Below are 113,920 nucleotides of genomic sequence, written 5' to 3'. Positions count from 1 at the left end.
CCGAGAACAGTCGGTCGAAACCGACGGTGGAACGGTACAGGGGAGCCAGATCGAACTGACGCATCACATATCCTCCAGAAGAAGCAACATGCTCGATGTATTCGGGTCCGCCCTTGGGCCGGACCGTCGCGCCGCCGTCTCGGCCGGCGCTTCAATAATATTGGTGGCCCCCAAAAACCGCGCAAGGGTCTGTTTGCGGGGATTTCGCGTGAGCTTGAGCAAAAATTTCTCCCAGGTGAGCCCGCCGTGCTGACCCTGCGTCCCACCCCCGGCAATCCGGTGCCGCCCGGTGCCCGCCTCGTGCCGGTCGAGACCGCCGACGGCGTTCCCTTGCGGGCCGCGACGTGGCAGCCGACGACGCGGGGCGTGAAGGGCACGGTCTGCCTGCTTCAGGGCCGGGCCGAGTTCATCGAGAAGTACTTCGAGACGATCGCGGATCTGCGTGCCCGCGGCTTCTGCGTGGTCGCCTTCGACTGGCGCGGCCAGGGCGATTCCGGCCGTCAGGTCCGCGACGCCCACAAGGGCCATGTCCGCCACTTCGACGATTACGGTCTCGACCTCAAGGCAATCACCGAGACCGTGCTCGTGCCGATGATGCCCGAACCGCATTTCGGGCTCGCCCACTCCATGGGCGGGGCGGTGGCGCTGACACTCGCGGCGAAGGGCCGGCTGCCGTTCCGGCGGCTTGTCACCGTCGCGCCGATGCTGTCGATCCGCATGGTGCGCTGGCCGGCCGCGGTGTCGCTGCTCGTGCGCGGACTGCAACGGCTAGGCCTCGGGCGCAGCTACGTGCCCACCGGCGGCAAGACCTCGATTGCCACGAAGCCGTTTGCCGGCAACCGCCTCTCGACCGACCCCGCACGCTACGCCCGCAACGCAGCCGCTGCCCGCGAGGTCGGCGCCGGAGCGGTCGGCGACCCGACCGTCGCCTGGCTCGCTTCCGCCTTCCGGGCGATGCGGCGGCTGGAAGATCCGGCGATGATCCGGCGGATCCGCACGCCCTGTCTGATCGTCGGCGCCGGAGCCGATCCCGTGTGCAGCACCCCGGCGATCGAGCGCTTCGCCGCCCGGCTCAAGACCGGGCACCTGATCGTGCTGCCGGGCGCCCGCCACGAGATCTTGACCGAATGCGACGCGGTCCGCGCGGATTTCTGGGCGTCCTTCGATGCGTTCATCCCCGGCCACGGCCATCCTGCCATCGCCGAGAAGGCTCAGGCTCTCACGGGTTGAGCATGTTCAACGCCGCCTCGTGCAGCCGGCGGTCTCCGGCGGCCACGATCCGGCCGCCGCCGGTGGCCGGGCCCCCGTCCCAGCTCGTGACGACCCCGCCCGCGCCCTCGACGATGGGGATCAGCGCGACGATGTCGTAGGGCTTCAGCCCTGCCTCGACCACGAGGTCGATCTGGCCGGCGGCGAGCATGCAGTAGGCGTAGCAGTCGGTGCCGTAGCGGGACATCTTCACCTGCCCCTCGATCGCCCGGAATCGCTCGGATTCCTCCCCGTCCGCGAACAGGCGTGGGTCTGTTGTGGCGAGGATGGCGTTGCCGAGCGCCTCGTTGCGGCGGGTATGCAGGGTGCGTTCGCCCTTCGCCGAGCGCACACTCGCCGTCCTGCCGTCGCCGAGGAAGCGCTCGCCGAGATAGGGCTGGTGCATCAGCCCGCGCACCGCCGCGCCGTGATGGGTGAGCCCGATCAAGGTGCCCCAGGTCGGCAGGCCGCTGATGAAGGCGCGGGTGCCGTCGATGGGGTCGAGCACCCAGACGCATTCCGCATCCGCCCGCTCCGAGCCGAACTCCTCGCCGAGGATGCCGTGGTTCGGCAACCGGTCGTTGATCATCCGCCGCATCACGGCTTCCGCCGCGCGGTCCGCCTCGGTGACGGGGTCGAAGGCGTGGCCCGTCCCATGGGACTTGTCGTCGAGGCCGAAATGCGCCCGGAAGAACGGCAGGATCGCCGCTCCGGACTGAGTGGCGAGGTCTTCCATGAACTGGGCGAGATCGACGACGCTCATCGAGGGGCAGCCTCCCATTGTCGGATTGCGACGAAGCCGCCGACAGGCCGTTCCGTCAAGCCGGCTCGGGCAGAGCCTGCCGCGGGGGCGTGGCCGCATCGCTCCGCTCGGACCGCTCCGGGCGGCCCTCGTGGCGGGCGAGGGCGAGGATCGTCTCGATCAGGTCGCGCAGGGAGGTGACGTGGTCGTCCGCGCCGAGCTTAGCCCGCACCGCGTCGTCGGCGAGTATCGGCCCGTCGAGGCGCCACAGCCCGGCGACGATCGGCACGGTGTCGATCTTCTGGCGCAACCGCGAGACGAGGCGGCGCAGATGGGTCGGCTCGCCGGACAACGCGAGCGAGATCACGCAGACCGCCTGCGCCGGACCCGGCTCCCACTCGGCAATGTGCACCCGGGCGACCTCGGCGAAGGGCACCTGCCGGGTGCCGAAGCCGCGCTTGCGCAGGAGCTGGTCGGCGATGGCCGTGGCCGCGCCGTCGAGGAAGCCGCGGCCGGAGACGAGGAGCACCGCACCGTCGGCCCGCCACGCTTCGGGCAACTCGCCGGGTTCGGGATCGGCGATTGGCTCATTCTTGCAGGCACCCTCCCCGTCGCCGTCGAAGAGCTTGGCGGATTTGGAGGCCGGATCGGGCGCGGCATCCTCGCGATCCTCCAGATCCTCCACCAAGGCGGTGATCGAGGCGCGGATCTCGTCCTTCTGGCTCGGCGTCAGCACGCCGCGGGCGGCGTCGCGGGAGGCGAGTTCGAGACCCTTCAGCACCACGTCGTCGTAATAGGCCGAGAGCGAGCATTCGCGTAGGATCAGGTCGGCATGTTCCTGCGCCTCCTCCGGGTCGTCGGCGAGCATGCGCTGGTAGAAGTTCTCGATCGGCGTCAGCGCCGGGCGGTTGCTGAACAGCACATCCAGGAATTCCAGCCGATCGACGTGGCGCCCGAGCACGACGAGGCAGACGGTGAGCGGCGTCGAGAGCAGGAGGCCCACCGGTCCCCACAGCCAGGTCCAGAACAGGGCCGAGACCAGCACCGAGAACGGCGAGACGCCGGTCGAGTGGCCGTAGACCAGCGGCTCGATGATCTGCCCGACGATGGGCTCGACGATGACGAAGAGCAGGAAGGTCGCCAGCACCATGCTCCAGCCCGGATCGACCGCCGCCGCGAGCGCGATCGGCAGGACCGCCGAGAGGAAGGCGCCGATATAGGGCACGAAGCGCATGACGAGCGCGAAGATGCCCCACAGCACGGGGCTCGGCACGCCGATGATCCAGAGCCCGACGCCGATGACGAGGCCGAAGGCGGAGTTGAGCGCGAGCTGGCCCAGGAAGTAGCGCGAGAGCCGCCGGGCCGCGTCGTCCATCGCCACGGTCGTGCGGTGGAGGTCGCTCGACCCCGCGAGTCGGATCAGGCGGTCGCGCAGGTCTTCCCGCTGCATCAGGATGAACAGGAGCACGACGAAGACGATGCCGGCGGTGGCAAGCGGCTGGGCCACCGGCGCGAGCACGGTGGTGGCCAGTTCGAGCGGGCCCGGGCGGCGCTCCTCCACCTGCACCAGCATCGGCTTCGGCGGCTCCGGCTCGGCCTTGCGGGGATTGTCGCGGGCGGCCTGCTGCTTGGCCTTCTCGGCCGCCTCCTTGGTCTCCTCGCCGCCCTGGTGGATCGCCCGGTTGATGTTGGCGATGTAGTCCATCGTCTGGCCGAGCGTGCCGGCCCGCAGCCCCTCGATCTTGCGCTCGACGGTGCGCTGGTAGCGCGGCACGTCCCCCGCGAGTTCGGCGACCTGCACGCCGATGACCGTGGACACCGCGGCGATGATCCCGGCGGCGAGCAGCACCGAGACCAGCACTGCGAAGGCCCGCCCCAGCCGCAGCCGGCGCAGAAAGTTCACCAGCGGGCCGAGCACGAACGACAGCAGCACCGCGATCGCGATGGGGATCAGCACCTCACGCGCGAGGAAGAGGCCCGCGACGATGATCGCGAATACGACGAGGGAGGAGGCGAGCGGACCTTTCGGCGTCTCGGCCGCGGAAACGCGCGTCGGGCGCGGTGGCACGATGAAGCCCTCACCGGGGGAAATACGCTTCATGTCAGGCCGGGCTTCCCTCTCACGCCACGCTTCATCCGAGGCCCGACGGATCGCGTCGCGGGCCTCGGTTCTGTTCACAAGGGTCCGGGCGGGCTTCGCACGACGATCCGCGGTCGAGCCGGGCGGTCGTCGTCACGAGCCAGCGCCCGAAGGCACCTGAACTCAAGAAACCGTGAGCAGGCCGGATTCGATCCCTGAAACGTTGCCGTGACGGCGTCGTCCCTCAGGCCTCGGTGAACGATTCGGCGAAGGGATGCAGGCTGAAGCCGGCCCGCTCCAGCTCGGCCCGCACCGTTCGCGCCATCGCGAGCGCCTCCGGGTTGTCGCCGTGGACGCAGACCGTATCGATCGCAACCGGAACGCGACGCCCCCCGAGCGTGAACACCGCGCCCTCCCCGATCATGCGGGCGACGCGCAGAGCGGCTTCGCCCGCGTCGTGGATCACTGCGCCGGGCGAGGCGCGGGGGGCGAGCGTGCCGTCCTCGGAATAGGCGCGGTCGGCGTAGATCTCGCGCACGAGGGTCAGCCCAGCCCGCTCCCCGGCGCGCTCGGCAGCGAGCCCCGGCATCACCACCAGGGCAAGGCTGGCATCGACGCCGGCCACGGCGCGGGCCAGGGCGTCGGCGACCGCGTCGTCCTCGTTGGAGAGGTTGGCGAGCGCCCCGTGCGCTTTGACATGGGTGACGCGGGCACCGGCCAGAGCGGCGCAGGCCTGCAACGCGCCGATCTGGTAGGCGATGTCGCGCTCGATTCTTCTGGGACTTTCTTGGATCCGGTTTCGGCCAAAGCCGCGTAGGTCCGAAAAACCGGGATGGGCGCCGATGGCCACGCCCCGCGCCTTCGCGGCGAGCACCGTCTCGACCATGATGTCGGGGTCGCCCGCATGGAAGCCACACGCGACGTTGGCCGAGGTGACGATGTCGAGGAGCGCGGTATCGTCGCCCATGCGCCAGGGCCCGAAACCCTCGCCGAGATCGGCGTTGAGATCGATGCGGGCGCTCACTCGGCGGCCCGCATGGATCTCGACGTCTTCCCAGGCTTCGGCCCCTGTTGTGATGCTTGTTGTGCCCCTTGCCCCGGCCGCATCATCACGCCGAAGCCTTCGCTCGCGTCGCCGATGAAGCGGATGCCCTCGCCTTCGAGCACCGTGCGGATCGCGTCGAGGGTCCTTGCGCGCGGGGCAACCTGATCGCTCTCGATCATGTTCAGGGTCACGACCGAGACCGCGGCGCGACTGGCCAGAACGCCTTGCGTCCATTTGAGAAGGCCGCGTCCGGCGCGGATCTGGGCGGGTGTGATGGTGGATGGGTTCATGGATGGGAGATGCGTGAAGCTGAAAGAATTTTCAAGTTTCGGGTTGACGCAGTCCGGGTGCAACCGTAAGCACAACCCATCAGCTCAGCCGGGCCAGCGATCGAGCGTTGCCTTTTAACCCGTACGGGAAAGCTTCCGCTCCCTCGCACCCACATCCGGCTCACAGCTCGAACATCATCACCGGCGCGGGCCGGTTGGCATCGGTTATCACCTATCCCGTGAAGCCCCGATCGCCCGTTCACACGTCCGCGCTTCCCATTGGCCCCGCCTCGACGGAGCAAGGTATGAAACACGACGATCTACGCGTCGCCGCTTTCGCCCGTCCAGGGTCTGAGCGGCCAAGGGCGATGTGCTCGTATCCGACCACACGAGAGACGGTCGGCCACGCGGGCCGATAGCGGACGGTTATCTCAGGGAATCGAATGCCGGATGCCCTCGGGCGGACGGCGCGGTTGTCCGAAAGGACATTCCCGTTCGCACCCCCATGCCCGCGTGGCCGCCGTTCCGGCGCGGCCACAATCCCCCACTCCCCATCCCGGCGGCCCCTGCGGGCCGAACGGGGACGGTTATCGGTAGAGCGCCGTGGCACACGCCGCGGAGGTCGCGAATTCGATTGTCGCCGGGCATCACACCCGTAGCTCAGTAAACCCGTCCCCGACATCCACGACCGCAGGACTTTTCGCGTCTGAGTTGTAGGAAATTATTCAAATCGCGCGGGCCGAAGAGGTAAGGTTATCATCGTTAATGAGGTGGTCGCGGGTTCGACTCCCGCCGGATCGCAAGGTCCGTAGCTCAGTCGGGTAGAGCGCCCCTTTTCTCACACCATGACCGCGCAGCTCGAGGCCGGACGTTCGTCCGCCCGAAGGGCGCAGAACGACAAAGGTATCGGCCGTGCGGGCCGATGGAGACAGGTGATCGTTGGCCGAAAGGCCGGGTTCGAATCCCACGGGCCGCGAGGTCCGATGCCCGGGTGGCGGACGGGCAACGCACGCCGCGCGAGCGGACCTCCTGTCTCCCCTCCATGCCCGCACGGCCGCTGACGGAACAAGCGAATTCGGCCGCGCGGGCCGGATTGCGAGGGTGATCTGGTCCTAGGGTTCGAATCCCAGGCGCCGCAAGGCGCCGGAATCCCTCGCACGACTCACGACCGCGCGCCGCAACGAGCCTCGGGGACCATCCCAAAAATAGCCCCGCGGAGAAAGGAGCGAGCAATGTTGAACTATGGAAAGCTGTTCTCGCTCCGGCGCACCCCGCAGTCGGAGCCCCTTCCCCGCACCGTGCCGAATTCGGCCGGCGGCCATATCTTCGCGCTGAGCGACTGGGCGCGGCTCGACCGCTTCCTCGTGCTCGGCTCGGAAGGCGGCTCGTATTACGCGGGCGAGCGGGCGCTGACCCGGGAGAACGCCGCCGCGGTGATGCGCTGCATTGCCGAGGACGGTCCGCGGGCAGTCGCGGTCATCGTCGCGATGAGCGAGGCGGGCCGTGTGCCGAAGCAGGATCCGGCGATCTTCGCGCTGGCGCTCGCGGCCTCCGCGGAAGCTGAGGCGACCCGCCGGCTGGCGCTCGCCGCCCTGCCACGGGTCTGCCGCACCGGCACACACCTGTTCCAGTTCGCGGGCGCCGTCGAGGCGATGCGCGGCTGGGGCCGGGCGCTCCGGCGCGCGGTCAGCGACTGGTATCAGGCGCGTCCGGTGGACGCGCTCGCCTACCAGGCGGTGAAGTACCGGTCCCGTCAGGGCTGGTCGCACCGCGACCTCCTGCGGCTGGCTCACCCGGAGACGGACGAGCCGGCCCGGAAGGCGCTGTTCGACTGGATCTGCCGCGGCACGCTGACCGAGGAGACCCCCGCTCTCGTCCACGCCTTCGCCTCGGTACAGGCGGAGGGCGTCGACGGCGCTTACGCGGCGGCGCAGGTGCGTACGCACAATCTGCCCTGGGAGGCGCTGCCGACCGGGCTGATGACGAGCCGCGCGGTGAACGAGGCCCTGATCGAGCGCATGCCGGTCGGTGCCCTCGTGCGCCAGCTCGGCCGGCTCACCGCGTCGGGGGCGCTCGCGCCCTTCACCGCGGCGACCGCGCACGTGGTCGGCGTGCTGTCGGATCGGGATCGCCTGTTGAAGGCGCGCCTGCACCCGATGGCGCTGCTGGTGGCGCTCCGGACCTACGCGTCCGGGCGCGGCCAGCGCGGCCGACTCTCCTGGGAGCCGGTGGCGGCCATCATCGAGACGCTGAACGCGGCCTTCTACACCGCCTTCGGAGGCGTCGAGCCCACGGGCCGGCGTCTCGTGCTGGCGCTGGACGTCTCCGGCTCGATGAGCTGCGGCTCCGTCGCGGGTTCCGCTCTGACGCCCCGCGAGGCGGCCGCCGCGATGGCGCTCGTCACCGCGGCGACCGAGGAGCACTGGCAGACCCTCGGCTTCACGGCCGAGCCCGGCCAGTCCTGGAGCCAGGGGGCGGCGCTCACCGCCCTGCCGATCGGGCCGTCGATGCGTCTCGACCAGGCGGTGGCGGCGACCGCCGACCTGCCCTTCGGCGGGACGGATTGTTCGCTGCCGATGCGGTGGGCGCTGGAGCGGGGCGTGAAGGCTGACGCGTTCGTGGTCTACACGGACTCGGAAACCTGGGCGGGGCCGGTCCACCCGGTCCAGGCGCTGCGGGAGTACCGGGAGAAGACCGGGATTCCGGCCAAGCTCGTGGTCGTGGGGCTCGTCTCCAACGGCTTCAGCATCGCCGACCCGAACGACGCCGGCATGCTCGACGTCGTCGGCTTCGACACGGCGGCGCCCGCGCTGATCGCGGATTTCATCCGCAGTGAATGACGAGAGGGGCGGACGGCTCGCAGCGAGCCGTCCGCCCTGGTCCCCAAAATTCAAGAAGCAAGACTTCAGGAAGACGGAGCGGCACCATGACCGCGATCAACGGACGCGACCTCATCGCTTGGGGCTTCCAGCCCGGCGGATGGTTCAAGCGGGCGGTCTCCATCGCCAACGCGATGCGCGTCGAGGGCGCCGACGATGCGGCGATCCGCGCACATCTGGCCACCCTCGACCCGGCCGCCCACGTCATCCCGATGCGAACGAACGCCCTCGCATTCGGCGTCTTCCTCGACGCCGAGACCGAGGCCGAGCGGGCGAACGCGGCCGCGGTGATCGCGCATATGGACGCGCTCATGCGGGTGCCGACCATCGTCAAGGGCGCGGTGATGCCGGATGCCTGCCCCTCGGGCTTTGCCGAGGGCACGATCCCCGTGGGTGGCGCAGTCGCCTGCGCGGACGCGATCCATCCGGGCTTCCACTCGGCCGACATCTGCTGCTCGGTGGCGATCACCGTGTTCCGCCGGGCCGACGATCCCTGGCAACGGGCCTGAGGGATCGACAGGCACTCACACCACGACCGCCACCGCCGCCTGCTCCCCCACCCCGAACACCCTTTTGTAACGCTCCACTTCCGCCGCAGGCCCCTGGGCCTTGCTCGGGTTGTCCGAAATTTTCACCGTCGGGCGGCCCTCCGCTTCCGTCACCTTGCAGACCACCGAGATCGGATCGAGGCGCCCTTCCGGCACGAGGCCGCGGAAATCGTTGGTCAGTCGGGTGCCCCAGCCGTAGCCGATGCGCATGCGGCCGTGGAAATGCGCGTGAATCGCCTCGATGTCGTCGATGTCGAGCCCGTCGGAGAAGATCGCCAGCTTTTCGCGCGGGTCGCAGCCCCGCGACGCCCAGAAGGCGAGGGCCTCCTCGCCGCCCGCGATCGGCTCCTTCGAGTCGATGCGGATGCCGGTCCAGGCGGTGAGCCAGTCGGGCGCGTTGGCGAGGAAGCCGGTGGTGCCGTAGGTGTCGGGCAACGCCACCAGCAGGTTGCCGGCATAGTCCTGCTGCCAGTCGGCGAGCACCGCGTAGGGCGCGGCCGCCAGGGCCTCATCGTCGTCGCCCGCGAGTGCGGCGTAAACCATCGGCAGTTCGTGGGCGTTGGTGCCGACCGCCTCGACCTCGCGCCGCAGGGCGATCAGGCAGTTCGAGGTGCCGAGGAAGGCGCCCTCGCCCAAGCCTTCGCGCATCGCCTGCACGCACCAATCCTGCCACAGGAAGCCGTGGCGGCGGCGCGTGCCGAAATCGGCGATGGAGAGGTCGGGCAGGCGCTTCAAACGCTCGATCTTCTCCCAGACACGGGTCATGGCGCGGGCGTAGAGCACCTGCAGATCGAACTTGCCCATGCCGCGCAGCACCGCGCGGGAGCGCATCTCGTTGAGGATCGCGAGGGCCGGCACCTCCCACATCGTGGTCTCGACCCAGGGGCCGTGGAAGGTCAGCGCCACTTGTCCGTCGCGGGTCTCCAACTCGTATTCCGGCAACTGAAACGCCTCGAACCACGCCATGAACTCGGATGAGAGGATCTGGCGCTTGCCGTAGAAGGTATTGCCGCGAAGCCAGGTGGATTCGCCCCGGCTCAAGCGCACCGTGCGGGCATGGTCGAGCTGCGCCCGCAATTCCCCGAGGTCGATCTCGTCGGCCACCCGCACGCTCCGGGTGCGGTTCTGGATTCCGAAGCTAACGTTCAGCTCTCGGTGACGGCGGAAGATCATCTGCGCCATCAGGAGCTTGTAGAAATCCGTATCGAGCAGCGAACGCACGATCGGGTCGATGCGGAAATTGTGGTCGTAGACCCGCTTCGCGAGGTCGATCATGGGCCGTCCGTGTTCAGGGAGCGTCGGCCGAGCTTGGGGCGGATCGCCCCGGCGATCAACGTCGGCGGGCGCAGGGCATCATGACAAAAAAGGCGCCCCCACCAGAGGCAGGGGCGCCGGACGTGACGGAAATGGGCACGAGGCCCGTTCCCAGGAAGAATCAGGCGAGGTCGACCTTCTTGGTCTCGGTCTTCGGGCTCTCGCCGGTGAGCGAGGCCTTCACGTAGCCGTAGAGGTGAACCATCGTGGAGGACGGGCTGTCCCAGTACTCGCCCTGCTCGGGATGGATACGGATCAGGCCGACCTCCGGGTCGTTCTTGCCGTTGGGGAACCACGTCTTGAGGCTCTCCTGCCACTTCTCGTCGATCAGCGCCTGGTCGCGGATCACCTCGGCCTTGCCGGCGATCGAGACGTAGGTCTGGCTCGACGGGTCGGAATAGGAGAGGTTCACTTGGTTGTCGCGGCCGATCTCGGCGGTCTTCGGGCTGTGCAGCTTGGTGAAGAACCAGATGTCGCCGTTCTCGTCGATCTCGTTGTTCCACATCGGGCGGCTGTTGAGCGTCCCATCCTGGTCGGCGGTGGTCAGCATCGCGACCTTGACGTCCTTGACCAGCTCGAAGAGCTTCTTCGCGCCCTCGTGGTCGCGATGGTTGCCCTGGTGCATGAGATCCGTACTCCGTCTGTCGTCGATGGCGTGAGCCGGGCAGGCTGAGTCCCCGATCGATGGTCCGCTGCCCGGCGATTGCCTCGACAACGAGCGAGTTCGATCTTGGTTCAGGGGTGGGTCGAAGCTTTGCCGGAGAGTGACGGGTGAAGGAGATGAGGGTTGCGCTGCTGGCCCTGCTGCTGGCCGCCGCCGCTTTGCCGGCCTCTGCGGAGGTGCGCTTCGGCCCCGGCGTGCGGATCGGCGGCCACGACTTCTCGAACCGGCGTGCGCGCAGCGTCCATGTCGAGCGGGTGAAGCGGCTGCGCGGCCCCGTCGGCTGCCGGCACGTGCGCCGCGGCGTTTACCGGCGCGGCGACGGCTCGGTCGTCCGTGGACCCATGGAAACGTGCAACCTGATCGCCATTCCGTCGGGGCGGCGGCGCTGAGAACATAGCCTGAAGGCTGGCGTTTGCCACGAGGGTGGTTAGATGGTCGGGAGCGGGATGGCCCGCCCCGGCGCCCGATGGAGTTCGAGTTTTGGCGATCACGCGCGACGACGTGCTGAAGGCACTCTCGACCGTCACGGTCGACCGCGGCGGCACCACCCTGCCCGATTCCGGCCGCCTCTCGCAGGTGGTGATCGACCCGGGCAATCGGGTGATGTTCTCGATTCTGATCGATCCGAGCGAGGCCGAGCGCTTCGAGCCGGTGCGGCGCGAGGCGGAGGGCCGCGTCCTGACGCTGCCCGGCGTGTCGAGCGTGCTCGCGAGCCTGACCTCGGAGCGGGCCCCTAACCCGCCAGCCCCCGGCGCGGCCCCGCGTCAAGCGACAGGCGCTGTCGGAGGTCCCGGCGCCCCGCCGCGCCAGGGCAATGCGCTGCCGGGCGTGCGCCACATCGTGGCGGTGGCCTCGGGCAAGGGCGGCGTCGGCAAGTCGACCACCGCCTGCAACCTCGCCCTCGGCTTGAGTGCGCAGGGCCTCAAGGTCGGCCTGCTCGATGCCGACATCTACGGCCCGTCGGTGCCGAAGCTTCTCGGCCTCTCCGGCAAGCCGCGGGTGATCGAGGGCAAGACCCTGGAGCCGCTCCAGGCCTACGGGCTGAAAGCCATGTCGATCGGCCTGCTGATCGAGCCGGAATCGGCGATGATCTGGCGCGGGCCGATGGTGCAGTCGGCCATCACCCAGATGCTGCGCGACGTGGCCTGGGGCGAACTCGACGTGCTCATCGTGGATATGCCCCCCGGCACCGGCGACGCGCAACTCACCATGGCGCAGGCGACGCCCCTGTCGGGCGCCGTCATCGTCTCGACGCCGCAGGATCTGGCGCTGATCGACGCGCGCCGCGGCGTGACCATGTTCCGCAAGGTCTCGGTGCCGATCCTCGGCGTGATCGAGAACATGGCGACCTTCATCTGCCCGAATTGCGGGGCGGCTTCCGCAATCTTCGGCCATGGCGGCGCCCGCCACGAGGCCGAGCGCCTGGAGGTGCCCTTCCTCGGCGAGATCCCGCTCACCATGGCGATCCGTGAGACCTCGGATGCCGGACGTCCCGTGGTCGCCACCGACCCAGACGGGCCGCAGGCCAAGATCTACCGCGAGATCGCCCAGAAACTCTGGGCCAACCTCAGCGGTGCGCCTGTCGGCCGCGCGGCGCCGAAGATCGTCATCGAGTGAGGTCTTCTCCGGTCTCCGGTCCGGGCACATTGGGCCTGATCCTGGCCGGCGGCCTGTCGCGGCGGATGGGTGGGGGCGACAAGCCCCTGCGCCAGCTCGCCGGACGCACCCTGCTGGAGCGCGTCGCCGAACGGCTCGGCCCGCAATGCGCATGTGGGCTCGCACTCAGCGCCAACGGTGATCCGGCCCGTTTCCGGGCGGTGTTCGCGGGAGCCGTCCTGCCCGACACCGTGCCGGACCATCCGGGGCCGCTCGCCGGCATCCTCGCCGGGCTGGAAGCCGCCGAAGCAGCGGGTCTGTCCCACATCGTCAGCGTGCCGGGCGACGCGCCCTTCCTGCCCGAGGACTTCGTTGCGCGGCTCATTGCGACAGCCGTGGCGGAGGGCAGGCCGATCGCGCTCGCGGCCTCGGGCGAGCGGCGCCATTTCACCAGCGCGCTTTGGCCGGTGGCGCTCCGCGCGGATCTGCGCGGCTGGCTCGCTTCGGGCGAGCGGCGCGTCGGCGGCTTCATCGAGCGGCACGGGGCGGCGGTGGCCTCCTGGCCGGTCGAGCCGATCGACCCCTTCCTCAACCTCAACGCGCCGGAGGATCTGGCCGCAGCCGAGGCGTTGCTGGCGCGGGTTTCCTGACCGGCCGGCAACGCACCGTTGGGAGGCGCCCGGATGTTGTGCAAGCCCCCCGGAATTCATATTTAAGTAACTGAGACCACGGCCTTTGGTCGGCCACGGCTATCTTGCCCCTACCCTCATCCCGAGTTGCCGAAGCGCGAGCAAAGGCCTCGAAGGATCCTCCAGGGATCGCACGCGAACTGGAGGATCCTTCGAGGCCCGCATTCCGCGGGCATTTCGGGATGAGGGCGCGGGCGGGACCGGGTCCGCGGTGTTTTTCGATTCCGGTCGGAACGAACAGTAGATCGAGAGAGCGACGTTGGCAGACGACAACGACCAACCCGGCGCCGGCACGCCCCCGCCCGCGACCGACATCAAGCCCGTCTCCATCACCGACGAGATGCGCCGGTCCTACCTCGATTACGCCATGAGCGTGATCGTGAGCCGGGCGCTGCCCGACGCGCGCGACGGCCTCAAGCCGGTGCACCGGCGCATCCTGTTCGCGGCGCACGAGAGCGGGCACCTGCCCGAGCGCCGCTACGTCAAGTCGGCCCGCATCGTCGGCGACGTGATCGGTAAGTACCATCCGCACGGCGACCAATCGATCTACGACGCCTTGGTCCGCATGGCCCAGGACTTCTCGATGCGCCTGATGCTCATCGACGGGCAGGGCAATTTCGGCTCGGTCGACGGCGATCCGGCCGCGGCCATGCGCTACACCGAATCGCGTCTGGCCAAGCCCGCCAGCGCGCTCCTCTCGGACATCGACAAGAACACCGTCGATTTCCAGGCGAACTACGACGGAGAGCACGAGGAGCCGACCGTTCTGCCGGCCCGCTTCCCGAACCTCTTGGTCAACGGCGCGGGCGGCATCGCGGTGGGCATGGCCACCAACATCCCGCCGCACAATCTCGGCGAGCTGATCGACGCCTGCATCGCCCTCATCGACGATCCGAGCCTGACCATCGAGGCGCTCAACGAGATCGTGCCCGGTCCCGACTTCCCGACCGGTGGCCTGATCCTCGGCCGCGCGGGCACGCGGCAGGCCTACGCGACGGGCCGCGGCTCGATCATCATGCGGGCGAAGTCCCATGTCGAGGAACTGCGCAAGGAGCGCGAGGCGCTGATCTTCACCGAGATCCCGTATCAGGTGAACAAGGCGACGCTGGTCGAGAAGATCGCCGAACTCGTCAAGGAGAAGCGCGTCGAGGGCATCTCGGACCTGCGCGACGAATCCGACCGCGACGGCATGCGCATCGTCGTCGAGATCAAGCGCGACGCCATGGCCGAGGTCGTGCTGAACCAGCTCTACCGCTACACGCCGCTGCAATCCTCGTTCGGCTGCAACATGGTGGCGCTGAACGGCGGCCGCCCCGAGCTGATGAACCTGAAGGACCTGCTGCTCGCCTTCAACGACTTCCGCGAGGAGGTCGTCTCCCGGCGCACCAAGTTCCTGCTGAACAAGGCGCGCGAGCGCGCCCACGTCTTGTGCGGTCTGGCCATCGCGGTTGCCAATATCGACGAGGTGATCCGCCTGATCCGGACCTCGCCGGACCCGAACACCGCCCGCGAGGCCTTGATGGCCCGCGACTGGCCGGCCCACGACATTGCCCCCTTGATCGCGCTGGTGGACGATCCGCGCTACCGCGTGGCCGAGGACGGCACCTACCGGCTCTCGGAGATCCAGGCCCGCGCGATCCTCGACCTGCGCCTGCAGCGCCTCACCGCCCTGGGCCGTGACGAGGTCGGCGACGAGCTGAAGAAGCTCGCCGACGAGATCGCCGACTACCTCGACATCCTGCGCTCGCGGGTCCGCATCCAGGCGATCGTGAAGACGGAACTCGCCGAGGTGCGCGCGCTCTTCGCCACCCCGCGCAAGACCGAGATCATCGATTCCGATTTCAGCGTCGAGGACGAGGATCTGATCGCCCGCGAGGACATGGTCGTGACCGTGTCCCATGCCGGCTACGTCAAGCGTGTGCCGCTCTCGACCTACCGGTCGCAGCGCCGCGGCGGCAAGGGCCGCTCCGGCATGAGCACGCGCGACGAGGATTTCGTCACCCGGCTGTTCGTGGCCTCGACCCACACGCCGGTGCTGTTCTTCTCTGACCAGGGCCAGGCCTACAAGGAGAAGGTCTGGCGCTTGCCGATGGCCGCGCCGAACGCGCGCGGCAAGGCGCTCGTCAACATCCTGCACCTGCAGAACGAGGGCGAGCGCATCTCGACCATTATGCCGCTGCCCGAGGACGAGACGTCCTGGGACACGCTCGACGTGATGTTCGCCACCGCCTCCGGCAATGTCCGCCGCAACAAGCTGTCGGACTTCACGACCGTGAACCGCAATGGCAAGATCGCGATGAAGCTCGATCCGGGCGATCACATCGTCCATGTCGAGATCTGCCGGCCGGAGCAGAACGTTCTGCTGACCACCGCCCTCGGCCAGTGCATCCGCTTCCCCGTCGAGGATGTGCGCGTCTTCAAGGGCCGCGACTCGACCGGCGTGCGCGGGATCAACCTGGGCAAAGACGACAAGGTCATCTCGATGGCGATCCTCAATGCCTTCGACGCCTCGCCCGAGGAGCGGGCCGGCTATCTCAAGATGCGCCGGGCCGTGATCGGCGATGCGGGCGAGGCGGAGGCCGAGCCGGCCGAGGCCGAGGAGACCCCGGAGGCCACGGCGATCTCGCTGGAGCGCTACAACGAGATGGGCGCCGCGGAGCAGTTCGTGCTGACCCTGTCCGATCGCGGCTTCGGCAAGCGCTCTTCGTCTTACGAGTACCGGACCTCGGGCCGCGGCGGCAAAGGCATCACGGCGATGCGGGTCAACGCCCGCAACGGCAACCTCGTCGCCTCCTTCCCCGTAGAGGCCTCGGACCAGATCATGCTGGTCACCAATGCCGGCCAGCTCATCCGCGTGCCGGTGGACGACATCCGCATCGTCGGCCGCGCCTCGCAGGGCGTGACGGTGTTCAACACCGACAAGGCCGAGCGTGTCGTCTCGGTGGAGCACATCGAGGGCGAAGACGACAACGGCGACGGTGAAGAGGCCGCCTGATCGAAGGGCTGCGGAGGGGCCGAACAGGCCCCTCCGCAGCTCGGCAAGCGATCCTGATCAAAATTTTGTGATGCGGGATTATTTTCGGAATTACAGTATTCGCTTCAAGTCATGACGCGGTGTTGTCGTCTCAATATAACTGTTGCCGTTATATCATAGTTTTCGTGCCCAACCGTCGGTAGAGAAAGTGCGGCTTTCCTCACACCTTCGGTTCGAGCCTTGCGCAACTCCCTGATCCTCTCCGGCCTCGCGGGCGTCCTCCTTTCTGGAACCGCGCTGGCCGCCGACCTGCCGCGCCGCGCCGAGGCGCCGGTCTTCACGCCGGTCCCCGTCTTCGCCTGGACGGGCGCCTATTTCGGCCCCAACGGCGGCTACGCCTACACCGAGAGCGACACCCTGCGGACCACCGGGATCGGTGCGCTCCAGGCCAACGTGACCGGCGGCCTGCGCCGCGCGAACGTCGCCTTGCCGCAGGACGGGTTCAGCATCGGTGGCCAGGCCGGCTACAACTTCCAGCTCACGCCGGGCACCGGTTTCGTCTTCGGCTTCGAGACCGACGCGCAGTATCTCGATCTGGCGCGCAGCCGCACCGAGACGATCTTCAACCCCGCCCTCAACCCGAACGTCCTCCGCAACGTCTACGCCGCCGACCTCGACTTCCTCGGCACCGTGCGCGGCCGTATCGGCTACGCCTTCGACCGCGTCCTGGTCTACGGCACCGGCGGCTTCGCCTACGGCACCGCCACGTCGGCCGCGGTCTTCCGCACGGGCACGCCGATCACCTATGCCGGTGCCCGCTCCGGCCTCGAGACCGGCTACGCCTATGGCGGCGGTATCGAGTATGCGATCCCGGCCAATTCCTTCCTGGATCTCACGGGGTCCCTGCAGATGACGGTCAAGGCCGAGTACCTGCGCTACGACCTCGGCAGCCGCACGGTGCTGATCCGCAGCACGGGCGGCCCCGGCGTCGGCTACAACCTCGAATCCCGCACGGAGGGCGCTCTGGCCCGCGTCGGCCTGAATTTCGGGTTCGGGTCCTATTAAGCCGGAGGCCCGGCTGAGCGCTCCGGTTCCACCGGAGCCTCCTTTCATCCCAGCCCCATCTCGTTCGAGCGGGCGCCCTCCGGGGCGCCCGTTTCTGTTGGCGGCGGTTCCGTTCGCGGGAAAAATGCTCTAGGCCCGTTCCCGTGACGACCCGTACAGCGCTCTACGCCGGTTCCTTCGATCCGGTCACCAACGGCCATCTCGACGTGGTGCGACAGGCCTGCCGCCTCGTGCCGCGGCTGGTGCTGGCCATTGGCGTGCATCCCGGCAAGGCGCCGCTGTTCACGGCCGAGGAGCGCGCCGCCCTTTTGCGCGAGACCTGCGAGCCGCTCGCCGCGGCCGAGGGCGCGAGCCTGGAGGTCGTCACCTTCGACGATCTCGCCGTCACGGCCGCCCGTCGCTGCGGGGCGCGCCTGTTCATCCGGGGGCTGCGCGACGGCACCGACCTCGATTACGAGATGCAACTCGCCGGCATGAACGGCGCGATGGCGCCCGAGGTTCAGACCGTGTTCCTGCCCGCTTCCACCGGCGTGCGCCCGATCACCGCCACCCTGGTGCGCCAGATCGCGGCCATGGGCGGCGACGTCTCCCCCTTCGTGCCGCCGGTCGTCGCCGCGCGGCTTGCCGCTCGCTTTGCCAAATCCTGATCCCCACTACGGAGCTTTTGCCCGCATGAATCGCCGCCACGCCGTCCTCGGACTCGCCCTCTCCGCCATGCTCTTCGCCGCCCCGGCGCGGGCCGGCGAGAACACCGTGACGCTCGAGACCAAGGACGGGCGGGTCACGATCGAACTGCGCCCGGAGATCGCACCCAAGCACGTCAAGCAGCTCAAGACGCTGATCGGCCAAGGCTTCTACGACGGCCTGAAGTTCCACCGCGTCATCGACGGCTTCATGGTCCAGACGGGTGATCCCAAGGGCAACGGCACCGGCGGCTCCAGCCTGCCCAACATCCCCGCCGAGTTCTCTTCCGCGCCGTTCAAGCGTGGCACGGTCGGCATGGCCCGCTCGGGCAGCCCGAATTCGGCCAACTCGCAGTTCTTCATCTGCCTCGGCGACGCGGACTTCCTGAACAACAACTACACCGTCGTCGGCGTCGTCACCTCGGGCATGGACGTGGTCGACAAGATCAAGAAGGGCTCCAAGGCCGATAACGGCTCCGTGCAGAACCCCGACAAGATCGTGAAGATGACGCTCGCCGGAGGCGGCCAATAGCGGCCCGCCGGCCATCGCGCCGCGGGGTCTGCATCCTCGCCGCCTGCCTTGCCCCGATCGCCCCGATCATGGCGGGCGAGGCCGATGCGTTCGGCGGCATTGAACCCTGGCGCACCCTGCCCCAAACCTTGCGGGGTACGCAGCATGTGCCGCTGCCCGCCGGTGACACGGCGACGGCCCCGGCCGATACCTTGAAGGCGCTCTACCCGGCGCTGGCCGCCTGCTGGAAGGCGCCCGAGGGGCTCAGCCGGTTCGAGCGCGCGGAGATCACGGCGCGTCTCTCTCTGCGCCGGGACGGCTCGGTGATCGGTACGCCGCAGATCACCTTCGCCAAAACGCCGTTTGCGAAGACGCCGGGCGATGCGAGAGCCCGGGACATCCTGATTCGGGCGACGCTCGATGCGATCGCCCGCTGCACGCCGGTCCGGCTCACCCCGGCTCTCGGCGGAGCCATCGCGGGGCGCCCCCTGGCGCTGCGCTTCATCTACGACGGACCTAAAGGACAGGGAATTTAACTCATGGCAGAGACGAACGAGACCATCGTCCTTGAGACCACCAAGGGCCGCGTCGTCATCGCGCTGCGCGCCGACCTCGCCCCCAACCACGTCGAGCGGATCAAGACGCTGACGACCCAGGGCTTCTACGACGGCGTGCCGTTCCACCGCGTCATCGACGGCTTCATGGCCCAGACCGGCGACCCGACCGGCACCGGTTCGGGCGGCTCGGAGCTGCCCGACCTCAACGCCGAGTTCAACGCCGAGCCGCACGTGCGCGGCACCTGCTCGATGGCGCGCACCAACTTCCCGCACTCGGCGAATTCGCAGTTCTTCATCTGCTTCTCCGACGCGCGCTTCCTCGACCGCCAGTACACGGTCTGGGGCAAGGTGATCGAGGGCATGGAAGTGGTCGACACGATCAAGCGCGGCGAGCCCGTGCGCGATCCGGACCGGATCGTGAAGGCGACCGTCGCGGCGGCGTAAGCCGGTTTTCCCCCTCTCCTCGTATGCGGGGAGAGGGGCGGCTAGAGCATCATCCCGAAAGGTGGCCACCGGCTTTCGGAAAAGACCATGCTAAAACAATAACCTAGAGCATCGTTCTGGATCCCATATCCAGGACGATGCTCCAATGTCGCGATGATCCGGTCGGTCTAACCTTCCGGCGGCTCCCTGAGCCCCGCGGCCTCTTCGAGCCACGTCAGGATTTCCGGTGCCCGCCAGGGCTTGGGCATGAAGGTCGCGGTGACGCGCAGGTCGCTCGGCTGGTCGCCCGCGTCGCCCGAGGTCAGCAGCAGGCGGATGCGCGGCCACGTCACACCGATGATCCGCGCGAGTTCGAAGCCTCCGATCGTGCCCGGCGTGCGCACGTCCGAGAACACCACGTCGATCCCGTCGCCCCGCTGGTGCAGGATGTCGAGCGCACGCTCGGCCGTCTCGGCCTCGATGACCTCGAAGCCCTTCTCCTCCAGCAGCTCGGCCGCGAGGTAGCGCTCGTCGGGTTCATCCTCGACGACGAGAATGACGGGCCGGTGGCCTGTGGGTCGTGCGTCACTCATGACTGGTCACTCATGACCCTGATAAATCTAGAGAGCTCGCAGGAAAGACGCAGATTGCGCATCCCATACGACATCCTCCGGCAAAGTCCCCGGCAGACAATACGATAGGACAGCGCGGGCAAACGTCTGTCGTTCAAGGGCAACAGCGCCCGGATTTGTTGCTCTCGGGTCGGGTCGGCATGCGGATTTGCGTGAGATAAGCCGTCGCACCCGCTCTGCGTGCAGGGCTTGGTACGCCGCCAGCCCGCCGAACCGGGGTCAAGGGCGCGACCGGAATAAAATCCGCATTTTCAACAGGGATGGCAACGCAAGAGCGGTTGACGGGTTACGGCTCAGGTGTGTTCACTGTTTGTTCTGAACGGCACCCTCAAGCCCTCCCGAACCCAGGCCCATGCCCCCTCTCCGCTCCCACGACGTGCCGACGCTGGACGCGCTTCGCCGCCTGACGGACCGTTCCGGGACCGGCAGCGAGCCGGCGGACCCTCGCGCCCTCCCCTTCGGGGTTGCGGGGCTCGACGCGGCTTTGCCCGGTGGCGGGCTGGCCCTCGGGGCGCTCCACCAGATCCATGAGGGCGGCCCGCGCGGGCGTTACGCCGCCACCGCCGTGCTGTTTGCCGGCGGCATCCTCGCCCGGCTCGACGGGCCGGTGCTGTGGTGCCTGCACAGCCGAGACCTGTTCGCGCCCGCCCTCGCCCGGGTCGGGCTGCATCCCGACCGGGTGGTCTATTGCGAGACGTGGCGGGATGCCGAGGTGCTGCCCGCCATGGAAGAGGGCCTGCGCCATCGTGGGCTGGCCGGCGTCGTCGGTGAACTGACCCGCATGACGCTCACCCCCTCCCGCCGGCTCCAACTCGCGGCGGAGGGCTCGGGCGTTACCGCGCTCGTTGTGCACCGCCTCTGCGCGGGCGAGGCCGTCGAGCCGGAGCCCAGCGCCGCGCGAACCCGCTGGCGGGTGGCGCCCGCCCCCTCGGAAGGAACGAACCGTCGCATGGGCCGGCCGCGCTGGCGGCTCGACTTGCAGCGCTGCCGTGGTGGGGCGCCGGGGGCTTGGATCGTGGAGGCTTGCGATGCGCAGGGTCGTCTCGCTGTACCTGCCGGCTTGGCCGACCGACCGGCTGCGCCGGAGCGGGTCCAGCGCCGCGCCGCCGGATGAGCCGCTTGCCACCGTGGCGCAGGACGGTGCCCGGCGCGGGCTCGCCGACGTGGACGCCGCTGCCCGCCGCCTCGGCCTGCGACCGGGCATGAGCGCAGCCCATGCCGGCGCAATGGTGCCGGGCCTCCACCTCGTCCCCGCCGATTTCGAGGCGGATGCCGCGGCGCTGGCGCGACTCGGCCTGTGGTGCCAGCGCTACGCGCCGATCGTCGCGCTCGACCCGCCCGACGGACTGCTGATCGACATCACCGGCGCCGCCCACCTCCACGGCGGCGAGGCCCCGCTGCTCGCCGACCTCTCCGCCCGCCTGGAACGGACGGGCATCCTGGCGCGGCTCGCGCTCGCCGACACGCCGGGCTGCGCCTGGGGTGTGGCCCGCTTCGGCGAGGGGGGAATCGTGCCCTCCGGCGACGCGGCGCGGGTGCTGGCCCCCCTGCCGGTGGCGGCGCTCCGGCTCGGCTTCGAGGCCGTGCGGGCGCTGCAGGATGTCGGCCTCACCCGCATCGGCCAGCTCGGCGACAAGCCGCGGGCGGCCTTGCGGCTGCGCTTCGGTGCCGAGATCCTGTTCCGGCTCGACCGGGCGCTCGGGCATGCGCCGGAGCCGCTGGCGGCACTCGACGCGCCGGAGACGCCGCGGGTGGCCCTGCGCTTCGCCGAGCCGGTCGGCGCCCATGAGAGCCTGCAACGGGTCGTCGCCGACCTCTGCGCCCGGCTCGTGCCGGAACTGGAACGGCGCGGCCTCGGCGCGCGCCGGCTCGACCTCGTCTTCGCCCGCGTCGATCGCCTCGATCAGGCGATCCGCATCGGCACGGCGGGGCCGAGTCGCGACGCCGCCCACCTCGCCCGGCTGCTCACTGAGCGCCTCGCGCTGATCGATCCCGGCTTCGGTATCGAGGAAGCGGTCCTCTCCGCCTCGCGGGTCGAGCCCCTGGCCGAGCGCCAAGCCACCCATCTCGCCGCCGGCCCGCAGGCGCCGGACCTTGCCGCCCTGGTCGATACCCTGCTGGTGCGCCTCGGTGCCGCCCGCGTCTACCGGCTGGCACCGGTGGAGAGCGACCTGCCCGAGCGGGCGGTGCGCCGCGTGCCGGCTCTGGCCGCCCCCCTCGGCGCGCTCTGGCCTGCCGACCTGCCGCGCCCGGCCCGCCTCCTGGCGCCGCCGGAGCCGGTCACGGCGATGGCCGAGATCCCCGACGCGCCGCCGCTGTTCTTCGTCTGGCGCAACATCCGCCATCGCATCGCGCGGGCCGACGGGCCGGAGCGCATCCTCGGCGAGTGGTGGGTGGCGGACGCGGAGGCCGCGCTGACCCGCGACTATTACCGGGTCGAGACGGAGGCCGGCGAGCGCTTCTGGCTTTTTCGCGATGCGCCGGTGGAGGCCAACGGGCGCTGGTGGCTGCACGGGCTCGGCGAGGCGTGAGCACGCCGGAGCTTCAGGTCACGACGCACTTCTCCTTCCTGCGTGGCGCCTCGAGCCCGGAGGAATTGTTCGCGGCCGCCAGCCTGCTCGGCATCCCGGCTGTGGGCGTGACCGACCACGGCTCGCTCGCCGGAATGGTGCGGGCGCATCAGGCGGCGAAGGTGACGGGCGTGCGCCTCGTGGTCGGCTGCCGGCTCGACCTCGACGACCTGGCTTCGCCGCTCCTCGTCTACCCCACCGACCGGGCCGCCTACGGCCGGCTCAGCCGCCTGCTCAGTCTGGGCAAGGCCAGGGGCGGCAAGGGCCGCTGCCGCCTGACATGGCGCGATCTGGAGGCGTGGCAGGAGGGGCTTTTCGCGATCCTGCTCGCCGAGCATCCGGGGCCGGCGCTGCCGAACGATCTCGTGCGCCTCAAGAGCCTGTTTGGTGCCCGTGCCTCCCTCGCGCTGACGCGCCGCTTCCGCCCCGACGACGCGGACCGGCTCGACGCTTTGGCCGCCGCCGCCCGCGCCGCGCGGGTGCCGGTCGTCGCCACCGGCGACATCCTCTACCATGTCGCGGGGCGGCGCCGGCTGCAGGACGTGGTGGCTTGCATCCGGCTCGGGCTGACCATCGACCGGGCGGGGTTCGCCAAGGAGCGCCACGCCGACCGCTTCCTCAAGGCGCCGGAGGAGACCGCGCGCCTGTTCGCGCGCTTTCCCGAGGCGCTGGCGCGAACGGCTGAGATCGCGGCGGCCTGCACCTTCTCGCTGGACGACCTCGCCTACACCTACCCGACGGAAAGCCGCGAGGACGGGCTCTCGCCGCAGGAGCGCCTGGAAGGCCTGACCTGGGCCGGCGCGGCGCGGCGCTATCCGGCTGGCGTACCGGAGCCTGTGACCCGCCAATTGCACCACGAACTCGACCTCATCGGGCGGCTGGCCTACGCCCCCTATTTCCTCACGGTCGAATCCATCGTCGCCTTCGCCAATCGCGAAAAAATCCTGTGCCAGGGGCGCGGCTCGGCGGCCAATTCCGCGGTCTGCTTCTGTCTCGGCATCACCTCGATCGATCCGACGCGGCAGAACCTGCTGTTCGAGCGCTTCGTCTCGGAAGCGCGCCGCGAGCCGCCCGACATCGACGTCGATTTCGAGCACGAGCGCCGCGAGGAGGTGATCCAGTGGATCTTTGAAACCTACGGACGCCACCGCTCGGCGCTGACTGCCATCGTCAGCCGCTTCCGCTCGCGTGGGGCGCTCCGCGAGGTTGGCAAGGTGATGGGCCTGCCCGAGGACATGACCGGCGCCCTCAACCGCATGACCTGGAGCTGGAGCAGCGAGGGCGTCGGCGAGCGTGAATTGCGCGAACTCAACCTCAACCCCGACGACCGGCGCCTGCGCCTGACCCTGGAGATCGCTCGCGAACTCATCGGCACGCCGCGCCACCTCTCGCAGCATCCCGGCGGCTTCGTCCTGACGCTGGACCGGCTCGACGAGCTGGTCCCGGTCGAGCCCGCGGCCATGGCCGACCGTCAAGTCATCGAGTGGGACAAGGACGACATCGACGCCCTCAAGTTCATGAAGGTCGACGTGCTCGGGCTCGGCATGCTCGGCTGCCTGCGCCGCGCCTTCGACCTCTTGGTCGAGGTCAAGAACGATCCGCACGACCTCGCCTCGATCCCCTCAAAGGATGAGCCGACCTTCGCGATGATCCGGCGTGCCGACACGTTGGGCGTGTTCCAGATCGAGAGCCGCGCCCAGATGGCGATGCTGCCGCGGATGAAGCCCAGAGAATTCTACGATCTCGTGATCGAGGTGGCGATCGTGCGCCCCGGCCCGATCCAGGGCGACATGGTCCACCCCTATCTGCGCCGCCGCGAGGGTCTCGAAGAGGTCACCTACCCGACGCCGGAACTGAGGGCCGTCTTGGAGAAGACCCTCGGCGTGCCGCTGTTCCAAGAGCAGGCGATGCAGGTGGCGATGGTCGGCGCCGGCTTCTCCGCCACGGAAGCGGACGAGCTGCGCCGCTCCATGGCGACCTTCAAGTTCACCGGCGGCGTCCACCGCTTCCAGAGCCGCCTCGTCGAGGGCATGGTCGCCAACGGCTACGCCCGCGACTTTGCCGAGCGCACCTTCAAGCAGCTCGAAGGTTTCGGCTCCTACGGCTTTCCCGAGAGCCACGCCGCCTCCTTCGCGCTCCTGGCCTACGCCTCCTCGTGGATGAAGTGCCACCATCCGGATGTGTTCTGCGCCGCGCTGCTGAACGCGCAGCCGATGGGCTTCTACGCCCCCGCGCAGATCGTCCGCGACGCCCGCGCCCACGGCGTCGAGATCCGCCCCCTCGATGTGAATTTTTCACAGTGGGACTGCACCCTGGAGTCACTCGGTAAGGGCCGAAAACTCTTCGCGGTGCGGCTCGGCCTGCGCCTCGCGGGCGGCCTGCCCGAGCGGGACGGACAGCGCCTCGCGGCGGCACGCGGCGGGCGGTCCTTCTCCTCCCTGCCCGAGCTAGCGGACCGGACCGGCCTGCCGGCGGCGAGCCTCACCTGCCTCGTGCGGGCCGACGCCTTCCGCTCGCTCGGGCTCAACCGGCGCGAGGCCGCCTGGGCGGTCAAGGCCCTGCGGCCCGATCCCCTGCCGCTCTTCGCCGCCCTGTCCGCACCGATGCAGGCCGAGCCGGCACAGATGGCCGAACCCGCCGTATCGCTGCCGACGATGAGCGCGGGCGGCGAGGTCGTCGCCGATTACTGCGCCAAGGGCCTCAGCCTGCGCGCGCACCCCCTCGCCTTCCTGCGCGAGACTCTCACCAATCTGGGCGCACGACCCTGCGCGGCACTCGAGCGGGCGGACAACGGGGCGCAGATCGTCGTCGCCGGGATCGTTCTGATGCGCCAGCGGCCGGGCTCGGCCAAGGGCACGATGTTCATGACCCTGGAAGACGAGACCGGCATCGCCAACCTGATCGTCCGCCCCGAGCTGTTCGACCGGCAGCGCCGGGTCGTGCTCGGCGCCCGGTTGATGGCCTGCCGCGGACGGGTGCAGCGGGTCGGCGCGGTGATCCACCTCGTGGCCGCGGAGCTGTTCGACCGCTCCGGCCTGCTGCAGCGGATCGACGAGGCGCCGATCGCCCTGCGCACCGGCCGCGGCGACGAGACCGGCCAGGGCGTCCGCCCCGATCCGCGTGAGGCCGCGCTGCCGGTGCGGGCGCGGAATTTCCGGTAGGCTCGACACCTAAAGCGTCGTCTTGGATATCGGATCCAGGACGATGCCTTAAACTCTTGTCTTTGCATCGTCTTTTCCGAAAGCCGGCGGCCACCTTTCGGGACGATGCTCTAGGGCGGGGCGTTGACGCGCGACCCGTCTCGCCCCGTAGATGGCTCCGCGGCACGGGCCGTCCGTGACGGATGCCCTCAGCCCGCCTCTCCCGGAGCCTGTCTCGACATGTCCGCTGAACCGATCAAGGGACCGGCCTCATACTTTCCGTCCATCGAGAAGACGTATGGGCGTCCCATCGGCGCGTGGCAGGAGATCGTGCGCAAGAGGCTTCCGGCCAAGCACATGGACTTGGTCGCGATGTTGAAGACGGACCACGGCATGGGGCACGGGCACGCCAACGCGATCGTGGCGCACGTCCTCGCGGCGGAACGGAGCTGATCGCTCGCCGGGGCGATCCCTCATCGTTCGCGGCCCGCACTCTGATCCCGAGGTGCCGACGCGAAGCGGCGGCCTCGACCGGCGCTCTGCAGCACGCGTGCTTCCTTTTTCGGGGCCGCTTCGCGGCACTCAGGCCGAGGCGGCGAAGCGGCATGCCTGTGCGAGCAAGCCTCGATTTCCGCCATCCCTCGCCGACCGCAGCGCCCCCCGGTCGATGGATCGAGAACAGGAAGGCCGGCCGCCGGGTTAGCCCGAGCGCGAGGGGCCACGATGATCCTGCGAACGGGCGCGGTCTGGCTCGGGCCACCGCGCAGAAAAGGTCCGTTTCCTCGATGCAGAGAGTTTCCCAACCGCGCGACACCGCCATCGTGTTCGGCGGCGGCAATGCGCTCGGTGCCTACCATGCCGGCGCCTTCGAGGTTCTGCAGGCCCGCGGCATCCGGCCGGACCGATTGGTGGGCGCCTCGATGGGGGCGATCACCGGGGCGATCATCGCCGGCAACGCACCGGAGGACCGGATCGAGCGGCTCCACCAATTCTGGAACAAGGCGACCCTGCAGACCGGCCTTTCCGGAACCGATTTCCTGAAGCCGCGCCAATACTACAATGCGCTCCACTCGCTCCTGACGCTGGCCTGGGGGCGGCCCAGCATCTTCACGCACCGCTATCCCGGTCTGTGGTCGGCCCTGCCCTGGGTGCCCGACGACGTCGCCCTGTTCGACCACAGGCCCCTGCGCGCCACGCTCGAGCGTCTGGTCGACTTCGAACGCCTGAACCGGGCCGAAATCCGGCTCACCATCGCCTGCATCGACGTGGCGACCGGCGAGGAGGTGTTCTTCGACAACACCCATCAGGCGATCCGGCCCGAGCACATCCTGGCCAGCGCGGCCCTGCTGCCGGCCTTTCCCCCGGTCGAGATCGACGGCCGCATGCTGTGCGATGCCGGCTACACCAACAACCTGCCCCTCGATCCGCTGTTCGAGCCCGAGCCGACCCGCGATCTGCTCTGCATCGCCCTCGACCTGTTCTCGCTGCGGGCCGACCGGCCGCGCTCGCTCGACGCGGTGCTGGAGCGGGCCAACGATCTCATCTTCGCCAGCGCCGCTCGGCGCGCGGTATCGGGATTGGCGCGCACCTATGCTCTGCGCGAGCGGCTGGATCCGGACGGCCCCTCCGCGACGCTCTTGCACATCGTCCATCAGGCCGGCGCGGACCAGCTCGCCTCGAAGAGCTTCGACTTCTCCCCCTCCTCGATCCGCGACCGCTGGCAGGCGGGCGTCCACGACATGGAGCGCGGTCTCGACCGGTTGACCCAACTGCCGACTTCCAGTGGGCGCTTCCGCTACGCGTGCCCGTGACGGCACGGCGACGGCCGGATGCCAAGAAAACATCGACTTGAATGATGTCAGGCTGTCGGAGGCAGACGATGCTCAGCGGTCGCGGATTTACAATCTTAAGTTTGCGAGGGGCTGCTTTTGAACGACCGTCTCAAAAAGCCGACATTCATTCCGGCACGGGAGCCACTCAGGTTTTCGGCACGTCCATGCCGCGCTTGACCGCCGGGCGTTCGCCGATCCGCGCTATCCAGGCGTGCAAATTCGGGATCGCGCCGAGCATGTCGTGCAGAGGCTCCTTCAAAAAGGTCGTCGCCGCGAGCGTTAAGGCGTCCCGGACCGGCGTTCGCCCGGGACCTCGGATCGGGCGGATGGCCTACCAGCCGGATGCCGTCTCCTCGGCGAAGGCGCGGTAGCTGCGCAGGGGATGGCCGATCAGGGCTTCGAGCGTCGCGCGGGCGTCCTGACCGGGGACCATGCCGTAGCGATGGAACGCCCGCAGCATCGTCCTGAGGTCGCGCGCCTGCCAGCCAGGCATCATCTTACCGGCCTGCTCCTCGAAGGCCGCGAGGTCATCGCCGCCGTAATTCACGTCGCGGCCGAGGACCGAGGACCAGATCGCCGCGATGTCGGCTCCCGTCAGGGTGTCGGGGCCGACCACCTCGATGGTCGTCCGGGGGAGCGGATGGGGGGCACGCTCGCGGCGCAGCAGCTCGGCTGCGGCTGCATCGGCGATGTCCCGGGCATCGACCATGGCGAGCCCCACGTCGCCGATGGGCTGCGGGTAGACGCCGGCCTTCAGGGCGTCCTTGAACATCAGGTCGTTCTGCATGAAGTACGCCGGCCGCAGGACGGTGGCTGGGAACCCCTGCGTGTCGATGACCCGCTCGGCGAGGTTCTTGCCGGCGAAGTGCGGCACGTCGTCGAACAGGGCGCTGTTGAGCACCGAGAAGTAGACGAACCGCTTGATCCCGGCCTCGCGAGCCAGGTCGAGTGTCAGGAGCGCCTGGGTCATTTCGTCGGCCGCAACGGCGTTGAGCAGGAACAGCGTGTCGATGCCCTTGAGCGCCTCCCGGGTGGAGGCAACGTCGGACATGTTGCCCTGCACGGGCTCGACGCCTGCCGGTCCTTGGTACTTGCCCTTGTCGCGCACGAGGGCACGGACGGACGCCCCCTGATCGGCGAGGCGCTGCACAACCTGCGAACCGATGGTCCCGGTCGCACCTGTCACGAGAATGGTCATGGTCGTCTCCGTCTTGAAGGGATTGAATGGGGAGCGGCTCAGTGGCCGCTGATTGTCCCGGCCTTCGAGCCGGTGGCGGTCGTGTCGACGAGGAACAGCGCCAACGAGGCGTCGGAGGCGGCCCGCACCGTGGGCAGCGCCCGGTCGCTGACGGCGTCACCGCTGCCGAGGCGTTCGCCGCCGATCTCGACGACGCCGTCGATGACGTAAAGGAACGGCGTCATCCCCTCGACGGCCGGTACCTCAACCTCTTGGCCGTCGTGCAGGTGCACGTCGTAGAGGCGGACCTCGTTGCGGATGATCAGGGGGGCGCCGCTCTCCTCGGGACCGGCGACCCACCCCCACTGGCCCTCGGATGCGCCGTCGGGACGGTCGTGGAACGCGACCATCGCGGGCAGGTCGGCCTCACGTGGCCGCACGAAGATCTGGAGCATCTCGACCGGCTCGTCCGGCACGCTCTCCTCGTGCCAGAAGCTCTCGCCGGCATTCATCATCATCAGCTTGCTGGCCGAGATGGGAATGCGCTGCCCGGTGCTGTCCTCGTGCACCATGATCCCGCGCCACATGTAGCTCAGGATCTCGTCGTTCTGGTGCTCGTGCATCTTCACGACCTTGCCGGGCTTGAGCTTCGCGTGGTCGATGGCGGCCAGGGGACCGAGGGCGGGGTCGGCCTCGGGACCGCCGATGGCACCGGGGCGCACGCGACGGACCTGGAAGTCGTCCTTCCCGTGCGTCTGGCTCTGGTAGGCGCGAAGGATCTGCATGGGGTGGCGTCCTCGGTTGGCGCGGGCCGCATCGCCGGGCATCCGGCCCTCGCGTTCGGCGTCTTGCATATGGGACGATGTAAGCCCTTCGGACGCGTCGTGAAGCGGGGTCGACAGGGACGGTGCGTCCCGATTATGCAACGACGATGGACCTGAACGCGGTACGGGACTTCCTGGTCGTGGCGGAGCACGGCAGCTTCGCCGAGGCGGGGCGCGTCCTCGGCCTGCCCAAGTCGACCTTGTCGCGCCGGATCATTGCCCTGGAGCAATCGCTCGGCGTCAGGCTGATGGAGCGCAACTCGCGACGCCTCCGCCTCACTCCCGAGGGTGACGAACTCCGGGAGCGGGCCGCGGGCCTCGTCACCGGTCTTGCGGATCTGGAGGATCAACTCAGCCCGGGCGACGCCCCTCTGCGGGGCGGCCTGAGAATCAGCGTGCCGGTACTGCTCGGCTATACGGTCCTGGGGCGGATCGCGGCCCAGTTCGCCGCCCAGCACCCTGAGGTGCTGCTGGAAGCCGTCGTCGACGACCGCAAAGTCGACCTCCTCCGGGAAGGCTTCGATGCGGCCGTGCGGGTCAACCCGCCACCCGACAGCCTGCTGAGCGGACGCCGGCTCGGGCGCAATCGACTCCTACTAGTCGCGGCACCGTCCCTGATCGAGCGCCTCGGATGCGCGGGCGCGGCACCGCAATCGTTGACATGGCCGGCGGTCGTGCGCCGTGGTTGGGGCGACGACGGTAGCTGGGTGCTCGCCGGGAAGCGCGGTCCGGTGCGGGTGCCGGCGACCCCACGCCTGAGCCTGTCGTCACCCCTCGCGATCCGCGACGCGGTGCTGGCCGGTGCCGGGGCGGCCTTCCTGCCCCAGACGATAGCTGCCGGCGATCTCGCCGAGGGGCGCCTCGTCGTCCTGGGGGAACGGCACGGCGACCCGGAGGAGGTCTGGATCGTGCACGCCTCCGGTCGCCTACCGAGCCGGCGGCTCCGGGCGTTGATCGACCTCATGGTCGACTTTTTTGCGGGCGAGCCCCTGACGGCATGATCACATCGGTGACAGCGGCCGATGTCTGCTTACGAGCAGAGTGGCGCTTGCCCTCTATGGCGTGGTTGGGTCGGAGGCGGAACGTCCGCTTCTGGAAGCAAGGCCAAGGCCCGCTTCCCACCCGCAACGGTCTCCCGCCCAGTCAAGCCGGCTGCATTTCACCCCGATCCCCGCCGGTGCTCAGGTCTGTGCCGACTTGGCCGGCCCGACCGAGCGCCGCGACCGGCCCGGGATCGGCCACGCCGAGGCCGGGCGCGATTGCCGCCGGGCGGCCAGCACGAGGTAGATGAGGGAAGCGAGGTGCCCCGCCCCCACCGCCGCCGCGGCGCCGCTGACCCCGCCGGCCCGCATCAGCGGGACCACCACGGCGAGCGACACCACCATGCTCACGCACAGCGACTCGAACAGAACCCGCGTGTTCTGCTTGGCGCGGAAGTAGTTCGAGGTGAGGTCGCGGGCCAGCACGATCACGACGCTGATCGAGAGGATGCGCAGGCAGTTGGCATAAGCCGCGTACTCGGTTCCGAAGATCAGGCGCAGCCACATCTCGCCGGGAATGGCGAGGACCGCGAGGATCGTGACGATCGGCACTCCGAGCTTCACGCCCGTGCGCAGCAGGTAGCCGCGCAGGGCCGCCTCCCCGCCTTCGGAATGGGCGCGCGCGGCGGCCACCGGCAGGACGTTCTCCGTGGCGGAGAGCAGGAGTAGCACGGTCCCGACGAGGTACTGTGCCGCCCTGAGGCCGCCGAGCGCGTCGAGGCCGAGGGTCGAGCCTGCGACCAGCCAGACGAGTTGCTCCTGGACGAAGGTGACGAAGACGATCGGCAGGAGCCAGCGCGCGAGCGGGATGTGGCGCCGGATGACCGCACCGGTCTGCACGCAACCGGGCCGGCGCAGGATCGGCCGGCCGAACGTGACGATGAAGGGCAGGCAGGTCGCGAACGAGGTCGCGGCAAGGAGCCAGACGAAGCCGTTGCCGCCGATGACGTCGTGCTCCAGCCAGATCAGCACGGCGACGAAGGGAAAGCTCGCGGCCCGGGCGAAATCCATGAGCAGCGCCTGCACGCCCCGACCTTCCGCAAACAGGAGGCGGCGCAGGGTGAACTGGAGGTTCTGCGCCAGCATCAGGGCGCAGGCCGCCAGAAGCGTCTCGCCCGACATCCCGGCGATGAGGAGGGCGATGACCACGAAGACGGCACCGGGCACGCAGAGCAGGAAGGCGCCCGCGAGGATGGTCGCGGCATAGGCCGTCGAGACGCCGCTGCGGGCGCCGACCAGCGTCATCATCGGCGCGGTGATGACGGCGTTGTGCAGGGCCTGTGCGAAGGTGAGCACGATCAGGATCATCGCGAAATGCCCGAACTCGGCGATGCCGAGCAGGCGGGCGGCGACGATGCCGCTGACGAAGCCGAAGCCGCTGACGACGCCTTGGTCGGCCAGGGCGGTGAGCGCGGCCGGTGGGCGCCGGACGAGGCCGGCGACGCGCCGGAGCAGACCTGCCGGCAGGGAGGGCGCGGTGTGGGCTTCGGGCATCGCGGATTTCCTGCTCAGCGCGTGGCCAGGATGGCCGTCGCGGCGCGGCGCATCGCCCGGCTCCGGCTGAACAGCCAGAGCGGGTTGGACGCCACGACGTTGCGGCTGGCGCCGCGCTTGAATTCGGTGACGCCCGGGTTGCCGGCGGGGTCGATGCCGCCGAGATCGAGCACCGAGGCCCCCTCGCGCTTGGCCCGCTCGATCAGGCGCCAGAGGGCGAGGCGGCCGGCACCGGTCGCCTTGGCCCGCTCGTTCGAGGCGACGTAGAAATCGGTCCAGCGGTTCGCCGCCCGGTGGATGATCCGCACCAGAACGGGTTCGTCGCGCTCGCGCATTTCGAGGAACAGGAGGTTCGGGTCGTTCGCGGCGAGATCGCGGAAGGCTGCCGTGTCGAGGCTGTTGCGGAAGCCTTTGCGCCGCTTCAGGGCATCGTAGAGGCGGCCGAAGGTCTCGAAGGCGGCCAGCCGCTCGGCCGGACCGGTCGGGAATGTGGTCGTGAGATCCGGGTTTCGCTCGGCGGTCTTGAGCACGTCGCGCCAGCGACCCTCCATGGCGGAGCGGATCCGCTCCATCTCCTCGGTCAGGTCGAGTTCCAGCGTATGCGTCCGGGTGGTGACGACCGGTGCGAAGCCGTGGCCGAGCAGGGCCAGCACCGCCGCCGGCGTCTGGAACTGCTGGTAGTTCACGCCGAGCAGATCGAGGCGGCCGAGTTCGAGATGGCCGAGGAAGGCGCGGAACACCGCCTCCGCCCGCTTCTCTCCGAGATGTGTCAGGACCGGGCAGCCCTGCGCCAGCACGATGTGGCCGAGCCAGCGGCGACGGCGTTGAACCTGGGCATAGGCGAGCGCCTGTCCGTCGCCGGCGCGGATGGCGAGCCGGCGCACGTCCCAGCCGATGCAGCGCTTGTACTCGCCCCAGCGACGCGACGCATAGAGGTTGGCGCCCGGCTGATGCCAGACCGCCGCGTCCCAATCGGGATCGTCCGTAACATCGACGACCGTCAGTTGCCCCACCTTCGAACATCCTTTCCGTGCCGGCCGTTCCGGCGCGGGACAGGCCATGGCCTGCCTGACACTGATCAGCAAGGGGCGAGCCAGCGCACCGTCAGTAATAATGAAACCAATATGCGAGATTAACCACGGGTGATCGGGATGATTTGTTCAGATGCCATCAGGTTATTGCTGTGATAGGTGCTTGTATGGGAGGGTGAGGCCGGGATGAAGCACTGGGTCAAGACGACGTTGCGCCGCGCTCCGGCCCTGCGCGCACTCGCCCTGCGCGGGAGCGCCTTGTTCAAGTCCCTGGCCTGTGCCGAGCCCGGTCTCTACACCCTGTGCTACCATCAGGTGCCCGAAGCCGAGCAGGATCGTTTCGCCGCGCAACTGCGCCATCTCGGCCGGCACGGCGATTTCATCGATGCCGACGGGGCTGCCGAGCGTCTCGCCGCGGGCTGGCCCGCCCGCGACCGCGCCTTCCTCGTCACCTTCGACGACGGCTATGCCGACACCTTCGAGGTGGCGCGTCCCGTTCTGCGGGCCCTGGGCATTCCGGGCATCGTCTTCCTGATCAGCGATTGGATCGACGCGCCGCCGAACACACCGCCCGGCCTCGACCGGGCGCCGTCCCTGTCCCCGAGCGGGCGCCTCTACATGAGCCGGGCCGAGATCGCGGCCTGGTGCGCCGACGGTCTCGACATCGGATCCCACACCGCCACACACCAGCGCCTGAGTCGGCTCGACCGCGCGCGGGTCGCCGACGAGATCGCCCGCTCCCGGCGCGACCTTGCGGCCCTGACCGGCCGGGAGATCCGCCATTTCGCCTGCCCCTGGGGTGTCGCCGTCCACGATTTCGATCCGGAGCATGACCCGGCGCTGGCCCTGGAAAGCGGCTACCGGACTTTCTTCACCACGCGGCGCGGCCGGGCGCTGAGTGCCGCGGATCTGCCGGCGATGCCCCGCCACGTGGTCGAGCCGCATTGGCCGGTCTCCGATTTCGAAGCGCTGATGGGCGGCCGCAGGACGGGATGGCGGGCGCGGGAGACGGCTTGAGACGATTCCCGCTCTCGACTCTTGTGTCCGCATCGTCTTTTTCCGAAAGCCGGTGATCATCTTTCGGCACGATGCTCTATCCCAACTGACCGGCGCCGGGCCTGCGGCGCCTGACCTGAGGTCGCCGTCCATGGCAGCCGGTGCGATGCGCCCGATCGTCGTCGTGACCGGGGCGCTCGCGCCCTACACGCACGTCCTCTACGAGCGTCTGGCGGAACGGCTCGCCGGCCGTGACGGCCGGGCCCTGCACGTCCTGTCCTGCACCCCGCGCGAGAGCGCCCGGCAATGGGTGATGCCGCCGCCGCGGCTCTACCGGCACACGGTGCTGCCGGGCCTGCGCTGGCACCGCTCCTCGATCCGCAACCTCTACGTCAACCCGGCGGTGGTGACGCGGCTCGCGGCCCTCCAGCCGGCGGCTTTGGTGCTCAACGACTTCTCGCCGACCATGCTGTTCGCGGCGGGCGCCGCGCGCCTGCGGCGCGTCCCGACACTGATCCGTACCGACGGGGTGCCCGAGACTGATCCGGGCGCGCGCTCGGCCCCGCATCGCTGGCTGCGCCGCGCCATCGTCTCGGGGGCCGCCGCCGGGATCGGACCGAGCGAGGGCAGCGGCGCCGTGCTCGCCCGCTACGGCTTGCCGGCCCGGAACTTCGTCCTGAGCCCGCTCTTTCCGGCCTGGACGCCGCCCGCCCCGCCCCCGCCCGACACCGAGCGGACCTACGACCTCCTGTTCTGCGGCATGCTGAACGAGGAGGTGAAGGGCGCCCGCTTCTTCACCGACGTGGTGCTCGGCTGCTGTGCCCGCGGCCGACGCCTGTCGGTCCGTGTCGCGGGGGCCGGCCCGCTGCGGGGGGAGATGGAGGCGCGCTTCGCGGGGGCCGGCCTCACCGCCCGCTTCGACGGCTTCCTGGGCCAAGAGGCGCTGCCCGAGGTCTACGCCTCGGCCAGACTCTTCCTGTTTCCCAGCCGCGGCGACGTCTGGGGAATCGTGGTGCAGGAGGCGCTCCAGAGCGGGACGCCGGTGCTGGCCTCACCCCATTCCGGCGCGGCCCGTGGTCTCCTCGACGCCTATGGCTGCGGCGAGGTGCGACCGATGGCGGTGGCGGACTGGGTCGAGGCAACCCTGCAACTCCTCGATGACGAAGGCCGCCGCCGGGACCTGCGACATGCGGCGGCGCGCGCGCTCCCGCACTTCACGGTCGAGGCGGCCGTCACCGGATATCTCGATGCCCTCGAGCCCCTTCTGGCGGCGCGCACCTGACCGCGCCACCCGTTTCGAGACGCTCGACGAGAGGTGCGTTCGAATTTGTTCGTGGTGCTGATGGCGGGGGAAGGTTTGCCGCCCCTCCGGGCCGAGGCTAGATTCGATCGCAAATGCGCCGATGCTCGATGTATCCAGGCGGCTCAGGGTCAAGCCTTGGTCGATAGTCAAAAACGGACACGACTCAGCTTTATCGAGCGGTCGAGCGCCTCATGCGGAAGCGAATAACATTCTACATCAAATTGGGAATACACGGGACCTATTTGTGATATTTTTACAACATCTTACTGGAAGGGAAACTTGGCAATATCATCCTTAAAAATTTGACTTGCTTCGGCTGTTTATTTTGCACGATTGTGATGTTGCGGATCATTCCTCGCCCGCTTGTGTCCGCTTGGCATCCATGTCTCGCTGGAAGCGTTTCAAAATGGACATAATCAAGAAAATGCGCTGGGAGCGTCCACTTGATCTTGATCACGTCGAGCCTCAAGATATGACCGTCGCTTCTCACGACGCTCCGAAGCAGACAGATAGCCTGACGAGCATTCTGCGTCTCGTCCAATCGGATGCCGATGCGAACGCCTCCGTGGCGGTTGCTTCGCCCTCCTCCTCTCAGGATTGGGCGAACCTGATCGATCGCGTGCGGGCCGCTGCTCAGCGGACGCGCGAAGTCGAGGCGCAGGCCCAGGAGCAGGAGCAGCGCGTGCACGAACTGCTGGAGCGGGTTCGTGACGACGTCAAGCTCGCCAGCGAGCGGGTCCGGGCCGCGGAGACCAAGGCCGCCCATGTGCAGGCGCAGGCCGAGCAGCGCATCCGCGCGGCGGAAGAGCGGGCCGAGGCCGCGGAGGAGCGCGCGCGGATCGCCGAGGATTGGCTGAAGCAGGTGCACGAGGCCATCGTCAGCGAGTTCTTGGCCCTCACCGAGGTGCCGTCCAAGGCTGCGTGAAGCCTCCGGGGCCGCAGGGGGTCAGCGCCGCGCGTCGGTGAATGGCGAGGCCGGCAGCCCGTCCCGCCGCATCGCCGACGGGTCGAGGCGGAGCGTGATGCCGCGCTCGGCGGTGAAACGGACCAGGGCGCCGAGGTCGCCCGGCTTCGGGGCCGGGCCGTCGAGGCGGGTGTTGAACAGGATGATCTGCCGGCCCGCCTCCGCCTTTTCCGTGAGGGCAAGTTCGTCGCCGCCGATGGTCACGTTGTCGACGATCTGGTTGTTGCGCGCCACGCCGAGCTCGTCGGTCAGCGCCTCCGCGAGCTTCGGGTAGCGCATCCGCCAGGTCGGGGCGTCGAGCGGCATCGCGGCGAAGGCGGCCCGGAATTCCGAATCCGCCTCGTTCAGGGACGGCTTCATCCAAGTTAGCCCGCGTGCGTCGAGGGCGACCATCGGGCTCGAAGCGACGAAGACGTTGCGGGTGATCGTGTTGTCGCTGCCGCCGCCGATGAAGACCGGCTGATCCACATCGACGAACAGGTTGCGGCGGATGGTGAAGCCGCTCGCCATGTCGTCGAGATAGACGCCCTTCACCTCCATTCCCGGCACGGTGCGGATGTCGTGGACGTAGTTGTCCTCGATGATCGAGCCGCGGGCGGTGAAGTCGCGTCCGGCATAGATCGCGCCTGTATCGCTCAAACCGTGGATGAGGCGGGCGACCTCGTTGCCGCGAAACACGTGATCGTTGCCGCGCAGGTAGATCGCGTAGCCGATCGCGTCGGTGATGAGGTTCCCGCTCGCTTCCGCGCCGACGCCGTCGAGTTCGATCGCGGAACTCTGGGTCTGGCTCAGCCGCGAGAAGCGGGTGAAGCGGGTGTCGCGCACGAACAGGCCACCGCGCCGGAGCGTGGCGCGGTCGCCGCCGACGAGGCGGACCGCGCTCGCGCCGATATCACGCACCGTGCTGCCGGAGACGCCGCCCCCGGTCACCCCCTCGAACAACACCGCACGGCCCGCTGCCCAGGCCAGTTCGCTCGCGCGGATCTCGATATCCTCGCCGCCCTGCACGACGATCAGATCGCCGCGCGCGCGCTCCAGCCGAAGCTGCTCGATGCGCAGGTGCCGCGCGCCCTCGGCCCGGATCAGCGTCTCGGCGAGGCCGACTTCGAGGTCGGCCGCGCCGGGAGCTGGCCATGCCAGCAGCAGCCCGCTCTCGCCGTCGCGCCACCATTCACCGGGCTCATCGAGGGCACCGAGGGCGTGGACCAGCCGCATCCGGGCGCCCTCGCGGATGCCCTCGTAGGGCGGCGCATCCAGTTCGAGCCGGCGGCGGCGCTGATCGACCGCCGCGACGTGGAGGGTTTCCAAGAGCCAGTCCCAGCGCCAGAAGCCCTCCGCCCACAGGTCGCGTTCCAGGGACAGGTCGGGCAGACCCGGCGCGTCCTTGAGGGTGAAGTCGAGGCCCCCTGCTTCGGCCGCGGCGACCGTCGTCCAGCCGGACCCGGGCCCAGGGCTCGGCCCGGGATTCGGCCACTGCGCCGGGCGCAGGGCGCCGCCCGCATCGAAGATCTCGGTGACGCGCGGATGCGTCTCGCGTAAGCGCCGCGGCGCGCGGTAGGCGGGCTCCCGGCGCAAAGCCTCGGGCAGACGGTAGGCGCGCACCGCGTCGCGGGCCGCCGCCGGCAGCCGCGCGCGCAGGCGCGGCGGCAGCGATGCGGGCGCCAGGGGCATGCTGCCGACGAGCCGGCTCGATCCGTCGGCCGCCCCGCGCAGGATCAGGGGCGCCCCGGCCGTGCCGGCATGGTCGGGGCCGATCCGGACGGGCGCCGAGATCCGGTGCGTTCCGGGTTCCAGCGCGACCACGATCGCTCGCCCCTCCCCCTGGCGGCGCAGCGCCGCGACGCGGGCGAGCGCCGTCGGCAGATCCGCGAAGCGGTCGTTGCGACGGGCATTGACGTCGCCGGTGGGCGCAACCTGCAGGACCAGCGGCGCTTTCGCCTCGCCGCCCCGAACCTCTGCCGCGAGGCCGAAGAGCGGCGGCCCAAGGAAGATGGCGAGCAAGACGGCGGCGAGGAACCCGGCTGCGCTCCGCGGCAGGCCGAGCCTCACGCCTCGGCTTCCGCGTCGGTCATGACGAGTTGCACCCGCGCGTCGCGGCCGAGGGCGTCGAGCGCCCGCCGCAGCCGGGCGGTGCCGCTGCGGCGGGCGCTCGCCGTCAGCAGCAGGGCCGGGAAACGCTGGTCCTGGGCGAGGCGCTCGGCGGCGATGTCGGTGCCGATCAGCCCGATATCGACGAAGACCGTGTCGAAGGCGGCCGCCGCCGTCAGGATCGCGCCGGTATAGGCCGCGGTGCCGAGGCGCAGGGCCGCGTCGTCGAAGGGCAGGATCTTGACCCCGGTCGGCCCCTCGACCAGCGCGTCGCCGAGGCCCGAATGCGTCCTCAGCACGTCGGCGGTGCCGCGCTTGGCCTTGCTCCGGAGATCGCCCGAGATCATCGCCTCCGGGTCGGCATCGACGAGCAGCACCCGCTGGCCGTCGAGGGCGGCCGAGGCGGCGAGGCTGCGGGCCAGCTCCGACTTGCCGCTCCGGTCGTCCGCCGAGGTGACGAGGACGATTGTCGGCCGCGTGGCGCCGAAGTCGCGCTGCAGACGGCTGCCGAGACGGGCCACGGCCACGTCGTAGGCGGTGTCGGCGCGCAGGGATTCGCTGCCCGCCTTGCTCCGCGTCCTGCTCGGCACCTTGGCCGGCAGGGCGGCGACCACGGGGAGCCCGGCGAGCTGCTGAAGCCGGCGGCGCGAGCCGATCCGCCCTGCGGCCGGCACGGCGAGGAGCGCGAGCGCGGCGCCGAGGCCGAGGCCGGCCGCTAGAGCCGCGGCGAAGATCACAGGAATCGGGGGGCCGAGCCGGCGCTCCGGCAGCGAGGCGGGCGAGATGACGCGCGAGGTCGAGGTGTCGAGGCGCTGCTGTTCCTGAAGCTCGCGGGCGCGGACGAGGAAGGCTTCGTAGACCGCGCGGCTCGCCTCGACCTGCCGCTCCAGTTCGCGCAGGCGCACGAAGCTCTTGTCGACGGACAGAGCCTCCTTCTTGCGGCTCTCCAGGGTGGCGGCGAGCGAGGCCTCGTTGGCCTGCGCCGAGCGGTAGTCGTTGCGGGTGGCCGCGGCGATGCGCCGGATCTCGGCGTTGATGTCGTTGCGCAGGGTCTGCACCTGCAACTCGCCGGTGCGCAGGGTGGGGTGGCGGGGGCCGAGGTTGGATAGGGTGTCGGCCCGGGCCGCCTCGATCTGGGCGAGCTGGGCGCGCAATTGTGCGACGGTCGTGGACTGGACGATCTCGGTCACGGAGTTGAGGTCGGCTCGCCCGTTGGCGACCGCTTCGATCTGGGCGAGCCGCCCGCGCAGCTCGCCGGCCCGGGCGCGCGCCGCGCCGAGCTGCTGGTTGAGCTGGGTCAGCGCCTGCTCGCTGACGAGCTGGCCGCGGGTGCCGACGAGGTTGTTGGCGGCGCGGAACTTCTGCGCCTTGTCCTCGGCCTCGCGGAGGTCGTCCTGCAACTCGCCGAGGCGGCTCGACACCGCCTCGCCGGCCTTGCGGGTGACCTGAGCTTGCGCATGCGAGACGGTGGTCAGGTAGGTCTCGGCGATGGCCTGGGCGAGCTCGGCGGATTTTTGGCGCTCCTGGCTGGTGACGGCGAGCTCGACCACGAAGCTGCGCTCCAGGCGGCGCGCGGTCGTGCGGTCGCGCAGGGTCCGCAGGGCGGTGAGCGTGTCGTCGGCAGAGCCGCCGGTGCTCACGAACAGGGAGGAGATGCGGCTCTTGAGCGCCTCCAACGGCGAGGCGGGGCGGACGAATTCCGCGTCCCGATCGAGCTTGAACCGATTCACGACCTGCCGCAGCACGTCGTCCGAGATGAGGACGCGGAGCTGGCTGTCCACGAGGAGCAGGCTCGCATCGCTCGCCTGATCCGAGGGCGTCACGCCGTCCTTGACCACCTGGATGCCGCGTGGGTCGATCAGGATCTGCGTCACGGCGGCATAGAGCGGCGGCGCCAGAGCGAGCCACGCCACCGCGGCCACCAGGAGCAGCACGGCCGGGGCCAGCACGAGCGCCCAGCGTGCACGCAGGGCCTGCCCGATCTCCCGCGGGTCGAGGAACCAGGGTTCAGGCGTCACGTCCGGCTTGCCCGGCTCGGCGCCGACGAAGAATCGCGAAGGCATCCGCTCGATCATCGTCATTGCAAAACTCTCGAACAATACGCGCCTGCAGGTGCGGCCGACCCGCAGCGACCGATCCGGTCCGCCGTTCCCGTCCCCGAGTGGGTCGTCCGGGGACGATCCTTCCCGTGTTGGGACAGCGGCCGGAGTCCGGAGGCGGTTCGGGTCTCAGGCTTCAAGATCTGCGCCAGGATGCCCATCACGCGGGCGCCGCAGGCGGAAGACCAAAGGCGGTGGCGGACGGAACGGGCGTGGCTGCGCCCGCCGGCTCCCGGCGGAGGGCACCGATGCGGGCATAGGCCAACAGCCCCACGAAGGTGAGGACGTTGATGTTCCAGTCCTGAAAGATGCCCGGCGTCGTCATGCCGTTGAGGATCAGGAAGAACACGCAGGTGGCGACGAGGCGGCGTCCGGGACGATCGAGCTTCATCCCCCAGCGCAGGGCGGTCCCCAGCACCATCGCGCAGAGGCCGAGCCCGATCAGGCCGGTGCCGGCCCAGGCGCTCAGCAGCATGTTGTGCGAGGACGAGATGAACACGGCGTCCCGCGCCAGCGTCTCGGCCAAAGCCGTGGTCGGGATCAGGAGCTGGATGAAGCGGTCTCCCGCCGCGTAGCCGGCGCCGACGAAGCGGTCCTTGGTCGCCTCGATGAAGACCGGCCAGAAGGTGCCGCGCCCGGTGGCGTCGGCCAGCTCCTCCGGTGGCTTCTGGAGTACGGTCGAAATCACATCGAGCAGGGCCGGAAAGGCGGATAGGCCCCCCATCAGCACGAGGAACAGGACCAGGTAGACGGTGAAACCCGCGTAGCCGAGGAGGCGCAGCCGGCGGTGGCGCGACGCCACCATCATGCCGGGTGCCGCCGCGACGAGCGAGGCGGTGCTCGCGGCCGAGCCGGCGATGACGAAGCCGACGAAGGCGAACAGGAGGTGGGCGCGCCGGTGGGGGATGCGGTCGTCGAAGATGACGAGGAAGGCGTATGCGGCGCAGAGATAGGGCATCAGATTGTGCTTGGCCGACGAGAACACGATCCCATGCGCGAAGTTGTCGAGGATGATCGGTGCCGTGGCGACCAGCCACGCGACGGTGAACAGCGCGAAGAGGTTGGCGAGCCGCCGCTCGATGTCGCTTCGGTCGAAGATCATAATCGAGGCGAGGGTGAAGATCGCCAGTTCCACCGTTCGGTATACGGTGTAGCTCGGCACGATCGACCATGCGGTGCTGAGGCCGTTCACGAGGATCATCAGCGTGAATGGCAGGTACGGCATCGAGAACGCCACCAGCAGGATGCGCCGGTCCACCGCGATCCGGGCCATTAGATAGAGCCCGGTCAGCCCGGTCATGACGATGAGCGCGAGGTTGGAGGCCGTCAGCCCCTGCTCCAGCACCGCGTTGCCGTCCTCCCGCGGGACGTTGAAGACCAGCGGCAGCAGCGCGAAGAGCGTCATCAGGGCGAACGGGACCGCGACCGGACCGTTCAGCGGCCCCATCCGGGTCTCCAGTCTATGGCGCGCCAGCGGATAGAGCAGCACGAACCAGACTGCCACCGCGACGACCAAGAGGAAGTTCAGCATTCCGGCAGTTCCATGGAACGTCGTCTCAGCCTGGTCCGGGTGTCGAGAAAGCCGATTTCGTGCCCCGCCGATCCCGTGCGGGCCAACACTCTGTGGAGTCTTGGTTTATGGCGTCTTTCGGGCTGTGAGGCGCATGCGCGACGCCGTGACCATTCGGAATGCTGCGGAATCGATTTCGCAGCGGCCCGATCGGAGTGCCGGTTTACGCTCAGCGCATCGCATCGTTGAGGCTCGCGATGATATTGACCGGAAGCCGCAAGGATCCGTGTTCGACAGGTTCTCCGGCCCAAATAGCCTCCGCTTCGGCGAAGAGCGCCCTCAGGCGCCGAACAGGACGACCTCGGTATAGGTGAGGTCGCCGGTGGCCGGCGGGTTCGGGCCGCGGGCATATTTCGGGGCGCGGCCCTCGAAGAAGTGTCCGACGAGGCCGGGCAGCTTGCCCACGGCATCGAGCACGAACCACGGCATGGCGTGGTGCAGGATGAGATGCCGGCCGATCGCGCCGAGGAAGGCGGACAGGTCGAGCGCGGTCGAGCGATAGACGAGCTGGAGGCAAGGCAGGCGTGGCCAGCGCGTCTCCCCCGGCCGCAGCTTGATGGCGCGCCGCTGGAACAGGACGGCCCACGCCTTCTCGCCATCCGAACAGACCAGGCCGATGCAGCCATAGGCGATGTGGTCGGCCACCAGCCGGGCCTCCGGCTCCGGCAGCAGGCGGAGGGTGTCGGGCGTGGCCGCGCGGACGCGGCGCCCCCGGCCGAAGCCGGCGAGCAGCGGCATGACGAGCATCTGGCCCGAGCAGACCGGCTTGAAGCCGCGCGCCTTGTGCATCTGCCAGGTCTGCGGGGCGGGCGAGACGTTGGTGTAGGTCACCCGCCGGTCGCGCATGGCGAAGCCGTCGAGCAGCGTGCCGAGCGCGCGGAACTCCGGCAGCACGTACCAGCTCGACAGGTTGCAGCGCAGATGCGTGCCGGCCTCGTCCGTCACCGTCCGGTACAGGGCGAGCAGGACGCCGACGATCGCCCCGTCCCGTTCCAGCACATAGCCGTAGCGCGGCACGTCGTCGGGCAGCGGCTGGGTGCGGTGCCGGTCAAGCCCGGTGCGCCAATAGGTTTCTGAACGGTCGGGGAAGCCGACCCGCAGCAGCCGCACCACGGATGCGAGGTCGTCCTCCTCGATGGTGCGGCAGCGGACCTTGGCCCGCGCGCTGCGAACGCCCTCCCCCGCGGGTGGGACGTCTTCCACGGTCTCGTTCAGCCCAGTCATCGGCGTCCCCCTCCGGCTCGTCGCGCTGTCCGGCACCTGTTTTCGTCCCACGGTTCCGCGCGAACGAACCGTGAGCCAGGCGCATTGTCGTCCCGCTCGGAGACGTGCGCGAAACAGAGCGAAATCAATGCCAGCCGGCCGATGCCGTTTCGGGATTGCCGGTCTTGTTGTTTGGATTAGTATAGGCGTTATTTTTTCTGTCCGGACAAGCCGGACTCTATTGATTTTCCGCAATTCGCTGTCGAAGCAAGTCCTGGCTCAGAGCCGCCGGCCGGCGTCAGGCGGTGCTGCCGGCGTCGACGGTCAGAACGGTGCCGGTGACGTTGCGGGCGCGGTCCGACATCAGGTAGGCGACGGCGTCGGCCACATCCTGCGGCTCGGCCAAACGCTTGAGGGCGCTGCGGTTGGCCACCCGCCCGCGCTCGGCCTCGTCCATCTCGCCCGTCATCGCCGTCTCGATGAAGCCGGGCGCCACCGCGTTCACCGTCACGCCCAGCCGCCCGAGCTCGCGGGCGAGCGACTTGGTGAAGCCGATCATCGAGGCCTTGGTGGCCGCGTAGACCGAGAGCGCGTTGTAGCCAGTGAAGGCTATGATCGAGCTGACATTGACGATCCGCCCCGCGCCCGCCGTCATCATCCCGCGAGCGAAGTACTTGGTCAGCACCATCGGCGCGAGGGTGTTGAGGTGGACGAGTTCGGCGATTTTGGCGGCCGGCATCGTCGTCAGCAGGCCGGGCGTGCCGAGGGCGGCGTTGTTGACGAGGCCGTAGACCGGCCCGTGCTCGGCCCGGATGCGCTGGGCGAGCGGCTGGAGCGCGTCGATCTCGCCGAGGTCGGCCGCCATGAATTCGATCCGGCCGGGACCGGCCGCCCGTTGCGCTGCCTCCAGCGCCTCGCTCGGGCGTCGTGCCAGGGCGACCACGCGAAAACCCTCGGCGGCGAGTGTTTCGGCCATGGCGAGGCCGAGCCCGCGGCTCGCCCCGGTGACGACGACGAGGCGCCCGGTCTTGAGGCCGTCCCTGGAAACGTCGCTCACGCGCCCCTCCGCACCAGCTTGCCGCCGGACGTGATCGGCAGCGTGTCCACGAACTTCACGCTCGCCGGCACCTTGTGGCCGGCCAAGCGCGGGCGGCAATGGGCAATGATCGCCTTCTTCAGCGCCGCCTGATCCGCGCCCGCGTCGGCGCGCAGGACCACCTCCGCCTCGACCACCGCGCCGAGGATCGGGTTGGGCCGGGCGCGCACTCGGGACATCGAGACGCCGGGGAAGATGTTGATGACGGTCTCGACTTCCTCAGGCTGCACCTTGGCGCCGCCGACATTGATCACGCCGCTGCGCCGGCCGAGGAAGTGGTAGCGCTCGCCCCTTCGCTCCACGAGGTCGCCGGTATCGATGAAGCCGTCCTCGGCGATCAGCGCCTCGGGCGTGGCACCCAGATAGCGACGCCCGGTGCGGCCGGAGCGCACGAACAGGCTGTCCTCGCGCACGGTGATCTCGATCCCGGCGCGGGTGCCGATCAGCGCGGACGGAAAACCCTCCCGCCCGTCCTCGACGGTGAAGCCGACCCCGCCCTCGGTCGAGGCGTAGGCATGGGCGATGCGCGCCTCGGGGAAAGCGTCGCCAAGCGCATCGAGGATGTTCTGGTCAGCGATTTCGCCCGAGAGCCGCACGTAGCGGGGGCTGAGCCGGTCGAGCGCCGCGCTCATCAGGGCGAGGCGCCAGTGCGAGGGCGTGCCGAGGATGTGGGTGGCGCCCGCCGTGCCGACGCGGACGAGATAGTCGCGCACCGGCTCGCCCGCGTCGGAGAGCACCAGCGAGGACGGCCCGAGCATCGCCCGCAGGAAGACCTGCAGACCGCCGTAGCGGCGGATGTCGTAGAAGGTGCTCCACACCGTGCCTGGCTCCGGCGTCGCGGCGGTGTTGATGCCGCCGGCCAAGCCTTCGAGGGTGTGGGCGACGAGCTTCGGTGCGCCGGTGGTGCCGGAGGTGGCCAGTGCCCATTCCGTCTCCCGCGGCGTCTCCGCTGCGGTGCGGCAAGCGTCGTCCACGTCGATGCGCGCCAAGCCCGGCAGCGCATCGGGCGGGAGCCCCTCGGCGTCGGTGACGCAGATCTCCGCCTCGGAATCCGACGCGATCCGGACGATGTGCTCCGGCGCCAGCTTCGGGGGGACGAGGGCGAGCCGGGCCGCGAGACCGTCGAGCGCGATCATGGCGCGGGCCGCCGCCATCTGCCCGCCGACGGCGAGCAGCACCCGGCGGCCAGCGAGCGCCGCGGTCGCGGCGGCGTCAGGCTCACCGGAAACGATCCCGGCGAGATCTTGTTTGCTGCGGTGGTCGGACAGGAACAGGCCCTCAAGACCGCCCGCCGCCAGAAGGCGCTCGCGCAGGATCATCGGGCTCAGGCCGCCTGCCGGGCCGCGGCGCGGTCGTAGAGGGCGACGAGGTCGCCGACCGTCACCGGCAGGTCGGAGGCGTCCATCTCGCCGAACGGGTCGGCACCGGTGAGATCCTCCATCCGTGCGACGAGGAGCGCGAAGCAGAGCGAGTCGAACTCGGTGTCGAGCATCACCAGGTCGTCGGTGATCGGCGGCATCCGCTTCTCCTGCTCGGCAGCGATCGCGGCGATCTCGAAAAAGACGGTCTCACGCAGGGACATGGGGGCTCTCCTCGAAAGTGGTTTGGCAAGGGGTGGGGTAGGAGGCGCCGCGGAGGCATTCGCCGAAGTCGCGGGCGATCTCGGACAGGATCGGCCGGCCGCGCGGCACCAGCCGCCCGAGGCCGTAGAAGAAGTGGATCATGCCAGCGTGAACGGTGTGGGCGGTCGCGATGCCCGCCCGTTCCAGACGCTCGGCATAGGCCGCCCCCTCGTCGCGGACGGGATCGTATTCCGCGGTGTGGATGCGGGCCGGCGGCAGGCCGGTCAGGTCCGCCTCGCGCAGGGGCGAGAGACGGGGCGACGGCGCGGCGGCTTCGGGCCCGCAGGCCGCAAGGTCGCGCCGGATCGTCGCCTCGTCGAGGAAGTAGCCGCGGGCGAAATCGCGGCGCGAGGCGTGGTTGCCGTGCACGTCGAGCACGGGGCAGATCAGGAGCTGCGCCCGGATCGCGCCGCGCCGCTCCTGGCAGACCCGTGCCGCGAGGCCGGCGCCGGCGGAATCGCCACCGATGCCGAGCCGGGCCGGATCGATCCCGAGCGCGTCCGCCTGCGCGGCGACCGCATCCAGCGCCGCCAGCGCGTCGTCGAGGGCGGCCGGGAACGGGTGTTCGGGCGCGAGCCGGTAATCGACCGAGACGACGCGGAGGCTGCCGGACTCGGCGAGCACCCGGCAGATCCCGTCATGGGTGTCGAGGCCGCCGGTCACGAGGCCTCCGCCGTGCAGGTAGACGAGGCCGGGGCCGCCCGTGCTGCCCTCCGGCGCATAGAGCCGCGCGGAGAGCGGCCCGGCCGGGCCCGGCAGGACGAGGTCGCGGGTCGCGACGCCCTCGGCGCTCAGCCCGGCAAGGCGGCTAAGCCCGCGCATCCCCTCCCGGCGGGCGTCGAGGGTGATGCCGTCCGAGCTCCCGAGCGCCATCATGTCGAGGAAGCGGCTGACATGCGGATCGAGGGGCATCGGACGGCTCCGGGCGTTTCGCGTCAGAGCTTCAGCACCGTGCGGACCGCGGCCGGCCACGCGTCGATGCTCTCGCCGTGGGTGGCGAACAGGGCCACTGCGAGGCGATCCATACCGAAGGCGACGCAGCCGGTATGGGCGGGCTCGCCGTCCTCCAGGTTCAGGCCCCAGGTCGTGCCGAAATGCTCGCGGTGATAGTTGAAGCTCATGCAGGCGGTGCCGGCGGCCGCGCCCCGCAGCGGGATCAGCAGCTCGAACTTCAAGGCCTGTTCGAGCTGGCTGAAGGCCATGATCTGGCCGAGCCGGCCGAAGAACGGGTCACTCGCGGTCTCCACCGTGTAGGGAAGCCCGAGTTCGTCGGCCATGGCGGTGGCGGTCGCGATCCAGCTCTCGCGGAAGGCGACGATCTGCTCCGGCGTGCCGATACGGACGTATTCGCGCATCCGGAAGGATTGCAGCCGGTCGAGATGGCGCGAGGGTTCGCGGCGGAAGCAGTCGCAGGCGACGTCGAAGCGGTAGCCGGTGGCGGGCACCGCGCCGCGGGCGGCGGCGATCGGGTAGACCGGGTAGCAGGCGGCCGGGGTCAGAACGAGGTCGGCGGTTTCGAGGCCCGTGGTCCAGTCGCCGCCCTCGAGGTGCTTGTCGGCGGAGGCGCGGATCTCCGCCTCGCTGCCTTCCAGGCAGGAGACGCAGCCGAGAAGGTTCGGGAAGCTCTTGAGGTAGCCGTGCCGCTCCAGATGCGCCCGGCTCATCACCGGCGGGAAGCGGAACACCTCGGTGCCGTCCTCGCGCCGCGCCGAGATGAAGGCGGCCAGCGCCTCCACCACCGACTCGTAGGCGCCGGTGCGGGCGTAGACGCCCTGCGCATTCATCGGCTTGAACATCGCGTCGAACAGGGCGTCGAGCGGGTCGGTCGCGGGCGGCGAGGCCGGCGCGTTCATCACGGGCATGTTCATGGCGAGCAAGTCCTTCGGGCGAGACGGGAGCGGGTCAGCGCCTTCAGGCGCTCAGCGAGGCGGCGACGGGCGACATCAGCGTCGCGGTGGCGAGGTTGGCCATGATCCGGTCGTTGTGGATCATGATCGGCGCCGAGAGGATGTCGCGCAGCGCCCGGCCGATGCTGAACGCACCGTCCTGGCGGTAGCCGGCCAGCCCGTTGGCGCGCAGCGCGCTCGACACGGTGGCGACGGCGAGTTCCGAGACCTCGACCTTGAGCATCGTCAGCGCGGTCTGCACGTCGAGGCCGGCCAGCGCCGCCGGGTCGCCTTGCGAGCCCTCGAAGGTGTCGAGCGCCTGCGTGATGAGGGCGCGGGCCTGCTTCAGGCTGGAGACGGCGCGCGCATAGTGCAGCGCGCCGGGCGGGGCGACGCCGTCCGCACCCCGCATCGCCGTGCGGGTGAAGGCCTGGGCGCGATCGACGGCGGAGGCCGCGATGCCGGCCCAGGCGCTCGACCACAGGATGTGCGAGACCGGCGTCATGGTCTGGTTGTGGATGTCGCCGTAGCGGGCGGCGAGCACCTGCTCGGGGCGGCCGCGGGCGACGAGGCGGAAGCCGCTGCTGCAGGTGCCGCGCATGCCGAGCGTTTCCCAGCCGCTCAGGCGCTCCAGAGTGTAGTCCTCCTTCAGGAAAACGCAGAGCACTTGGTCGGACGCTCCGGCCTCGGCCGAGCGGCGGGCGACGGTGACGACGCCGTCGGCCTGTGCGCCGTAGGAGATCACGGTCGCGGCCCGCTCCAGGGTGATCGCCTCGCCGTCGGCCTCGATGGCGGCGGCGGAGGAACGGACGTTGCCGCCGCCTTGGCCCTCGGTCGTCGAGGAGGCCATCAGGAGCTGTTCGTCGGCGATGCGGCGCAGGAGGCCGTCCTGCCAGGGCTCGCCGCGGCCGTGCCGGATCAGGCAGGCCATCTTGGTCTGGTGCATGGCGAAGATCATCGCCGAGGAGGCGCAGGCGCGGCCCAGCACGTAGGCGATCTCGGCCAGCATCCGGACCGAGGCGCCCTCACCGCCGAGTTCGATCGGCACGGCCGCGCCGAGCAGGCGCTGCGAGCGGAAGGCGGCGACGGCTTCCACGGGGAAGCGCCCGTCGCGGTCCACGGCGTCTGCATGGGCGGCGGCGATCGCGGCGGCGGCGGCGGCGCGGGTCAGAAGGTCGGCGGCATCGCCGACCCGACCGTCCGGCGTGGGCAACATCGTCATGGCTGGGCTCCGTTGGACTGAAGCCGGCCGGGCCGGCGGCACGTCAGAGATGTTCGTGAGGGAAGGTCAGGCGCTCGGGCTGCGCACGCTCTCGACCATCCGTGCGATGGTCTCGATCGAGTAGAAGTTCTTCGGCGTCAGGCTCGCCGGCGGGATCATGATGTCGAACTCCGCCTCGACCGCGACCATCAGGTTGACGAGATCGAGGGACGAGAGCCCGACATCGACCAGGGCGTCCGACTTCTCGAATTCCGGCTTGATCGCGTGGCGGGCGGCGATCGCGTAGGCGAGGCCCATGGTCCGATCCGCGACGCTGGCTGTCACCGCTTGCGACATTGTCCTCTTTCCCTTTAGCCTGTGCCGACTGGATTGGTCTGTGGCCGCTTCGACTGCAATACATCCGCGGTTTTATAAATACTCTTGCTGATTATGCGGAAAAAGCGTTTATTGATGTTAAGTATGTTGCTGGTTAATCTGATTTGGTTGGGCCGGGTTTTAGATTCGGTCCGTGTCGGGGGGCGATCCATCCGGTGAGATCCCGATGAAGCGCCCGCCGCCATAGGCCAGGGCAGGCCGTTCCGCCCGGTTCAGCCGCACCTCGCGCACCGCGCCCAGCAGGATGGCGTGGCTGTGCCGCTCGATGACCTCCGCCAGCGTGCAATCGACGATGGCCTGCGCCTCGGTGAGGCCGGAGGCGCCCGATTCCATGATCGTCCAATCCGCGCCGAGATAGCGGGCGGCGCCCCGCAGGCCGCCGATGCCGGCAAAGCGCTCGGCGATCCCCTGCTGCCCGGCTCCGAGGATGCTGACGCAGAAATGCCGCCGCCGGGCGATGACCGGCCAGCTCGACGAGCTGCGGTTGACGCAGACCAGCATGGTCGGCGGATCGACGCAGAGGGAGACCGCCGAAGTCGCGGTGAGCCCGACCCGGTCCTCGCCGCTTCCGGCGGTGATCACGACGACCCCACCCACGAGGCGGCGCATCGCCTGCTTGAGGAGCCCCCCGTCGATGGCGGGCTCCGGCGCCCGCGCGGCGGCGGCGCCCATCACGCGCCCCATCCGTCGAACGGGCGGGCGCGGTCGCGGGGTGTCGATGATCTCCGGCGCGCAAGCATGGTTCGCAATCCGTTCGTCGATCTGAAATGGGACCTTGTGAAACTTGCCCGTCTCGTCCCGGTCGAAACCGGACGTTATCGGTTCATCTCTATGCCGTTGCCTGTCCTTGCGGCTCGTCTGTGCAAGTCCAGGGCCCGGCTGGACGGGCCGGAAATTGTTCAGTTCCGGTACAAACCGCAGGATGTGCCGAGGGGCGGTCCCGAACCGGGACGCGCCCTGCCGTCAAGCGAGATCGAAGCGATGTCCCAGAGCCCAGACGCCGCCCTCCCCGCCCGAACCGGCGGACGGACCGCCGCCCAGGCGCTCGTGGATCAGCTCGCGGCCAACGGCGTCACCCACGTCTTCGCGGTGCCGGGCGAGAGCTACTTGCCGGTGCTCGACGCGCTCTACGAATCGGGCATCGCGCTCACCGTTTGCCGCCAGGAGGGCGGCGCGGCGATGATGGCGGAGGCGCATGGCAAGGCGACGGGCCGGCCCGGCATCTGCTTCGTCACCCGCGGGCCCGGCGCCACCAATGCCTCGGCCGGCATCCACATCGCCCAGCAGGATTCGACGCCGATGATCCTGTTCGTCGGGCAGATCGAGCGGGGTCTGCGCGACCGCGAGGCGTGGCAGGAGGTCGATTACCGCGCCGCCTTCGGGCCGATCGCGAAATGGGCCACCGAGATCGAGACCGGCGCGCGGATGCCGGAATACGTCTCGCGCGCCTTCCACACCGCCACCGGCGGCCGGCCGGGCCCGGTGGTGGTGGCGCTGCCAAAGGACATGTTGAAGGACGCCGCAGAGGGCCCGCTGGCCCCGCCCTTCGCTCCCGTCGAGGCGGCGCCCGGCGCGGAGGATCTGGAGCGTCTCGCCGCCCTGCTGGCGGAGGCGAAAAACCCTTTCCTGGTGCTCGGCGGCAGCCGCTGGACCGAGCAGGCCTATGCCGACATCCGCCGCTTCACTGAGGCCTTCGATCTGCCGGTGGCCACGAGCTACCGCCGCCTGCCGCTGTTCGACCCGCTGCACCCGAACTACGCGGGTGATCTCGGGCTTGCCGCCAACCCGAAGCTGGTGGCGCGGGCCAAGGCCGCCGACCTGATGATCGTGCTCGGCGGCCGCCTCGGCGAGGTCGCGAGCCAGACCTACTCGCTCCTCGACATCCCGGCGCCCCGCACCCGGCTCGTCCACATCCATCCCGGTACGGAGGAACTCGGCCGGGTCTACGTTCCGCATCTCGGCATCACCGCCGCGCCGGCCCGGATGGCGGCGGCCCTGGCGCGGCTCGCGGCGCCGGCCACCGTGCCGTGGGCGACGGAGACCCGCGCGGCCCATGCGGACTATCTGGCGTGGTCCGAAATCCCGACGCCGCAACCCGGCCCGGTCAATCTCGGGCAGGTGATGGTGCATTTACGCGAGGCGCTGCCGGAGGACGCGATCCTGTGCAACGGCGCGGGCAACTACGCCGCCTGGATCCACCGCTTCTACCGCTTCCGCCGCTTCGCGACCCATCTCGCGCCGACCTCCGGCTCGATGGGCTACGGCGTGCCGGCGGCGGTCGCGATGAAGCGGATCTTCCCCGACCGCACAGTGATCTCGATCAACGGCGACGGCGACTTCCTGATGAACGGCCAGGAGTTCGCGACCGCCGTGCAGTACGGCCTGAACCTCGTCTGCATCGTCGCCGACAATGCGAGCTACGGCACGATCCGCATGCATCAGGAGCGCGATTTTCCGGGCCGCGTCCTCGCGACCGATCTCGTGAACCCGGATTTCGCCGCCTATGCCCGCGCCTTCGGTGGCGTCGGCTTCACCGTCGAGCGGACGGAGGATTTTCCCGCGGCTCTGGCGGAGGCTCGGGCGGCGCAGCGCCCGGCGATCATCCACGTGAAGTTCTCGGTCGATGCGATCACGCCGGGCATGAGCCTCACGGCGATCCGCGAGAAGGCGCTGGCGGGCGGGTGAGAACGGGGAAGGTTTTCGGCGACGCCTTTCCCACGTGAGGGCACGAGGGTTCCGGCGGCGGGTCTGGAACATCGAAGTCGACCCACAAGACCGTTCGGGCGAGGGATGCGAGACACAAGCAGGGCCGTTCGGTGCCGGCCGCGAACCTAAATTCGTCTCGTCGCGTTCCTAGAGGCGGATGAGGAGACCACCCGATATGAAGGCGATCTATGCAGTGGCGGCCGTCGGCCTGGGCTTGATGGGTTCCATCGCTTCAGTCTCGGCTCAGCCCTACGGCAGCCGTGACTATGGCTACGAAGAACGGGGCCGCGGCTACGGTGCCCGCGGTTACGACGACGAGGATCGCGGCCGTGGCTATGGTGGCCGCGGCTATGGCCGCCGTGATTACGGTTTCGATGAGCGCGAATACCTGCGCTGCAATCCCGACGTGCTCCGCGCGGTCAGACGGGGCCAGATGGAATCCGGTGCCGTGCACTACCAGACCTTCGGCCGGCGTGAGCGCAGACGTCTGAGCTGCTGACCAGGATCAGCTCGTAGCGGGGACGAAGCCTGAACTTTGCCCCGCTACGACAGCCGCCCATGCGCGAAATCCCAGTAAAGCTGGCGCGCCTTTCGAAACACCGGCCCCGGCTCGAAGCGCACGTCGTCGAGCCCGGTGACCGGGGCGACCTTGGCGAAGTTGCCGGCGGTGAAGACCTCGTCGGCGCTTAGAAAATCCTCGTAGCGCAGCGTCTTCTCCACCACCGTGACCCCGGCCCCACGCAGCAGCGCGAGGACGCGGGCGCGGGTGATGCCGGCCAGGAACGTGCCGTTCGGGACCGGCGTGTAGACGATGCCGTCCCGCACGAAGAAGGCATTGGCGTTGGCGAACTCGGCGACGTTGCCGAGCCCGTCGAGCATCAGGCAATTGCCGAAGCCGCGCGACAGCGCCTCGGTCAGCGCCCGTGCGCCATTGGGGTAGAGGCAGCCGGCCTTGGCATCGACGGGAGCGGTCTCGATCGACGGGCGGCGGAAGGGCGAGAGCGTCGCCTTGACGCCCGAGGGCAGCGGCATCGGCGCGGTGTAGAGTGACAGGCACCAATTGGTGGAGGCGGGGTCGAAGCGCACGCCGCCGGCAAACCCGCTTTCGGCCCAGTACATCGGCCGGATGTAGAGTTCGGCCTCGGGCGCAAACCGCGTCAGCCCCTCGGCGACGAGGCGGGTCCATTCCTCGACCGCGACCTTCGGCGTGAGCCCGAGGGCGGTGGCCGAGCGGTTGACCCGGGCGAGGTGCAGGTCGAGGTCGGGCGCGACGCCCTCGAAGGCGCGGGCGCCGTCGAACACCGTCGAGCCGAGCCACGCGCCGTGGGTGCGCGGCCCCATGATCCGGACGTTGCCGGGGTGCCACGCGCCCTCGAAGAACGTCCAGGTATCGTGCTCCGGCGTCGTCATCGCGTCCGATCCTGTGAAAGAGGCTGTCTCAGGCGGCTTCGAGCTGGCCGCCCGAACCGGCGCGGCGGCTCAGCATCCGCTTGGCCTTGCCGGCGGCGCGCAGGGCGAGTGCCACGACCTTCGGCTGGGTCTTCCGGCAGAAGGCGACCTTCCGCACGTAGCTCTCGACATGCCAGTGGCAGACCGCGCCGCGGGGAATGAACAGCACGTCGCCGGCCCGGAAGGTCCTGGCCGGGGAGATGCCGTCGCTGATCGTGGCCGACCCTTCGATGAAGTGGATCGTCTCGTCGATGTCGTAGTGCCACGCGAACCGGCCGGCGGTGCAGTCCCAGACGAGCGTCCAGGCCATGCCGTCGGCGCTGCGCGAGAGCATGGTGTTGCGGGCCACGGGCTGTCCCTCTTGGATCCAGCTCGGCTCGATCGGGGCGGCGCGCAGCTCGCCCGAGGTCACGGACGGAATCATCGCTGTGGTCGACACGGCATCCTCGCTGAAGCGCTCTTCCGCCGATCGGGGCGCCGGTTCGGCGCAGGAGAACGCGTTGATGACAAAGGGAGCAGGCGTTCGGAACCGTTCCGCAAGCGCCGAGCCTATCGGAAACCACGGTTCTAATCGGATGACAAGTCGATTGTACGATTATCACTAACGCAGGGACGGGCGAAGACTGTCGAGTTTCGGCAGGTCTGTCATCGTATCAAGACTAGGGCCGATTTGGCACGCTTGCTCCGTTTCGGGACAGGTGCCGGACGGCAGTGTCTGGACCGGAAAGACATTGCCGCGCGGCCACAGCCTCTGTCCCTCGGACGATTTCCCCTCGCTCGAAGTCGTCAACCAAGACTTATCGGAGATTCGCGTTCACCAAGTCCCGCAAGAGTTCATCCCGTTCCGGTACGGCAAAGTCTGGTCCAAGCCTTGCGCCCAAGGCCCCAACTTCGTGGTTTCGGGACGACTTCAAGACATGCGCAGCGAAACGATCGCCCTTCATGCCGGCTTCGACCACGATCCGGCCACGCACGCGGTCGCGGTGCCGATCTACCAGAGCGTCGCCTACGCCTTCGACAGCGCCGACCACGGCGCCGCCCTGTTCAATTTGGAGGAGGAAGGCTTCCGCTACAGCCGGATCGCCAACCCCACCGTCGCGGTGCTGGAACGGCGCGTGGCGGAATTGGAGGGCGGCCATTCGGCGCTCGCGGTCGCGAGCGGCCAGGCGGCCCTGCATTACGCCATCGCCACCCTGGCGGATCACGGCGGCAACATCGTCGCGGTGCCCCAGCTCTACGGCACGACGCACACGCTGCTGGCCCACGTCCTGCCGCGACAGGGCATCACCTGCCGCTTCGCCGCGAGCGACCGGGCCGAGGACATCGCGGCGCTGATCGATGGCAACACCCGCGCCGTCTACTGCGAATCGATCGGCAATCCGGCCGGCAACATCTGCGATATCGAGGCGCTGGCGGCGGTGGCCCACGCCCACGGTGTGCCGCTGGTAGTCGACAACACCGTGCCGACCCCGATCCTGATGCGGCCGATCGATTACGGCGCCGACATCGTCATCGCCTCGCTCACTAAGTTCATGGGCGGCCACGGCACCACGCTCGGCGGCATCATCGTCGATTCCGGCCGCTTCGACTGGAAGGCAGCGCCTGAGCGCTTCCCGATGTTCACGCAGCCGGACGTCTCCTATCACGGCCTCGTCTACGCCGACCATTTCGGCCCCGGCGCCTTCGCCGCGCGGGCGCGCAGCGTCTACCAGCGCACCACCGGCGCGGTGCTGCCGGCGATGTCGGCCTTCCTGCTGCTGCAGGGCATCGAGACGGTGGCGCTGCGGGTCGAGCGCCACGTCGCCAACGCGCGCAAGGTCGCCGAGCACCTGCGGGCGCATCCGCAGATCGCCTGGGTGAACTATGCCGGGTTCGTGGACAGCCCGAACCACCCGATGGCGCGCAAGTATCTGAACGGCGAAGGCTCCTCGCTCCTGACCTTCGGGGTCGTGGGCGGGTTCGAGGGCGGCAAGACGTTCTACGACGCGCTGAAACTGGTGAAGCGCCTCGTCAACATCGGCGACGCCAAGTCGCTCGCCTGCCACCCGGCCTCGACCACGCACCGCCAGATGACCCCCGACGAGCAGCGGGTCGCGGGCGTGCTGCCGGAGACGATCCGGCTCAGCGTCGGCATCGAGCATATCGACGACATCCTCGAAGACCTCGACCAGGCGCTCGCCGCCGTGGCCCCCGCCGCGCTCGCGGCCTGAGCCCTTCCCCATCGCTTTTCGGAGGAGACCCGCCATGCTGGACCACGGCACCCCGATTCGCTCCGTGAGCCGGTCCGCAGAACTGGATCTCGGCCAGGGCAGCGGCCAGGACAGCGGCTTCGCGTGGCCCGAGCCGGTGCAGCCGAAGCTTCGCGTCGGCCTCCTCAACAACATGCCCGACAGCGCCCTGGTGCAGACGGAGCGGCAATTCCGGCGCCTGATCGGCCCAGGCGTCGAGCTGCGCCTGTTCAGCCTCGACACGGTGGCGCGCGGTCCCCTCGCCCGCGCGCATCTCGACCGCTTCTACGCGACGCGGGGCAAGCGGGCTGACGAGGCCTTGGCCGAAGCCGGGCTCGATGCCCTCGTCGTCACCGGGGCTGAGCCGAAGGCCAAGCACCTTGCCGACGAGCCATTCTTCCCGGCGCTCACAGCGGTGGTGGATTGGGCGGATGCCAGCGGCATCCCGACCCTGTTCTCGTGTCTGGCCGCGCACGCGGCCGTGCTGCACCTTGATGGCATCGAGCGCCGGCCGCTGCCGGCGAAGCATTCCGGCGTCTATGCCTGCACCACGGTCGCCGACCATCCGGTGCTGGCCGGAATGCCGGGGCGCGTGCCGGTGCCGCATTCGCGCTGGAACGATCTGCCCGAACCTGCGCTGACCGACCGCGGCTACCGCATCCTGCGCCGCTCCGAGAGGGTTGGCGTCGATCTGTTCGTCCGTGACGGCGGCACCCCGATGGTCTTCCTCCAGGGCCACCCGGAATATGACGGCGACACGCTGGCCCGCGAGTACCGCCGGGATGTCGGCCGCTTCCTCGATGGCGAGCGGGACACCTGCCCGGCGCTGCCCGAGAACTACTACGCCGACGAGGCCGCCCTGCGTCTCGACACCTTCTCCGCGGTGGCGCGGGCCGATCGCTCGCCGGCCCTGCACGCCGACTTCCCGACCATGGCCGAGACCCCGCCCCGCCCCGCCGATTGGCAGGAGGGCGCCGCCGGGCTGTTCCGCAACTGGCTCGCGCTGGTCTCGGCCCGCGCCGCGCTCGCCGCGTGACGGTGTCCGCAATGGATCCGTTTTTCGCCACAGCCCTCGCCCCCGATCCGCTCGCCGGAAGCCCGGAGCCCGACGGCGCGGCCCCGCCGCCCCGGCCCTCCTCAACGGCCGGCTGGCTCGGCGCCCTGGCCCGCACGGCGCGGATCGACGCGAGCCCGGAGCGCATCTTCCCCCTGGTGCTGGATGCGGTGGCCGTTGAGCGCCCCCACGCGCCAGCCCTGATCGGACAGGACGAGACCCTGAGCCATGGGGCCTTCGCCGCCCGCCGCAACCGCTACGCCCGTTGGGCGCTGGCGCGCGGCCTGACCAAGGGCGACACCGTCGCCCTCCTGATGCGGAACAGCCCGGACTACCTCGCGGTCTGGCTCGGGCTCACCCGCGTCGGCATCTGCGTGGCGCTGCTGAACACCCACCTGCGCGGCGCCGGCCTCGCCCACTGCCTCGCGGTGGCCGCCCCCCGCCTCGTCATCGCCGCCGCCGACCTTGCCGACGTGTGGGACGGGGCCCTGCCCCATCTCGCCGAGCCGCCGGAGATCGTGTGGCAGAGGCCGGACGCGAACGATTCACTCACCGCGGCGTCGGCGGGCTTCGACGAGGCTCCGCTCGGATCGGGCGAGGCGCCCTCCGTCACGCTGCGCGATCCCGCGCTGCTGATCTATACCTCAGGCACCACCGGCCTGCCCAAGGCCGCGCGGGTGAGCCACCACCGGGTGATGATGTGGACCCACTGGTTCGCCGGCCTGATCGACCCGACGCCCGACGACCGCATGTACGATTGCCTGCCGCTCTATCACAGTGTCGGCGGCGTGGTGGCGCCCGGCTCGGTGCTGCTCGGCGGCGGCTCGGTGGTGATCCGCGAGAAGTTCTCCGCCAGCCGGTTCTGGGCCGACGTGACGGAGTCCGGCGCGACCCTGTTCCAGTATATCGGCGAGCTGTGCCGCTACCTCACGCTCGCCGCCCCCGACCCCTTCGAGAGACGGCACCGCCTGCGGCTCTGCACCGGCAACGGGATGCGCGCGGACGTCTGGGAGGCGTTCCAGGCCCGTTTTGCGATCCCCCGCATCCTCGAATTCTACGCCGCGACCGAGGGCACGCTCTCGCTCTACAACGTCGAGGGCCGGGTCGGCGCGGTGGGGCGCGTGCCCTCCTTCATGGCCCGGCGCTCGCCGGCCCTCATCGTGCGCCACGACGTCACCACGGGCCTGCCCGCCCGCGACGCGCAGGGGCGCTGCATCCCGGCCGAATTCGGCGAGGCCGGCGAATTGCTCGGCCGGCTCTCGGAGCGGGCGGAATACACGTTCGAGGGCTATACCAGCGCCGCCGAGAGCGCGCGCAAGGTGCTGCGCGACGTGATCGAGCCCGGTGACGCCTGGATGCGCACCGGCGACCTGATGCGCCGCGACGCGCAGGGGTTCTTCACTTTCGTTGACCGAATTGGCGACACCTTCCGCTGGAAGGGTGAGAACGTCGCTACCACCGAGGTCGCCGAGGCGCTTCATCGCATCGCGGGCGTGCGTGAGGCCAACGTCTACGGTGTGTCCGTGCCGGGGGCGGAGGGCCGGGCCGGCATGGCAGCGCTCGCGGTCGGGCCGGATTTCGACCTCGGGCACCTGCACGCCGCGATGGAAGCCCGGCTTCCAGTCTACGCCCGGCCTCTGTTCCTGCGCTTGAGCGACGAACTCGGCCACACCGAGACCTTCAAACAGAAGAAGGTCGCGCTGGCCGAGGACGGCTTCGATCCGGATCGGACCGACGACCCGCTCTATATCGACCGCGATGGCGCCTATCGCCGGATCGACGCGGCGCTCTACGCGGAGATCGCTGTGGGCCGTCTGCGCCTGTGATCCGGGTTCCCGAAGGGATCATCCCTTTGGGATCCCGATCTTCAAGCCGGTTGCAGAGCACCGAGCGTCCCTGATGGGGCCCGCAGAACGCGTCGTAGCAGCCCGGCGAGGACGAGGCAGACCAGCACTTCACTCGTGATCGCCACGCCGAGCAGGCCCTCGATGCCGAACCCGCGCACGGCCGGATAGACCAGCGCGAGGTTGAGGGCCGCTGCCACCGCCGTCGCGGCGAAGACCGCGCCGGTCCGCTCCAGAGCGCGAAACGCGCAGATCTGCGCGAAGGATACGAGCGAGACCGGAAACAGCAGCGAGTACCACGCCACCACCCAGGCATAGGCCGCCATGTCGGGCCCGAACGCCGCCGCGAGCAGGCTCTTGCCGGTGAGCGCCAGCAGCGCCGTGAAGCTTAGGCCCCCGGCAAGGCCAATGGCGGCGGTGAGGCCGATGACCGGCCGCAGACCGGCCAAGCCGCGTTGCGCCAGCGCCCGGCCGGCGATCGGCGGGACGATGTTCTCGAGGGCGTCGCGGATCAGGTTGAGAACCCCGAGAATGCTCTGCGCCGCGCGCAGCACGCCGATCAGCGTCACGCCGAGCAGGGCGCCGGCGACGAGCAGGCCGCCATAGCCGCTCAGCCACTGCATCAGCCCCGTGAGCACCAGCCAGCGTCCGGAATGCCACTGCCGCCGGCTCGCCGCGCTGAACTCGCCCGCCCGCCATGCCAGCTTCCCTCGGAATGGGATCGCGCAGAGGCAGGATAGGGCGGCCGAGGCCGCGACGACCTCCAGGGCGCGGGTCGGCGAAAGCATCCCTGCCCGGCTGAGCAGGATCAGGCCGGCGAGCTTGATCCCCTGGTTGAGCGCATCGATCCCCAGAACGACCGGCGGCCGTCCGCGGGCGAACAGGTAGCGGCGGCAAAAGTCCTGGGCGAGGTGGGCGGCGCAGGCCGCGCCCGCCGCGAGCCCCAGCGCCCGGTCGCCGAACGCCAGAGCGAGCCCGATCGCGACGGCAACGCCGGCGAGCGCCAGGAAGGCGGCTTCGTGAACGAGGACGATGGCGTAATAGGCCGGCCGCGCCTCATCGCCCAGGCCCGGCCCGATGCTGATCATCGGGCAGACGATGAGGCCGAGCTGCAGGCTGATGGTGAGCAGCACCGCGATCCAGGCGGTCGAGAACAGGCCGAAAGCCTCGAGGCCGAGCGCGTGCGCCAGCACGATGGTGGTGGCGAAGTTGCAGGCGCTCACCAGCGCCTGATCGGCCACGGAGAGCGCCGGGCCGGTCACCCCTCTCCCGAGAATGCCTCTCCTGAAAACCGCACGGCGGGCGCCGTCTAGGGCACGGAGGTCGCGCGGGGGGGCAGGTATGCTTGGTCCGGGCAAGGGCGGTCCAGGGAAGAGCGGTCCAGGGAAGGGCGAGGCGATGGAAAAGCCGGCCGGAAGGATGGCCCGGCGACCCTAGACGAGGCCGGTCCGCGCACCACGCGGACATCGGGAGGGGCGGCGACGATTCCTCGATCGTTCGGGGTACGTCGGAAGTACGGGCCGGCGCGCTCCCGATGCGCCGCCGGCCTCGATTGTCAGGACGCGAGCCGCCCGCAAGACTTCGCCCCGATCGAACCGGTGGAGATTGTCGATGGGCGGATGTTGATGGCAACGACAACGACCATCCAGGCCCTGTCGCGGGAAAGCCGCCTCGCGGAGTTGTTCCTGGCGGCGCTCGGCATCGCGTTTGCCGGGTACATGATCTTCGGCAAGAGCTTCGCCTATCTCGGCCTGCCGCCGCTCTATGCCGGCGAATTGCTGTTCCTGCTGGGGCTGCTCGCCGTGCTGCGGGCGCGATCGGGCATCAACCTTGCGGCCGGGCTCGCCACCGCACCGGCACTCTGCCTCGCCGCCCTGATGGGCTGGGTGCTGCTGCGGACGCTCACGGGCTTGCGCGAGTACCGGGTCGATGCCCTGCGCGACGGTGCGGTCGCGCTCTACGGCGGTTACGCCTTCGTCCTGATCGCCCTTCTGCTCGACGATCCGCGGCGGCTCGGGACCCTGCTGCGGATGTTCCGCTGGCTCGCGCGCATCGTGATCCCGCTGGCGATCATCGCCTTCATCCTCGGCGACGTGCCGTTCTTTGCCGCGCGGGCCGGCGAACTCTCGGCCCATCTGGCCGGTGCCTGCGTCCTGGCGCTGGTCGGCCTCGTCCGGGTCGGGCCGGGTTGGGTCGCCTTCGTCGGCCTCGGCGCGGTGCTCGCCGCCGCGCAGAACCGGGGCTCGATGCTGGCGATTGCAGTGCCGGTCTGCCTCGCCCTTCTGGCGGTCGGTCAATGGAAGCGGATGGCCGCCACGCTGATCCTCGGCGCCGGCCTTCTGGGCGCCGCCGCCGCCCTCGATGTCGAGGTGGAGCTGCCCAACAGCGACCGGCCGGTGAGCGCGGCGGCGGTGGTGAACAACATCGTCAGCATCGTCGCCCCGAGCAGCGGCGGCAACCTCGACGACACCAAGCAGTGGCGGCTGCGCTGGTGGAACACGATTCTCGGCTACACCGTGCATGGCCCCTATTTCTGGACCGGCAAGGGCTTCGGGCCGAATCTGGCCGAGACCGACGGCTACGTGGTCGGGCTGGAGAATGGCGGGCCGACCCTGCGCAGCCCGCACAGCATCCACATGACCTACCTCGCCCGCGGCGGCGTGCCGGGCCTCGCCCTGTGGCTCCTCACCTGCGCCGTCTGGATGGCGGCCATGATCGCCGCCTTCTGGCGAGCGCGGCGGATGGGCGAGCGGAGATGGGAGGGCTTCTTCCTGTTCATCGCCTGTTACGTCGCCTCGATCATCATCGATGCGAGCTTCGACGTCGCCCTCGAGGGGCCGATGCTGGCGATTCCGTTCTGGACGCTGATCGGCATCGGCATCGGCGCCGCGATGATCTTCCGGGCGGAGGCCGCCGCCCTTCCGCCCGACACGCCGTTCCGGCCCGGACGGGCGCGGGGAATGTCCCTGGCGACGCTCGCCGCTCTCGCGCTCCTCGCCCCCTGGCCTCTTGCGCCCGCCCGTGCCGAGGAGACCCGCCGCACCCTCAGCGACCCGTCCGGCCCCTGCCTCGTGCTGCGCGACGTCTCCGACCGTACGATCGAGGGGCTCGACCTCGGGCCGTGCGGTGGCGAGGGGGTGCGGATCGAGCGCTCGCGCAACGTGACGATCCGCAATCTCACGATCCGCGACACCGGGAATGTCGGCATCTACATCGAGGGCAGCGAGGGCGTCCTCATCGAGGAGAACCGGATCGAGAACACCCTCTCGGGCATCCGCGCGCTCTCCTCCACCGGGGTCGAGGTTCGCTGCAACAACGTGCGCAACGTGCGCGGGCCGATCCCGGCCGGCCAATTCGTGCAGTTCGACAAGGTGACGGGGCCCGGCAACGGCATCTCTTGCAACATTGGCGAGAACGAGCCCGGCCGCGGCGTGCCGGAGGATGCGATCAGCCTGTTCCAATCGCGCGGTGAGGCGGGCCGGCCGATCCTGGTCAGCCGCAACCGCCTCGTCGGCGGGGGCCCGAGCCAGTCCGGCGGCGGGATCATGCTCGGTGACGGCGGCGGCGCCTATCTGGAAGCACGCGACAACCTGCTAATCGATCCGGGCCAGTACGGGATCGCGGTGGCGAGCGGCAGCCACATGACCATCGCCGGCAACGTGGTGATCGCCCGGCCGCAGCTCTTCACCAATGTCGGCATCTCGGTCTGGAACCAGTACGCCGAGCCCTGCCACACCGTGACGGTGAGCGGAAACAGCGTCGATTGGCGCGCCCGCACCGGCCGGTCCAACCCGTGGTGGGACGCCAAGAACTGTGCCGGCACGCTCTGGACCCTCAACCGGACGCTGCCCCTCGATCCGCAGCGCGAGACCGCAGCTCAGCCGGCCTGCGCCTGCCGGACGGCCGGGCGTACCGCCGAATCCCCCGCCCTCTCCAAGACCCCGAAGGAAGCCGTGCGATGAGCGACCCGGTGCAAGGCTCCGTCGAGGCGGAGCGCCCCGACATCGTGGTGCTGGCGCTGGCGCGCAATTGTGCGGCCACCCTCCCCGCCTTCCTGCGCTTCCTGTCCTGCTTGAGGGCGGCGGGGCTCGATTGCCGCGCCCTTGTCGGCGAGAACGATTCCCGCGACGGCACCGGGGCCCTGCTCTGGGCAGCGCAGACGCGGGGCGAGCTCAGCCATGTCCCCACCGCCTTCATGGCCGACATCCGCGGCCGGCTCGCACGGATGGCCCGGGGCCGCGAACACCTCAAGCGGGTGCTCGACGGACAGGGACCGGCGCCTACCTATGTCTGTGTCGCCGACATCGACAACGTCATGGCGCGCCCGCCCGAAGCGGGGGCGGTTCTGGCGGCGCTGGCCAAGCTGGAGCGGCCGGGCCTGTTCGCCATCTCGGCGGCCTCGCAGCCGCACTACTACGATCTGCTCGCCTACGAGGACGAGGCGGTAAGCTACGAGCACCTCCTCGACGACATCGCCCGCCACCGCCGTGGGGCGCTCGGCTATTACCGCTTCTTCTCCGACACGATCTATCCGGCGCAAAGCGCCCTGACGCGGGAGCGCGAGACGACCTGCCTTTCCGCCTTCAACGGCCTGACGCTCTACCGCGGCGCGGATTACCGGCTCGGCTCCTATCTCGACGACGATTACGCGCGCTGCGAGCACCTCACCCTCAACCGCCGCATCGCCGCCGCCACCGGCCGGCGGATGCTGGTCGATCCGGGCCTCGTCCTGCGCACCCCCGGCGACCACGCCCAGCGCGGGTTTCTCTCGTTCTATGCGAGCCGGGTGCGGAAGATGGCGGTGGCGCGGCTGCGGGGGTGAAGGGATCCGCCCGTCGCGGAGTTGGGGGCGGCTCGGGAAGAGTCCCTTCCGGCCAAGCCCCCTCAGCTTCGGCTGCTGCCTCGCCACGCTCCCCGACGCCGGGAGTGGGGAATCAACGGTTCACGAAAACGACCAACCGGAAACCGCATCCGGCACCTGAGCGACGTCCAAATCCGCTATCCCGAAGGGATCAGCTGAATTTGGCATGAAACCGTCATTTCCTCACCGGCACGCCCTTCGTGGTGAACCGCTGCCCGCCACCCGCGGAGCGTACCGGGCGCGGCTGGCCTCGCCCCGCGCCCACGCCTGTTCCCGGCGGCTGCGAGAACGGCACCAGTTGGTCCGGCCTCGGCCCGATGAGATCCGCGCGGCCCATTTCTCGCAGCGCCTCGCGCAGCAGGGGCCAGTTCTCGGGGTCGTGGTAGCGCAGGAACGCCTTGTGCAGCCGGCGCTGGCGCATCCCCTTGATCGCGTCGACGGGCTCGCTGCCGCCGCGCCGCACGCCCTGCAGCGGATTGATCTCGGTGTGATACATGGTCGTGGCCGTCGCCATGGGGGATGGCAGGAACGTCTGGACCTGATCGGCGCGGTAATCGTTTTTCTTGAGCCAGAGCGCGAGATTCAGCATGTCCTCGTCGGTCGTGCCCGGATGCGCTGCAATGAAATACGGGATCAGGTAGTATTTCTTGCCGGCCTTCTTGGCGGCGGCGTCGAACATCTCCTTGAAGCGGTCGTAGGTGCCGATGCCCGGCTTCATCATCAGGTCGAGGGGGCCGCGCTCGGTGTGCTCGGGGGCGATCTTGAGACGGCCGCCGACATGGTGGGTCACGAGCTCCTCGACGTATTCGGGGCTCCGGACCGCGAGGTCGTAGCGCACGCCGGAGGCGACCATCACTTTCTTGACGCCCTTCACTTCGCGGACCTTCCGATAGAGCCGGATCAGGTCGTCGTGCGAGGTGTTCAGGTTGGGGCAGATGTCCGGGAAGACGCAGGACGGCAGCCGGCACGCCGCCTCGATCTTCGGGTCCTTGCAGGCCATCCGGTACATGTTCGCGGTCGGCCCGCCGACATCCGAGATCACGCCGGTGAAGCCCGGCGTCTTGTCGCGGATCCGCTCGATCTCGCGCAGGATCGAGCCCTCCGAGCGATTCTGGATGACGCGGCCCTCGTGCTCGGTGATGGAGCAGAACGTGCAGCCGCCAAAGCAGCCGCGCATGATCGTCACCGAGAACTTGATCATGTCCCAGGCGGGGATCTTCGCGTCGCCGTAGGACGGGTGGGGCGCGCGCGCGTAGGGCAGGTCGTAGACCGCATCCATCTCGTCGCTGGTCAGCGGGATCGGCGGCGGGTTCAGCCACAGGTCGCGGTCGCCGTGGCGCTGCACGAGCGGGCGCGCATTGCCGGGATTGGCCTCCCGGTGCAGCACCCGCGAGGCGCGGGCATAGGCTTCCTTGTCGTCCTTGACCTCGTCGTAGGCGGGAAGCCGGATCACGGTGTCGCCGGGCCGGCGGGCGGCGGCCTCGTCCGTCGAGTCGAGATCGTCGGCGGGCAGCTCGGTGTAATGCTCCGGCACGCGGCGGAACAGGGCGACGCCCCGGACGGATTCGAGTTCGTGCGGCGCCTCGCCGGCTGCCATGCGGTTGGCTACCTCGACCACGGCGCGCTCGGCATTGCCGTAAAGGAGCAGGTCCGCCTTCGCGTCGGCCAGGATCGAGCGTCGCACCTTGTCGGACCAGTAATCGTAATGGGCGATCCGGCGCAGCGAGGCCTCGATGCCGCCGAGCACGATCGGCACGTCCTTATAGGCCTCACGGCAGCGCTGCGTGTAGACGATGGTGCAGCGGTCCGGCCGCTTTCCGCCTTCCCCGCCCGCCGTGTAGGCGTCGTCATGGCGCAGGCGACGGTCCGCCGTGTAGCGGTTGACCATCGAATCGAGGTTGCCGCCGGTGACGCCGAAGAACAGGCGCGGCTTGCCGAGCGCCTTGAACGGCTCGGCCGACTGCCAGTCGGGCTGCGCGATGATGCCGACCCGGAACCCCTGCGCTTCGAGCAGCCGGCCGATGATCGCCATGCCGAAGCTGGGATGATCGACGTAGGCGTCACCCGTCACCAGCACGATGTCGCAGGCGTCCCAGCCAAGCGCCGTCATCTCGGCGCGGCTCATCGGCAGGAATGGCGCAGCCTTTCCGGGGGGCGGTTTGCAGGCCAAGGGAGCCAGGGATCGCTCGGTTGAAGCTCGGAGTTCCATGGGGTCCATCCATAGGCCGCCAAGGCCGCGAGCTCAACGAAGGGCAAGCGGGCCATCCGTCGCCCCTTGATCCCGAGCCTGCGCGATGCCCGGGCCCGGCGTTGGCCCTCAGGCCGAAAGCATCACGGCTCGGGCGGGGCCTTCGGGTTCTTCTCGGTGCGGTCGCGGTGGGCGGCGGCGCGGGCGAGCAGCAGCATCGTCACTGGCGTGGTGATGGTGATGAACAGGCCGATCAGCACGTCGCGCAGGACAATGTGACCCTCGATCAGCGACAGCAGCAGCATCGAGCCGGCCAGGATCAGGAAGGCGCCGAGCGTGGCCCCGAGGGTCGGTGCGTGGACGCGCTCGTAGAAGGTCTTCAGGCGGATGAGTCCGAGCGCACCCGTCAGCGAGAAGCCGGCCCCGGTCAGCGCCAGCGCCACGACGATCCAGGCCGCCCAGGCGGGCAGGTCGGCACCGGTCACTGGATCACCTCGCCCTGCATCAGGAACTTGGCGAGCGCCACCGTGGCGGTGAAGCCGATCATGCCGAGGATCAGCGCGCCCTCGAAATAGAGCCCGCTGCCGGTGCGCATGCCGTGGACGACGATCGCCAGCATGCCGTTGAGGTAGAGCGTGTCGAGGCCGAGGATGCGGTCCTGGGCGCGGGGGCCGCGCAGCATCCGCCACGCGGCCAGCGCCATTGCCAGCACCAGCATGCCCTGGGCGAGGCCGAGGCCCCAATCGAGGATGGCGGCGGCGCTCACGCGAAGATCTCCATCAGGGGACGCTCGTAGCGGTCCTTGACGCGGCGGACCCAGCCCTCGCTGTCGGTGTCGTCGAGCAGGTGCATCAGCAGGCGCCCGGAATGGGAATCGTACTGGACCCAGAGGGTGCCGGGCGTCGCCGTCAGGATGATCGACAGCACCGACAGGCCGAACGGCGTCGTCATGTCGAGGGGGATCGAGACGAAGCCTGTCCGCCGCTCAGCCCGATGCAGGCCGAGGATGATCCGGGCCACGTCGATGTTGGAGCGCAGCATGTCGTAGAGGACGATGAACAGCAGCCGCACGGCGAGGCCGGGGCGGCGGACCCGCACCGGCCTCGGGCGCAGCGCCCGCATCACCGCCGGCACGATGAGCCCGACGAGGAGCGCGAGCAGCACGTTGCCCGGCGTCGGCGGCGCGTTCAGCAGCAGCCATACCAGAATGAGGCCGGCCGAGAGGAAGGGGTGGGGCAGAAACGCGTTCATGAGCGTGATCCCGCCTCGCCTTTGCCGGTATCAAGGACGGCGCGGACGTAGTCCTGCGGCTGCGACAGCCAGCGCACGGTGGCCTCGGTGTAGGCGAGCGCCGGCCCGCCCCAGAGCGCGAGCCCGATGCAGGCCGCGAGCAGGACGCTGAGGCTCGCCAGTTCCGGCGTCCGCAGCACCGGCGGCGGGTCGTCGTGGGGCACCCACAGGCTGAAGATACCGAGCCGCACCAGCGGAATCAGGGTGCCGAGGCTGGAAAGCGTAAGCGCGCCGATCAGCCACCAGGCCGAGGCAGTCATGGTGTTCGAAGCCAGCCCCGAGAACATCGCCAGCTTGCCGACGAATCCCGCGAGCGGCGGGATGCCGGCGAGCATCAGCGTGCAGATGAGGAAGCCGCCGCTGAGGATCGCCACCGTGGCGGGGATCGCCCGGCCGACCTCGACGGCGTCGGCATCGTCGAATGGATCGCGGTACTCGTCGGCAAAGACGGGTTGGGCCGCGTCCGCCGGGTCGCGGCTGCGCTGAAGGATCTCGGCGACCAGGAACAGGGCGCCGGCGGCGAAGGTCGAGCCGAGGAGGTAGTAGAGCGCGCCCGAGAGCGCCGCCGCGCTGCCGGTGCCGAGTGCCGCGAGCACCGTGCCCGAGGAGATCATCACCGCGTAGCCCGCTGCCCGCGTCAGATCGCGCGCGGCGAGAAGGCCGATCGTGCCGAAGGCGATGGTCGCGAGGCCTGTGGCGAGGATCCAGCCCTGGCCGAACCCTTCCGAGGTGCCGTCTCCGAACAGGAGCAGACTCAGGCGGATCACGACGTAGACGCCGACCTTGCTCAGGATCGCCAGGATCGCCGCCGCGGGGGCGGTCGCGGCGGAATAGGTGGTCGGCAGCCAGAAGCCGAGGGGCCAGGCGCTGCACTTGATGAGGAAGGCGATGCCGAGCACGGCGCAGCCGACCTCGAACAGGGCGGCCTCGGCGGGCGGGCTCGCGAGCCGCCGGGCGAGGTCGGCCATGTTGAGCGTGCCCATGGTGCCGTAGATCAGGCTGACGCCGATGAGGAAGAACAGCGAGGCGACGAGGTTGACGGCGATGTAGCCCAGCCCCGCCCGGATGCGGGTCTCGCCCGAGCCGTGCAGGACGAGGCCGTAGGAGGCCGCCAGCATCACTTCGAAGAACACGAACAGGTTGAACACGTCGCCGGTGAGGAAGGCGCCGTTCACCCCCATCAGCAGCAGCAGGAACAGGCCGTGGAAGCGCGGGCCCGCCCGGCCCCAGCGCGCGAAGGAGAAGACGAGGGCAGCGAGCCCCAGCACGCCGGCCAGCGTCAGCATCACGGCCGAGAGCCGGTCGGCCACCAGCACGATGCCGTAGGGCGCGGCCCAGTTGCCGAGGCGGTAGACCTCCGGCGCCTCGGCCGCCCGGCCGACGAGGGCGAGGGCGATGCCGAGCAGCACCAGAACCGTGGCGAGACTGATCGCCGATTTCAGGCGGTGGCGCCGCTCGTCCATCAGGAACATGAAGCCGGCCGCAGCGATCGGCAGCACGATCGGCAGGACGACGAGGTGGTCGGACCACAGGACCGCGCCGGGGCCGCTCAGGAGAGGCGCGTTCATGGATGCGGGTTCTCCGGCGTCGGTTCGGCGTGATGCGGCTCCCGGCCGTCGACGTGATCGCTGCCGGTGATGCCGCGGGCCGCGAGCAGCACCACGAGGAAGAGCGCCGTGAGCGCGAAGCTGATCACCAGCGCGGTCAGCACCAGCGCCTGCGGCACCGGATCATCGACCGAGACGGTCTCGGGCCCGGCCCCGAGCACCGGCGGCGCGCCGACGGTGAGCCGGCCCATGGCGAAGATGAACAGGTTGACGGCGTAGCTCAGCAGCGAGAGCCCGAGCGCCACCTGGAAGGTGCGTGGGCGCAGCATCAGCCACACGCCGGAGGCGGCGAAGAGGCCGATCCCGGCCGACAGCACGATCTCCATTACGCCGTCTCCTCGCCGGCCTGTTCGGCGTCCGACTCCGCGCTGCGAGTGCGGCGCAGGGATTGATGGGCGAGCGCCACCAGCATCAGCGCGCTCGCGCCCACCACGAGAATCATGATCCCGAGATCGAACACCAAGGCGCTGGCCGCCGGCACCTTGCCGATGAGCGGCAGCTCCCAATAGGCGAAGTAGGCGGTGAGGAAGGGCCGCCCGAACGCCCACGAGGCCGCCCCGGCGCCTACCGCGATGAGCAGGCCGAGGCCGATCCACAAGATCGGCTGGATACGCAGGCGCTCCTCCACCCACTGCGCGCCGCAGGCCATGTATTGCAGGATGAAGGCGATGGTGAGCGCGATGCCCGCCGCGAAGCCGCCGCCGGGCAGGTCGTGCCCGCGCAGGAACAGGTGCAGCGACAGGAGGACGATGAACGGGAACAGCCACGTCATCACCACCCGCGGCACCATCAGGGCGTCGGCGGTGGTGTCGCCGGGTTTGCGGCCCTCGCGGGCCCGGTCGTAGGCGTCGTGGTGGTGCTGCTGCTTGGGCCGTTCCAGGCTGTCCGGAGCGGGGCGGAAGCGGCGCAGCAGCGCGAACACGGTGAGTCCGACGACGCCGAGCACCGAGATCTCGCCGAGCGTGTCGAAGGCGCGGAAATCGACCAGAAGCACGTTGACGACGTTGCGCCCGCCCGCCTGCGGATAGGCTTCCTCGACGAACCAGCGCGCGATCCCGTCGCCGGCCGGGCGGGTCATCACGGCGTAGGCGAGGCCGGCGAGCCCGAGCCCGGCAAAGCCGGCGATGCACAGATCGACGATGCGGCGGCGGCGGGCCCGCGCCTTCTCGGCGGCGGGCGCGGGAATCGCCGCGTCGCGCTTGGGCAGCCAGCGCAGGCCCAGCAGCAGCATGACGGTGGTGACGATCTCCACGAGGATCTGCGTCACCGCCAGGTCCGGCGCCGAGAGCCAGAGGAAGGTCAGGCTGCTGACGAGCCCCGCCCCGCCGACGAAGATCGTCGCCGAGAGGCGGTGGTACTTCGCCCGCTCCGCCGCGCCGATCGCGCAGGCGCCGCCGACGAGCCACATCAGCGCGAAGGCGGGATCGAACGGCGTCAGCCGGCCCGGCGCGAAGAGGTCGAGCCCGCGGGCGATGCCGGTCGCCAGTGCGGCGAGCAGGGCAGCGAGGAACAGGATGCGCAGTTGCGGCTGAAGACGCTCGGCGCCGAAGGCCCGTTCCAGAACGCGGGCGCCCTTGGTCAGCCCGGTCATCGCGCGCTCGAACAGCCAGCCGCCGTCGAGCCGGTCCATCAGCCAGGGGCCGCCGCGGGGGTTGGTGTTGATGCGCTTTCCGAACAGGACGTACAGCAGCACGCCGCCGACGAGGGCGATCATGCTGAGCGCCAGCGCCGCGTTGAAGCCGTGCCAGATCGCGAGGCTGTAGGTCGGTGTCTTGTCGCCGAACACCGCGCTCACGGCGCGCTCCAGGGCCGGGCCGATGGTCAGGTTCGGGACGAGGCCGATGGCGATGCAGGTGAGCACCAGCATCTCGATCGGGATGCGCATCCAGCGCACCGGCTCGTGCGGCGTCTCCGGCAGGTCGTGCGGGGGTGGGCCGAAGAAGGTCTGGCGGATGAAGCGCAGCGAATAGAGCATGGTGAAGGCGCTGGCCAAGGTCGCCAGCACCGGCAGGGCAAGATGGATCGGGTGGTCGCCCATGTTGTCGACCGCCTCGGAGAGGAACATCTCCTTCGAGAGGAAGCCGTTGAGCAGCGGCACGCCGGCCATCGCCGCGGCGGCGACCATGGCCAGCGTGGCCGTGTAGGGCATGGCACGCCACAGGCCGGAGAGGCGGCGCATGTCGCGGGTGCCGGTCTCGTGGTCGATGATGCCGACCGCCATGAACAGCGAGGCCTTGAAGGTCGCGTGGTTCACCGTGTGGAAGATCGCGGCGACCACGGCGAGCGGCGAGTTGAGGCCGAGCAGCAGCGTGATCAGCCCGAGATGGCTGATGGTCGAGTAGGCGAGCAGACCCTTCAGGTCGTGCTGGAAGATCGCGCTCCACGACCCGACCAACAGGGTCGCCATGCCGGCGCTGCCGACGATCCAGTACCACGCGTCGGTGCCGGCCAGCACCGGCCACAGACGGATCATCAGGAAGATGCCGGCCTTCACCATGGTGGCCGAGTGCAGGTAGGCGCTGATCGGCGTCGGCGCCGACATCGCCCGCGGCAGCCAGATGTGGAACGGGAACTGCGCCGACTTGGTGAGCGCGCCCATCAGCACCAGCACCAGGGCCGGCAGGTAGAGCGGGCTGTTGCGGATCGTGTCGCCCGAGGCCAGCACGGTGGCCAGATCGTAGCTGCCGACGATGCGCCCGATCAGCACCGTTCCGACAAGGAGGCACAGGCCGCCCGCTGCGGTGATGGTGAGCGACATCCGCGCCCCGTCACGGGCTGCGGCGTTGTCGTACCAGTAGCCGATGAGCAGGAACGAGACGATGCTCGTCAATTCCCAGAACAAGACGAGCTGGATCAAGTTGCCGGAAAGCACGATGCCGAGCATCGCGCCGACAAAGGCGAGAAAGTAGGAGAACAGCCGCGGCACCGGGTCGGCGGCGGCCATGTAGTAGCGCGCGTAGAGCACCACGAGCGCCCCGATGGCGAGGACCAGCACTGCGAACAGCCACGCGAGCCCATCGAGCCGCAGGACGAGGTTGACGCCGAGGCTCGGCAGCCACTCGACGGCGTGGACGACGGTGCCGCCCTCGGCCAAGTGCGGCGTGAGCGCGAGGATGCAGCCGAGGCTGGCCAGAATCACGAGCCCGGCGAGCACGGCGGCTGCGGTGCGCGCATGGCTCGGCAGGGCGCCCGCGAGAACGGAGCCCGCGAAGGGGAGGATCGCGGCGGCGGCGAGAAGGGCGTTGGACGACATCAACCCGGGCGAGATGCAGGCTCGGGAGCGGCCTGAAGGACGAAGAGGGACGGCGTGTGAGAGCAAGGCCGCTCGCCCCGGAGGGCGCAGCCTTCGCGGGTGCACTTAAGGCATGCCCGACGGTTCGACCGCAAGGGAATGACGAGGAAAAGGCGAAATCGGTCCGATGGTTGCGCGGCGTGAGAATCCGCACCTTGCCTCGAACGCACCGGAAGGCGGCCGGATGGAGGCGAGAACGGCATTCGTTGGTCATGAAAGGGCTTGGGCAATGGACTCGAGCCCGCGGGCCGGTCCGAGGAGGGGCGGGCCTCCTCCCGCAACGAAGCCTCGGGACAGGCCGTATGAATCTTGGAACCGCCGGTGACGCGCCGAACCCGTCGGATCAGGATGTGACGACGCTGGGCGAGCGGATCTGGCTCGCCACGGAAATGGCGTGCGATCCGATCTGGAATCTGTACGTGGACCGTCTCGGCGTCCAGCCGCCCCTGCAGACCGTGGGCGCCATTCTCGCCACCACCCGCGGCCGGTTCGGCCCCGAGGCGCAGACGGCGGCACTGCGGATCGCCGCCCGTGTCAGCGACGAGACCGTGCTGCGTCTGACGGAACGGCTTGTCCATGCACGGGACGCGCAGGCGGTCCTGCGCGCGCCGCGGGCCGCCTTCCTGCGCTCCCTCATGACCCTCGCAGCCGGATCCGAGGTGCCGACCTCGCCGGCCCGGATCCTGTCGTAAGGCGGGGTTGAAGGCGGGGAAGACGCAAGCGGGCATCCGCGGCGCGATCCTCGGTGTCACTCACGAAGCACCCGCCGCGCCGCCGTGACCGACGGGGAGCCGTCCGGCGGCCGGGCGCTGTTGTGAAATCTCTACAGCGGGAAGGCTGCCAGCGCCTGTTCGAGCGCCCGCCGTGCCATCTGCCGCGCGGCGGCCTCCGTCTGCGTCTCCGACTCGATGGCAGGCACCCGCACCGTCGCCGCGACCTCGACGACGTCGCGTCCCGCATCCGGCCGGCCGAAATGGACCCGCACCACCACCTGCCGCCGGCCGTCGCTCACGTCCTGCGTTTCCTGGGTCATCCGAACCGGCATCCGCGTCTCCTTCCAGGCCGTCGGCGCCCGATGCGCCCCCGCCGTCTCCGGCAGGACGAACGAATCGCGCGGCGAAGCGTTGCCTGGCCGGCGCCGGGACGGGCTGAGGCTATGGGCCGCGCGGGCGCAGCGGGATTGAAAGGACGTGGCGGGTGAACGGTTGACGATCCTCTCGTACCAAATCCGGCTGATCCCTTCGGGACCGCGGATTTGGGATCCCTCCTCAGTCGCCGCGCGGGCTTGCTGATCCGGCAAGGATCGCATGCCGCGCCCGCCGGACTCCGATCGTTTACCTTCGAAAGTCCCGAAATCTTCACGAGACGCGATCACTCTGTCCCCTGACGGGCCTTCGATCCCGATTTGATACGTCTTTTATCGGGCACATACTTTGCGGAACCCGGCAGAGTTCAGTCCTCGGCGGCTTCGGCTGTCCCGAGGTGGAGCGATGACGCGGTGACAAGCCAGCGCGTGCGCAGCGCTGGAATCCAAATCGGGTCAGAGACCTCGACGATCGATCGCAGACGGGACCAAGTCATGGACGCCAGAAAAGCTCCCAACGTCGTCATCATCGGTCTCGGTTATGTCGGCCTCACCCTGTCCGTTGCGCTCGCGCGCCGCGGTGTCCAGGTCTACGGCATCGAGAAGCGGGCCGATGTCGTCGAGAAGACCAATGCCGGCGTTCCGCATTTCGCCGAAGTCGGGCTCAAGGCCGCGCTCGCCGACGTCGTGAAGAAGGGCCGCTTCGTCGCGAGCACCACGACGCAGGATGTGCCGCAGGCCGAATACTACATCATCACCGTCGGCACCCCACTCTATCCCGGCTCACACGAGCCGCGCCTCGACATGATCGAGGAGGCGACCCGCGAAGTCGCCGAGCACTTCTCCGACGGCGCGACGGTGATCCTGCGCTCGACCGTGCGGATCGGCACGACGACGGGCGTGGTCAAGCCGATCCTCGACCGCACCGGGACCCCCTACCACCTCGCGATGTGCCCCGAGCGGACGCTCGAAGGCGACGCAATGCGCGAACTCATCAACCTGCCGCAGATCGTCGGCGGTGAGACGCCGGACGCCTCCGACGCGGCCGCCGCCCTGTTCAGCCGCCTGACCCACACCATCGTCCGGGTTGCGAGCCCGGAGACGGCGGAGATGATCAAGCTCGTGGACAACACCTCGCGCGACGTCCACTTCGCCTTCGCCAACGAGGTGGCGCGGGCCTGCGACGCGCTCGGCATCAACGCCAACGACGTCATCCGCTACGGCAAGCTCGGCTACACCCGCACCAACGTCGCAGCACCCGGCCTCGTCGGCGGGCCCTGCCTGGAGAAGGATCCGCACATCCTGCTCTCCTCGGTGTCCGGCAAGGGCGTGAACCTCGAAATCACCGCCGCCTCCCGCCTCGTCAACGAGCGCCAACCCGCGGAGACGGTGGGCAGCCTTATCGAGCGGCTGCGGGCGCGCCGCGCCGGACCGTTCAAGGCGGTGGTCGCGGGCCTCGCCTTCAAGGGCCGCCCGGAGACCGACGACCTGCGCGGGTCGATGTCGCTCCATGTCATCCGCGAGATGATGGCGAGCGAGCAGTTCTCCGAGATCCGTGTCTATGACGGTGTGGTGCCGATGGACCACATCCGGGCGATCTCGTCGGGCCTGACGCCTTACGACACGCTCGCCGCCGCCTGCGAGGGCGCCGACGTGCTGGTGATCGCCAACAACCATCCGGAATATTCGAAGATCGATCTGGAAACGATCATCGGTACGATGTCGGACGACGCTTTCGTCTACGACTACTGGAACAACCTCAGCGAGATGCCGGCGGAGGTTCTGGAAAATCGCTACGTCACCGTGGGCAACCTCGTGGGTAAGTTTCAATGAGCAGACTGGCTGTCACCGGGGCGGGCGGATTCATCGGCGCACACCTCACCCGCGCGCTCCTGGCCGAGGGGCACGAGGTCGTCGCGATCGACAACTACATCCGCGGGCAGGCCTCGCGGCTCGCCAACGCGCCCGGCGCGATCGAGCGGGTGACCCTCGACGTGCGTGACAAGGATGCGCTGGTCGAGGCGCTCCGGGGCGTCGAGTGCGTGTTTCACCTGGCCGCCGTCAACGGCACGGAGAATTTCTACACGCAGCCGCAGCTCGTGCTCGATGTCGGCGTGCGCGGCGCGCTCGCCGTCTCGGAAGCCTGCATCGAGGCCGGCGTGCCCGATCTCGTCGTCGCCTCCTCGGCCGAGGTCTACCAGACCCCGCGTGTGGTGCCGACGGACGAGACCATCGAGATGGTGATCCCCGACTCGCTCAACCCGCGCTACTCCTACGGCGGGTCGAAGCTGATCTCGGAACTGATCGCCTTCAACTATTGCCGCGACAAGCTGCGCAAGGTCCAAGTCTTCCGCCCGCACAACATCTACGGGCCGGATATGGGCTGGAAGCACGTCGTGCCGCAGCTCATCGAGAAGATCGTCGCTGCCGGTGACGGTGGGTCGATCACGCTCCAGGGCGACGGCAGCGAGACCCGCGCCTTCTGCTACGTGAGCGACGTCGTGGACGGCATCGTCCGGATGTGGCGCTCGGGCGAGAGCATGAACGTCTACCATATCGGCTCGATGGAGGAGGTCGCGATCCGCGATCTCGCCCGGATCACTGCTGAGGCGCTCGGCACCCGCGTCGATCTCGTCGCCGGTCCGGCTGCCGCCGGGGCGACGCCGCGCCGCTGCCCCGACATCGGCAAGATGCAGGCGATCGGCTACGCGCCCTCCGTCTCCCTGGTCCAGGGCATCGAGCGCACGGTCGCGTGGTACCGGCAGAACCCGGCGCCGACCGATTCCAATCCGCTTCTGTAAGGGCCGACCGATGTACAGTTTGGCGGGCAAGACCGTTTTCGTGGCCGGACATCGCGGCCTCGTCGGCAGCGCCCTGGTGCGGCGGCTGGAGGGTGAGGGTTGCGAGATCCTCACTGCGACGCGGGCAGAACTCGACCTGTGCGATCAGGCCGCCGTGCGTGCCTGGATGCGAGATCGGCGGCCCGACGCGGTGTTCCTGGCCGCGGCCAAGGTCGGCGGGATCCTCGCCAACGCGACCTATCCGGCGGACTTCCTCTACGAGAACCTGATGATCGAGGCCAACGTCATCGAGGCGGCCTTCCGCGCCGATGTCGGCAAGCTGCTGTTCCTTGGATCGAGCTGCATTTACCCGAAATTCGCCGAGCAGCCGATCGTCGAGTCGAGCCTGCTCACCGGCTCGCTGGAACCGACCAACGAGTGGTACGCGGTCGCCAAGATCGCCGGGATCAAGCTCGCCCAGGCCTATCGCCAGCAGCACGGCCGCGACTTCGTTTCGGCCATGCCGACCAATCTCTACGGGCCGGGCGATAATTTCGACCTCAATTCCAGCCACGTCCTGCCCGCCTTGATCCGCAAGGCGCACGAAGCCAAGCGCAACGGGGCCGAGGAGATGGTGATCTGGGGCACCGGATCGCCGCGCCGGGAGTTCCTGCACGTCGATGACTGCGCCGATGCCTGCGTCCACCTGATGAAGACCTACTCGGAGGCCGAGCACGTCAATGTCGGCTCGGGCGAGGATATCCCGATCTACGACCTGACCCGCCTCGTCTGCGACGTCGTCGGGTTCGAGGGGGAGATCGTGCGCGATCCGAGCAAACCCGACGGCACGCCGCGCAAGCTGATGTCGGCGGATAAGCTGCGCGGCCTCGGCTGGGCACCCAAGGTTCCGCTGCGGGACGGCGTCGCCGCGACCTATGCGTGGTTCCAGGAGCACGTCGCCGATGCCTGAGATCGAGGGAAGCCTGCCCATGAGCGATGCCGTGGCCATCCCGGCGTCCGGGCCCTACGCGCTTCGGATCAACCGGAACGATCCCTATCTCGTCCAAGCGGATGGGCCGGCGGCGCACCGTCTCCCGGCGACCCGCATCCTCGGCGTGCCGGTGAGCGTCATCGACATGCCGTTTGCTGTCCGTACCCTCATCGGCTGGGCGCGGGCGCGGCGCACCAGCATGGTCTGCGTGCGCGACGTGCACGGCATCATGTGCGCCCAAGACCAGCCCGACCTGAGGGCCGCGCACGAGCGGGCGAGCATGATCACCCCGGACGGCGCGCCGCTCACCATCATCAGCCGGTTCTTCCGCGCGCACGGCACCGGCCGCGTGCCGGGCCCCTCGCTGATGGAGGAGATGTTCGCGGCCACGCAGAATACCGGAATCCGCCACTATCTCTACGGCGGCAAGGAGGGCGTGGCCGAAGAGGTCGCGGCGAATTTCGCCCGCAAATATCCCGGCAGCGAGGTCTGCGGCCTCGCCTGCCCGCCCTTCGGCGCTGTCGCGCCCGATCTCGACGCGCGGCTCACCGATGCGATCAAGGCGGCCGAGCCGCACATCGTCTGGGTCGGCATGTCGACGCCGAAACAGGACATCTGGATGAACGATCACCTCGACCGTTTGCCGGGCATGGTGCTGATCGGTGTCGGCGCCGCCTTCGATTTCCATTCCGGTGCGGTGAAGCGGGCGCCGAAGCTCATGCAGGTGCTCGCGCTCGAATGGCTGCACCGGCTCCTGAGCGAGCCCCGGCGGCTATGGCGGCGCTACCTCGTCATGGCACCGGTCTTCCTGTGGAAGATGGCGCGGCAGCCCGAGCCGCGCCGGTCGTAAGGAGCCGTCCGTTGCGCGTCCTCATCGTCCACAACCACTACCAGATCCGGGGCGGCGAGGACGCGGTGGTGGAGCATGAGGCCGCAGCCCTCGCGGGCGCCGGCTGCACGGTCGAGACGCTGGTCTTCCACAACGACGAGATCCGTACGCCGCTGGACCGCCTTCGCACGGCGTTCGAGGCGCCGCACGCGCCCCGCGGCGTCGCTCGCGTGGTCGAGGCGGTGGAGCGCTTCCGGCCCGATGTGGTCCATGCCCACAACACCTTTCCGCTCGTGTCGCCCGCCATGCACGGGGCGGTGCGGGCGCTCGGCCCGGTGACGGTGCAGACGCTGCACAATTTCCGTCTCGCCTGCGCCGGCGCCATGCTGATGCGCGACGGCGCCCCCTGCGAGACCTGCCTGACCGGCTCGTCCTACGCGGCGGTGCGCCATGGCTGCTACCGCGGCTCGCGGCTCGGCACCTTTGCCGTCGCGCGTATGATCGACCGGCACCGCCGCACCGGCACCTGGACGCGGGATGTCGATGCCTTCGTCGCGCTGACCGAGTTCGCCCGCGGTCGTTTCATTGCGGCCGGGCTGCCCGCGCACCGCATCTTCGTGAAGCCCAACGGCCTGCCCGATCCGGGGCCGCCGGAGGAGGGCCCGCGCGAGGGAATCCTGTTTGCCGGCCGCCTCAGCCCCGAGAAGGGCGTCGAGATCCTGAAGGAGGCCGCTGCACGCCTTGCCGCACCGGTCGATGTCGCGGGCGAAGGCCCGCTGCGCGAGATGCTGGAGGGGGCGCCGGGGCTCAATCTGCTCGGCGCCCTGCCCCGTGCGGAGATGCGGGCGCGGATGGGCCGGGCGCTCGCCCTCGTCGTGCCCTCGCTCTGGTACGAGGGTCTGCCGATGGTCGTCGCCGAGGCCTATGCGGCCGGCACGCCGGTCATCGCCTCGCGGATCGGCGCGCTCGCCGGTCTGGTCGAGGACGGCGTGACGGGCCTGCTGGTGACACCGGGCGATCCGGCCGAGCTTGCAAGGGCCATCGAGCGGCTGCGTGCCCGGCCCGAGGAAGCCCGGCGGATGGGCGCGGCCGCCCGTGCCGCCTACCTGCGCGACTGGACCGAGACGGCGACGACCGCCACGCTGCTGACGGTTTACCGGACGGCGCTCGCTGCGCGGATGCGGGACAGGCGCGCCATCGCGTGAAGACGTGTGAACCCGGTTCGGTCGTGCCCGCACGAGCAGGTCCGAGGATCATCGCTGCGGATCCCGCCCGACCTCTCTTTGCGAAAGCATCCTTCTGGATATCGGATCGATGAGGATGCTCTAACTTATTGTTGCTGAACTATCTTGTTCCGAAAGCCGGCAACCACCTTTCGGGATGATGCTCTAATCCAGCGACAGGTAGCGCCACCGCTGCTTTTCGAGTTCGGACAACACCTTTTCCGGTTCGGGGCCGTCTTCGTACGGGGCGTTCTTGAGTTCGTGGAGAAGGAACAGCATGGCGAGCAATCCGACGACGACCGCACCACAGATCACCAGCGACAGGCTCGTCATCGTTCCCCGCTTATCGTTACGCTTTTGTTAACCCAAACTACGCCCGGCCGAAATGGGATTGCAAGCGGATCGGTGTTCGCTTTTCGCGTGTGCGGAGGGCAAGCGGGCAGGATCACCGGCAGGCCATCAGGCTGATCTTGGCCGCCATCACCCGGCAGCCGGCGGGGGAGAATGCGCCCTCGTGGCCGAAGCCCGGAACGCTGACGCTCTCGCCATTCTCGGCATAGGCCTGCCAGCCGAGCAGCGGGTCGAGCGCGGGGCCGACCGGAACGCTCTCGCTGCGGACGATCAGCACCGGCCCTGAATGGGGGCGCGGCTCGTAGGACAGGGCGAGCGCGTCGAGTTCGTCCGTCAATTGCCAGAACGCGTCCTCCGGGCTCGGGGCGGCGAGCCCCACCTGGTTCAGGGCGCGCCGCAACCCGCGCCAGGCGCGATGCGAGCGGAGCCAGAGATGGGCCCGCGAGCCGAGGTAGCCGATGCCATCGCGGCGCACGTGCCGGATGAGCGCGGCGAGCCGGCCGCGCCGGTAGGCAGCCATCACCCGGATGCGCGCGAGCGGCTCGAGGCGCCTGACATAGCCGGGCTCCCAGCAATCGATGAGGACGACGAGGGCGACGTCCCGGCCGCCCTGCGCGAACTGCCGGGCGATCTCGAAGGCGAGGACGCCCGAGCGGCAGAACCCGACGAGGCGGATCGGCCCTTGCGGCTGGGCGGCATCGATCGCATCGCGATAGGCGCCGGCCAGCCGCTCCAGGGTTTCCTCGTGGGGCGGAACCCGGCTTTCCAGTTGGAGCGTGGCGAAGGGATGGTCCGCCCCCAGGGCCTCGGACAGGGGCCGATAGAGTTCCTGGTCGGCCGCGGCGTGGTGGATCGCGGTGAAGCCGGGCCGCGCCTGCGCGGTCGGCGGTGGTTCCTGAAGCGAGCGGTGCCGCACGCCCGCCGCCGCCTCGCCGTCCAGCAACGCACACAGCCGCGCGACCGTGCCCGCTTCGAAGAACGACCAGAGCGGAACGGTCCGGCCCGTCGCCGCCTCGATCCGGGCGACGACGCGGGCCGCCAGCAGCGAGTGGCCGCCTGCCGCGAAGAAATCGTCGTCGTCGGACAGGTCGGGGCGGCCGAGCATCTCCCGCCAGATCGCATGTATCTCGGGCAGAAGCGCGTCGGGTGCCTCGCCCGCCGAGGGGGACGCCGTCTCACGGGCAGGTGCCTCATCCGTCCTCGTCCACCCGAGCGCCTTCACCGTCTCCCGGCGGCGGCCTCCCGGGGAGGCCTCCTCACGCTCGGCAGCGACCCTTTCCCCGCCTCTTCCCAGGGGGGTCGGATCGGGCAGCCGCGCCCCGACCGCCGCGCGGGCGGCCTGCTCGAAATCCGCGAGCAGGCCGGCAACGGTCTGCGCCGTGTAGAGGCCGGCATCGTACTCGCAGATCAGGCGCCAGCCGGCTTCGCTCGGCGCGAGTTCGAGGTCGAGGTCGAAGAAGCTGCCGGTGGCGGCATAGTCGAGATCGACGAGGCGGATCGGGGCCGGCTCCGCGACCGAGGACCCGCCGGATGGCGTCGCCTGGGGCGTCGGCCGCATCCGGACGTTGACAGAGACCAGCGGCGGCCGCAGCCCGTCGCGGCAGGGGGCCAGCGCCTGCACCACCCGGTCGAAGGGGGCGAGCGCGTGGTCGCAGGCGTCGAGGATCGTCCGGCGCGTCGCCGCCAGCCGCTCGGCGAAGCTCTGCTCCGCTTCGACGTGGGTTCGAAGCACCAGCGTGTTCACGAAGGTGCCGACGACCCCTTCCAGTTCGATTTCGTCGCGCCCCAGCACCTGCGTGCCGATGGCGATGTCGCTGCGCCCTGTGCGCGCGCTCAGGAGCGCGAAAAGAATGGTGCAGGCAAGGACGAAGGGGGTGGCGCCCTGCGCCCGCGCGCACGCCTCCATGCGTGCGCCGAGATCCGCGGAGAGCGGGCGGGTCTCGGCAGCGAAGCGGCGCTCCCGGCCGGGGCGGCGGGGATGATCCGGCGGCAGCTCGAACGGCGTGAGATCGCGCAAGGATTGCGCCCAGAACGCGAGGTCGCGGTCCGCCGCCTCGGCGAGGGCCGGGGAGATCTCCCATTCCGCGAAGTCGGCATAGTGCAGGGCCGGCGGCGCCAAAGATGGTGCCTGTCCCCGGATCAGGGCGCCGTAGATCGCAACGAACTCGCGGGCCAGCACCACCATCGACCAGCCGTCGCAGGCGCTGTGATGGGCGGTGACGAGCAGCAGGGAATCGCCGCGCCCGAGCCGCAGCAGCGTCACCCGCAGGAGCGACGCGCGGGCCAGATCGAACGGTTTCACGGCCTCCGACTCGGCGATGACCTGCGCCTCGTCCAGGCGGTCGCCGGGCAGGCCGGAGAGGTCGATTTCGGAGAAGGCGAGCGGCACCGTCGCGGCGATCCGCTGAGCCGGCCGTCCGCCCTCCCCGACGATCGCGGTGCGCAAAGCCTCGTGCCGTTCGAGGAGGAGGCGGAAGGCTCGTGTCAGAATCTCGGCATCGAGCCGACCGGCGATGCGCCAGCGGGCGGCGACGTGCAGACTCGGGTCGCCTGGCCGCAACTGGTCGAGCAACCAGAACCGCGTCTGGCTGTGGGAGCAGCGGGCGGTGAAGGCGTCACCGTGAACCTCGCCGGGCGCGGCCGGCGATTCCTGCGTGAAATGCCGCATTCCGCCCGCCCCTACGCCTGACCGACGGCGGCGCGGTCGGCGTCGGCGGGCCGGGGACGCCGGATCGAGGGGATCGGCGCGCGCGCGGCGGCCGGTGTCTCGCCCCCCTCCCCGCGACGCCCGCGCAGCAGGGCCGCGACCCGGGCGATGGTGCGTTCCTGGAACAGGTCGCCGGCCCCGAGCGGCAGGTTCTCGCGCCGTGCCCGCGCGACGATGCGGAACACGCTGAGCGAGTCCGCCCCGAGCGCGATCAGGTCGTCGTCGCGCGCGATCACGGCGAACCCCAGCACCTCCCGCCAGATCGCGTCCAGGGTCGCCTCGAGACCGTCATCGGACGCCGGGGCCGAAGCGGGCTTGAGGGGAAGCGGGATCGCGGCGGCCGGCTCGGCGAGGTCGGCGGGCCGGGCCTCGGGTGGGGGCAGCGCCCGGCGATCGACCTTGCCGCTCGCCGTCAGCGGTAGGGCCGATAGCCGGACCCATTCGGCGGGGATCATGTAGTCCGGGAGTTCGCGGGCGAGCGCCGCGCGCAGGTTCCGCAAGGTGGGCGCTGCCTCGCCCTCGGGGCGGACGAAGTAGCAGACGAGGCGATCCTCGCCGCGTGCGTCGGGGCGCAGCACCACGACGGCGTGCAGCCCGGTCTGGCGCAGCAGCACCGCCTCGATCTCAGCGGGCTCGATCCGGTAGCCGCGCAGCTTGATCTGATGGTCGGCCCGCCCCAGGATCTCGACGCGCCCGTCCGGCCGGTAGCGGGCTCGGTCGCCGGTCCGGTAGAGCCGCGCGCCGGCGCATTCCGGCAAGGGGCTCGCGACGAAGCTCCGCTGCGTCAGGTCCGGCCGTCCGAGATAGCCGCGGGCGAGCCCGAGCCCGCCGATCAGCAATTCGCCCGTGACCCCGACCGGTACCGGCTCGCCCTGTGCGTCGAGGATGAACAGGCTGGTGTTGTCGATCGGCCGCCCGACCGTGACCGTCGCCTCCGCCGGATCGATCCGCGCGGCCGAGGACCAGATCGTCGTCTCCGTCGGCCCGTAGAGGTTCCAGAGTTCGCCCCCGCCTTCGGTCAGGCGCCGGGCCAGATCGAGCGGAAGAGCTTCGCCGCCGCACAGCATCTTGAAGCCGGGGCGGGAGCGGAACCCCGCCTCCAGCAGGAGCCGCCACGTCATCGGCGTGGCTTGAAGCATCGTGGCCTCGCTGCGATCGAGGCGTGCGAGGAGGGCATGGCCGTCGCGGGCCTCCTCGGCGGAGGCGAGCACGATCTGAGCGCCGCGGATCAGCGGCAGCAGCAGTTCGAGCCCGGCGATGTCGAAGGTCACCGTCGTCACCGCCAGGAGCCGGTCGTCGCGGACGATCCCCGGTGCACGCGCCATGGAGAACAGCAGGTTCGAGAGGCCGCGGTGGAGCACCTCGACTCCTTTCGGCGCGCCGGTCGTGCTCGACGTGTAGATCAGGTAGGCGGCCCGCTCCGCCGGCACCCGCGGGAAACGGGTCGGCGCCGGCCTGTCGAGACGATCGACCTCGATGACCTGCGGTCCGCCTTCGGGCATGAGCGCCCGGTCGGCCGCAAGCGTGAGCATTGCGCCGATCCCGGCATCGGCGACGATCCCCGCGCGGCGGGCGGGCGGCATGGCCGGGTCGAGCGGAACGTAGGGGATGCCGGCGCGCAGCGCGCCGAGCATCGCCGCGACGAGGCCGGGCGAGCGGCGCATGAGCAGGCCGACGCGGGCTCCCTCGGGCAGAGCGCTCGCTTGCAGCGCGCCCGCGACACGATCGGCCCAGCGGTCGAGGGCGCCGTAGGAGATGGCCTCCTCGCCGAAACGGATCGCGATCCGGTCCGGGTCGCGCCGGGCATGGAGCCTGAAGGCCCGCATCGCCCCGACTTCGAGCGGATGCGCCGTTTCGGTCGCGTTCCAGGCCACCAGCATGGTCTGCCGCTCGGCCGCATCGAGGAGCGGAACGCGCCCGACCGGCTGCGCGGGATCGCGGGCGAGATGCCCGAGCAGGGTGAGGTAGTGCCCGATCCAGCGTTCGATCGTGGCCGGCTCGAACAGGGCGCGGTTGTAGGTGGCGTCAAGGGTCAGTCCGTCGGCCGTCTCGGTCAGGCTGACGGTGAGCTCGAAGGTCGAGAAGCGCTTCGGCGCGGGTGCGAGGGTGCCGCGCAGGCCCGCCCCGAAATCGATGGTGTCGGGCAAGCGCTGGAGGTTGAACTGCACCTGCGCCAGCGGCGGGCGCGCCGGATCGTGCGGCCGGTCGAGGTGGCGCAGCAGCCGCCCCAGGGTGCAGTCGGCGTGGGCGGCGGTCTCGGCCAGGGCCGCGCCGGTACGGGCAAGATGGGCCGCGAAGGGCTCGTCCGGGTCAAACCGGGCCCGCAGCGGCAGGAAATCGGCGTAGTGCCCGACGAGGTCCGGCTTGCCGAGGCGCGGCTGGCCCGCCATCGGTATGCCGACAACGAGGTCGTCCTGCCCCGAGAGCCGCGCGAGGAGCACTTGGAAGGCCGCGAGCAGCGTCGCGTTCAGCGTCTGCCCCTGGCGCGCCGCGAGCGCCTTCAGCGCGGCGACGAGCAGCGGCGGCAGGGCAGCACTTCGCGTGTCGCCGGCAAAGCCGCGCAGCTTCGGCCGCGGATGATCGGTTGGCAGGTCGAGCGGCTCGGGCAAACTCGCGTACAGCCCGGCCCAGTATTGCAACGCCCGGTTCGTCTCCGCCTCCGATGGAGCAGGTCCATCGACGTGCGGGGCCGGCGCCAGCCGCTCCGGCGCGGTGCGATAGGCGTTTCCGATCGCGTCGGCCAGGACCGCGAAGGACCAGCCGTCGCAGGCGATGTGGTGGGCCGAGAGGACAAGAACGTGACGCCGTTCGCCGAGGCGGACGAGGTCGGCCCGCGCCACCGGGCCGGCGACGGGATCGAACGAGAGGCCCGCTTGCGCATGAAGGTGAACCGCGAGAGCGGCCTCCGGATCGGATTGCGCCGCAAGATCGATCCATCGCACCGGCACGAGGCCAGCGGGATCGATCCGCACGGTCTCGCCGCTCGGCGAGAAGCGGCTGCGCAGGGCGCCGTGGCGACCGAGCACCGCGCGTACGACGGAGAGAAGCTGCTCGGCGTCGAGCGGGCCGTCGAGCCGCAGGGTGACGATCTCGGTCATCGCAGCATTGGCGTCGGCGCCGAACTGCGCGGCGAGCCAGATCTCGGCCTCCCTGTCGGTCAGCGGCCGCTCTGCCCCGTGATCCGCCGTCGGCGGAGCCGGGGATGCCTGTGGCTCGGGCCGGCCCCCTTGCGCAGCCGTGAAGGTCAGCGCGAGCGTCCGAAGCTGCTCTTCCACCACGCGGCACACGGCATCGAGCTGATGCCGGAAGACCTCCTGCAACGTCTCCGACGTCGGCGTGGCGAGCGGAACGACCGGCCGCCCCTCCCCGCCCGAACCGGGCGCGGCGTAACGGGCCGGGATCGCCTGGAAAGCAGCCTCGCCGTCGATGCAGGACATCCCGATCCTCGTCTGGCCGTGCGGCTCATCGGCGAAGGCCGGGCATCCCTCACCGGACGCCAGCCGCGCCGCCGGGTCGGAACCGGGCGCTCTCGACGATCGGGCGTCCAATGAGGCACACCTGCCTTCGCGTCACGAGCAGGAGGGTCATCGCGTCGCCGGAGATGTGCAGGCCGGTGTTTCACCCGGCTTCCCGCGAGCCCCCGAGAGACGTCTTGACGACCATATCAGCGGGACGGCGACGATCATCTGCCTCCTTGGGAGTAGTGCTTCTCCGCTCCGCGCAGGTTCATCGCGCGTGGGCAGGTCGGCGCCTCTCGAGGCGCCGTCCTATAATGCGGGGTTCGGCCGCGCCTCCGACGAAGCAGTTTCGGAGAGGCGCGCCTCCAGGCGCTCGATCGCCGCGCTCACCAGCGCCTTCGAGGCGTGAAGCGTGCCGAGTTCGACCGAAGACATCGCCAGCAGCACCGGCAGGAGGTTGTCGTTCGGCCGGCCATCGTCGCGGAACAGGCGCAGATCGTCGTCGGGCTTGAGGCCGACGCTGCCGGCGATTCGCGCGGCGTAGTTGCGAATGCGCGTCTCATCGTTGGCGCAGACGGGGGCCGGGAGGCTGAGATCGAGCAGGCTACCCTTCGGCAGCGAGGCGGCGATCGAAGGCAGTGCCGCCGCTTCCGCCGCGAGTCGGTCGGGCGCCAGCAAGGCGGCGGGATTGGCCGCGCCGGAGGCGACGGAAGCGCGAGCTGATGCAATCGCTGCCGAAGGTCTAGCCGCGATCCGCGCGGTCGTCGGTGTCTCGATCACGCCCGTCGCGATGGCGGCGGGGGGCCTCGGCACGGAGACGGCCGATCGTGCCAGGGCGCGGGGCACTCGGCCGGGATGCCCGGCGAGCCGCGCCCGGGCCGACCACGGCTGCACCCGGAGCCCCGCGCCGGCACTCGGCGCGGCCCGCGCGACGCCGCCGCGCCCGTGCCGCGCGAGGAAGCGGGCGCGCAGCGTTCCGCCGATGCCCTGCGGGGCGGTCGTCTTCGACACCGCGACTCCTGTGGCCTGTCGCGCCGGCCGCCGCGGCCCTCCCGCGGGCGCCGCAGCCAGGACGGGGCGAGCCGGGCCGCACTCGGCGGGTGCCCAGCGGCGCACGATGGCGAGGGCCGAGCGCCGGCCATAGTCGCGCTGGTAGCGGCGGAGGAGCTGCACCGCCGCATCCGCCCCATCGGCGGCGGTGGCAAAGCCGGTATGGCCCTCCGCGTCGCCCCCGAGTTCGCCGCTCCAGCGCGCCTGCTTGATGCACCAGTAATTGTTGAGCCGAACGCAGCGGGCGATGAAGCCGGGTTCGGTCGCCGCGTGCCGGACAACGAAGGCGAGCGAGCCCGGCGCGAGGTTCTCGCCCGCCTGCTCCCGCCAGTTCGAGACGGCCCGTGCCACGAGGCTGAAGCTCGGCGCGGGCACGGGCGCCGCCTCGGCTGCGCGGGGAAAAGTCGGCAGGCGCGCCCGCGCGGCGTCGAGCGCGGGCTCGATCCGCGGCATCAGGATCGTCAGGGCAAGGAGCGTTTCGAGGAGCACGCCAGACTTCCCTCACGCGGTGTCAGCTCGGCTGTTCTCGTCGGGGAACGGCGCGAGGCGGGCAAGGGTTCTCTGACGGCTGCGGAAACCCCTCAATCGTCGTCCATGTCCGCCGCGAGCTGGCGCGGGCGCACGAAGCGCAGGAGACGCCCGGCGCCCGCGGCGATGTCCTCCCAGCCCTCCCCCTCGAACGCGAACACGGCGAGCGCCGCCGTCGGAAACTTTTCGCGCAGATCCTTCTGCAAGTCCTTCGGTCCCTGCCCCACGAGCCGCAGCGCAAGATCGCCGAGTCCGGGATTGTGGCCGATGACGAGCAGGGTCGCCGCCTCCGCCGGGGCGGAGCGGATAGCGTCGAGAATGCGCGCGGCCGGCGCCTCGTAGATCGAGGGCACCGTCTCCATCGGTGTCTCGGGAAGCTCGGCGCGCAAAGCGGCCCAGGTCTCCTGCGTGCGCCGGGCCGGCGAGACCATGACATGGTCGGGCGCCAGCGACTCGCGGGCGATGTAGGCGCCCATCAGCGGCGCCGCCTCCCGCCCGCGCCCATTGAGGGGGCGGTCGATATCGGCCACGCCTTGCGGGTAGGCGGACTTGGCATGACGCAGGAGGAGTAGGCGGCGCATCATTGAAAACCGACCACGGCGTGCGGAACGTAAGGGGCTTCGAGCCGTGCGATCTCGTCCTGGGTCAGCGTCAGGTCGAGGGCGGCGGCGGCATCGTCGAGATGCCCCGGCTTCGAGGCGCCGATGATCGGGGCGGCCACGCCCGGCCGCTGGATCACCCAGGCGAGCGCGACCTGCGCCCGCGGCACGCCGCGGTTCTTCGCCACCTCGGCCACTGCCTCGACCACCTGCCGGTCGGCGTCGACAGTGGCGTCATAGAGGTTCTTGCCGACGAGATCGCTCTCCTGCCGGGCGCTGCCGGCATCGAAGTCGCGGGTGAGCCGGCCGCGGGCGAGCGGGCTCCACGGCAGCAGCGGAATGCCCTGGTCGGCGCAGAGCGGGATCATCTCGCGCTCTTCCTCGCGGTGGAGCAGGTTGAGATGGTTCTGCATGGTGGAAAACCGCGTCCAGCCGTTGAGGTCGGCGGTGTAGAGCGCCTTGGCGAATTGCCACGCGAACATCGAGGAGGCGCCGATATACCGGGCCTTGCCCGCCTTCACGACGTCGTGGAGCGCCTCCAGCGTCACCTCGATCGGCGTGGCGTAATCCCAGCGGTGGATCTGGTAGAGATCGACGTAATCGGTTCCGAGCCGCTTCAACGAGGCGTCGATTGCGGAGAAGATCGCCTTGCGCGAGAGGCCGCCGGCATTGGGCTGGCTCTTGAGCGGATAGTAGACCTTGGTGGCCAGCACGATGCTGTCGCGGTCGGCGTAGTCCTTCAGCGCCCGGCCGACGATCTCCTCAGAGGTGCCGTCGGAATAGTAGTTCGCCGTGTCGAAGAAGTTGATCCCGAGATCGAGCGCCCGCTTGATCAGCGGCCGGCTCTCCTCCTCCCGCAGCGTCCACGGATGCGGTCCCCGCTCCGGCACGCCGTAGGTCATGCAGCCGAGGCAGAGGGGCGAGATGTCGAGGCCGGTACGGCCGAGTTTCTTGGTTTGCATGGGGTCGGTCACGCGGAGGCGGGTCGGAGCCGCTTAACTGGGGCGCCGCGGCGCTCCGTCACCCGCCCCGCCCCTCCCGGCGCATCATGAAGGCAAGCTTCTCGAACAGGCTCACATCCTGTTCGTTCTTCAGGAGCGCGCCGTGCAGCGGCGGGATCAGCTTGCGGCCGTCGCGTTCGCGCAGGGTCTCGGGCTGGACGTCCTCGGAGACGAGGAGCTTGAGCCAGTCGAGCAACTCGGAGGTCGAGGGCTTCTTCTTGAGGCCCGGCACCTCGCGGGTTTCCAGGAACACCCGCAACGCCTCCTCGACGAGGCGATGCTTGATGCCCGGATAGTGCACCTCGACGATTCTCTGCAGCGTCTCGGCGTCGGGGAACTTGATGTAGTGGAAGAAGCAGCGGCGCAGGAACGCGTCCGGCAGCTCTTTCTCGTTGTTCGAGGTGATGATGACGATGGGGCGGATGTCGGCCCGGATCGTCTCGCCGGTCTCGTAGACGTGGAACTCCATCCGGTCGAGTTCGGTCAGCAGGTCGTTCGGGAACTCGATGTCGGCCTTGTCGATCTCGTCGATGAGCAGGACCGGCCGCTGCGGGGCGGTGAACGCCTCCCACAGCTTGCCGCGGCGGATGTAGTTGGCGATGTCCGAGACCCGCGGGTCGCCGAGCTGCGAGTCGCGCAGCCGCGAGACGGCGTCGTACTCGTAGAGCCCCTGCTGCGCCTTTGTGGTGGACTTGATGTTCCACGTCAGCAGCGGCGCCCTGAGGCCGCGGGCGATCTCTTCGGCCAGCACCGTCTTGCCGGTGCCGGGCTCGCCCTTCACCAGGAGCGGGCGCTCCAGCACGATCGCCGCGTTGACCGCCGTGGTGAGATCGGGCGGCGCGACGTAGGACTCGGTTCCGGTGAAGCGCATGGAGCCTCGCGTCGGGAGGGGGATCGGAGCGGACTAACCCGAGGCGGCGCAGATCGGCAACCGCTCGCGCGGCGGTCGGTGCTCGGGGCGCTCGCCTACAACGTCTTCCCGTCGTGCCACACGCAGTTCGAGGCCAGGATCCCGAGGTTCACGTCCGACTTCTGCGGCTGGGGCAGCGTCTTGCCGTCCATGGCGAGGTCGATCTTGATCTCGACCTGTCCCTTCGTCTCGTTCGAGCGGCGGGAGAAGTAGCAGTATTGCTGGAACGGCCGCTCCTCGTTGGCCTTGAAGTTCCAGCCGGTCACGATCTGCCCGTCGAGATAGGGCACCTGCTTGAACACCGTGAAGGTCGTGTTCACCGGCGCCTGAGAGGCCGGGGCGGCATCGGTGCCGAGCTGCGCCTTGGTCGGCGTCGGCGCGGCGTTGGCCTTCTGCGCGGGCAGGCCTTCGAGCTTCAGGGTGTTGTCGGTGAGGGTGACCTCGCCCTTGGTCTTCAGCGTCACGTCGGAGAGCGCGGCCTGCATCGCGCTGGCGATTTTCTCGGCGGCCGAGTCGAACTGGTTCATGTAGGCGTAGCCGTAGCAGGCCGCGCCGATGCCGATCCCGGCGAGCGCCGAGAAGGCGCCGGCGCCGATCGCCCGCAGCAGGAAGGCGCGGGCGAAATGCATCCGCGCCTCCGCCCGCAGACGGCCGTTGACGTGTTGCGCGAGCACGATGTTCTCGTGCGTGCCCTCGGTGTGGATGCTCATGGCCGGGCGCTCGACTGGAAGGGCTTACGCGGTGGCGCCGGTGGGGGCGTTGCCGGAGGTGTTGGCGGGCGGCGGGGGCGGCGGCACCACGGGCGCCGTGCGCCGCTCCAGCGGGATCACCGAGGCATCCCGCGTCATCGGTCTCGGCTGGGCTAGCGCCATCTCCTGGCGCACGCCCTCGGCGATCGAGGCGAGCAAGTAGGGCGTTGCCTCCGGGTTTACCGCGGCGCCGAGGTCGTCCTCGTCCATGAAGGTCTTGCGCACCGAGACTGCCGAGAGCGCGAGGATCGTCGAGGCGAAGGCGGCGCAGAGTGCGGGCACGAACACGAAGATGCGCAGGAAGGCGTGGACCTGCGCGTCGTTCACGTCGATCGGATCGACGCCGTAGACCATGGCCGTGAAGGAGTGGAGCTGCGAGCGGTTGACCGAGTTGCGGTAGGCCTGCTCGGCATCGGCCACCTTGCGGTCGGCAGCACCCCGGTCGAGGGCGGCGCGGGCCTTGCGGGCCTCTTCCAGCTCCTTGACGATGGCGCCCCGGTCGCTGCCCGCCTTGGCCACCGCGGCGTTGAGCGTCGCGGTGCGCGGGTCGGTGACGCATTTCAGGTTCGAGTAGCGCATGCCGCGGCTGTTGGTGCCGTAGACGCGCTCGCAGCGCTGCGCCGGCAAGCCCGCGAGCTGCGAGGCGTTCTCGGCCGAGCGCCGCTCGATCTGCTCCAGTTCCGTGGTGTATTGCTCGACCCGGGCATTGGCCGCCGCGATGCGCGTGTCGATGCTGTCGCGGTCAGCCTGCGCGTCCTTGAGGGCGGTCTTGGCCTTGGCCGCGTCCATCAGGCGGGGATGGAACATCATCTCGCCGAGCTGCGACACCGACTTGGTGGTGACGCCCGCGGCGAAGATGATGCCGATGATCGCGAGCCCCTTCACGAACCACGAGCGCTGAGTGCGCGCCAGGATGCCGAGCGGCACGCGGCACAGCTCCACCGCGGCGTAGACCAGCGGCGCCAGCAGCATGAAGTAGAACGCCCGGTCGTCACCGTCGCTGTAGGTACCCGCGAACAGCCACGCGCCCCAGAGCGAGGCGCCGATCACCATGAACTCGACGAGATAGGCGATGGCGACGTAGCCCCACTTGACGCGGTAGCCGCGCTCGATGTCGCGCTGGTGCTTCCAGCGCTGCTGGTCGAGCATCCATTCGCGCCGCTCGCGCTGCACGTCCCGGCTCGGAGGCGTGTCGGACAAGAATTTCATGGGCCAGAACTTCATGGGCCTCAGATCGCTGCGGGCCTCCGGCTGAGCGGCGGACCTGCCATCCCCTAACATCGGGTTACCCGAGCGTAAGGGCGTATTGTGCCGAAGTTGTGCCGACCGGGGCGATGAGCGGTGGATGGCGGCCCACAGCGATCAGGCCCGGTGAGCAGGTGCTGCGAAATCGGCGACTCGCCACGGAAAACGGTTGCTCCGCCGCGGGCTCGCCGCCCATGATGCGGCCGGCTCCTCCCGCGGCATCGAAGATGCAGGGAGACGGGCCGGACCCCTCTCCTCCTCTCCAGGCGTCAGCGTATCAGCCCGATGACCGACCCCGTGCAGGCCGGAACCCAGATCGCCGCGGAAGCCGGCGCGCATGCGGGCGGCTACCGGGAGGCGATCCTCTTTCTCGTCACCGCCGGCATCGTCGTGCCGCTGTTCCACCGCCTGCGGATCAGCCCGGTGCTCGGCTTCATCGGCGCGGGCGCCCTGCTGGGCCCGTTCGGCCTCGGGCGCTTCGCCGACGCGCATCCGTGGCTCGCGCCGTTCACCATCGGCAACCGCGCCGAGATCGCGCATCTGGCCGAGTTCGGCGTCATCTTCCTGATGTTCATGATCGGGATCGAGCTGTCCTGGGAGCGCCTGCGGGTGTTGCGCCGGCTCGTCTTCGGCCTCGGCGCGATCCAAGTGATCGCCTCCGCCGCGGTGATCGCCGTGATCCTCGTCGTGCTCGATCAGCCCGTGGCCGGGGCGGTGCTGGTGGGGCTCGCGCTCGCCCTCTCCTCGACCGCCGTGGTGCTGCCGGTGCTCGCCGAGCAGAAGCGGCTCGGCACGCCGGCCGGCCGCACCAGTTTCGCGATCCTGCTGTTCCAGGATCTGGCGGTCGCCCCGATCTTGTTCGCCATTGCCGTGCTCGGCCGCAAGGATGGCGGCGACCTCGGGGTCGCGCTCGCCCTGGCGCTCGGACAGGCGGCAATTGCCCTCGTTGTGATCGTCGTGGCCGGCCGGGTCGCACTGCGCCCGCTCTTTCATCTCGTCGCGCGCACCCGCTCGCCGGAACTGTTCATGGCGGCTTGCCTGCTCGTCATCGTGGCGACCGCCCTGGTCGCGGCGGGCAGCGGCCTGTCGATGACGCTCGGCGCCTTTGTCGCCGGCCTGCTCTTGGCCGAGACCGAGTATCGCCGCGCCATCGAGGCGACCATCGATCCGTTCAAAGGGCTCCTGCTCGGGGTGTTCTTCGTCTCGGTCGGCATGAATCTCGATCCGGCCCAGCTCATCGCGGCGCCGGGCGCGATCCTCGGCCTGTCGGTCGGGCTCCTCGTCATCAAGGGCGCCGTGGTGCTCGTCGGCGCCCGCATCATGAAGCTGTCCCGTTCAGTCGCCCTGGAGGCCGCCCTGCTGATCGGCCCCGGCGGCGAGTTCGCCTTCGTGCTGATCGGCGGTGCGATGGCGACGGGGCTCGTGCCGGAGCCGGTGGGTGGCGCCGCCCTCATCGTCACCACCGTGACCATGATCGCGATCCCCGGCCTCGCCACGCTCGCCCGCCGCATCGGCGGCCGCGCTTTGAGGCAGCAAACCAGTCCGGCGCAGGCCGAGCCGGTGCCGGAGCCGGAGCAGAATCGCGTGATCATCGCGGGCTATGGCCGGGTCGGGCGGCTCGTCGGCGAGATGCTCAAGCGCCACGCGATTTCGCACATCGCCCTCGATTCGGACCCCGCCCGCGTCGCCGAACAGCGTCGGCTCGGCAGCCCGGTCTATTTCGGTGATTCCGCCAACACGGAGATGCTGCGCCGCTGCGACATCGCCACGGCTCGCGCGCTCGTGGTGACCCTCGACAACCCCCGCGCCGTGGAGGCGGTGGTGCAGGCCGCACGCGCCGAGCGACCGGACCTCACCATCGTCGCCCGCGCCCGCGACGCACGCCACGCCACACAGCTCTACGAGATGGGCGTCGATGACGCGGTGCCCGAGACGATCGAGGCCTCGCTGCAACTCTCGGAGGCTGTGCTGGTCGATGTCGGCGTGCCCATGGGCAACGTCATCGCCTCGATCCACGAGCGGCGCGACGAGTTCCGCACCATGCTGAAGCGGCGGGAAGCGGAGGCGCGGCCCGTCTTCCGCGCCCGCCGCACGGTCGGCAAAGGACGCGAGACGCCGTCTGAGGCCAAGGCCGCCGAACCGGCCCCGAGCCCGCGGCCAGTTGGCAAGAGTGCCTGAGCGGGCCCCGGCCCGCCCTCAGGCGTCCGGCAGAGCGGCGACCAGAGCACGAAACCGGTCGCCGCGGACCTCGAAGTTCGGGAACTGGTCGTAGGAGGCGCAGGCCGGCGACAGCAGCACGACGGGGGCCTCGGTTCCGGATGCCTGGGCGGCCCGCGCCGCCGCTTCGGTCGCGGCATCCAGCGTGCCGCAGCGGGTGAAGGGCAGGCGCCCGTCCAGCGTCGCGGCGAAAGCCTCGCTCGATGCGCCGATGAGGTAGGCGTGGGCCACGCGCTCGAACAGCGGTGCCAGCGGTTCGATGCCGCCTTCCTTCGCCTTGCCGCCGACGATCCAGTGGATGTCGCGGAAGGCCAGCAGCGCCTTCTCGGTGGAATCGGCGTTGGTCGCCTTGGAATCGTTGACGAACAGCGTCGGGCCGATCCGGCGCAGGGGCTCCATCCGGTGAGCGAGGCCGGGAAAGCTCGTCAGCCCCGCCGCGATCTCCGCGCCGGTGAGGCCGAGGCGGATCGCGGCGGCGACCGCGGCGGCGGCGTTCTGGAGGTTGTGGTCGCCGAGCAGCGCCTGGATGCCGGTGACTTCCGCGATCACGGCGCCGTCGGGGCCGCGCACCGTACCGTTGGCGCCGACATAGTCGCCCGCCGCGTCGCCGTGCCCCTCGACATGGAGGCGAATGCGCTCGCCCGTATGGCGCGCGGCGATCGCTGCGCAGGAGGTGTCATCGACGCCGATCACCGCGAGATCCGCGCCCGCTACCAGCCGCTCCTTGATCGCGGCGTAGTTCTCCATGGTGCCGTGACGGTCGAGATGGTCCGGCGTCAGATTGAGCAGGATGCCGATGCCGGGCTTGAGCGAGGGGGTCAGGTCGATCTGGAACGAGGACATTTCGACCACGTGGACGCGGTTTGCCGCCGGTGGCTCCAGCGACAGGATCGCGGTGCCGATATTGCCGCCCATCTGCACGTCGCGCCCGGCATGGCGCAGCAGGTGGGCGGTGAGCGCCGTGGTTGTGGATTTGCCGTTGGTGCCGGTGATGGCCACGAAGGCTGCGTCGGGCGCCAGGGCCGCACGCTCGCGGCAGAAAATCTCGATGTCGCCGATGATCGGGATGCCGGCCTGCCGCGCCAGCCCCACCGTCCAGTGCGGCTCGGGGTGGGTCAGCGGCACGCCCGGCGCCAGCACCAGGGCTTCGAAGCCCGACCAATCGGCTTCGTTGAGATCGGTGACGGTGATGCCCTGCTCGCGGGCGCGGTCGCGGCTCCCCGCGTTGTCATCCCAGGCCAGCACGTCGGCGCCGCCGGCCAGCAGCGAGCGCACAGTGGCGAGCCCGGACCCGCCGAGGCCGAACAGGGCGACCTTCCGGCCGGCGAAGGTGGTGGCTGGGGTCATGGAAGATGTCTCTTGTCCGGCCACGGTTCAGCGCAGCTTCAGCGTGGCGAGCCCGACCAGCGCGAGGATGACGGCGATGATCCAGAACCGGATCACGACCTGCGGCTCCTTCCAGCCCTTCTGCTCGAAGTGGTGGTGGATGGGCGCCATGCGGAAGACGCGTTTGCCCGTGAGCTTGAACGAGACGACCTGGATGATCACCGACATGATCTCCAAGACGAACAGGCCGCCGACGATGGCGAGCACGATCTCGTGCTTGGCCGCCACGGCGATGGAGCCGAGCAGGCCGCCGAGTGCCAGCGAGCCGGTATCGCCCATGAAGATCTGCGCGGGCGGCGCGTTGAACCAGAGGAAGCCGAGCCCCGCCCCGATCACCGCGCCGCAGACCACGGCGAGTTCGCCGGTGTCGCGCACGTAGTTCACCTGCAGGTAGCCGGCATAGATGACGTTGCCGACGAGGTAGGCGATCACGCCGAAGGTGGCGCAGGCGATCATCACGGGGACGATGGCGAGCCCGTCGAGGCCGTCGGTGATGTTGACCGCGTTGCCGGCGCCCACGATCACGAAGGCGGCGAACGGCACCCAGAACCAGCCGAGATTCAGCAGCGTGTCCTTGAGGACCGGGAAGGCGAGCTGGTTCTGCAATCCGGCGGGCGAGTAGAGCGAGATCATCAGGCAGGCCGCGCCCGCGATCGCGAATTCAAGCAGTAGGCGGAACCGGCCCGAGAAGCCCTTGTGCGACTGCTTCGTCACCTTGAGGTAGTCGTCGTAGAAGCCGATCGCCCCGAAGCCGAGGGTCACCGCGAGCGTCACCCAGACGTAGTGGTTGTGCGGGTTGGTCCAGAGCAGGATCGAGACGACGGCCCCGGCCAGGATCATCAGGCCGCCCATGGTCGGCGTGCCGCGCTTGGTCAGGTGGGAGGCCGGGCCGTCCTCGCGGATCGGCTGGCCCTTGCCCTGGCGCAGGCGCAGCAGCGAGATGATCCAGGGCCCGAACCAGAACACGAAGAAGCCCGCCGTGAACAGCGCGCCGCCGGTGCGGAAGGTGATGTAGCGGAACACGTTGAGGGGCGTGAGCGTGCCGCTCAGTTCCGACAGCAGATAGAGCATGCGTTCAGTCCGCCCGCGGCAGGTTCTTTGTCGACACGCCCGGCACGGCGTCGCGCGCGGCCGGATGGAACGGCCGGGCGCCAGGGCCCGGACGATGGAGTGAAGCTCAGCGAACCGCGTTCAGCGAGGCTTCGCGCGGGTCCGGCGCGACCGCGTAGCGGGCTTTGACCGCTTCGACAATGCGGACCATGCGCATGGAGTTGGAGCCCTTGACCATCACGGCATCGCCCGGCTGCAGGGTCGCGAGGACGGCGTCGGCGACACCCTCGGCGGTCGGCGCGGCCGTCCCCCGTACCGGCATCGGCAGTGCCTCGAACAGGTGCGCCATCAGCGGGCCGACGGCGAAGACGCGATCGATGCCGTTCGCGGCGACCGCGTCCGCCAGCTCGCGGTGCAGCGCTTCGCCGGCCGCGCCGAGTTCCTTCATGTCGCCGAGCACGGCGATGCGCCGCCCCTTGGCGCCGGTCTCGATCCCGGCGAGCGTCGCCAGGGCGGCGCGGATCGAGGCGGGGTTGGCGTTGTAGCTCTCGTCGATCAGGAAGGCCTCGCCGTCTCCGATCCGAAGCGCCGTGCGCTCGCCGCGCCCGACCGGCGGCTTGAGGCTCGCCAGCGACAGGGCGGCGCGGGCGAGGTCGGCGCCCAGCGCGTGGATGCAGGCGAGCACGCCGAGCGAGTTCATCGCGACGTGCCGGCCCGGCGTGCCGAGCTGGTAGGTCAGGGGCACGCCCATCACGGTGGCGTCGACCACCGAGACGTCGGGCCGGGTCAGGATACGGTGGGCGCGCACATCCGCCGCCGCGTGCTCGCCGAAGGTGATGACACGGCCCGCCCGCGAGGCGTGGGCGTGGGCGAGCAGCCGCTCGTAGTTCGGGTTGTCGCGGTTGATCACGGCGATGCCGCCGGGCTTCAACCCGGAAAAGATCTCGCCCTTGGCGTCGGCGATGGCGGAGAGCGAGCGGAAATGCTCGATATGCACCGGCTCGACCGTGGTGATCAGCGCCACGTCCGGCCGCACCATGGCGGTCAGCGGCAGGATCTCGGCGCCGTGGTTCATGCCGATCTCGAACACGCCGAAGCGGCTGGCCTCCGGCATCCGCGCCAGCGTCAGCGGCACGCCCCAGTGGTTGTTGTAGGAGGCGACCGAGGCGTGCGTGGCGCCTTGCGCCGAGAGCACGTGGCGCAGGGCTTCCTTGGTGCCGGTCTTGCCGACGGAGCCGGTCACCGCGACGATCGCCGCCCCAGTGCGGGCGCGGGCGGCGAGGCCCAGGCGGCGCATCGCCTCCAGAACCGGATCCTCGCCCTCACCCGGCACGGCGAGCACCGGGCCGACGCCCTCGAATTCCTTCGCACGCGCTTCCGCGACCACCGCCGCGCCAGCGCCCTTGTCCAGGGCAGCGCGCACGAAGTCGTGCCCGTCCCGCGTCTCGCCGCGGATGGCGAAGAACAGGTCGCCGGGTTCCAGGCTGCGGGTGTCGATCGAGGCGCCGGTGACGGCGCGCGGCGCGCCGATCAGGCGCCCGCCGGTGGCCGCCTCCAGGGCGGCAGGGGTCCAGAGGGGGGCGTCGGTCATCCGTTCAACTCCGCGATCGCGGCGCGCAGGGTGTCGTGATCCGAGAACGGGAGCACCCGTGGCCCGACGATCTGGCCGGTTTCATGTCCTTTGCCGGCCACGACCAGCACGTCGCCGGGCGCCAAATCCCGCACGCCCGCGCGGATCGCCTCGGCCCGGTCGCCGATCTCCTCCGCGCCCGGTGCCGCGGCGAGGATGGCGGCGCGAATGGCGGCGGGCTCCTCGTTGCGGGGGTTGTCGTCGGTGACGATGACCCGATCCGCGAGGCGCTCGGCGATTGCGCCCATGATCGGCCGCTTGCCGGCATCGCGGTTGCCGCCGCAGCCGAACACCACGAAGAGGCGCCCGCTGGCGAAGGGGCGTAAAGCCGTCAGCACATGCTCAAGGGCTTCCGGCTTGTGGGCGTAATCTACGAGGCAGAGCCCGCCCTTCGCCTCACCGATCCGCTCCATGCGGCCCGGCACGCCGGTGAGCCCTTCGAGCGCGGCGAAGACGCCGGCGGGATCGGCGGCCCCCGCCGCCGTCGCCAAGGCGAGGCCCGCCGCAACGAGCGCGTTCTCCACCTGGAAGCCGCCGACGAGCGGCAGGCGCACGCGGTACTCCCGACCGTCATGGGCGAGCGTCAGGCTCTGCGCAAAACCCTCCGTCCCGGCCTCGACGAGGCGGATGAAGTTGCCGCCGCGCCCCGTGGTGCGGATGGCATGGCCGGCGGCATCGGCGACGCCGACGACGCGCTCGGCATATGCACCGTCGGCGTTGACGATGGCCGGGCGGCCCTTCGGCAGCAGCGTCGTGAACAGGCGGAGCTTGGCTTCCAGATAGTCCTCGATGGTGGGGTGATAATCGAGGTGGTCGCGGCCGAGATTGGTGAAGGCAGCGGCCGTCAGTTCCACCCCGTCGAGACGGCGCTGCTCGATGCCGTGGGAGGAAGCCTCCATGGCCAGATCGGTGATGCCCTCGTCGGCCAGACGCGCCAGGGTCTCGTGCAGCGTGACGGGGTCGGGCGTCGTCAGCGAGCCGTATTCCGCGCCCCGGTTGGTGACGATGCCGACGGTGCCGAGGCTCGCCGAGTCCCGGCCGAGGCGTGACAGGATCTGCCGCACGAAGTCGGCGACCGAACTCTTGCCGCTGGTGCCGGTGACCGCCACCACCGTCTCCGGTTGGCGCCCGGACAGGCGGCCGGCGGCGAGCGCCAGCGCCCGGCGGGCATCCGCGACTTCGATCCAGGCTGTCGCCTCGGGCAGGTCGTCCGGGCGCGTCCCCTCCCCGGCCACGGCGACCGCGCCGGCCGATCCGGCGGCGGCGGCAAAGCGGCGGCCGTCGGCGGCGGTGCCGGGAACAGCCACGAACACGCCGCCGGGTACGACCTTACGGCTGTCGGCGGTGAGGCCAGCGACGGGGCGGCCGGCGATGGCCGCATCCACCTCCGGGAACAGGGCGCCAAGAGTTTGGTCGCCAAGAGTCCGGTCGTCAGGCGTCGGCTGGCTCATCGGCAAAACAATCCTCGGAAGCGTCCGTGCGGGTCAGGCCGTCTGTGTATGGGCCAAAGGCCAATACTCGAAGTCGCATGAGCGGCTTCGCGGCGCGAAGAGCGTCGCGCGGAGCGGGCATCTCGGGACTTCGGTCCTGAGATGCATCGAGCGGAGCGAAAGCCTGAGCCCGCGGAGGCGGGCGCCGGCGCTTGAGGCTGGCATAAAACCCAGAGTGATCGCTATAGGCGATCGCCCTGGGGTACAGGCCATCGTCACTGCCCGTCCACCATGGTCGCATGGTAGGCGCCGAGCTTCACCATCAGCGGGAACGGCTTCACCGGCGGATCGAAGCGCGGGGCCAGCCCGAGGATCGGCGCGGCCCGCTCGATGATCTTGCCCGTGACCGTGCCCGAATTGTAGGCGGCCGTGGCGTAGCCGCCGGTCTCGGGCAGGCCCTGCGGCTCGTCCATGATCGTCAGGAACAGGTATTTCGGCTTGTCCATCGGGGCGGCGGCCATGAAGGTCGTGAACAGGCGGTTCTTGGCGTAGCGCCCGTTGATGACCTTCTCGGCCGTACCGGTCTTGCCGCCGACGTAGTAGAGCGGGATCGACGCCTTCTTGGCCGAGCCCTCGACGGCATTGAGGCGCATGATGAAGCGCATCGCCTCGCTGGCCTCCGGCTTCATCACGTGGCTGGCCTTGCCCCGCGCGGTCGGCTCGTCGGTCTTCAGGAAGGTCGGCGTCATCAGGTCGCCGCCGTTGATGATCGCCGCCACCGCCGCCGCCGCCTGGATCGGCGCCACCGCGATGCCGTGGCCGAAGGCGATGGTGATGGTGTTGATCTCGGCCCAGCGCGGCGGAAGGATCGGCGCGGCCGATTCCGGCAGCTCGGTGCGCATCCGGTCGAGCAGGCCCATCTTCTTGAGGAAGGCGCGGTGGCCGGGCACGCCGACGCCGAGCGCCATCTTGGCCGAGCCGATGTTGGAGGAGTGGGTGAACACCTCCGGCATGGTCAGCACGCGCCCGGTGGCGTGGTAGTCGTGGATCTTCTGCCGGCCCCAGTGCAGCACGCCGCCGCGGGTGTCGAAGGTGGAGTTGACGTTGTACTTGCCGGAATCGAGCGCCATGGCGAGAGTCATCGCCTTGAAGGTCGAGCCCATCTCGTAGACGCCGACATTCATCCGGTTGATGCGGTCGTCCGACAACGCGTCCTTCGGCTCGTTCGGGTCGAAATCCGGGTAGGAGGCGAGCGCGACGACCTCGCCGGTGGTCACGTCGAGGATCATCGAGGCGCCGGCCTTGGCCTTGAACTTCTCCACGCCTTTCACGAGCTCGTCGCGCAGGGCGAACTGGGCGCGCAGGTCGAGGGAGAGCTGGATCGGCGAGAGGTCGGTCTGCTTGGCCACGAGGCCGAACTCGTTGAGCGCCTTGTTGCCGCGGTTGTCGATGTACTTCTCGATGCCGGCGATGCCGATGTTGTCGAGGTTTGTCGCGCCGATGATGTGCGCGGCCGCGACCCCGTTCGGGTAGACGCGCTTGTGATCGGGCAGGAAGCCGACGCCGGGGATGCCGAGGCGGTGGACTTCGAGCTGCTGCTTCGGCGTGATCTCGCGCTTGATCCAGACGAAGCCCTTCTTCGAGGACAGCTTGGCGCGCAGCTCCGCCGCGTTCAGCTCGGGCAGCACGGCGGTCAGGAGCTCGACCGCCTCGTCGGTGTCGAAGGTGCGCACCATCCGCTTCGGCTCGGCGAAGACCGAGACGGTGCGGATGTCGGTGGCGAGGATCTCGCCGTTGCGGTCGATGATGTCCGGGCGGATCGCCGTGGTGGCGGCGGCCGCCACCCGGTGCTCGTCGCTGTTGCTCGCCGGCGTCGCCGCGATCACGATCAGCCGCACGCTGATGGTAAGGAAGACCGCCGTGAAGGCGAGGCCGACCAGCGCCACGCGGGCATGCGAGCGTTCGATCGCGAGGCGGAACATCATCCGGGCGAGCCGCGTCAGCGCCGAGGCCGGCGGCTCGCTCCTCACCACACGGTCCGGGCCCGGCTCCGGCACGGCCGCATCGGCCGCGACCGGCTGCTCGTGCTGCAGACCCTGAGACGGATCTTCCTGGGACGGATCGTGGGACACGGGGACGCTACCTCGAAACCGCGGGCGGGCGGGTGGAGACGGTGCGGGTGGTGACGGAGCCGGTGGTGCGCGGCTCGTCGCGGGCGCTCCCCGGCTTGTCCGTCGGGGTCACGGTCGGGGTCGCCGTGGAGGCGAGCAGGCGGCCGATCTCGTCACCGCGGTCGGGCCGGTTCGGCAGGTCGGAGAGGCGGGCGAGATGCCCGTTGCCGATCGGTTCGAGGGTGAGATGCCGCTCGACCGCCGCCTGGAGCCGGTCCGGGCGTGTCAGGAGTTGCCACTCGGCGCGCAGCACCGCGATGGCCTGCCGCTCCTTGTGCAGGCCGGTCTTCAGTTTGGAGACCTGACCCGCCTGATAGAGCGTGTCGTATTTGATCGAGTAGGCGTAGACCGCCGAGCCGATCAGCCCGACGATCGCCAGCACGTTGAGAAGCCGGATCACCGCCGTGGCCCCCGTCCCTGTGGAGCCGGCAGGCTCGCCAGCGTTTCGATGGCGCTCAGCACCGGCGGCGCGGGCGCGTCGGTCCGCTCGCCGGCGCGCAGCTTGGCCGAGCGCGACCGCGGGTTCACGTCCGTCTCGGCTTCCGAGGGCAGGATGGGGCCCTTGGTCACCAGCTTGAAACTCTTGGGCGCCAGCCGCTCCACGCCCGGGACGTGCCGGGAGGCCTGCGCCGCCCGGCCGCTGCGGGCGGAGAAGAACTGCTTGACGATGCGGTCTTCCAGCGAATGGAACGTCACCACCGCGAGCCGGCCGCCGGGCTTGAGCACCCGCTCGGCGGCATGCAGGCCGCGCACCAACTCGCCGAGTTCGTCGTTCACCGCGATCCGCAGGCCCTGGAAGCTGCGGGTCGCCGGATGGATCGGGCTGCCGGGCTCGGGCCGCACCACGCCGGCGATGAGGTCGGCAAGCTGCGCCGTTGTCTCGATCGGGGCGCGGCGCCGCGCCTCGACGATGGCGCGGGCGACCGCGCGCGAGCGGCGCTCCTCGCCGAAATGGTAGAGGATGTCGGCGAGCGTGGTCTCCTCCTCGCCGTTCACGAGGTCGGCTGCCGAGGGGCCCTCCCCGCCCATGCGCATGTCGAGCGGCCCGTCCTGCCGGAACGAGAAGCCGCGCTGCGCCTCGTCGATCTGCATCGAGGACACGCCGATATCGAGCACGACCCAATCGGCCTGCGCCTCGTCCTGATCGGCGATGAGCGTGTCGAGATCGCCGAAGCGGCCCTGGACCAGCCGCAGTCGGCCCCCGGAGGCATTCACGAGATCCGCTCCGCCCCGGATCGCGCTGGGATCGCGGTCGATGGCGATCACGCGCACCTCCGGCCCGGCCTCGAGCAGCGCGCGGGTGTAGCCGCCCGCACCGAAGGTGCCGTCCACGGCCAGGCCCGGCCGGTCGAGGGAGAGCGCGGCGAGAACTTCGGCGAGCAGGACGGGAACGTGGCGCGCCTGCTCGCCCTTCGGCATCTCGGGCCTTGCCGTGCGCGGCGCCCGGCTCATCGGCATCGTCCCACGTCGCTCTCGCGGAATCCGAAGACAGCTCGGGCGCCACCCGGCGGGGGATGCATCATGGGAGCCTGCAGAGTGGACGGACCGCAGGGCGGCCCGATCAGATGGGGCGACGCCGAACCGCGAGCGGCTCCGGCCATGCGCGCGCAGTCCCGCGAGGCAACCTGAGCGAGTGTTGGCCGATCCAGAACAGGGCGTCAACGGGATGGCGCGGGGTAACATGGGCCCTCGAAACGCGTCAACGAGCTTGACCATGCAGGCAGCTCTGATCTGACCGCATCAAGGTTAACCGAGCGTCAATGCCGGGGTCGTTTTCTTGAGGTTTACCAGGCGGGAGGGCGGCAACTCTCGCGATCGACGCATGGTGCGCCAGCGCGGAATTCCCGATGTTCGGGAAGCACTTCGCCGCATCGAATTGAGAAGGCTCTCTTCTGAGCTGCCGGGCGAGCCTCCGGGTGGATCAGCCGGCCTGTAAGCCGGGTTCTGTAGGGCCCGTGAGATGAACTCACGGACGTGGCAGCCATTCCTCTGGGACGTCCGTTACCGGCCGCCTCGAGCAACCAACCCGGGCGACGAGCCTGGAGAGAGGGCCTGCCCTCCCCTCGCGGGAAAGGCGTGTCGCCCCTATTCGGTTTTGCTCCCGGTGGGGTTTGCCGTGCCGTCCGCGTTGCCGCGTCCGCGGTGCGCTCTTACCGCACCCTTTCACCCTGACCTTGCGAAGGACGAGCCCAAGCAAGGCGGTCTGCTCTCTGTGGCACTGTCCCTAGGGTCGCCCCCGCCGGAGGTTATCCGGCACCGTCTCTCCATGGAGCCCGGACTTTCCTCCCCGTCTGACGACGGAGCGGCCGCCCGGCCGGCTGATCCGGGGCACGGATTGCGCCGCGGGGGGCGCGGGGTCAAGGCTCGCGCAAAACTTTACGCCTCCGCCAGCATCGCCAACCAATCGTCCTCCGAGATCACCTTCACCCCGTGGCGCTCGGCGTCCTTGAGTTTCGAGCCGGCTCCGGGGCCGGCGACCACGAGGTCGGTCTTGGCCGAGACCGAACCCGAGACCTTGGCGCCGAGGCGCTCGGCGGTGGCCTTGGCCTCGCTGCGGGTCATCTTTTCGAGGGTGCCGGTGAACACCACGGTCTTGCCGGCAAACGCCGCTGCCGAGGCCGTCGCGGCGAGCGGCTCGGTTCCCACCTCTTCGAGCAGCGCCCGCACCGCCGCGTCGTTGTGCGGCTCGGAGAAGAACTGGATCAATGAATCCGTCGCCACAGGACCGATCTCGCCGTCATCGGCGAACAATCGGTAGGCGTCACCGGGCCGCTGCGAGGCGGCCCGCTCCAGCGCCGCGTCCGTAGCCTCCTCGCTGCCGTAATGGGCGAGCACCGCCTCGCGCTGGCTGGGCGTGAGCCGCCCGCGCAGGCGCGCACCGAGGGGCAAATCCTGCATCGCCTCGCCGGGCAACGGATCGAGTGTTTCGAACAGCCGGTCGCGGGTGCCGGGGCCGATCCGCGGGAGTGCCGAGAGTTCGAGCCAGTCCTGGCCGGCCTGCTCCCGCGTCGCCATCTCGATCGCCGGCATCAGGGCGGGCATGTCGGGGAAGCGCTTGGCCAGCGCCTTCGCCGTCGATTCGCCGATCTGCGGGATGCCGAGCGCGAACAGGAAGCGGTTGAGCGGGATTGTTCGGCGTGCGTCGAGCGAGGCGAGCAGATTTTTGATCGCCTTGTCCTCCTCCTCGCCCTTCTTCTTGGTCGGCTTCTTCGGCGCCGGCTCGCCCTCGGCGCGGCGTTGCGCAGACAGCGCCTCGCGCCGGGCGACGATCGCGGCCTTCAGGGGCTCGAATGGCAGGCGGAACAGATCGGCGGGCTGCTTCACGAGGCCGGCTTCGAACAGCACCTCGATATAGGTCTGCCCGAAGCCTTCGAGGTCGAAGCCATTGCGCGAGACGAAGTGCTTGAGCCGCTCCACCCCCTGCGCCGGGCAGATCAGCCCCCCGGTGCAACGGCGGATCGCGTCGATCTTCTTCGTGCGTGGGTTGAGTTCGCGCACGGCCCGGCTGCCGCAGGCCGGGCAAGTGTCCGGGAAGACGTAGGGCACCGCATCGGCCGGGCGCTTGTCGAGCACCACGTCCCGCACCTTCGGGATGACGTCGCCCGCGCGCACCACGATCACCGTGTCGCCAACGCGGATGTCGCGGCCCTCGCGGATCGGCTCACCATCGGCGCCGACGCCCTGCACGTAGCCCTCGTTGTGCAGCGTCGCGTTCGAGACCACGACGCCGCCGACAGTGACGGGCTTGAGGCGCGCCAGCGGGTTGAGTGAGCCGGTGCGGCCGACATTGATGTCGATGGCCAGAAGTTCGGTGATCGCTTCCTGCGCCGCGAATTTGTGCGCCAGCGCCCAGCGCGGCGCCCGGCTGACGAAGCCGAGCCGGCGCTGGAAGCCGAGGTCGTCTACCTTGTAGACGACGCCGTCGATGTCGTAGCCGAGCCCCGCCCGCTCGGCCTCGATGGCGCGGTAATGCGCGATCATCTCTTCGGCCGAGCGGCACAGCTTGGTCCGCGGGTTCACCGGTAGGCCCCAGCCTCGGAACCGCTCCAGCACCGCCGATTGCGTGTCGGCGAAGGGCTCGGAGACCTCGCCCCAGGCATAGGCGAAGAAGCGCAAAGGGCGCGACGCGGTGATCGCCGGATCGAGCTGGCGCAGCGAGCCGGCGGCGGCGTTGCGCGGATTGGCGAAGAGTGGTTTGCCCGCCGCCTCCTGGCGCGCGTTGATGGCGGCGAAATCCTCGTGCGAGAGATAGACCTCGCCGCGCACCTCCAGCACCTCGGGGATGCCCTCGCCAGAGAGCGTTTCAGGGATGTCGTTCACCGTCAGCGCGTTGGCGGTGACGTTCTCGCCAACCTCGCCGTCGCCCCGTGTCGCCGCGGTGACGAGCCGGCCCGCCTCGTAACGCAGCGACAACGACAGGCCGTCGATCTTCGGTTCGGCGGTGAAGGCCAGAGGCTCCTCGGTCGCGAGGTTCAGGAAGCGGCGCACGCGGGCGACGAATTCCTCGACATCCTCGTCGGCGAAGGCGTTGCCGAGCGACAGCATCGGCACCGCGTGGCGGACCTTGGCGAACTTCTCCGAAGGCTTGGCGCCGACGCCCGCGCTCGCCTCGGTGGTGCCACTCAGCGCGGGAAAATGCGCCTCGATCGCCTCCAGCTCCATGCGCAGGGTGTCATACTCGGCGTCCGTGAGTTCGGGCGCATCCTCATTGTAGTAAAGATCGTTCGCCCGCTCGATCGCCCGCGACAGCTCGACATGGCGCGCCTGGGCGGCATCCTCGCTCAAGGCTTCGACATCGGCGGAGAGGGGCGTGCTCGGCATGAGCCGCGTTTACCGCATCTCGCGCGACCGTGCGTTAACGCGACCCCATTCCCGCCACAACTCGACCGTCAGAACCGTCGAAACGGCGGCGCGGGGACGGACCATGGCAGGACGCATCATCACGGCACTGGCACTTGCCGGCCTCGCGGGACCGGCGCTCGCCGCCCCCTGCACACCGCCGACGCCTCCGCCTGCGGAGGCAAGGCCGGAAAAGCCGAAGCTTCCCGAAAAGCCCGCCTGCCTCGACAAGAAGGACGGCTGCCCCGGCTGGGAGGCTTACAGCTACAACGACGCGATCAAGGCCTACAACGCCCAGGCTCAGGCTTTCCAATCGATCGCAGGGGCTTACGTCCAGCGGCTCAATGCTTACGTCAAGGCGAGTTCGGATTACGCGCAGTGCGAGGTGAAGGCGCTGCAGCAGTGATGACGGTTACTGAGTTCATCGACTCGGCCGAGGGACGGCATCGCCGCCTCGGGTGATCTCTCGCTCGATCCGCCCGGCCTCACCCTCCCCGTGTCGGCCCTGTTCGCGGAGCCTTGAGCCGGCCTTTGCTTGACGCTTGCCGAGCGGGGTGCGACAGGCCCGGCCCATCTGTCACGCGAGACCGGACGGCCCGATGTCACAATCCCTCGACCTCCTCGTCCTCGGCAACGCCATCGTCGATCTCATCGCCCACGCCGACGAGGACTTCCTCGTCAAGCAAGGGGTCGCGAAGGGCGCAATGCAGCTCATCGACGAGCCGCGGGCCGAGACCCTCTTCGAGGTGATGGGCCCGGCGACCGTCGTCTCCGGCGGTTCGGGTGCCAACACCGCCGTCGGCGCCGCTCTGCTCGGTGCCAAGACCGGCTTCGTCGGCAAAGTGCACGAGGACGAACTCGGCCGCCTGTTCAGTCACGACCTGAAGGCGACCGGCGTGCGCTTCGACGTGCCCCCCGCGACCGAGGGCCCGGCGACGGCCCGCTGCTTCATCCTGGTGACGCCCGACGGCGAGCGCACCATGAACACCTATCTCGGCGCCTGCCAGGGCCTCTCCCCCGACGACGTGGACGAGGCGACCGTGCGCTCGGCCCGCGTCACCTATCTCGAAGGCTACCTGTGGGATCCGCCGGCTGCCAAGGACGCGTTCCGCAAGGCGGTGAAGGTCGCGCATTCCGCCGGCAACGCCGTGGCGCTGACCCTGTCGGACGCGTTCTGCGTCGGCCGCTACCGCGAGGAATTCCTCGAACTGATCCGCAACGGCAGCATCGACATCCTGTTCGCCAATATCGGTGAGTTGCAGAGCCTCTATCAGACCGATGATCCGGACGCCGCCGTTGCGGCTCTGCGCGAGGAGCGCGGCGGCCAGGGCACGCATCTGCTCGGCCTCGTCACCCGCTCGTCCCAGGGCGCGCTGGTGGTGCGCGGCGGCGAGGTGCGGGCGGTGGATGCCTTCCCGGTGCGCGAGGTGATCGACACCACCGGGGCCGGCGACCTGTTCGCGGCGGGCTTCCTCGCGGGCTACACCCGCGGCATCGACTACGTGGCCTCGGCCCGTCTCGGTGCGCTCGCGGCGGCCGAGGTCATCGAGCATATCGGCGCCCGGCCGCAGCGCGATCTCCTGGCGCTGGCGCGCGAGCACAAGCTCATCTGAGACCGCCACGAAGGCGATCCGGCGCCCGCGAGGGCGCCGGACGGAAATCGACGATTAGCGCGAGCCGATCAGCTCGACGTCGAAGATGAGCGTGGCGTTCGGCGGGATCACGCCGCCGGCGCCGCGGGCGCCGTAGCCGAGATCCGGCGGAATCGTCAGGATGCGGCGGCCGCCGGCCTTCATCGTGGCGACGCCCTCGTCCCAGCCGCGGATCACCTGGCCCGCGCCGATGGTGAACGAGAAGGGCTGGCCGCGATCGCGCGACGAATCGAACTTCTTGCCACGCTTGCCGCCGCCTTCATCGAGCCAGCCGGTATAGTGGACGGTGACCTGCTGGCCGGTCTTCGGCTCGGGGCCGGTGCCGACCACCTCGTCGGTGTAGCTGAGGCCCGAGGGCAGCGTGACGGGCTGGGCGGCGGAAGCGGCACTGGTCATGGCGAGGGCGATGGCTCCGGCTAGGGGAATGATCGAGCGCATGAATCTCGTCTCGGCGCGTCGTCGCTGACGACGGGGCGCGCGGGTTAACACGCGCCCGGCTGCAAGGCTAATAGCGGGCGGTGATCGCCCCACGCTCCATCGCCGGGCAGGCGCCGGCCTGCGGGCCGACCACGAGGTCGCCCTGGCGCGGATTGTTGAGGGCGAGCGGGCCCGGATCCTTCCGGCCGATGAAGCCGCCGCCGAGCTGCTCCTCGAAGAAGCCGTCGCTGAAGCGGATGTAGCAGCGGTCGATGACGGCAACGGTGCTGTAGCTCGCCCGATAGGCGGCCTGTTCCGGCAGGGCGCCGGGACCGCAGGTCAAGGCCACGTCGATGCGGCCTGATTGATAATACTGGATCGTCTGCGAGCGGTTCGGCTGCACCGCGACCCAGGGGCCGCCGTCGCGACTGACGAGGGCGATGTAGCCGGATTTGTTGATGATGCGGCGGGCGCAGGACGCCTCTGTCGGAGCGATGCTCGCTGCCGTCACGGCGAGGGCCGCCGCAAGTCCCAGTGCCGTGCTCAACCCGCGCATCGAACCCTCCGCTCCATAGGGCCGAAAGGGAGACATTCCGACGGCCACGCTTTCGCCGACAACCAGGAGCCGGCCCGCGCGTTCCATCGCGCGCATCGAACACGGCCGTTGCTTCGCCCTTGTGCGGGAAAACCGCATTCAAAATAGGTTGCCTCGCCGGCGATCGGGGCCATAAAATCAATTCAAAATTCGGGTCATCATTGCCTCTCACGCGGCTCTATCGCTGCACGGGAGGGAAGGTCGGCCGTCGTTGGGAGGATTGAGGTGATGGGCTCTCGGCCAGCTTTCGATTCGCGTCGTGCGTGTGCCTCGACCAAGCGGCACGACTGAGGCCCGGTCGATGACGGAAGTTGCGAAATCCGGCCCGCTGGCCGGCGTGAAGGTCGTCGAACTTGCCCACATCATGGCCGGACCGGTCTGCGGGTTGATGCTCGGCGACATGGGTGCCGAAGTCATCAAGGTCGAGAAGATCGATGGCGGTGATGACACCCGCCGCTCGGTGCCGCCGGCGATCGGGGGCGAAAGCGCCGCCTACATGATGATGAACCGCGGCAAGCGCGGGATCGCCCTCGACCTCAAAAGCGTGGAGGGCAAGGCGGTGCTGCGTCGCCTGCTCGCAGATACCGATGTGCTGATCGAGAACTACCGCGCCGGCACGATGGAGCGCCTCGGCCTCGGTTACGACGTCCTCAGCGCGGAGTTTCCGGGACTGATCTACTGCTCGCTCTCGGGCTTCGGCCGCTCAGGGCCCTACGCCGAGCGCGCCGGCTTCGACCTCGTGGCGCAGGGCATGAGCGGGCTGATGAGCATCACCGGCGAGGGGCCCGGCCGGCCGCCGATGAAATGCGGCCCGCCGGTCACCGACATCACTGCCGGCATCCTGGCGGCGATGGGCGTGCTCGCCGCCCATGTCCACAAGCTGAAGACCGGCGAGGGGCAGGTCGTCGATACCTCGCTGTTCGAGGCCGGGATCACCCTCACCTACTGGCAATCGGCCATCGCCATGGCGACCGGCGTGGCGCCGGGGCCGATGGGCTCGGCCCATCCGCTGAACGCGCCCTACGAGGCGTTCGAGACGGCGGATGGCTGGATCACCCTGGGCGCGGCGAACCAGACCAACTGGCTGCGCCTGCTCGCGGTGCTCGGCGCCGAGGATCTCGCTGCCGATCCGCGCTTCTCGGCCAACCGCGACCGGATGGCGAACCGCGCGGCCCTGGCCCAGGCGCTGGCCCCGCATTTCCGCACCGCGCCCTCCGCCGACTGGCTCGCGCGCCTGGAAGCCGGCGGCGTGCCGGCCGGACCGGTGCTCGACGTGCTCGCGATGCAGGCCGACCCGCAGGCCCGCGCCCGCGAGATGGTGGTCGAGGTCGAGCATGCCCGCGCCGGGCGGATGAGCACGCTCGGCCTACCGGTCAAATTCTCGGCGACGCCGGGGCGGGTGCATGGCCCCGCGCCGCTGCTCGGCGAGCACAGCCGCGCCATCTTGGCCCAAGCCGGCTATGACGGGGCGGCGATCGACGATCTGATCGCTCGGGGCGTCGTGCGCGAGACGACGGCCTGAGACGCTTGACGAGGAACCGCCCCATGAACGCTGACGCCGAGACCGCTGCGACCGACGAACTGCTCTTCGCGGTGGACGCGGCGGGCATCGCCCGCATCACCCTCAACCGGCCGAAGGCGCGCAACGCGCTGACCTTCGCGATGTATCGCGGGCTGGTGGAACTGTGCGAGCGGATCGAGGCGGACCGCGCGATCAAGGCGGTGATCATCACCGGCGCCGGGGACAAGGCGTTCGCGGCGGGCACCGACATCGCCCAGTTCCGTAGCTTCAGCAAACCTGAGGATGCGATCGGGTACGAGCGCTTCATGGACCGAGTGCTCGGTGGCCTGGAGCGCTTGCGGGTGCCGACCATCGCGGCGGTCGCCGGAGCCTGCACCGGCGGCGGCGCGGCCATCGCTGCGGCCTGCGATATGCGCATCGCCAGCCGCGACGCCCGCTTCGGCATCCCCATCGCCCGCACGCTCGGCAACTGCCTCTCACAGAACACGCTGAGGCGGCTGGCGAATCTCATCGGCGCGCCGCGCGTGAAGGACATCCTGTTCACCGCTCGGCTCGTCGAGGCGCAGGAGGCTCTGGCGATCGGCCTCGTCAACGAGGTGGTCGAGGATGCCGCGGCCGTCGCGGCCCGCGCGGATGCGCTGGCGACCCTGCTCGCGAGCCACGCGCCCCTCACCCTCCAGGCCACCAAGGAAGGCCTGCGACGGATCGGCGAGGAGGGCGCGGCGGAGGCCGCCGAGGGCGAGCGGCCCGGCGACGACCTGATCGTGATGACCTACATGAGCGAGGATTTCCGGGAGGGCATGGAGGCCTTCCTCGGCAAGCGCTCGCCGCACTTCAAAGGGCGCTGAGCCGGCGTCCGTTCGATCGTGGCGCCTCAGGTCTCCTCTTCGCCGTAGATCGCGGCGATCACCGGTTTCTTGGAGCGGATATGCCGGCGCATGAGCGCGGCGAGTTCCTCGCCGTCGCGGGCGCGGAGCAGCGGGATCATCCGCTTGTGCTCCTCGACCGCCTGGGCCCATTGCGCCTCGGTCTGGTGGGCGCTGTAGCGGGAGCGTTGAATCCGGCCGGTGAGACCCAGATACAGGCTGCGCAACTTGGTGTTGCGGCTCGCAAGCATGATCGCTTCGTGGATCTCGCGGTTCAGACGGAAGTAGATCGCCTCGTCGCGGGCCTGCCACGCCGCCATCATCGCCTGATGCTTCGCCTCGATCTCCGCCAGTTCCTCGTCGCTGATCGTCCGGCAGGCAAGGTCGCAAGCGGTCGCTTCGAGCCCGGCGATGACCTCGATCATCTCCTCCAACTCGTCGGGTGAGATGCTTGCGACCCGCGCGCCGCGGTTGGGCAGCAGCTCCAGAAGTCCTTCGGTCGCCAGGATCTTGATCGCCTCGCGCAGCGGGGTGCGCGAGATTCCGAACCGCTCGGTCAACTCGCTCTCGTTGACGCGCGCACGCGGCTCGAGTTCGCCTTCGTTGATCAGTTCACGCATCCGATCCGCCACCTCGTCATGAAGGTAGCGACGGCTGATCCCGATACTGGGCTCAATTCTATTCATCGAGCTCTCAAAGAATTTTAAATGCGAAACTACGCGTCGCAATTTCTAGACTTGCGGCTACCGTCTGTCGAGATACGTGGCCGTTCCCAGCTTCGTGAACCACACGGAAAGTTCCGGGCCTGCGGACGCCGACCGTCGGTGCGGAACGCGCGACGGCTTGCGGTGAATTGAATTTTTCATGCATTCAGAGGCGCTGTCGAAGCCCGTTGCGGCGGAGGGTAGCGGCATGGCCCATCGGACGGGGCCCGTCGCCAGGAAGGGATGCGCCATGATCGACCTGTTCAGCGACACCCAGACGCGTCCGACACCGGGCATGCGAGAGGCCATGGCGCGGGCAGAGGTCGGCGACGAGCAGTCGAATTCCGATCCGACCACCAATGCCCTATGCGAGCGCGTGGCTGAGATGCTCGGTCAGGAGGCGGCGGTGTTCATGCCGTCGGGCACGATGTGCAACCTCGCCTCCATCCTCGTCCATTGCCGACCCGGCGACGAGATCATCGTCGACGACCAGTCCCACATCTACAACACCGAGGCCGCAGGCTCCGCCGCGATCGGTGGCGTCTCGGTGAAGGCGCTGCCGACACGGGTCGGACTGTTCACCCTGGCCCAGGTCGAGGCGGCGATCCGGGTTCCGCAGCGGACGGCGCCGCGCTCACGGCTGGTCTCGGTCGAGCAGACGACGAGCTTTTCCGGCGGGACGGTCTGGGACATCGGCGAGATGCGCCTGATCCGCGACTACGCGCAGGCGCGCGGGCTGAAGGCGCATATCGACGGGGCGCGCTTGCTCAACGCGGTCGTGGCAACCGGGCTTTCGGCGGCGGAGTATGCGGCCGGCTTCGACAGCGCCTGGATCGATCTCAGCAAGGGCCTTGGTTGCCCGGTCGGGGCGGTCCTGTGCGGAACGCGGGATTTCATCGAGCAGGCGTGGCAGTGGAAGTACCGGCTCGGCGGCGCGATGCGTCAGTCGGGCGTTCTGGCGGCGGCGGGTCTCTACGCCCTCGACCACCACATGACGCAGCTCGCAGAGGACAACGCCAACGCCGGCCGGCTGCACCGGGCCATCGCCGACGTGCCGGGCTTGGGCTTCGATCCGACGGCGGGGCAGTCGAACATCCTGTGCTTCACGGTGGACGCCTTGGGCATCACCGCCTCGACCTTCGCGAGCGCCTGTCTCGAAGACGGGGTGCGGGTGCGGGCGATCGGATCGCATCAGATCCGCGCCACGGCCAATCTCGACGTGGATCGCGCAGGCATCGACCGGGCGGCGGAAGTGATCCGCGCAAAGGCCGCGGCGTTCGCAGCAAAGGCCGAGTAGAAGAAACGAACGATCGCGCTTGAAACCGGGCGGCGCTCACAGAAGAACGCCGCCCGAAACGCATAAAGAACTACTTCTTGTTGTCGAGGTCCTGAGCCATCTTCAGGTGCTCGTCGAGATGCGGCTTCGTCTTGATGGCATAGGCCTTGAGCGCCGCATTATCGCCACCCTCGGCGTAGCGCTTGTAGAGGTCGGTGGCGTTCTTGTGCGCCGTGACCTGATCGTCGTGATACTGCTTGGTGAAGTCGTCGCCGCTCAGGCTCTTGAGCTTGTCGAGCTTGCTCTGATGGCTCGAATCCAGGGCGGTCGGCATGGTGAGCTTCATATCGCCGGTCTTGACCACGGTCGTCAGCTCGTCCGACGTCATCTTGTGGTCGTCGATCATCTTCTTGGCATAGGCCTTGGTCTTCTCGTCGGCCTTTTCTAGCGCGAGCTGGCTGGTCTGCTTCTCGAACATGTCGCTGATCACGGCTTGCGTGACGAAGTCCTGAGCCGTCGGGGCGACGCCGATCAGCGAGTTCACGCCGGTCTTCTCGCCGACCGATTGGGCATAGGCCGGCATCCCCGCCGCGCCCAGCAGGAGCAGGCAGGCGGCGGCAGTGAGTGTCGTTCTCATGAATGTCTCCTAGGGAAGAATCGTACCTGTCGGAGCAACCGGAGCGGGCGTTC

At 69.7% G+C, this 113,920-nt stretch carries 96 protein-coding genes and 1 other RNA gene (1 of these 97 cut by a window edge); 40 read left to right on the top strand and 57 right to left on the bottom strand.

Annotation, left to right across the window (positions count from 1 at the left end; translation table 11 throughout):
• Positions 1–64, bottom strand: the beginning of a protein-coding gene (locus tag MKK50_RS04570; protein ID WP_499020710.1) for an Hsp20 family protein. It extends 407 nt beyond the left edge of the window; only the first 64 of its 471 coding nucleotides appear in the window; its start codon is at positions 62–64; its stop codon lies beyond the left edge, outside the window.
• A 182-nt stretch (positions 65–246) separates the two neighbouring features.
• On the opposite strand from MKK50_RS04570, the gene MKK50_RS04565 reads away from it, so the two are divergent.
• Entirely contained in the window at positions 247–1,230 is a 984-nt protein-coding gene (locus MKK50_RS04565) for an alpha/beta fold hydrolase (protein ID WP_253368884.1), read from the top strand.
• Here MKK50_RS04565 and hisN read toward each other — a convergent pair.
• The 4 genes from hisN to MKK50_RS04545 form a co-directional block, all read right to left on the bottom strand.
• Complete coding sequence (gene hisN / locus MKK50_RS04560) at positions 1,220–2,011, bottom strand: histidinol-phosphatase (RefSeq protein ID WP_499020709.1); 792 nt, start codon at positions 2,009–2,011, stop codon at positions 1,220–1,222. The genes MKK50_RS04565 and hisN overlap by 11 nt on opposite strands.
• A gap of 55 nt (positions 2,012–2,066) precedes the next feature.
• A complete protein-coding gene (locus tag MKK50_RS04555; protein WP_499020707.1) occupies positions 2,067–4,091 on the bottom strand; it encodes an AI-2E family transporter in 2,025 nt (674 codons plus the stop codon).
• A 223-nt stretch (positions 4,092–4,314) separates the two neighbouring features.
• On the bottom strand, positions 4,315–5,094 hold the full coding sequence (locus MKK50_RS04550; RefSeq protein WP_499020706.1) for a LamB/YcsF family protein: 780 nt from the start codon (positions 5,092–5,094) through the stop codon (positions 4,315–4,317).
• Positions 5,091–5,405, bottom strand: a complete 315-nt coding sequence (locus MKK50_RS04545; protein WP_499020704.1) for a helix-turn-helix domain-containing protein — start codon at positions 5,403–5,405, stop codon at positions 5,091–5,093. Before MKK50_RS04545 ends, MKK50_RS04550 begins: the two co-directional genes overlap by 4 nt.
• A 1,211-nt stretch (positions 5,406–6,616) precedes the next feature.
• Here MKK50_RS04545 and MKK50_RS04540 point away from each other — a divergent pair.
• Positions 6,617–8,224 (top strand): TROVE domain-containing protein, encoded by a 1,608-nt coding sequence (locus MKK50_RS04540; RefSeq protein ID WP_499020702.1) that lies wholly within the window; start codon positions 6,617–6,619, stop codon positions 8,222–8,224.
• An 86-nt stretch (positions 8,225–8,310) separates the two neighbouring features.
• Positions 8,311–8,772, top strand: a complete 462-nt coding sequence (locus tag MKK50_RS04535) for a hypothetical protein (RefSeq protein WP_499020700.1) — start codon at positions 8,311–8,313, stop codon at positions 8,770–8,772.
• 15 nt (positions 8,773–8,787) lie between these two features.
• Here the strand turns inward: MKK50_RS04535 and MKK50_RS04530 are convergent, their stop codons facing one another.
• Together MKK50_RS04530 and MKK50_RS04525 are read right to left on the bottom strand one after the other, a co-directional pair.
• Positions 8,788–10,086, bottom strand: a complete 1,299-nt coding sequence (locus MKK50_RS04530) for a nicotinate phosphoribosyltransferase (RefSeq protein ID WP_499020698.1) — start codon at positions 10,084–10,086, stop codon at positions 8,788–8,790.
• Between the two features lie 160 nt (positions 10,087–10,246).
• Positions 10,247–10,750 carry a pyridoxamine 5'-phosphate oxidase family protein gene (locus tag MKK50_RS04525; protein WP_499020696.1) on the bottom strand — a complete coding sequence of 168 codons (504 nt, stop codon included), beginning with the start codon at positions 10,748–10,750 and terminating at the stop codon, positions 10,247–10,249.
• Between the two features lie 155 nt (positions 10,751–10,905).
• On the opposite strand from MKK50_RS04525, the gene MKK50_RS04520 reads away from it, so the two are divergent.
• The 9 genes from MKK50_RS04520 to MKK50_RS04480 all read left to right on the top strand — a co-directional run bounded on the left by MKK50_RS04520 (position 10,906) and on the right by MKK50_RS04480 (position 19,308).
• Positions 10,906–11,178: a hypothetical protein gene (locus MKK50_RS04520; protein WP_499020884.1), complete on the top strand. Its 273-nt coding sequence runs from the start codon at positions 10,906–10,908 to the stop codon at positions 11,176–11,178.
• A gap of 91 nt (positions 11,179–11,269) precedes the next feature.
• A complete protein-coding gene (locus MKK50_RS04515; protein ID WP_499020695.1) occupies positions 11,270–12,406 on the top strand; it encodes an Mrp/NBP35 family ATP-binding protein in 1,137 nt (378 codons plus the stop codon).
• Between the two features lie 65 nt (positions 12,407–12,471).
• Positions 12,472–13,035, top strand: coding sequence for a molybdenum cofactor guanylyltransferase MobA (gene mobA / locus MKK50_RS04510; protein ID WP_499020883.1), 564 nt, complete (start codon positions 12,472–12,474; stop codon positions 13,033–13,035).
• A 298-nt stretch (positions 13,036–13,333) separates the two neighbouring features.
• Positions 13,334–16,069 (top strand): DNA gyrase subunit A, encoded by a 2,736-nt coding sequence (gene gyrA, locus MKK50_RS04505; RefSeq protein ID WP_253368865.1) that lies wholly within the window; start codon positions 13,334–13,336, stop codon positions 16,067–16,069.
• A 219-nt stretch (positions 16,070–16,288) separates the two neighbouring features.
• Positions 16,289–17,113 (top strand): outer membrane protein, encoded by an 825-nt coding sequence (locus MKK50_RS04500; RefSeq protein WP_253368863.1) that lies wholly within the window; start codon positions 16,289–16,291, stop codon positions 17,111–17,113.
• 143 nt (positions 17,114–17,256) lie between these two features.
• Positions 17,257–17,760 carry a pantetheine-phosphate adenylyltransferase gene (gene coaD, locus MKK50_RS04495; protein WP_499020693.1) on the top strand — a complete coding sequence of 168 codons (504 nt, stop codon included), beginning with the start codon at positions 17,257–17,259 and terminating at the stop codon, positions 17,758–17,760.
• Positions 17,761–17,785: 25 nt separating this feature from the next.
• A complete protein-coding gene (locus tag MKK50_RS04490) occupies positions 17,786–18,328 on the top strand; it encodes a peptidylprolyl isomerase (protein WP_253368859.1) in 543 nt (180 codons plus the stop codon).
• 68 nt (positions 18,329–18,396) lie between these two features.
• The gene (locus MKK50_RS04485; protein WP_499020691.1) at positions 18,397–18,843 is read left to right on the top strand and encodes a UCP034077 family protein; all 447 of its coding nucleotides are present in this window, start codon (positions 18,397–18,399) and stop codon (positions 18,841–18,843) included.
• A 3-nt stretch (positions 18,844–18,846) separates the two neighbouring features.
• Complete coding sequence (locus tag MKK50_RS04480) at positions 18,847–19,308, top strand: peptidylprolyl isomerase (protein WP_012255637.1); 462 nt, start codon at positions 18,847–18,849, stop codon at positions 19,306–19,308.
• Positions 19,309–19,475: 167 nt separating this feature from the next.
• Here the strand turns inward: MKK50_RS04480 and MKK50_RS04475 are convergent, their stop codons facing one another.
• Positions 19,476–19,880, bottom strand: coding sequence for a response regulator (locus MKK50_RS04475; protein WP_253368853.1), 405 nt, complete (start codon positions 19,878–19,880; stop codon positions 19,476–19,478).
• Positions 19,881–20,271: 391 nt separating this feature from the next.
• Between MKK50_RS04475 and MKK50_RS04470 the strand changes: the two genes are divergently transcribed.
• From MKK50_RS04470 to MKK50_RS04450, 5 genes are all read left to right on the top strand, one after another.
• Positions 20,272–21,033: an ImuA family protein gene (locus MKK50_RS04470; RefSeq protein ID WP_499020689.1), complete on the top strand. Its 762-nt coding sequence runs from the start codon at positions 20,272–20,274 to the stop codon at positions 21,031–21,033.
• Positions 20,948–22,450, top strand: a complete 1,503-nt coding sequence (locus MKK50_RS04465) for a DUF6504 family protein (RefSeq protein WP_499020687.1) — start codon at positions 20,948–20,950, stop codon at positions 22,448–22,450. The genes MKK50_RS04470 and MKK50_RS04465 overlap by 86 nt, the downstream gene beginning before the upstream one ends.
• The gene (locus tag MKK50_RS04460) at positions 22,447–25,650 is read left to right on the top strand and encodes an error-prone DNA polymerase (protein WP_499020685.1); all 3,204 of its coding nucleotides are present in this window, start codon (positions 22,447–22,449) and stop codon (positions 25,648–25,650) included. The genes MKK50_RS04465 and MKK50_RS04460 overlap by 4 nt, the downstream gene beginning before the upstream one ends.
• Before the next feature lie 219 nt (positions 25,651–25,869).
• The gene (locus MKK50_RS04455) at positions 25,870–26,082 is read left to right on the top strand and encodes a DUF4287 domain-containing protein (protein WP_253368845.1); all 213 of its coding nucleotides are present in this window, start codon (positions 25,870–25,872) and stop codon (positions 26,080–26,082) included.
• Between the two features lie 332 nt (positions 26,083–26,414).
• Complete coding sequence (locus tag MKK50_RS04450) at positions 26,415–27,440, top strand: patatin-like phospholipase family protein (protein WP_499020683.1); 1,026 nt, start codon at positions 26,415–26,417, stop codon at positions 27,438–27,440.
• Between the two features lie 352 nt (positions 27,441–27,792).
• On the opposite strand, the gene MKK50_RS04445 is transcribed toward MKK50_RS04450, so the two are convergent.
• Both MKK50_RS04445 and MKK50_RS04440 read right to left on the bottom strand, forming a co-directional pair.
• Positions 27,793–28,659, bottom strand: coding sequence for an NmrA family NAD(P)-binding protein (locus MKK50_RS04445; protein ID WP_253368841.1), 867 nt, complete (start codon positions 28,657–28,659; stop codon positions 27,793–27,795).
• A gap of 38 nt (positions 28,660–28,697) precedes the next feature.
• Positions 28,698–29,423, bottom strand: coding sequence for a pirin family protein (locus MKK50_RS04440; RefSeq protein ID WP_253368839.1), 726 nt, complete (start codon positions 29,421–29,423; stop codon positions 28,698–28,700).
• A gap of 146 nt (positions 29,424–29,569) precedes the next feature.
• Here MKK50_RS04440 and MKK50_RS04435 point away from each other — a divergent pair, with 146 nt between their 5' ends.
• Complete coding sequence (locus MKK50_RS04435) at positions 29,570–30,463, top strand: LysR family transcriptional regulator (RefSeq protein WP_253368837.1); 894 nt, start codon at positions 29,570–29,572, stop codon at positions 30,461–30,463.
• 180 nt (positions 30,464–30,643) lie between these two features.
• On the opposite strand, the gene MKK50_RS04430 is transcribed toward MKK50_RS04435, so the two are convergent.
• Positions 30,644–31,996, bottom strand: a complete 1,353-nt coding sequence (locus tag MKK50_RS04430; RefSeq protein ID WP_499020681.1) for a lipopolysaccharide biosynthesis protein — start codon at positions 31,994–31,996, stop codon at positions 30,644–30,646.
• A 14-nt stretch (positions 31,997–32,010) separates the two neighbouring features.
• Positions 32,011–33,009 (bottom strand): GNAT family N-acetyltransferase, encoded by a 999-nt coding sequence (locus tag MKK50_RS04425; protein ID WP_499020679.1) that lies wholly within the window; start codon positions 33,007–33,009, stop codon positions 32,011–32,013.
• Positions 33,010–33,213: 204 nt separating this feature from the next.
• Between MKK50_RS04425 and MKK50_RS04420 the strand changes: the two genes are divergently transcribed.
• The 3 genes from MKK50_RS04420 to MKK50_RS04410 all read left to right on the top strand — a co-directional run bounded on the left by MKK50_RS04420 (position 33,214) and on the right by MKK50_RS04410 (position 36,251).
• Positions 33,214–34,044 carry a polysaccharide deacetylase family protein gene (locus tag MKK50_RS04420; protein ID WP_499020677.1) on the top strand — a complete coding sequence of 277 codons (831 nt, stop codon included), beginning with the start codon at positions 33,214–33,216 and terminating at the stop codon, positions 34,042–34,044.
• 130 nt (positions 34,045–34,174) lie between these two features.
• Complete coding sequence (locus tag MKK50_RS04415; RefSeq protein WP_499020675.1) at positions 34,175–35,305, top strand: glycosyltransferase family 4 protein; 1,131 nt, start codon at positions 34,175–34,177, stop codon at positions 35,303–35,305.
• Between the two features lie 493 nt (positions 35,306–35,798).
• Entirely contained in the window at positions 35,799–36,251 is a 453-nt protein-coding gene (locus tag MKK50_RS04410) for a hypothetical protein (protein ID WP_499020673.1), read from the top strand.
• A gap of 21 nt (positions 36,252–36,272) precedes the next feature.
• On the opposite strand, the gene MKK50_RS04405 is transcribed toward MKK50_RS04410, so the two are convergent.
• The 12 genes from MKK50_RS04405 to MKK50_RS04350 all read right to left on the bottom strand — a co-directional run bounded on the left by MKK50_RS04405 (position 36,273) and on the right by MKK50_RS04350 (position 50,135).
• On the bottom strand, positions 36,273–38,339 hold the full coding sequence (locus MKK50_RS04405; protein WP_499020672.1) for a right-handed parallel beta-helix repeat-containing protein: 2,067 nt from the start codon (positions 38,337–38,339) through the stop codon (positions 36,273–36,275).
• Positions 38,336–40,459 carry a GumC family protein gene (locus tag MKK50_RS04400; protein WP_499020671.1) on the bottom strand — a complete coding sequence of 708 codons (2,124 nt, stop codon included), beginning with the start codon at positions 40,457–40,459 and terminating at the stop codon, positions 38,336–38,338. The genes MKK50_RS04405 and MKK50_RS04400 overlap by 4 nt, the downstream gene beginning before the upstream one ends.
• A gap of 178 nt (positions 40,460–40,637) precedes the next feature.
• On the bottom strand, positions 40,638–42,008 hold the full coding sequence (locus MKK50_RS04395; RefSeq protein WP_253368822.1) for an O-antigen ligase family protein: 1,371 nt from the start codon (positions 42,006–42,008) through the stop codon (positions 40,638–40,640).
• A 318-nt stretch (positions 42,009–42,326) separates the two neighbouring features.
• Positions 42,327–43,271 (bottom strand): GNAT family N-acetyltransferase, encoded by a 945-nt coding sequence (locus MKK50_RS04390; RefSeq protein WP_499020668.1) that lies wholly within the window; start codon positions 43,269–43,271, stop codon positions 42,327–42,329.
• A gap of 277 nt (positions 43,272–43,548) precedes the next feature.
• The gene (locus tag MKK50_RS04385) at positions 43,549–44,307 is read right to left on the bottom strand and encodes an SDR family NAD(P)-dependent oxidoreductase (RefSeq protein WP_499020667.1); all 759 of its coding nucleotides are present in this window, start codon (positions 44,305–44,307) and stop codon (positions 43,549–43,551) included.
• Positions 44,304–45,665 carry a class I adenylate-forming enzyme family protein gene (locus MKK50_RS04380; RefSeq protein WP_499020665.1) on the bottom strand — a complete coding sequence of 454 codons (1,362 nt, stop codon included), beginning with the start codon at positions 45,663–45,665 and terminating at the stop codon, positions 44,304–44,306. The genes MKK50_RS04385 and MKK50_RS04380 overlap by 4 nt, the downstream gene beginning before the upstream one ends.
• Positions 45,666–45,670: 5 nt before the next feature.
• On the bottom strand, positions 45,671–45,928 hold the full coding sequence (locus MKK50_RS04375) for an acyl carrier protein (RefSeq protein ID WP_253368816.1): 258 nt from the start codon (positions 45,926–45,928) through the stop codon (positions 45,671–45,673).
• Complete coding sequence (locus MKK50_RS04370) at positions 45,915–46,880, bottom strand: alpha/beta hydrolase (protein WP_499020663.1); 966 nt, start codon at positions 46,878–46,880, stop codon at positions 45,915–45,917. Before MKK50_RS04370 ends, MKK50_RS04375 begins: the two co-directional genes overlap by 14 nt.
• 23 nt (positions 46,881–46,903) lie before the next feature.
• Positions 46,904–47,836 (bottom strand): amino acid--[acyl-carrier-protein] ligase, encoded by a 933-nt coding sequence (locus tag MKK50_RS04365; protein ID WP_499020660.1) that lies wholly within the window; start codon positions 47,834–47,836, stop codon positions 46,904–46,906.
• Between the two features lie 43 nt (positions 47,837–47,879).
• On the bottom strand, positions 47,880–49,076 hold the full coding sequence (locus MKK50_RS04360) for an acyl-CoA dehydrogenase family protein (protein ID WP_499020658.1): 1,197 nt from the start codon (positions 49,074–49,076) through the stop codon (positions 47,880–47,882).
• A gap of 66 nt (positions 49,077–49,142) precedes the next feature.
• Positions 49,143–49,412, bottom strand: a complete 270-nt coding sequence (locus MKK50_RS04355) for a phosphopantetheine-binding protein (protein WP_499020656.1) — start codon at positions 49,410–49,412, stop codon at positions 49,143–49,145.
• Positions 49,413–49,571: 159 nt separating this feature from the next.
• Positions 49,572–50,135, bottom strand: coding sequence for a flavin reductase family protein (locus tag MKK50_RS04350; protein WP_499020655.1), 564 nt, complete (start codon positions 50,133–50,135; stop codon positions 49,572–49,574).
• 297 nt (positions 50,136–50,432) lie between these two features.
• Here MKK50_RS04350 and MKK50_RS04345 point away from each other — a divergent pair, with 297 nt between their 5' ends.
• On the top strand, positions 50,433–52,136 hold the full coding sequence (locus tag MKK50_RS04345) for a thiamine pyrophosphate-binding protein (protein ID WP_499020654.1): 1,704 nt from the start codon (positions 50,433–50,435) through the stop codon (positions 52,134–52,136).
• Between the two features lie 196 nt (positions 52,137–52,332).
• Complete coding sequence (locus MKK50_RS04340) at positions 52,333–52,656, top strand: hypothetical protein (RefSeq protein WP_499020652.1); 324 nt, start codon at positions 52,333–52,335, stop codon at positions 52,654–52,656.
• Positions 52,657–52,700: 44 nt separating this feature from the next.
• Here MKK50_RS04340 and MKK50_RS04335 read toward each other — a convergent pair whose 3' ends face one another.
• Both MKK50_RS04335 and MKK50_RS04330 read right to left on the bottom strand, forming a co-directional pair.
• Positions 52,701–53,567: a branched-chain amino acid aminotransferase gene (locus MKK50_RS04335; protein WP_499020650.1), complete on the bottom strand. Its 867-nt coding sequence runs from the start codon at positions 53,565–53,567 to the stop codon at positions 52,701–52,703.
• A 28-nt stretch (positions 53,568–53,595) separates the two neighbouring features.
• Positions 53,596–54,030 carry a cupin domain-containing protein gene (locus MKK50_RS04330; protein WP_499020882.1) on the bottom strand — a complete coding sequence of 145 codons (435 nt, stop codon included), beginning with the start codon at positions 54,028–54,030 and terminating at the stop codon, positions 53,596–53,598.
• Positions 54,031–54,523: 493 nt separating this feature from the next.
• Here MKK50_RS04330 and MKK50_RS04325 point away from each other — a divergent pair, with 493 nt between their 5' ends.
• Genes MKK50_RS04325 through MKK50_RS04315 form a run of 3 tightly spaced genes read left to right on the top strand, consistent with a single transcriptional unit; the run spans position 54,524 to position 58,714 of the window.
• Entirely contained in the window at positions 54,524–55,816 is a 1,293-nt protein-coding gene (locus tag MKK50_RS04325; RefSeq protein ID WP_499020648.1) for an O-acetylhomoserine aminocarboxypropyltransferase/cysteine synthase family protein, read from the top strand.
• A 34-nt stretch (positions 55,817–55,850) separates the two neighbouring features.
• On the top strand, positions 55,851–56,870 hold the full coding sequence (metA, locus tag MKK50_RS04320) for a homoserine O-succinyltransferase MetA (protein WP_499020647.1): 1,020 nt from the start codon (positions 55,851–55,853) through the stop codon (positions 56,868–56,870).
• A gap of 11 nt (positions 56,871–56,881) precedes the next feature.
• A complete protein-coding gene (locus MKK50_RS04315; protein ID WP_499020646.1) occupies positions 56,882–58,714 on the top strand; it encodes a long-chain-acyl-CoA synthetase in 1,833 nt (610 codons plus the stop codon).
• A gap of 41 nt (positions 58,715–58,755) precedes the next feature.
• On the opposite strand, the gene MKK50_RS04310 is transcribed toward MKK50_RS04315, so the two are convergent.
• Positions 58,756–59,994, bottom strand: a complete 1,239-nt coding sequence (locus MKK50_RS04310; protein ID WP_499020644.1) for a lipopolysaccharide biosynthesis protein — start codon at positions 59,992–59,994, stop codon at positions 58,756–58,758.
• Positions 59,995–60,357: 363 nt separating this feature from the next.
• Between MKK50_RS04310 and MKK50_RS04305 the strand changes: the two genes are divergently transcribed.
• On the top strand, positions 60,358–62,694 hold the full coding sequence (locus MKK50_RS04305) for a right-handed parallel beta-helix repeat-containing protein (RefSeq protein WP_499020642.1): 2,337 nt from the start codon (positions 60,358–60,360) through the stop codon (positions 62,692–62,694).
• Positions 62,691–63,554, top strand: a complete 864-nt coding sequence (locus MKK50_RS04300) for a glycosyltransferase family 2 protein (RefSeq protein WP_499020640.1) — start codon at positions 62,691–62,693, stop codon at positions 63,552–63,554. The genes MKK50_RS04305 and MKK50_RS04300 overlap by 4 nt, the downstream gene beginning before the upstream one ends.
• A gap of 214 nt (positions 63,555–63,768) precedes the next feature.
• On the opposite strand, the gene MKK50_RS04295 is transcribed toward MKK50_RS04300, so the two are convergent.
• From MKK50_RS04295 to MKK50_RS04265, 7 genes are all read right to left on the bottom strand, one after another.
• Complete coding sequence (locus tag MKK50_RS04295) at positions 63,769–65,802, bottom strand: YgiQ family radical SAM protein (RefSeq protein WP_499020638.1); 2,034 nt, start codon at positions 65,800–65,802, stop codon at positions 63,769–63,771.
• Between the two features lie 122 nt (positions 65,803–65,924).
• Positions 65,925–66,266: a monovalent cation/H(+) antiporter subunit G gene (mnhG, locus tag MKK50_RS04290; protein ID WP_253368783.1), complete on the bottom strand. Its 342-nt coding sequence runs from the start codon at positions 66,264–66,266 to the stop codon at positions 65,925–65,927.
• Positions 66,263–66,547 carry a K+/H+ antiporter subunit F gene (locus MKK50_RS04285; protein WP_253368781.1) on the bottom strand — a complete coding sequence of 95 codons (285 nt, stop codon included), beginning with the start codon at positions 66,545–66,547 and terminating at the stop codon, positions 66,263–66,265. Before MKK50_RS04285 ends, mnhG begins: the two co-directional genes overlap by 4 nt.
• Positions 66,544–67,032, bottom strand: coding sequence for a Na+/H+ antiporter subunit E (locus MKK50_RS04280; RefSeq protein WP_499020636.1), 489 nt, complete (start codon positions 67,030–67,032; stop codon positions 66,544–66,546). The genes MKK50_RS04285 and MKK50_RS04280 overlap by 4 nt, the downstream gene beginning before the upstream one ends.
• Entirely contained in the window at positions 67,029–68,639 is a 1,611-nt protein-coding gene (locus tag MKK50_RS04275; protein ID WP_499020634.1) for a monovalent cation/H+ antiporter subunit D, read from the bottom strand. Before MKK50_RS04275 ends, MKK50_RS04280 begins: the two co-directional genes overlap by 4 nt.
• The gene (locus MKK50_RS04270; protein ID WP_499020632.1) at positions 68,636–69,004 is read right to left on the bottom strand and encodes a Na+/H+ antiporter subunit C; all 369 of its coding nucleotides are present in this window, start codon (positions 69,002–69,004) and stop codon (positions 68,636–68,638) included. The genes MKK50_RS04275 and MKK50_RS04270 overlap by 4 nt, the downstream gene beginning before the upstream one ends.
• Positions 69,004–71,931, bottom strand: coding sequence for a monovalent cation/H+ antiporter subunit A (locus MKK50_RS04265; protein ID WP_499020630.1), 2,928 nt, complete (start codon positions 71,929–71,931; stop codon positions 69,004–69,006). The genes MKK50_RS04270 and MKK50_RS04265 overlap by 1 nt, the downstream gene beginning before the upstream one ends.
• A 341-nt stretch (positions 71,932–72,272) precedes the next feature.
• Here MKK50_RS04265 and MKK50_RS04260 point away from each other — a divergent pair, with 341 nt between their 5' ends.
• Positions 72,273–72,662 carry a hypothetical protein gene (locus MKK50_RS04260; protein ID WP_499020628.1) on the top strand — a complete coding sequence of 130 codons (390 nt, stop codon included), beginning with the start codon at positions 72,273–72,275 and terminating at the stop codon, positions 72,660–72,662.
• Between the two features lie 131 nt (positions 72,663–72,793).
• Here the strand turns inward: MKK50_RS04260 and MKK50_RS04255 are convergent, their stop codons facing one another.
• Positions 72,794–73,003 carry a hypothetical protein gene (locus MKK50_RS04255; RefSeq protein ID WP_253368771.1) on the bottom strand — a complete coding sequence of 70 codons (210 nt, stop codon included), beginning with the start codon at positions 73,001–73,003 and terminating at the stop codon, positions 72,794–72,796.
• A 546-nt stretch (positions 73,004–73,549) separates the two neighbouring features.
• Between MKK50_RS04255 and MKK50_RS04250 the strand changes: the two genes are divergently transcribed.
• Genes MKK50_RS04250 through MKK50_RS04230 form a run of 5 tightly spaced genes read left to right on the top strand, consistent with a single transcriptional unit; the run spans position 73,550 to position 78,859 of the window.
• Positions 73,550–74,887: a nucleotide sugar dehydrogenase gene (locus MKK50_RS04250; protein ID WP_499020626.1), complete on the top strand. Its 1,338-nt coding sequence runs from the start codon at positions 73,550–73,552 to the stop codon at positions 74,885–74,887.
• Positions 74,884–75,855 (top strand): NAD-dependent epimerase/dehydratase family protein, encoded by a 972-nt coding sequence (locus MKK50_RS04245; protein ID WP_499020624.1) that lies wholly within the window; start codon positions 74,884–74,886, stop codon positions 75,853–75,855. Before MKK50_RS04250 ends, MKK50_RS04245 begins: the two co-directional genes overlap by 4 nt.
• Positions 75,856–75,865: 10 nt before the next feature.
• Entirely contained in the window at positions 75,866–76,804 is a 939-nt protein-coding gene (fcl, locus tag MKK50_RS04240; RefSeq protein ID WP_499020622.1) for a GDP-L-fucose synthase, read from the top strand.
• A gap of 19 nt (positions 76,805–76,823) precedes the next feature.
• On the top strand, positions 76,824–77,675 hold the full coding sequence (locus MKK50_RS04235; RefSeq protein ID WP_499020620.1) for a WecB/TagA/CpsF family glycosyltransferase: 852 nt from the start codon (positions 76,824–76,826) through the stop codon (positions 77,673–77,675).
• A gap of 11 nt (positions 77,676–77,686) precedes the next feature.
• Entirely contained in the window at positions 77,687–78,859 is a 1,173-nt protein-coding gene (locus MKK50_RS04230) for a glycosyltransferase (protein WP_499020619.1), read from the top strand.
• A 183-nt stretch (positions 78,860–79,042) separates the two neighbouring features.
• On the opposite strand, the gene MKK50_RS04225 is transcribed toward MKK50_RS04230, so the two are convergent.
• The 9 genes from MKK50_RS04225 to MKK50_RS04185 all read right to left on the bottom strand — a co-directional run bounded on the left by MKK50_RS04225 (position 79,043) and on the right by MKK50_RS04185 (position 91,454).
• Positions 79,043–79,210 (bottom strand): hypothetical protein, encoded by a 168-nt coding sequence (locus MKK50_RS04225; RefSeq protein WP_499020617.1) that lies wholly within the window; start codon positions 79,208–79,210, stop codon positions 79,043–79,045.
• A gap of 112 nt (positions 79,211–79,322) precedes the next feature.
• Entirely contained in the window at positions 79,323–81,896 is a 2,574-nt protein-coding gene (locus MKK50_RS04220) for a condensation domain-containing protein (RefSeq protein ID WP_499020615.1), read from the bottom strand.
• A gap of 11 nt (positions 81,897–81,907) precedes the next feature.
• Positions 81,908–85,372 (bottom strand): non-ribosomal peptide synthetase, encoded by a 3,465-nt coding sequence (locus MKK50_RS04215; RefSeq protein WP_499020614.1) that lies wholly within the window; start codon positions 85,370–85,372, stop codon positions 81,908–81,910.
• A 330-nt stretch (positions 85,373–85,702) separates the two neighbouring features.
• Positions 85,703–86,932 carry a hypothetical protein gene (locus MKK50_RS04210; protein WP_499020612.1) on the bottom strand — a complete coding sequence of 410 codons (1,230 nt, stop codon included), beginning with the start codon at positions 86,930–86,932 and terminating at the stop codon, positions 85,703–85,705.
• A 92-nt stretch (positions 86,933–87,024) separates the two neighbouring features.
• On the bottom strand, positions 87,025–87,555 hold the full coding sequence (locus tag MKK50_RS04205; protein ID WP_499020610.1) for a SixA phosphatase family protein: 531 nt from the start codon (positions 87,553–87,555) through the stop codon (positions 87,025–87,027).
• The gene (locus MKK50_RS04200) at positions 87,552–88,532 is read right to left on the bottom strand and encodes an aldo/keto reductase (RefSeq protein ID WP_499020609.1); all 981 of its coding nucleotides are present in this window, start codon (positions 88,530–88,532) and stop codon (positions 87,552–87,554) included. Before MKK50_RS04200 ends, MKK50_RS04205 begins: the two co-directional genes overlap by 4 nt.
• Positions 88,533–88,590: 58 nt before the next feature.
• On the bottom strand, positions 88,591–89,442 hold the full coding sequence (locus tag MKK50_RS04195; RefSeq protein WP_499020606.1) for an AAA family ATPase: 852 nt from the start codon (positions 89,440–89,442) through the stop codon (positions 88,591–88,593).
• Positions 89,443–89,537: 95 nt separating this feature from the next.
• Positions 89,538–90,191, bottom strand: coding sequence for a hypothetical protein (locus MKK50_RS04190; RefSeq protein ID WP_253368747.1), 654 nt, complete (start codon positions 90,189–90,191; stop codon positions 89,538–89,540).
• 24 nt (positions 90,192–90,215) lie between these two features.
• Positions 90,216–91,454 (bottom strand): ATPase, encoded by a 1,239-nt coding sequence (locus tag MKK50_RS04185; RefSeq protein WP_499020604.1) that lies wholly within the window; start codon positions 91,452–91,454, stop codon positions 90,216–90,218.
• 306 nt (positions 91,455–91,760) lie between these two features.
• On the opposite strand from MKK50_RS04185, the gene MKK50_RS04180 reads away from it, so the two are divergent.
• Complete coding sequence (locus MKK50_RS04180) at positions 91,761–93,653, top strand: cation:proton antiporter domain-containing protein (protein ID WP_499020603.1); 1,893 nt, start codon at positions 91,761–91,763, stop codon at positions 93,651–93,653.
• An 18-nt stretch (positions 93,654–93,671) separates the two neighbouring features.
• On the opposite strand, the gene murD is transcribed toward MKK50_RS04180, so the two are convergent.
• The 9 genes from murD to ligA all read right to left on the bottom strand — a co-directional run bounded on the left by murD (position 93,672) and on the right by ligA (position 106,180).
• A complete protein-coding gene (gene murD / locus MKK50_RS04175; protein WP_499020602.1) occupies positions 93,672–95,039 on the bottom strand; it encodes a UDP-N-acetylmuramoyl-L-alanine--D-glutamate ligase in 1,368 nt (455 codons plus the stop codon).
• A 27-nt stretch (positions 95,040–95,066) separates the two neighbouring features.
• Positions 95,067–96,149 carry a phospho-N-acetylmuramoyl-pentapeptide-transferase gene (gene mraY / locus MKK50_RS04170; protein ID WP_253368739.1) on the bottom strand — a complete coding sequence of 361 codons (1,083 nt, stop codon included), beginning with the start codon at positions 96,147–96,149 and terminating at the stop codon, positions 95,067–95,069.
• A 106-nt stretch (positions 96,150–96,255) separates the two neighbouring features.
• A complete protein-coding gene (locus MKK50_RS04165; protein ID WP_499020599.1) occupies positions 96,256–97,719 on the bottom strand; it encodes a UDP-N-acetylmuramoylalanyl-D-glutamyl-2,6-diaminopimelate--D-alanyl-D-alanine ligase in 1,464 nt (487 codons plus the stop codon).
• Positions 97,716–99,209 (bottom strand): UDP-N-acetylmuramoyl-L-alanyl-D-glutamate--2,6-diaminopimelate ligase, encoded by a 1,494-nt coding sequence (locus MKK50_RS04160; protein WP_499020597.1) that lies wholly within the window; start codon positions 99,207–99,209, stop codon positions 97,716–97,718. Before MKK50_RS04160 ends, MKK50_RS04165 begins: the two co-directional genes overlap by 4 nt.
• A gap of 254 nt (positions 99,210–99,463) precedes the next feature.
• Positions 99,464–101,320: a peptidoglycan D,D-transpeptidase FtsI family protein gene (locus MKK50_RS04155; protein WP_253368734.1), complete on the bottom strand. Its 1,857-nt coding sequence runs from the start codon at positions 101,318–101,320 to the stop codon at positions 99,464–99,466.
• Between the two features lie 7 nt (positions 101,321–101,327).
• A complete protein-coding gene (gene ftsL / locus MKK50_RS04150; protein ID WP_499020595.1) occupies positions 101,328–101,759 on the bottom strand; it encodes a cell division protein FtsL in 432 nt (143 codons plus the stop codon).
• Positions 101,756–102,811 carry a 16S rRNA (cytosine(1402)-N(4))-methyltransferase RsmH gene (gene rsmH, locus MKK50_RS04145; protein WP_499020593.1) on the bottom strand — a complete coding sequence of 352 codons (1,056 nt, stop codon included), beginning with the start codon at positions 102,809–102,811 and terminating at the stop codon, positions 101,756–101,758. Before rsmH ends, ftsL begins: the two co-directional genes overlap by 4 nt.
• 465 nt (positions 102,812–103,276) lie before the next feature.
• Positions 103,277–103,681: RNase P RNA component class A (gene rnpB, locus MKK50_RS04140), an RNA gene on the bottom strand.
• A 54-nt stretch (positions 103,682–103,735) separates the two neighbouring features.
• A complete protein-coding gene (ligA, locus tag MKK50_RS04135; protein WP_499020591.1) occupies positions 103,736–106,180 on the bottom strand; it encodes an NAD-dependent DNA ligase LigA in 2,445 nt (814 codons plus the stop codon).
• A 103-nt stretch (positions 106,181–106,283) separates the two neighbouring features.
• Between ligA and MKK50_RS04130 the strand changes: the two genes are divergently transcribed.
• Both MKK50_RS04130 and MKK50_RS04125 read left to right on the top strand, forming a co-directional pair.
• On the top strand, positions 106,284–106,604 hold the full coding sequence (locus MKK50_RS04130) for a hypothetical protein (protein WP_253368723.1): 321 nt from the start codon (positions 106,284–106,286) through the stop codon (positions 106,602–106,604).
• Positions 106,605–106,797: 193 nt separating this feature from the next.
• Positions 106,798–107,811 (top strand): adenosine kinase, encoded by a 1,014-nt coding sequence (locus MKK50_RS04125; protein ID WP_499020589.1) that lies wholly within the window; start codon positions 106,798–106,800, stop codon positions 107,809–107,811.
• A gap of 54 nt (positions 107,812–107,865) precedes the next feature.
• Here the strand turns inward: MKK50_RS04125 and MKK50_RS04120 are convergent, their stop codons facing one another.
• Both MKK50_RS04120 and MKK50_RS04115 read right to left on the bottom strand, forming a co-directional pair.
• Complete coding sequence (locus MKK50_RS04120) at positions 107,866–108,288, bottom strand: FKBP-type peptidyl-prolyl cis-trans isomerase (RefSeq protein ID WP_253368719.1); 423 nt, start codon at positions 108,286–108,288, stop codon at positions 107,866–107,868.
• Positions 108,289–108,355: 67 nt separating this feature from the next.
• Entirely contained in the window at positions 108,356–108,823 is a 468-nt protein-coding gene (locus MKK50_RS04115) for a hypothetical protein (RefSeq protein ID WP_499020586.1), read from the bottom strand.
• Between the two features lie 340 nt (positions 108,824–109,163).
• Here MKK50_RS04115 and MKK50_RS04110 point away from each other — a divergent pair, with 340 nt between their 5' ends.
• Together MKK50_RS04110 and MKK50_RS04105 are read left to right on the top strand one after the other, a co-directional pair.
• On the top strand, positions 109,164–110,384 hold the full coding sequence (locus MKK50_RS04110) for a CaiB/BaiF CoA transferase family protein (RefSeq protein ID WP_499020584.1): 1,221 nt from the start codon (positions 109,164–109,166) through the stop codon (positions 110,382–110,384).
• A gap of 23 nt (positions 110,385–110,407) precedes the next feature.
• Positions 110,408–111,232, top strand: coding sequence for an enoyl-CoA hydratase/isomerase family protein (locus MKK50_RS04105; protein ID WP_499020582.1), 825 nt, complete (start codon positions 110,408–110,410; stop codon positions 111,230–111,232).
• 26 nt (positions 111,233–111,258) lie between these two features.
• Here MKK50_RS04105 and MKK50_RS04100 read toward each other — a convergent pair whose 3' ends face one another.
• Positions 111,259–111,936: a GntR family transcriptional regulator gene (locus MKK50_RS04100; RefSeq protein ID WP_253368711.1), complete on the bottom strand. Its 678-nt coding sequence runs from the start codon at positions 111,934–111,936 to the stop codon at positions 111,259–111,261.
• 268 nt (positions 111,937–112,204) lie between these two features.
• Between MKK50_RS04100 and MKK50_RS04095 the strand changes: the two genes are divergently transcribed.
• On the top strand, positions 112,205–113,251 hold the full coding sequence (locus tag MKK50_RS04095; protein ID WP_499020580.1) for a threonine aldolase family protein: 1,047 nt from the start codon (positions 112,205–112,207) through the stop codon (positions 113,249–113,251).
• Between the two features lie 70 nt (positions 113,252–113,321).
• Here the strand turns inward: MKK50_RS04095 and MKK50_RS04090 are convergent, their stop codons facing one another.
• Positions 113,322–113,867: a DUF4142 domain-containing protein gene (locus MKK50_RS04090; RefSeq protein ID WP_499020579.1), complete on the bottom strand. Its 546-nt coding sequence runs from the start codon at positions 113,865–113,867 to the stop codon at positions 113,322–113,324.
• Positions 113,868–113,920 lie beyond the last annotated feature (53 nt).

It is taken from the genome of Methylobacterium sp. J-043, assembly GCF_022829505.1.
Lineage (GTDB): Bacteria > Pseudomonadota > Alphaproteobacteria > Rhizobiales > Beijerinckiaceae > Methylobacterium > Methylobacterium extorquens_A.
Note: the sequence above shows the minus strand (reverse complement) of the source record. Positions and strands in the feature narration are given on the sequence as shown.

Excerpts from the sequence above, each read along its gene's own strand:
- MKK50_RS04355 (WP_499020656.1), bottom strand. The coding sequence starts at position 49,412 with ATGTCGCAAGCGGTGACAGCCAGCGTCGCGGATCGGACCATGGGCCTC.
- MKK50_RS04235 (WP_499020620.1), top strand. The coding sequence starts at position 76,824 with ATGAGCGATGCCGTGGCCATCCCGGCGTCCGGGCCCTACGCGCTTCGG.
- MKK50_RS04450 (WP_499020683.1), top strand. The coding sequence starts at position 26,415 with ATGCAGAGAGTTTCCCAACCGCGCGACACCGCCATCGTGTTCGGCGGC.
- MKK50_RS04485 (WP_499020691.1), top strand. The coding sequence starts at position 18,397 with ATGGCGGGCGAGGCCGATGCGTTCGGCGGCATTGAACCCTGGCGCACC.
- MKK50_RS04535 (WP_499020700.1), top strand. The coding sequence starts at position 8,311 with ATGACCGCGATCAACGGACGCGACCTCATCGCTTGGGGCTTCCAGCCC.
- MKK50_RS04455 (WP_253368845.1), top strand. The coding sequence starts at position 25,870 with ATGTCCGCTGAACCGATCAAGGGACCGGCCTCATACTTTCCGTCCATC.
- MKK50_RS04190 (WP_253368747.1), bottom strand. The coding sequence starts at position 90,191 with ATGAGCATCCACACCGAGGGCACGCACGAGAACATCGTGCTCGCGCAA.
- MKK50_RS04250 (WP_499020626.1), top strand. The coding sequence starts at position 73,550 with ATGGACGCCAGAAAAGCTCCCAACGTCGTCATCATCGGTCTCGGTTAT.
- MKK50_RS04130 (WP_253368723.1), top strand. The coding sequence starts at position 106,284 with ATGGCAGGACGCATCATCACGGCACTGGCACTTGCCGGCCTCGCGGGA.
- MKK50_RS04360 (WP_499020658.1), bottom strand. The coding sequence starts at position 49,076 with ATGACGATGTTGCCCACGCCGGACGGTCGGGTCGGCGATGCCGCCGAC.
- MKK50_RS04120 (WP_253368719.1), bottom strand. The coding sequence starts at position 108,288 with ATGCGCTCGATCATTCCCCTAGCCGGAGCCATCGCCCTCGCCATGACC.
- MKK50_RS04540 (WP_499020702.1), top strand. The coding sequence starts at position 6,617 with ATGTTGAACTATGGAAAGCTGTTCTCGCTCCGGCGCACCCCGCAGTCG.
- MKK50_RS04115 (WP_499020586.1), bottom strand. The coding sequence starts at position 108,823 with ATGCGCGGGTTGAGCACGGCACTGGGACTTGCGGCGGCCCTCGCCGTG.
- hisN (WP_499020709.1), bottom strand. The coding sequence starts at position 2,011 with ATGAGCGTCGTCGATCTCGCCCAGTTCATGGAAGACCTCGCCACTCAG.
- MKK50_RS04370 (WP_499020663.1), bottom strand. The coding sequence starts at position 46,880 with ATGCCCCTCGATCCGCATGTCAGCCGCTTCCTCGACATGATGGCGCTC.
- MKK50_RS04415 (WP_499020675.1), top strand. The coding sequence starts at position 34,175 with ATGGCAGCCGGTGCGATGCGCCCGATCGTCGTCGTGACCGGGGCGCTC.
- MKK50_RS04420 (WP_499020677.1), top strand. The coding sequence starts at position 33,214 with ATGAAGCACTGGGTCAAGACGACGTTGCGCCGCGCTCCGGCCCTGCGC.
- MKK50_RS04470 (WP_499020689.1), top strand. The coding sequence starts at position 20,272 with ATGCCCCCTCTCCGCTCCCACGACGTGCCGACGCTGGACGCGCTTCGC.
- MKK50_RS04520 (WP_499020884.1), top strand. The coding sequence starts at position 10,906 with ATGAGGGTTGCGCTGCTGGCCCTGCTGCTGGCCGCCGCCGCTTTGCCG.
- MKK50_RS04220 (WP_499020615.1), bottom strand. The coding sequence starts at position 81,896 with ATGCGGCATTTCACGCAGGAATCGCCGGCCGCGCCCGGCGAGGTTCAC.
- MKK50_RS04300 (WP_499020640.1), top strand. The coding sequence starts at position 62,691 with ATGAGCGACCCGGTGCAAGGCTCCGTCGAGGCGGAGCGCCCCGACATC.
- MKK50_RS04445 (WP_253368841.1), bottom strand. The coding sequence starts at position 28,659 with ATGACCATTCTCGTGACAGGTGCGACCGGGACCATCGGTTCGCAGGTT.
- fcl (WP_499020622.1), top strand. The coding sequence starts at position 75,866 with ATGTACAGTTTGGCGGGCAAGACCGTTTTCGTGGCCGGACATCGCGGC.
- MKK50_RS04090 (WP_499020579.1), bottom strand. The coding sequence starts at position 113,867 with ATGAGAACGACACTCACTGCCGCCGCCTGCCTGCTCCTGCTGGGCGCG.
- metA (WP_499020647.1), top strand. The coding sequence starts at position 55,851 with ATGCTGGACCACGGCACCCCGATTCGCTCCGTGAGCCGGTCCGCAGAA.
- MKK50_RS04340 (WP_499020652.1), top strand. The coding sequence starts at position 52,333 with ATGAAGGCGATCTATGCAGTGGCGGCCGTCGGCCTGGGCTTGATGGGT.
- MKK50_RS04330 (WP_499020882.1), bottom strand. The coding sequence starts at position 54,030 with ATGATTCCGTCCGTGACCTCGGGCGAGCTGCGCGCCGCCCCGATCGAG.
- MKK50_RS04490 (WP_253368859.1), top strand. The coding sequence starts at position 17,786 with ATGAATCGCCGCCACGCCGTCCTCGGACTCGCCCTCTCCGCCATGCTC.
- MKK50_RS04410 (WP_499020673.1), top strand. The coding sequence starts at position 35,799 with ATGACCGTCGCTTCTCACGACGCTCCGAAGCAGACAGATAGCCTGACG.
- MKK50_RS04380 (WP_499020665.1), bottom strand. The coding sequence starts at position 45,665 with ATGATCCTGCGCGAGCGCCTTCTGGCGGCGGGCGGTCTTGAGGGCCTG.
- MKK50_RS04215 (WP_499020614.1), bottom strand. The coding sequence starts at position 85,372 with ATGTCCTGCATCGACGGCGAGGCTGCTTTCCAGGCGATCCCGGCCCGT.
- MKK50_RS04325 (WP_499020648.1), top strand. The coding sequence starts at position 54,524 with ATGCGCAGCGAAACGATCGCCCTTCATGCCGGCTTCGACCACGATCCG.
- rsmH (WP_499020593.1), bottom strand. The coding sequence starts at position 102,811 with ATGAGCCGGGCGCCGCGCACGGCAAGGCCCGAGATGCCGAAGGGCGAG.
- mobA (WP_499020883.1), top strand. The coding sequence starts at position 12,472 with ATGGGTGGGGGCGACAAGCCCCTGCGCCAGCTCGCCGGACGCACCCTG.
- MKK50_RS04105 (WP_499020582.1), top strand. The coding sequence starts at position 110,408 with ATGAACGCTGACGCCGAGACCGCTGCGACCGACGAACTGCTCTTCGCG.
- MKK50_RS04225 (WP_499020617.1), bottom strand. The coding sequence starts at position 79,210 with ATGACGAGCCTGTCGCTGGTGATCTGTGGTGCGGTCGTCGTCGGATTG.
- MKK50_RS04475 (WP_253368853.1), bottom strand. The coding sequence starts at position 19,880 with ATGAGTGACGCACGACCCACAGGCCACCGGCCCGTCATTCTCGTCGTC.
- MKK50_RS04335 (WP_499020650.1), bottom strand. The coding sequence starts at position 53,567 with ATGACGACGCCGGAGCACGATACCTGGACGTTCTTCGAGGGCGCGTGG.
- MKK50_RS04400 (WP_499020671.1), bottom strand. The coding sequence starts at position 40,459 with ATGACGATGATCGAGCGGATGCCTTCGCGATTCTTCGTCGGCGCCGAG.
- MKK50_RS04200 (WP_499020609.1), bottom strand. The coding sequence starts at position 88,532 with ATGCAAACCAAGAAACTCGGCCGTACCGGCCTCGACATCTCGCCCCTC.
- MKK50_RS04205 (WP_499020610.1), bottom strand. The coding sequence starts at position 87,555 with ATGATGCGCCGCCTACTCCTCCTGCGTCATGCCAAGTCCGCCTACCCG.
- MKK50_RS04165 (WP_499020599.1), bottom strand. The coding sequence starts at position 97,719 with ATGACCGACGCCCCCCTCTGGACCCCTGCCGCCCTGGAGGCGGCCACC.
- MKK50_RS04195 (WP_499020606.1), bottom strand. The coding sequence starts at position 89,442 with ATGCGCTTCACCGGAACCGAGTCCTACGTCGCGCCGCCCGATCTCACC.
- MKK50_RS04245 (WP_499020624.1), top strand. The coding sequence starts at position 74,884 with ATGAGCAGACTGGCTGTCACCGGGGCGGGCGGATTCATCGGCGCACAC.
- MKK50_RS04280 (WP_499020636.1), bottom strand. The coding sequence starts at position 67,032 with ATGAACGCGTTTCTGCCCCACCCCTTCCTCTCGGCCGGCCTCATTCTG.
- MKK50_RS04555 (WP_499020707.1), bottom strand. The coding sequence starts at position 4,091 with ATGAAGCGTATTTCCCCCGGTGAGGGCTTCATCGTGCCACCGCGCCCG.
- MKK50_RS04345 (WP_499020654.1), top strand. The coding sequence starts at position 50,433 with ATGTCCCAGAGCCCAGACGCCGCCCTCCCCGCCCGAACCGGCGGACGG.
- MKK50_RS04465 (WP_499020687.1), top strand. The coding sequence starts at position 20,948 with ATGCGCAGGGTCGTCTCGCTGTACCTGCCGGCTTGGCCGACCGACCGG.
- MKK50_RS04530 (WP_499020698.1), bottom strand. The coding sequence starts at position 10,086 with ATGATCGACCTCGCGAAGCGGGTCTACGACCACAATTTCCGCATCGAC.
- MKK50_RS04180 (WP_499020603.1), top strand. The coding sequence starts at position 91,761 with ATGACCGACCCCGTGCAGGCCGGAACCCAGATCGCCGCGGAAGCCGGC.
- MKK50_RS04430 (WP_499020681.1), bottom strand. The coding sequence starts at position 31,996 with ATGCCCGAAGCCCACACCGCGCCCTCCCTGCCGGCAGGTCTGCTCCGG.
- MKK50_RS04295 (WP_499020638.1), bottom strand. The coding sequence starts at position 65,802 with ATGGAACTCCGAGCTTCAACCGAGCGATCCCTGGCTCCCTTGGCCTGC.
- MKK50_RS04255 (WP_253368771.1), bottom strand. The coding sequence starts at position 73,003 with ATGACCCAGGAAACGCAGGACGTGAGCGACGGCCGGCGGCAGGTGGTG.
- ligA (WP_499020591.1), bottom strand. The coding sequence starts at position 106,180 with ATGCCGAGCACGCCCCTCTCCGCCGATGTCGAAGCCTTGAGCGAGGAT.
- MKK50_RS04260 (WP_499020628.1), top strand. The coding sequence starts at position 72,273 with ATGAATCTTGGAACCGCCGGTGACGCGCCGAACCCGTCGGATCAGGAT.
- MKK50_RS04375 (WP_253368816.1), bottom strand. The coding sequence starts at position 45,928 with ATGTCCCTGCGTGAGACCGTCTTTTTCGAGATCGCCGCGATCGCTGCC.
- MKK50_RS04390 (WP_499020668.1), bottom strand. The coding sequence starts at position 43,271 with ATGACTGGGCTGAACGAGACCGTGGAAGACGTCCCACCCGCGGGGGAG.
- MKK50_RS04480 (WP_012255637.1), top strand. The coding sequence starts at position 18,847 with ATGGCAGAGACGAACGAGACCATCGTCCTTGAGACCACCAAGGGCCGC.
- MKK50_RS04100 (WP_253368711.1), bottom strand. The coding sequence starts at position 111,936 with ATGAATAGAATTGAGCCCAGTATCGGGATCAGCCGTCGCTACCTTCAT.
- MKK50_RS04545 (WP_499020704.1), bottom strand. The coding sequence starts at position 5,405 with ATGAACCCATCCACCATCACACCCGCCCAGATCCGCGCCGGACGCGGC.
- MKK50_RS04125 (WP_499020589.1), top strand. The coding sequence starts at position 106,798 with ATGTCACAATCCCTCGACCTCCTCGTCCTCGGCAACGCCATCGTCGAT.
- MKK50_RS04350 (WP_499020655.1), bottom strand. The coding sequence starts at position 50,135 with ATGGGGCGCGTGATGGGCGCCGCCGCCGCGCGGGCGCCGGAGCCCGCC.
- MKK50_RS04275 (WP_499020634.1), bottom strand. The coding sequence starts at position 68,639 with ATGAACGCGCCTCTCCTGAGCGGCCCCGGCGCGGTCCTGTGGTCCGAC.
- murD (WP_499020602.1), bottom strand. The coding sequence starts at position 95,039 with ATGACCCCAGCCACCACCTTCGCCGGCCGGAAGGTCGCCCTGTTCGGC.
- MKK50_RS04265 (WP_499020630.1), bottom strand. The coding sequence starts at position 71,931 with ATGTCGTCCAACGCCCTTCTCGCCGCCGCCGCGATCCTCCCCTTCGCG.
- MKK50_RS04395 (WP_253368822.1), bottom strand. The coding sequence starts at position 42,008 with ATGCTGAACTTCCTCTTGGTCGTCGCGGTGGCAGTCTGGTTCGTGCTG.
- MKK50_RS04160 (WP_499020597.1), bottom strand. The coding sequence starts at position 99,209 with ATGAGCCAGCCGACGCCTGACGACCGGACTCTTGGCGACCAAACTCTT.
- MKK50_RS04365 (WP_499020660.1), bottom strand. The coding sequence starts at position 47,836 with ATGAACATGCCCGTGATGAACGCGCCGGCCTCGCCGCCCGCGACCGAC.
- MKK50_RS04525 (WP_499020696.1), bottom strand. The coding sequence starts at position 10,750 with ATGCACCAGGGCAACCATCGCGACCACGAGGGCGCGAAGAAGCTCTTC.
- MKK50_RS04270 (WP_499020632.1), bottom strand. The coding sequence starts at position 69,004 with ATGGAGATCGTGCTGTCGGCCGGGATCGGCCTCTTCGCCGCCTCCGGC.
- MKK50_RS04435 (WP_253368837.1), top strand. The coding sequence starts at position 29,570 with ATGGACCTGAACGCGGTACGGGACTTCCTGGTCGTGGCGGAGCACGGC.
- MKK50_RS04185 (WP_499020604.1), bottom strand. The coding sequence starts at position 91,454 with ATGAAGTTCTGGCCCATGAAATTCTTGTCCGACACGCCTCCGAGCCGG.
- MKK50_RS04110 (WP_499020584.1), top strand. The coding sequence starts at position 109,164 with ATGACGGAAGTTGCGAAATCCGGCCCGCTGGCCGGCGTGAAGGTCGTC.
- mraY (WP_253368739.1), bottom strand. The coding sequence starts at position 96,149 with ATGCTCTATCTGCTGTCGGAACTGAGCGGCACGCTCACGCCCCTCAAC.
- MKK50_RS04315 (WP_499020646.1), top strand. The coding sequence starts at position 56,882 with ATGGATCCGTTTTTCGCCACAGCCCTCGCCCCCGATCCGCTCGCCGGA.
- MKK50_RS04440 (WP_253368839.1), bottom strand. The coding sequence starts at position 29,423 with ATGCAGATCCTTCGCGCCTACCAGAGCCAGACGCACGGGAAGGACGAC.
- MKK50_RS04095 (WP_499020580.1), top strand. The coding sequence starts at position 112,205 with ATGATCGACCTGTTCAGCGACACCCAGACGCGTCCGACACCGGGCATG.
- MKK50_RS04305 (WP_499020642.1), top strand. The coding sequence starts at position 60,358 with ATGGCAACGACAACGACCATCCAGGCCCTGTCGCGGGAAAGCCGCCTC.